At 47.5% G+C, this 115,343-nt stretch carries 99 protein-coding genes, 2 tRNA genes, 2 rRNA genes, 1 pseudogene and 1 riboswitch (2 of these 105 only partly in view); of the genes and pseudogenes, 66 read left to right on the top strand and 38 right to left on the bottom strand.

Annotated elements, in window-relative coordinates; translation table 11 throughout:
* Positions 1-260: the 3' portion of an ABC transporter substrate-binding protein gene (locus ACZ5PW_RS06110; protein ID WP_464558950.1), read on the top strand. Its footprint begins 712 nt before the window's first position; 260 of the gene's 972 nt are visible here — the last part of the coding sequence; its start codon lies off the left edge, out of view; its stop codon occupies positions 258-260.
* A 13-nt stretch (positions 261-273) separates the two neighbouring features.
* Complete coding sequence (locus ACZ5PW_RS06105; RefSeq protein ID WP_464558948.1) at positions 274-2,460, top strand: sensor histidine kinase; 2,187 nt, start codon at positions 274-276, stop codon at positions 2,458-2,460.
* A 61-nt stretch (positions 2,461-2,521) separates the two neighbouring features.
* On the opposite strand, the gene ACZ5PW_RS06100 is transcribed toward ACZ5PW_RS06105, so the two are convergent.
* The 6 genes from ACZ5PW_RS06100 to ACZ5PW_RS06075 form a co-directional block, all read right to left on the bottom strand.
* Positions 2,522-3,643 (bottom strand): HD domain-containing phosphohydrolase, encoded by a 1,122-nt coding sequence (locus ACZ5PW_RS06100; RefSeq protein WP_464558946.1) that lies wholly within the window; start codon positions 3,641-3,643, stop codon positions 2,522-2,524.
* A complete protein-coding gene (locus tag ACZ5PW_RS06095; protein WP_464558944.1) occupies positions 3,633-4,841 on the bottom strand; it encodes an HDOD domain-containing protein in 1,209 nt (402 codons plus the stop codon). The genes ACZ5PW_RS06100 and ACZ5PW_RS06095 overlap by 11 nt, the downstream gene beginning before the upstream one ends.
* Positions 4,842-4,851: 10 nt before the next feature.
* The gene (locus ACZ5PW_RS06090; RefSeq protein WP_464558942.1) at positions 4,852-7,002 is read right to left on the bottom strand and encodes a PAS domain-containing sensor histidine kinase; all 2,151 of its coding nucleotides are present in this window, start codon (positions 7,000-7,002) and stop codon (positions 4,852-4,854) included.
* Between the two features lie 23 nt (positions 7,003-7,025).
* Positions 7,026-7,220: a hypothetical protein gene (locus ACZ5PW_RS06085; RefSeq protein WP_464558940.1), complete on the bottom strand. Its 195-nt coding sequence runs from the start codon at positions 7,218-7,220 to the stop codon at positions 7,026-7,028.
* Between the two features lie 333 nt (positions 7,221-7,553).
* Positions 7,554-8,501 (bottom strand): DUF4198 domain-containing protein, encoded by a 948-nt coding sequence (locus tag ACZ5PW_RS06080; protein WP_464558938.1) that lies wholly within the window; start codon positions 8,499-8,501, stop codon positions 7,554-7,556.
* Between the two features lie 94 nt (positions 8,502-8,595).
* Positions 8,596-11,292 carry a cation-transporting P-type ATPase gene (locus ACZ5PW_RS06075; RefSeq protein WP_464558936.1) on the bottom strand — a complete coding sequence of 899 codons (2,697 nt, stop codon included), beginning with the start codon at positions 11,290-11,292 and terminating at the stop codon, positions 8,596-8,598.
* A 481-nt stretch (positions 11,293-11,773) separates the two neighbouring features.
* Between ACZ5PW_RS06075 and ACZ5PW_RS06070 the strand changes: the two genes are divergently transcribed.
* The 14 genes from ACZ5PW_RS06070 (at position 11,774) to proB (ending at position 24,337) form a co-directional block, all read left to right on the top strand.
* Entirely contained in the window at positions 11,774-12,328 is a 555-nt protein-coding gene (locus ACZ5PW_RS06070) for a helix-turn-helix domain-containing protein (RefSeq protein ID WP_464558934.1), read from the top strand.
* Positions 12,329-12,797: 469 nt separating this feature from the next.
* Positions 12,798-12,968: a transcriptional regulator gene (locus ACZ5PW_RS06065; protein WP_464558932.1), complete on the top strand. Its 171-nt coding sequence runs from the start codon at positions 12,798-12,800 to the stop codon at positions 12,966-12,968.
* 314 nt (positions 12,969-13,282) lie between these two features.
* Positions 13,283-13,386: riboswitch (SAM riboswitch) on the top strand.
* A 255-nt stretch (positions 13,387-13,641) separates the two neighbouring features.
* Positions 13,642-13,914: a hypothetical protein gene (locus tag ACZ5PW_RS06060; RefSeq protein ID WP_464558930.1), complete on the top strand. Its 273-nt coding sequence runs from the start codon at positions 13,642-13,644 to the stop codon at positions 13,912-13,914.
* Between the two features lie 140 nt (positions 13,915-14,054).
* Entirely contained in the window at positions 14,055-14,633 is a 579-nt protein-coding gene (locus tag ACZ5PW_RS06055) for a BAR domain-containing protein (protein ID WP_464558928.1), read from the top strand.
* 14 nt (positions 14,634-14,647) lie between these two features.
* Positions 14,648-15,166 (top strand): nitroreductase family protein, encoded by a 519-nt coding sequence (locus tag ACZ5PW_RS06050; protein ID WP_464558926.1) that lies wholly within the window; start codon positions 14,648-14,650, stop codon positions 15,164-15,166.
* A complete protein-coding gene (locus ACZ5PW_RS06045; RefSeq protein WP_464558924.1) occupies positions 15,166-15,795 on the top strand; it encodes an MBL fold metallo-hydrolase in 630 nt (209 codons plus the stop codon). Before ACZ5PW_RS06050 ends, ACZ5PW_RS06045 begins: the two co-directional genes overlap by 1 nt.
* A gap of 409 nt (positions 15,796-16,204) precedes the next feature.
* Complete coding sequence (locus tag ACZ5PW_RS06040) at positions 16,205-16,810, top strand: flavodoxin family protein (RefSeq protein ID WP_464558922.1); 606 nt, start codon at positions 16,205-16,207, stop codon at positions 16,808-16,810.
* On the top strand, positions 16,800-17,183 hold the full coding sequence (locus ACZ5PW_RS06035; protein ID WP_464558920.1) for a response regulator: 384 nt from the start codon (positions 16,800-16,802) through the stop codon (positions 17,181-17,183). Before ACZ5PW_RS06040 ends, ACZ5PW_RS06035 begins: the two co-directional genes overlap by 11 nt.
* Positions 17,183-17,878 carry a ComF family protein gene (locus ACZ5PW_RS06030; RefSeq protein ID WP_464558918.1) on the top strand — a complete coding sequence of 232 codons (696 nt, stop codon included), beginning with the start codon at positions 17,183-17,185 and terminating at the stop codon, positions 17,876-17,878. The genes ACZ5PW_RS06035 and ACZ5PW_RS06030 overlap by 1 nt, the downstream gene beginning before the upstream one ends.
* A 78-nt stretch (positions 17,879-17,956) precedes the next feature.
* Positions 17,957-21,082: a DUF5714 domain-containing protein gene (locus ACZ5PW_RS06025; protein WP_464558916.1), complete on the top strand. Its 3,126-nt coding sequence runs from the start codon at positions 17,957-17,959 to the stop codon at positions 21,080-21,082.
* Between the two features lie 69 nt (positions 21,083-21,151).
* Positions 21,152-21,463 (top strand): 50S ribosomal protein L21, encoded by a 312-nt coding sequence (gene rplU, locus ACZ5PW_RS06020; protein WP_319780839.1) that lies wholly within the window; start codon positions 21,152-21,154, stop codon positions 21,461-21,463.
* Between the two features lie 33 nt (positions 21,464-21,496).
* Positions 21,497-21,766: a 50S ribosomal protein L27 gene (gene rpmA, locus ACZ5PW_RS06015; RefSeq protein WP_464558914.1), complete on the top strand. Its 270-nt coding sequence runs from the start codon at positions 21,497-21,499 to the stop codon at positions 21,764-21,766.
* A gap of 404 nt (positions 21,767-22,170) precedes the next feature.
* Entirely contained in the window at positions 22,171-23,220 is a 1,050-nt protein-coding gene (gene obgE, locus ACZ5PW_RS06010) for a GTPase ObgE (RefSeq protein ID WP_464558912.1), read from the top strand.
* A complete protein-coding gene (gene proB / locus ACZ5PW_RS06005; RefSeq protein ID WP_464558910.1) occupies positions 23,195-24,337 on the top strand; it encodes a glutamate 5-kinase in 1,143 nt (380 codons plus the stop codon). Before obgE ends, proB begins: the two co-directional genes overlap by 26 nt.
* A gap of 194 nt (positions 24,338-24,531) precedes the next feature.
* On the opposite strand, the gene ACZ5PW_RS06000 is transcribed toward proB, so the two are convergent.
* The gene (locus ACZ5PW_RS06000) at positions 24,532-25,227 is read right to left on the bottom strand and encodes an ion channel (RefSeq protein WP_464558908.1); all 696 of its coding nucleotides are present in this window, start codon (positions 25,225-25,227) and stop codon (positions 24,532-24,534) included.
* 143 nt (positions 25,228-25,370) lie between these two features.
* Here ACZ5PW_RS06000 and ACZ5PW_RS05995 point away from each other — a divergent pair, with 143 nt between their 5' ends.
* Positions 25,371-26,546: an MFS transporter gene (locus tag ACZ5PW_RS05995; protein WP_464558906.1), complete on the top strand. Its 1,176-nt coding sequence runs from the start codon at positions 25,371-25,373 to the stop codon at positions 26,544-26,546.
* A gap of 270 nt (positions 26,547-26,816) precedes the next feature.
* On the opposite strand, the gene ACZ5PW_RS05990 is transcribed toward ACZ5PW_RS05995, so the two are convergent.
* A complete protein-coding gene (locus tag ACZ5PW_RS05990) occupies positions 26,817-27,173 on the bottom strand; it encodes a PilZ domain-containing protein (protein WP_464558904.1) in 357 nt (118 codons plus the stop codon).
* A 127-nt stretch (positions 27,174-27,300) separates the two neighbouring features.
* On the bottom strand, positions 27,301-28,491 hold the full coding sequence (locus tag ACZ5PW_RS05985) for a cation:proton antiporter (protein ID WP_464558902.1): 1,191 nt from the start codon (positions 28,489-28,491) through the stop codon (positions 27,301-27,303).
* A gap of 483 nt (positions 28,492-28,974) precedes the next feature.
* On the opposite strand from ACZ5PW_RS05985, the gene satP reads away from it, so the two are divergent.
* The 6 genes from satP to lpdD all read left to right on the top strand — a co-directional run bounded on the left by satP (position 28,975) and on the right by lpdD (position 35,335).
* Positions 28,975-29,532, top strand: coding sequence for an acetate uptake transporter (satP, locus tag ACZ5PW_RS05980; protein ID WP_464558900.1), 558 nt, complete (start codon positions 28,975-28,977; stop codon positions 29,530-29,532).
* Positions 29,533-29,753: 221 nt separating this feature from the next.
* Positions 29,754-30,632: an acetylglutamate kinase gene (gene argB / locus ACZ5PW_RS05975; RefSeq protein WP_464560373.1), complete on the top strand. Its 879-nt coding sequence runs from the start codon at positions 29,754-29,756 to the stop codon at positions 30,630-30,632.
* A gap of 10 nt (positions 30,633-30,642) precedes the next feature.
* On the top strand, positions 30,643-31,353 hold the full coding sequence (locus tag ACZ5PW_RS05970) for a molybdopterin-guanine dinucleotide biosynthesis protein MobB (protein WP_464558898.1): 711 nt from the start codon (positions 30,643-30,645) through the stop codon (positions 31,351-31,353).
* 143 nt (positions 31,354-31,496) lie between these two features.
* Positions 31,497-32,738, top strand: coding sequence for a molybdopterin molybdotransferase MoeA (locus ACZ5PW_RS05965; protein WP_464558896.1), 1,242 nt, complete (start codon positions 31,497-31,499; stop codon positions 32,736-32,738).
* 160 nt (positions 32,739-32,898) lie between these two features.
* Entirely contained in the window at positions 32,899-34,830 is a 1,932-nt protein-coding gene (locus tag ACZ5PW_RS05960; protein WP_464558894.1) for a molybdopterin biosynthesis protein, read from the top strand.
* 136 nt (positions 34,831-34,966) lie between these two features.
* Positions 34,967-35,335, top strand: a complete 369-nt coding sequence (gene lpdD, locus ACZ5PW_RS05955) for a prenylated flavin chaperone LpdD (RefSeq protein ID WP_464558892.1) — start codon at positions 34,967-34,969, stop codon at positions 35,333-35,335.
* A gap of 202 nt (positions 35,336-35,537) precedes the next feature.
* Here lpdD and glpK read toward each other — a convergent pair whose 3' ends face one another.
* The 3 genes from glpK to ACZ5PW_RS05940 form a co-directional block, all read right to left on the bottom strand.
* Positions 35,538-37,025: a glycerol kinase GlpK gene (gene glpK / locus ACZ5PW_RS05950; protein ID WP_464558890.1), complete on the bottom strand. Its 1,488-nt coding sequence runs from the start codon at positions 37,023-37,025 to the stop codon at positions 35,538-35,540.
* 90 nt (positions 37,026-37,115) lie between these two features.
* Positions 37,116-37,823, bottom strand: coding sequence for an MIP/aquaporin family protein (locus ACZ5PW_RS05945; protein WP_464558888.1), 708 nt, complete (start codon positions 37,821-37,823; stop codon positions 37,116-37,118).
* A 783-nt stretch (positions 37,824-38,606) separates the two neighbouring features.
* Positions 38,607-40,169, bottom strand: coding sequence for a glycerol-3-phosphate dehydrogenase/oxidase (locus ACZ5PW_RS05940; RefSeq protein WP_464558886.1), 1,563 nt, complete (start codon positions 40,167-40,169; stop codon positions 38,607-38,609).
* 593 nt (positions 40,170-40,762) lie between these two features.
* On the opposite strand from ACZ5PW_RS05940, the gene ACZ5PW_RS05935 reads away from it, so the two are divergent.
* A complete protein-coding gene (locus ACZ5PW_RS05935) occupies positions 40,763-41,587 on the top strand; it encodes a DeoR/GlpR family DNA-binding transcription regulator (protein ID WP_464558883.1) in 825 nt (274 codons plus the stop codon).
* Positions 41,588-41,625: 38 nt separating this feature from the next.
* Here ACZ5PW_RS05935 and ACZ5PW_RS05930 read toward each other — a convergent pair whose 3' ends face one another.
* Positions 41,626-42,969 carry a radical SAM/SPASM family putative metalloenzyme maturase gene (locus ACZ5PW_RS05930; RefSeq protein WP_464558881.1) on the bottom strand — a complete coding sequence of 448 codons (1,344 nt, stop codon included), beginning with the start codon at positions 42,967-42,969 and terminating at the stop codon, positions 41,626-41,628.
* A gap of 291 nt (positions 42,970-43,260) precedes the next feature.
* Here ACZ5PW_RS05930 and ACZ5PW_RS05925 point away from each other — a divergent pair, with 291 nt between their 5' ends.
* Positions 43,261-43,560: a TIGR03905 family TSCPD domain-containing protein gene (locus ACZ5PW_RS05925; RefSeq protein WP_464558879.1), complete on the top strand. Its 300-nt coding sequence runs from the start codon at positions 43,261-43,263 to the stop codon at positions 43,558-43,560.
* Between the two features lie 288 nt (positions 43,561-43,848).
* On the opposite strand, the gene ACZ5PW_RS05920 is transcribed toward ACZ5PW_RS05925, so the two are convergent.
* The 3 genes from ACZ5PW_RS05920 to ACZ5PW_RS05910 form a co-directional block, all read right to left on the bottom strand.
* Positions 43,849-44,958 (bottom strand): metal-dependent phosphohydrolase, encoded by a 1,110-nt coding sequence (locus tag ACZ5PW_RS05920; RefSeq protein WP_464558877.1) that lies wholly within the window; start codon positions 44,956-44,958, stop codon positions 43,849-43,851.
* A gap of 230 nt (positions 44,959-45,188) precedes the next feature.
* Complete coding sequence (locus tag ACZ5PW_RS05915; RefSeq protein ID WP_464558875.1) at positions 45,189-45,986, bottom strand: gamma-glutamyl-gamma-aminobutyrate hydrolase family protein; 798 nt, start codon at positions 45,984-45,986, stop codon at positions 45,189-45,191.
* A 14-nt stretch (positions 45,987-46,000) separates the two neighbouring features.
* Positions 46,001-46,960, bottom strand: coding sequence for an amidoligase family protein (locus ACZ5PW_RS05910; protein ID WP_464558873.1), 960 nt, complete (start codon positions 46,958-46,960; stop codon positions 46,001-46,003).
* Between the two features lie 490 nt (positions 46,961-47,450).
* On the opposite strand from ACZ5PW_RS05910, the gene ACZ5PW_RS05905 reads away from it, so the two are divergent.
* Positions 47,451-48,605 (top strand): iron-containing alcohol dehydrogenase, encoded by a 1,155-nt coding sequence (locus tag ACZ5PW_RS05905; protein ID WP_464558871.1) that lies wholly within the window; start codon positions 47,451-47,453, stop codon positions 48,603-48,605.
* 126 nt (positions 48,606-48,731) lie between these two features.
* Here ACZ5PW_RS05905 and ACZ5PW_RS05900 read toward each other — a convergent pair whose 3' ends face one another.
* Positions 48,732-49,511 carry an EF-hand domain-containing protein gene (locus ACZ5PW_RS05900; RefSeq protein ID WP_464558869.1) on the bottom strand — a complete coding sequence of 260 codons (780 nt, stop codon included), beginning with the start codon at positions 49,509-49,511 and terminating at the stop codon, positions 48,732-48,734.
* A 237-nt stretch (positions 49,512-49,748) separates the two neighbouring features.
* On the opposite strand from ACZ5PW_RS05900, the gene ACZ5PW_RS05895 reads away from it, so the two are divergent.
* Complete coding sequence (locus tag ACZ5PW_RS05895) at positions 49,749-50,543, top strand: hypothetical protein (RefSeq protein WP_464558867.1); 795 nt, start codon at positions 49,749-49,751, stop codon at positions 50,541-50,543.
* Between the two features lie 299 nt (positions 50,544-50,842).
* Positions 50,843-53,431, top strand: a complete 2,589-nt coding sequence (locus ACZ5PW_RS05890) for a PEP/pyruvate-binding domain-containing protein (RefSeq protein WP_464558865.1) — start codon at positions 50,843-50,845, stop codon at positions 53,429-53,431.
* Positions 53,432-53,762: 331 nt separating this feature from the next.
* Here ACZ5PW_RS05890 and ACZ5PW_RS05885 read toward each other — a convergent pair whose 3' ends face one another.
* The 5 genes from ACZ5PW_RS05885 to ACZ5PW_RS05865 form a co-directional block, all read right to left on the bottom strand.
* Positions 53,763-54,158: a CBS domain-containing protein gene (locus ACZ5PW_RS05885; RefSeq protein ID WP_464558863.1), complete on the bottom strand. Its 396-nt coding sequence runs from the start codon at positions 54,156-54,158 to the stop codon at positions 53,763-53,765.
* A gap of 12 nt (positions 54,159-54,170) precedes the next feature.
* Positions 54,171-54,518: a P-II family nitrogen regulator gene (locus ACZ5PW_RS05880; protein WP_464558861.1), complete on the bottom strand. Its 348-nt coding sequence runs from the start codon at positions 54,516-54,518 to the stop codon at positions 54,171-54,173.
* A gap of 101 nt (positions 54,519-54,619) precedes the next feature.
* Positions 54,620-55,399, bottom strand: a complete 780-nt coding sequence (locus tag ACZ5PW_RS05875) for a DUF1538 domain-containing protein (protein WP_464558859.1) — start codon at positions 55,397-55,399, stop codon at positions 54,620-54,622.
* 64 nt (positions 55,400-55,463) lie between these two features.
* Positions 55,464-56,228 (bottom strand): DUF1538 family protein, encoded by a 765-nt coding sequence (locus ACZ5PW_RS05870; RefSeq protein WP_464558857.1) that lies wholly within the window; start codon positions 56,226-56,228, stop codon positions 55,464-55,466.
* Between the two features lie 19 nt (positions 56,229-56,247).
* Positions 56,248-56,640: a response regulator gene (locus tag ACZ5PW_RS05865; RefSeq protein WP_464558855.1), complete on the bottom strand. Its 393-nt coding sequence runs from the start codon at positions 56,638-56,640 to the stop codon at positions 56,248-56,250.
* Positions 56,641-57,241: 601 nt separating this feature from the next.
* Between ACZ5PW_RS05865 and ACZ5PW_RS05860 the strand changes: the two genes are divergently transcribed.
* The 10 genes from ACZ5PW_RS05860 (at position 57,242) to ACZ5PW_RS05815 (ending at position 65,713) form a co-directional block, all read left to right on the top strand.
* Entirely contained in the window at positions 57,242-58,933 is a 1,692-nt protein-coding gene (locus tag ACZ5PW_RS05860; protein WP_464558853.1) for a sensor histidine kinase, read from the top strand.
* Positions 58,934-58,950: 17 nt separating this feature from the next.
* On the top strand, positions 58,951-59,382 hold the full coding sequence (locus ACZ5PW_RS05855) for a response regulator (protein WP_464558851.1): 432 nt from the start codon (positions 58,951-58,953) through the stop codon (positions 59,380-59,382).
* A gap of 30 nt (positions 59,383-59,412) precedes the next feature.
* Positions 59,413-59,829: a response regulator gene (locus ACZ5PW_RS05850; protein WP_464558849.1), complete on the top strand. Its 417-nt coding sequence runs from the start codon at positions 59,413-59,415 to the stop codon at positions 59,827-59,829.
* Positions 59,801-60,193: a response regulator gene (locus tag ACZ5PW_RS05845; RefSeq protein ID WP_464558847.1), complete on the top strand. Its 393-nt coding sequence runs from the start codon at positions 59,801-59,803 to the stop codon at positions 60,191-60,193. Before ACZ5PW_RS05850 ends, ACZ5PW_RS05845 begins: the two co-directional genes overlap by 29 nt.
* Before the next feature lie 53 nt (positions 60,194-60,246).
* Complete coding sequence (locus tag ACZ5PW_RS05840) at positions 60,247-61,527, top strand: sulfite exporter TauE/SafE family protein (protein WP_464558845.1); 1,281 nt, start codon at positions 60,247-60,249, stop codon at positions 61,525-61,527.
* Between the two features lies 1 nt (position 61,528).
* Positions 61,529-62,215 (top strand): hypothetical protein, encoded by a 687-nt coding sequence (locus ACZ5PW_RS05835; RefSeq protein WP_464558843.1) that lies wholly within the window; start codon positions 61,529-61,531, stop codon positions 62,213-62,215.
* Positions 62,216-62,335: 120 nt separating this feature from the next.
* Positions 62,336-63,832, top strand: coding sequence for a PAS domain-containing sensor histidine kinase (locus tag ACZ5PW_RS05830; RefSeq protein ID WP_464558841.1), 1,497 nt, complete (start codon positions 62,336-62,338; stop codon positions 63,830-63,832).
* A gap of 15 nt (positions 63,833-63,847) precedes the next feature.
* The gene (locus ACZ5PW_RS05825; RefSeq protein ID WP_464558839.1) at positions 63,848-65,179 is read left to right on the top strand and encodes a sigma-54-dependent transcriptional regulator; all 1,332 of its coding nucleotides are present in this window, start codon (positions 63,848-63,850) and stop codon (positions 65,177-65,179) included.
* Positions 65,180-65,407: 228 nt separating this feature from the next.
* Positions 65,408-65,484, top strand: a tRNA-Pro gene (locus ACZ5PW_RS05820).
* A gap of 153 nt (positions 65,485-65,637) precedes the next feature.
* A tRNA-Thr gene (locus ACZ5PW_RS05815) sits at positions 65,638-65,713 on the top strand.
* A 279-nt stretch (positions 65,714-65,992) separates the two neighbouring features.
* Here ACZ5PW_RS05815 and ACZ5PW_RS05810 read toward each other — a convergent pair.
* Entirely contained in the window at positions 65,993-66,439 is a 447-nt protein-coding gene (locus ACZ5PW_RS05810; protein WP_464558837.1) for a nucleoside deaminase, read from the bottom strand.
* 101 nt (positions 66,440-66,540) lie between these two features.
* On the opposite strand from ACZ5PW_RS05810, the gene ACZ5PW_RS05805 reads away from it, so the two are divergent.
* A complete protein-coding gene (locus ACZ5PW_RS05805) occupies positions 66,541-67,206 on the top strand; it encodes a class I SAM-dependent methyltransferase (RefSeq protein WP_464558835.1) in 666 nt (221 codons plus the stop codon).
* 23 nt (positions 67,207-67,229) lie between these two features.
* Here ACZ5PW_RS05805 and ACZ5PW_RS05800 read toward each other — a convergent pair whose 3' ends face one another.
* Complete coding sequence (locus ACZ5PW_RS05800) at positions 67,230-68,456, bottom strand: MFS transporter (protein WP_464558833.1); 1,227 nt, start codon at positions 68,454-68,456, stop codon at positions 67,230-67,232.
* 91 nt (positions 68,457-68,547) lie between these two features.
* On the opposite strand from ACZ5PW_RS05800, the gene ACZ5PW_RS05795 reads away from it, so the two are divergent.
* Positions 68,548-69,162 carry a LysE family translocator gene (locus tag ACZ5PW_RS05795; protein ID WP_464558831.1) on the top strand — a complete coding sequence of 205 codons (615 nt, stop codon included), beginning with the start codon at positions 68,548-68,550 and terminating at the stop codon, positions 69,160-69,162.
* A gap of 60 nt (positions 69,163-69,222) precedes the next feature.
* On the opposite strand, the gene ACZ5PW_RS05790 is transcribed toward ACZ5PW_RS05795, so the two are convergent.
* Positions 69,223-69,933, bottom strand: a complete 711-nt coding sequence (locus tag ACZ5PW_RS05790) for an aspartate/glutamate racemase family protein (protein ID WP_464558829.1) — start codon at positions 69,931-69,933, stop codon at positions 69,223-69,225.
* Between the two features lie 693 nt (positions 69,934-70,626).
* Between ACZ5PW_RS05790 and hmcA the strand changes: the two genes are divergently transcribed.
* The 19 genes from hmcA (at position 70,627) to ACZ5PW_RS05695 (ending at position 91,173) form a co-directional block, all read left to right on the top strand.
* Positions 70,627-72,264, top strand: a complete 1,638-nt coding sequence (gene hmcA / locus ACZ5PW_RS05785; protein WP_464558827.1) for a sulfate respiration complex hexadecaheme cytochrome HmcA — start codon at positions 70,627-70,629, stop codon at positions 72,262-72,264.
* 29 nt (positions 72,265-72,293) lie between these two features.
* Positions 72,294-73,355 carry a sulfate respiration complex iron-sulfur protein HmcB gene (gene hmcB / locus ACZ5PW_RS05780; RefSeq protein WP_464558825.1) on the top strand — a complete coding sequence of 354 codons (1,062 nt, stop codon included), beginning with the start codon at positions 72,294-72,296 and terminating at the stop codon, positions 73,353-73,355.
* On the top strand, positions 73,356-74,528 hold the full coding sequence (gene hmcC, locus ACZ5PW_RS05775) for a sulfate respiration complex protein HmcC (protein WP_464558823.1): 1,173 nt from the start codon (positions 73,356-73,358) through the stop codon (positions 74,526-74,528). It abuts the gene before it with no gap.
* 22 nt (positions 74,529-74,550) lie between these two features.
* Positions 74,551-74,712: a sulfate respiration complex protein HmcD gene (gene hmcD / locus ACZ5PW_RS05770; protein ID WP_136673849.1), complete on the top strand. Its 162-nt coding sequence runs from the start codon at positions 74,551-74,553 to the stop codon at positions 74,710-74,712.
* A 23-nt stretch (positions 74,713-74,735) separates the two neighbouring features.
* Entirely contained in the window at positions 74,736-75,413 is a 678-nt protein-coding gene (hmcE, locus tag ACZ5PW_RS05765) for a sulfate respiration complex protein HmcE (RefSeq protein WP_464558821.1), read from the top strand.
* Between the two features lie 33 nt (positions 75,414-75,446).
* Complete coding sequence (gene hmcF / locus ACZ5PW_RS05760; protein ID WP_464558819.1) at positions 75,447-76,835, top strand: sulfate respiration complex iron-sulfur protein HmcF; 1,389 nt, start codon at positions 75,447-75,449, stop codon at positions 76,833-76,835.
* 61 nt (positions 76,836-76,896) lie between these two features.
* Positions 76,897-77,790 carry a universal stress protein gene (locus ACZ5PW_RS05755; protein WP_464558817.1) on the top strand — a complete coding sequence of 298 codons (894 nt, stop codon included), beginning with the start codon at positions 76,897-76,899 and terminating at the stop codon, positions 77,788-77,790.
* A gap of 117 nt (positions 77,791-77,907) precedes the next feature.
* The gene (gene divK, locus ACZ5PW_RS05750; RefSeq protein ID WP_464558815.1) at positions 77,908-78,261 is read left to right on the top strand and encodes a DVU0259 family response regulator domain-containing protein; all 354 of its coding nucleotides are present in this window, start codon (positions 77,908-77,910) and stop codon (positions 78,259-78,261) included.
* Between the two features lie 137 nt (positions 78,262-78,398).
* On the top strand, positions 78,399-78,764 hold the full coding sequence (gene divK, locus ACZ5PW_RS05745) for a DVU0259 family response regulator domain-containing protein (protein WP_464558813.1): 366 nt from the start codon (positions 78,399-78,401) through the stop codon (positions 78,762-78,764).
* An 82-nt stretch (positions 78,765-78,846) separates the two neighbouring features.
* Entirely contained in the window at positions 78,847-80,799 is a 1,953-nt protein-coding gene (locus tag ACZ5PW_RS05740; RefSeq protein ID WP_464558811.1) for a response regulator, read from the top strand.
* A gap of 108 nt (positions 80,800-80,907) precedes the next feature.
* Positions 80,908-81,339 (top strand): RrF2 family transcriptional regulator, encoded by a 432-nt coding sequence (locus ACZ5PW_RS05735; RefSeq protein WP_464558809.1) that lies wholly within the window; start codon positions 80,908-80,910, stop codon positions 81,337-81,339.
* A gap of 43 nt (positions 81,340-81,382) precedes the next feature.
* Positions 81,383-83,671: a PAS domain S-box protein gene (locus ACZ5PW_RS05730; protein ID WP_464558807.1), complete on the top strand. Its 2,289-nt coding sequence runs from the start codon at positions 81,383-81,385 to the stop codon at positions 83,669-83,671.
* A gap of 164 nt (positions 83,672-83,835) precedes the next feature.
* The gene (gene pnuC / locus ACZ5PW_RS05725; protein WP_464558805.1) at positions 83,836-84,459 is read left to right on the top strand and encodes a nicotinamide riboside transporter PnuC; all 624 of its coding nucleotides are present in this window, start codon (positions 83,836-83,838) and stop codon (positions 84,457-84,459) included.
* The gene (locus ACZ5PW_RS05720) at positions 84,444-84,977 is read left to right on the top strand and encodes an AAA family ATPase (RefSeq protein WP_464558803.1); all 534 of its coding nucleotides are present in this window, start codon (positions 84,444-84,446) and stop codon (positions 84,975-84,977) included. The genes pnuC and ACZ5PW_RS05720 overlap by 16 nt, the downstream gene beginning before the upstream one ends.
* A gap of 298 nt (positions 84,978-85,275) precedes the next feature.
* Entirely contained in the window at positions 85,276-86,847 is a 1,572-nt protein-coding gene (locus ACZ5PW_RS05715; protein WP_464558801.1) for an ABC transporter substrate-binding protein, read from the top strand.
* A 70-nt stretch (positions 86,848-86,917) separates the two neighbouring features.
* Complete coding sequence (locus ACZ5PW_RS05710; RefSeq protein ID WP_464558799.1) at positions 86,918-87,892, top strand: ABC transporter permease; 975 nt, start codon at positions 86,918-86,920, stop codon at positions 87,890-87,892.
* A gap of 98 nt (positions 87,893-87,990) precedes the next feature.
* Entirely contained in the window at positions 87,991-88,929 is a 939-nt protein-coding gene (locus tag ACZ5PW_RS05705; protein WP_464558797.1) for an ABC transporter permease, read from the top strand.
* The gene (locus tag ACZ5PW_RS05700; protein WP_464558795.1) at positions 88,926-89,888 is read left to right on the top strand and encodes an ABC transporter ATP-binding protein; all 963 of its coding nucleotides are present in this window, start codon (positions 88,926-88,928) and stop codon (positions 89,886-89,888) included. Before ACZ5PW_RS05705 ends, ACZ5PW_RS05700 begins: the two co-directional genes overlap by 4 nt.
* Before the next feature lie 259 nt (positions 89,889-90,147).
* Positions 90,148-91,173 carry an ABC transporter ATP-binding protein gene (locus tag ACZ5PW_RS05695; protein ID WP_464558793.1) on the top strand — a complete coding sequence of 342 codons (1,026 nt, stop codon included), beginning with the start codon at positions 90,148-90,150 and terminating at the stop codon, positions 91,171-91,173.
* Positions 91,174-91,517: 344 nt separating this feature from the next.
* Here ACZ5PW_RS05695 and ACZ5PW_RS05690 read toward each other — a convergent pair whose 3' ends face one another.
* A complete protein-coding gene (locus tag ACZ5PW_RS05690; RefSeq protein ID WP_464558791.1) occupies positions 91,518-92,312 on the bottom strand; it encodes a 4Fe-4S binding protein in 795 nt (264 codons plus the stop codon).
* Between the two features lie 10 nt (positions 92,313-92,322).
* Complete coding sequence (gene fsa / locus ACZ5PW_RS05685; protein WP_464558789.1) at positions 92,323-92,967, bottom strand: fructose-6-phosphate aldolase; 645 nt, start codon at positions 92,965-92,967, stop codon at positions 92,323-92,325.
* A 408-nt stretch (positions 92,968-93,375) separates the two neighbouring features.
* On the opposite strand from fsa, the gene trpB reads away from it, so the two are divergent.
* Positions 93,376-94,587 carry a tryptophan synthase subunit beta gene (gene trpB, locus ACZ5PW_RS05680; RefSeq protein ID WP_464558787.1) on the top strand — a complete coding sequence of 404 codons (1,212 nt, stop codon included), beginning with the start codon at positions 93,376-93,378 and terminating at the stop codon, positions 94,585-94,587.
* A 344-nt stretch (positions 94,588-94,931) separates the two neighbouring features.
* On the opposite strand, the gene ACZ5PW_RS05675 is transcribed toward trpB, so the two are convergent.
* The 3 genes from ACZ5PW_RS05675 to ACZ5PW_RS05665 are packed head-to-tail and all read right to left on the bottom strand — an operon-like array spanning position 94,932 to position 98,396.
* The gene (locus ACZ5PW_RS05675) at positions 94,932-97,268 is read right to left on the bottom strand and encodes a sensor domain-containing diguanylate cyclase (RefSeq protein ID WP_464558785.1); all 2,337 of its coding nucleotides are present in this window, start codon (positions 97,266-97,268) and stop codon (positions 94,932-94,934) included.
* Positions 97,269-97,309: 41 nt separating this feature from the next.
* On the bottom strand, positions 97,310-98,083 hold the full coding sequence (locus tag ACZ5PW_RS05670; RefSeq protein WP_464558783.1) for a class I SAM-dependent methyltransferase: 774 nt from the start codon (positions 98,081-98,083) through the stop codon (positions 97,310-97,312).
* A 55-nt stretch (positions 98,084-98,138) separates the two neighbouring features.
* Complete coding sequence (locus tag ACZ5PW_RS05665) at positions 98,139-98,396, bottom strand: helix-turn-helix domain-containing protein (protein WP_464558781.1); 258 nt, start codon at positions 98,394-98,396, stop codon at positions 98,139-98,141.
* 315 nt (positions 98,397-98,711) lie between these two features.
* Between ACZ5PW_RS05665 and ACZ5PW_RS05660 the strand changes: the two genes are divergently transcribed.
* The 3 genes from ACZ5PW_RS05660 to groL all read left to right on the top strand — a co-directional run bounded on the left by ACZ5PW_RS05660 (position 98,712) and on the right by groL (position 101,572).
* Positions 98,712-99,359 carry a S24 family peptidase gene (locus ACZ5PW_RS05660; RefSeq protein ID WP_464558779.1) on the top strand — a complete coding sequence of 216 codons (648 nt, stop codon included), beginning with the start codon at positions 98,712-98,714 and terminating at the stop codon, positions 99,357-99,359.
* A gap of 191 nt (positions 99,360-99,550) precedes the next feature.
* Positions 99,551-99,838, top strand: coding sequence for a co-chaperone GroES (gene groES, locus ACZ5PW_RS05655; protein ID WP_464558777.1), 288 nt, complete (start codon positions 99,551-99,553; stop codon positions 99,836-99,838).
* A 60-nt stretch (positions 99,839-99,898) separates the two neighbouring features.
* Complete coding sequence (groL, locus tag ACZ5PW_RS05650) at positions 99,899-101,572, top strand: chaperonin GroEL (RefSeq protein ID WP_464558775.1); 1,674 nt, start codon at positions 99,899-99,901, stop codon at positions 101,570-101,572.
* Positions 101,573-101,690: 118 nt separating this feature from the next.
* Here the strand turns inward: groL and ACZ5PW_RS05645 are convergent, their stop codons facing one another.
* The gene (locus tag ACZ5PW_RS05645; RefSeq protein ID WP_464558773.1) at positions 101,691-102,671 is read right to left on the bottom strand and encodes a tetratricopeptide repeat protein; all 981 of its coding nucleotides are present in this window, start codon (positions 102,669-102,671) and stop codon (positions 101,691-101,693) included.
* 387 nt (positions 102,672-103,058) lie between these two features.
* On the opposite strand from ACZ5PW_RS05645, the gene ACZ5PW_RS05640 reads away from it, so the two are divergent.
* From ACZ5PW_RS05640 to ACZ5PW_RS05630, 3 genes are read left to right on the top strand one after another with little or no spacing between them, the layout of a single operon-like run.
* Entirely contained in the window at positions 103,059-104,306 is a 1,248-nt protein-coding gene (locus ACZ5PW_RS05640; RefSeq protein ID WP_464558771.1) for a M48 family metallopeptidase, read from the top strand.
* Complete coding sequence (locus ACZ5PW_RS05635) at positions 104,306-104,962, top strand: L-fuculose-phosphate aldolase (protein ID WP_464558769.1); 657 nt, start codon at positions 104,306-104,308, stop codon at positions 104,960-104,962. The genes ACZ5PW_RS05640 and ACZ5PW_RS05635 overlap by 1 nt, the downstream gene beginning before the upstream one ends.
* Positions 104,963-104,971: 9 nt before the next feature.
* Positions 104,972-105,577, top strand: a complete 606-nt coding sequence (locus ACZ5PW_RS05630) for a MarC family protein (RefSeq protein ID WP_464560371.1) — start codon at positions 104,972-104,974, stop codon at positions 105,575-105,577.
* A 7-nt stretch (positions 105,578-105,584) separates the two neighbouring features.
* On the opposite strand, the gene ACZ5PW_RS05625 is transcribed toward ACZ5PW_RS05630, so the two are convergent.
* From ACZ5PW_RS05625 to ACZ5PW_RS05595, 7 genes and pseudogenes are all read right to left on the bottom strand, one after another.
* A complete protein-coding gene (locus tag ACZ5PW_RS05625) occupies positions 105,585-107,156 on the bottom strand; it encodes a response regulator (protein WP_464558767.1) in 1,572 nt (523 codons plus the stop codon).
* A 302-nt stretch (positions 107,157-107,458) separates the two neighbouring features.
* Complete coding sequence (locus tag ACZ5PW_RS05620; RefSeq protein WP_464558765.1) at positions 107,459-108,007, bottom strand: chemotaxis protein CheW; 549 nt, start codon at positions 108,005-108,007, stop codon at positions 107,459-107,461.
* Positions 108,008-108,096: 89 nt separating this feature from the next.
* Positions 108,097-109,158, bottom strand: a pseudogene (locus ACZ5PW_RS05615) (methyl-accepting chemotaxis protein); the annotation flags it as partial.
* Between the two features lie 1,124 nt (positions 109,159-110,282).
* Positions 110,283-110,624 carry an Hpt domain-containing protein gene (locus tag ACZ5PW_RS05610; RefSeq protein ID WP_464558763.1) on the bottom strand — a complete coding sequence of 114 codons (342 nt, stop codon included), beginning with the start codon at positions 110,622-110,624 and terminating at the stop codon, positions 110,283-110,285.
* Positions 110,625-110,698: 74 nt separating this feature from the next.
* Positions 110,699-112,348 carry a glycosyltransferase family protein gene (locus ACZ5PW_RS05605; protein ID WP_464558761.1) on the bottom strand — a complete coding sequence of 550 codons (1,650 nt, stop codon included), beginning with the start codon at positions 112,346-112,348 and terminating at the stop codon, positions 110,699-110,701.
* A gap of 146 nt (positions 112,349-112,494) precedes the next feature.
* A 5S ribosomal RNA gene (gene rrf / locus ACZ5PW_RS05600) occupies positions 112,495-112,609 on the bottom strand.
* 209 nt (positions 112,610-112,818) lie between these two features.
* A 23S ribosomal RNA gene (locus ACZ5PW_RS05595) occupies positions 112,819-115,343 on the bottom strand; it runs 412 nt beyond the window's last position.

Genomic DNA, 115,343 nt, shown 5'->3' with positions numbered 1-115,343 from the left:
TGGATAGAAAACTTCCCCTGTCCTCTCCCCGCTACAAACAGGTCGAACAAGGGGCTCTAACAGGTTACGGATTCAACGGCTATGAAGTCGGTAAGCAGGCTGCCCGGCTTGCCCACAGAATTTTATCAGGAACTCCGATTTCTGAACTCCCAGTGGAAACTTCAGAGGACTATCTTTTCATTAACCTCAAAACCGCTGCCGCAATCGGCATTAAAATCAATGATGCTGCTCTTCGTCAGGCCCATAACATAGTTCGCTGACGCAGGATGAGCCATGAAACCACTTTATTCCATTTTATTAAGATCTTATATAACAGTAAGTCTTATACCCTTGCTTATACTGGGGGCCTTTCTCTCATTCTGGATTTATGATGAGCAGGTCGCTGCATCAACAATGTATGAGAAGGGCAAGGCCAGTCACGTAGCTTTGCTGGTTAAACAGCAATTTTCCATTCTTGAAGACAAACTCGCGGATCTTAATCATTACAGAGAATTAAGCGAGCTGAATGATAAACAAACAAAGCAGCTTCTCAGAGAATTTATATCCAGAACACCCATGGTCCGATCTTTAATGATTCTTGACCCGACAGGTAAAGCCGAATCCGGTTCTTTCTCTGACAGAATATATACCGACGGCAGCACCAGTGAACATACTACTGCTGTTTTTAAGAAAGTTATTTCATTAAAAATGGTATGCTACGGCCCAACGCACAATGCTCCACTGTCAGGAATTCCCCTTATAACCGTGGGAACCCCTTTATTTGACAGATACACCGGAAAGATAAGTCTGGTAGTTATTGCAGATTTATCATTAAGCGCGATATGGGACCAGGTGACAAAGGACAACGACCCGATAAAAGGACATATTTTATGGACAGATATGGATGGAAGGATTCTAGCCCACCCCAACCCTTCTGCGGTTCTGACTGAAGTCCGTCTTAAAAACTTACAGGACAGACTGCGCAGAGACCTTGATGGAAATCTGGTTATAAGTGCTAATTCGGTATTCAACCTGGGGGGCAGAAGCTACAGGATTATTTCGGAAACAGATGCGTTGACAGCATTGAAACCGGCGATAAGTTCAACAGGTACAGCACTTATGGTCACAATGCTTGCAGCAGCACTTGTCGCTATAGCAACACTGCGAAGCACTAGGAGAATCAGCAAACCGGTAAAAAGTTTGACCGAAAAATCGAGAATAATAAAAGAAAAAGGCTATTTCACAAAAACAACCGTCACCGGATTTAAAGAAATCGAAGAATTATCGTCAGCCTTCAATTCCATGACCTTTAATCTTCAGAGTACGCTGGAAGAACTGCAGGAAAGTGAGGAACGGTTCCGAACTCTTCATAATGCATCTTTCGGTGCGATAGCTATCCATGATCACGGAATGATAGTGGACTGTAATCAGGGGTTGGCTGAAATCTCAGGTTTCGAACTGAAAGAGCTGATAGGATCAGATCTGGCATTACTAATGGATGAAGGTTCCCGCCCTCTGGTCAGGGGCAACTTTTCCGAAATCTTCAATGAACCAGTTGAAGGACATGGGCTCCGGAAAGACGGAACCGTGTACCCGGTCCAGATGCAAGCTAAAAAGATACCTTCCAAGGGTCGCATGATTGAAGTGATTGAGTTCAGAGATATTACCGCCCGGAAACATGCCGAAGAATTCATGATCCAGAATGAAAAGATGATGTCCGTAGGAGGACTGGCTGCGGGGATGGCCCATGAAATCAACAATCCTTTGGCCGCTATCATAGGTAGTGTCCAGAATCTGCAGAACAGGTTGCTGAAAGAGACCACGAGAAACACCGAGACTGCGGGCGAACTGGGAATAGAATTCAGGGATATTTCAAGCTATATCAAAGCCAGAGACTGTGACAAGATCGTCAGTACGATTTATGATTCCAGTAACCGGGCAGCTAAAATAGTTAAAGATATGCTGAGCTTCAGTCGCAAAAATGATCATATTTTTGCAAAAGTTAACCTTGGTGATCTTATGGACAGAACTATCAGTCTGGTAAGCAACGACTATGATCTCAAAAAAAACTACGACTTCAGAAAAATCAGAATTAAGCGCAACTACGATCCTGAAGCATATGATATCCTGTGCTGCCCGAACCAGATTCAACAGGTGTTCTTTAATCTTATTTCAAATTCCGCTCACGCAATGGCAGAAAAAATATATAGCGAGGGCGGCCCCTGTATTACAATTAAAAGATTTGACTCAGAAGGTATGGGCATTATTGAAGTGGAGGACAACGGCCCGGGACTTGATGAAGAGTCCAGAAAAAGGATCTTTGAACCTTTCTTCTCCACTAAACCTCCGGGAGAAGGAACCGGCCTTGGGTTATCCATATCCTATTTCATAATTGTAAAGCAGCACTCCGGGTCTATCGAAGTAAGCTCAACACCGGGAGAATATACCAGATTTACAATCAGACTGCCTATTTCGCATTAGTCAACTCCGTCATTAAGGCTGAAATAATTCATCACAAAATATGTTTAAGCCAAAACAAAAATCACTCAACCGGAACCAGAACTCTTATCGTATCCGGAAGCCTCTTAGCTTTTGAAAAGTTCACTATCCTTATCAGAGCGGTCTCAGTCACTTCGGTTCCCTCCGCCATTATATGCACTTCGTCAGTACTCCAAAGGGCTTCATCGAGTATCATTCCGATCTGCAGCTCCGTAAGGGCAAGTTCCCGGCGGACAAACCCTTCCTCCCCGGCTGTACCTCTCTCAAGGATATCAACCATCTTGGCATCGTAAGTCTCCGCCCTGCTCCTGAGAACATCAATAGCATCCTGCTTTTCCAGACCATTTTGGATGAGTGAGTCATAATCCAGGCAGACTTTGAGAATACGCGACTCTGTAGGCTGGGTAGGATTCCTGGACAGGCTGTCATTCTGATGGAGTATTATATCCGAAACCTTGTCCATGCGCGGAATCTGAGACAGCAGACCGGCTGTAACAGATGGATGCATATCGAAAATCTGCTGCTCCTCTGATGTCAACTCCTCTCCATGGTAGACCTTTTCCAGAACAGTATCGGTCATCGTCACACAGCCGAGCTGGCTCAACATCGCGGCAAGGTCAAGGTGGAGAGTCTGTTTCAAATTCAGATTCTGTCCGATATACCCTGCAAGTCTCTTGACTCTCTCACTGCGCCCGAACGCCTCAGGATTAACCAGCCCCAGTATATCCGTAAGTACTTTGATGCTCCCACGCAAAGTTCCCCGAAGAAGTTCCCGCTCAGCTATGACCAGCGAATACTGTTTCAGGGCCACTTCCAGAGTCTGAATCATGATATCCATCGGAGTAGGTTTGGTCAGAAACCGAAAGACCGAACCTTCATTGACTGCCGAGATAGCCGATGTGACATCTGCATGTCCGGTAAGCATTATCCTTACGGTATCAGGAGAAATCTCCTGAACTTTGGTAAGAAAGGTGATCCCGTCCATATCCGGCATTTTGAGGTCAGACACGACTACAGCATAAGGACCGGAAGTTTTGATCTTTTCCAGACCTTCGACCGGTCCCAGGGCGGTTCCGACTTTATATCGTTTACGAAGAGAGGCTCTGAAGGTATCCAGAATATTCTGTTCATCATCAACAAAAAGGACTCTACGTTTATTCTTCATGCTCACTCCATTTTTCTTTGCAGGCATCTCTCCAGACATCAAGACGATCTTCCAGTCCTATTTCCGATAGATAATCGACATTTATAGTGGAAAACGAATACTCTTTAGAATAGTTCATTATTTCGTGCTGAAGAGTATTCGCCACGTGGCAAACAAGGGAATGGGTCAACCCCTTTCCAGCCTTTTCCGGAGAATGATGCCAGTTCACACCGGTTACAACACTGGAGTTGAATCCCCACAAACCCAGCAGGTATGCTCCCACCTCAGCATGCCCCACCCCAAGCATTTCCAGTTCACACAAGCCGACAGGCCCTCCTTTGCTTCTAACACAACTTAAAACAGGGTCATAGATTTCGTTCATTTTGGTAACAAAGATAAGCTTTCCCACATCATGAAGAATCCCGGAAAGGAAACACTCGTCTATAAAATCTTTGTCTTCACTTTCCATAGCAGCGATTGTCTTGGCGAAATAACCGGTCTGCATCGAATGGTCCCACAACTTGCTTACCGAGTAATCAGTAAAAGCGGCCATATCTATTTTACTCAAAAAAAGTGCACCAAGAACAAGCCCTTTAACGATTTCAGTACCCAAAAGGGCGACAGCACGAGCGGGGGAGGTTACTTTTCCATAGAAACCGAAGAAAGAGGAATTGACGACCTTCAACAATGTGGCAGTAACTCCGACATCCTTTTCAACAAGACTGCCTATCAATTTGATATCCGGCTCCGGAGCCTCAAGCTCCTTTTTCAATTGAATATAGAGGTCTGGCATTACAGGCAGGGAATTTACCCTTGCCACAACAGTCCTCACCTCATCATTAGAGAGGATTTCACTAAGATCCGTCACCCTCTGAATTGTCTTGATAATAACATCCGAACTGCACGGTTTACTCAGAAACTGATGGGCAACCCGGGTAACTTTCTGCAACGCCACAGGGTCGGAATAACCTGAAAGTATAATCCTGATGGCTCCCGGTTCACGTTCGGCCACTTCTGTCAGAAAATCCGCTCCATCCATTCCCGGCATGCGCATATCGGCCACAACAACGTCAAACTTTTTCTTCCCCAGCATCTGCAGGCCCTCAGCACCGCTATTGGCATAGTGACATTTCCACTCCTTGCGCTTGGCATGCATCATGGTCCTGATGCCGTCCAAAATTGCCTGCTCATCATCCACAAATAGAATATTCCGCTTCATATGAACCTCGTTAGTCATCAGCCAGTGGCAGACCTATAATAAAAGTTGTTCCTTTTCTCACTTCTGATTCAATATCAATTCTTCCGCCATGCCTTTCCACGACAATATCATGTACAATTGCCAACCCTTGACCTGTTCCCTTACCCACTTCCTTGGTGGTGAAAAACGGATCAAAAATCTTATCCTGTATCTCCTGCGGAATTCCGGTTCCTGTGTCAGCGATCTTTATGATCATCTCTCCATCACTCGCCAGAGTTGAAATGGTAATAATACCTTTATCCTCTGTACCTTCAACTGACTCCCTGATGGCGTGAGCAGCGTTGACGATAACATTCAGCAGCACCTGATTGATATCCCCGGGGAAACATTGCACAAGTGGTACATCACCAAAATCCTTCACAATCTCGGCAACATACTTCCATTCATTCTTTGAAACAATTATGGTGTTTTCCAATGCCTGATTAATATCCACCATCACCATTTCACCTGTTCCAGGATGCGCAAAATTCTTCATTGCTCTGACAATGGAAGCCACCCGTTCGGTTCCTTCAAGCGCTCTTGAACAAGCCTTTGGAATTTCCTCGACAACAAAATCAAGATCGGCGTCATCCTCAAGTTCTTCAATATTTTCGATCAGATCCTTGTGAAGTCCGGCTGCCCTGCATTTTTCGATAATTTCATTTTCCGCCTCCATAATTTCAAGGATATCAGCCACTGCTTCACGAACGAATCTGATGCTGTCTCCAACATACTGAATCGGTGTATTTATTTCATGGGCTATGCCTGAAGCAAGCTCTCCTACAGACTCAAGCTTCTGTGCTACATTCAGCCTGCGTTCAAGATTCTTCCTCTCGGTAATATTGAGGATAATGACCCCTATATGCTCTTTTCCCTGAACCTCCATGGGAACCAGATAGCGCGCAACAGGAAATGTATTACCTTCAGCATGGCGGGCCACACCTTCTATATACTTTCCTTTACCTATCGACTCCGGACACAGAAGATCCGCCATTGAATCGGAAAACTCCAAAAATAGCTTGGCACATGCCTGATTGGAGACCTGCCATGGAGTCAGCCCGAACATTTCATACACAACGCTGTTAGAACGAACGATTGTGTTATCGACCGGGTTGATTATAAAAAAAGCTGCACTAATTCCTTCAAGAAGAGATGAAATAAGCTTGCCATTCTCACGGGCTTCAATTTCAGCCTCACGTCTCTCCTTGATTTCAATAGAAAGCTGATTAGTTCTCATTTTCAGGTCATTTGTACGTTTTTCAACTTCCTGCTCAAGTTCGTCCCTCATGGCCTGCAGTTTTTTATGGGGAACCAGAAACAACTTCTTTCCAAGCCGTTGCACTACAATCACAACCAGAACCGTTCCCGCAATTAGAGCTGAAACCATTGCAATGATAAGATAGGTCACCCGCTCATTAACCTTTTTCCTGCTGACCGACTGCTGCAGAATAATATCGGAAAACCCTATTTCCGACTCTATGGTCATTGTCGGTTCCGGCACTTCCCCCACTGAAAGGATCTGTCTCCCGTCTGCCCGAAGGACAATGCGGACATCATCTTCCGCCTCAGGGAAATTATCATTCAGATCTATCGGGAAATACGCAGAAAGCACTCCTTTCCGAATCCCCTGATATTCAACAGGAACACTTAGCCGCCAGTAACAGCATGACGGTGCTCCCTCAAATGGTCCCAGAACCTCCACATCCTTATCCACCCGCCCCTGCAGTAGATCATTGAAATCATCCACAGGTCCGGCATCTTCGAAAAACCATTGGGAATAGATGTAGTCACCCTGAAAATCCTGCAATGAGAAAAGAGCTTCGCTTTTTAAGAAGGGAAGAGAATCCATAAGGTTTACGGTGTTCCTCTGCTGTCCCTCAGGGTCCATGACACCAGCAACAATCGCAGGTAATCTGGAATAGTCGTTAAGTATCATCAGCCGATCATCAAGAAAGGAAATTAAATGCTGAGTCCGCCCTTCAAGCTCAGTCTTAACGTGGGATGTCTGCATTCTGTACATTTCACCGCCGATGAAAAATACAATTACAAATACTCCACAAACTACCTGCAGGAAGAAAAAAGCCAATACAGAATAACTGAATACACGTGAGAATGAAGAATCCCGGCTACCTTTTTCACTCATACCAACACCTCTATTCTGCGTATTTAATGAACAAGAAGGATATTGCCCTCGCTGTTATATTTCCCGAACGTGTAACTTTCTTCATCAAGAGTCTCATGCGCATCTGTGTTTTCGGGGGAATAAGGCCTGAAAGGTCTGCAATAGACCTTAACCAGTCCGATAACAGGGTCTTTCAAATTCTGCAGTGCACTGCGTACATTTTCTTGATCACTGCCCATATCTCCTGCTGTAATCCTCCAGTGGCTGATTATCGGCAAGCGCTGCACTGAAGATAGATCATGCATAGCCTTGCAAGTTATTTTTCCCGGCCTGAACAGCAGCGGGGGCGGCTAACAAAAAAAACAGCATCAAAAGAATAACTTTCATCTTCACCAGGACAGCCTCCTGCATCGAACCGGTAAGGATGATTAAGATTAGCACAACAACACTTCAAAGTGTAATTGTTTTTACTCTTTCAAGGGATTGAAAAAATCCCCGAAAAGGTAAGAAACCTTTACGGGGATTTGTCAGGGCATTAACGATTATGCCATCCAAATTATTAAAATATCGAGCTAATGGCTGTCGGCCTTGGGTCTTCGACGCTCATTTGGCAACTCGAAAACAAGGGTAGTTGTTTTCTTTTCAAGTGTGTAATCCCTGCTTTCCTGCTCAGGCGGTATTTTCGTGTAGAAACGAACAAACCAACGCCCGGCCACATCTACAGGCAACTCAATTTTTCCACCGCTTATCTCTCGGCGGGGAATAAACATATCTTCCGGCTGGGTCGAAAACCCATTATATGTCGCATCCCAGTACCCTTTTCCCTTATAGGGTTTTCCGTCGGCATAAACCTGCATAATCAGCGTTTCACCTTTTTTCAAAGTATTCACATCACTGGATGGGACCAACTCCAGAGGCAGTCCTATTTTAGCAGGAAATACTGCTGATGGATTCTCACACACAACATAGGTTTTGGTCCACTGACTGCTGCGCAGACTGTAGTCAATCTTTGAAGCTTTATCGATAACCATGCTCATTGGTTTAATGGAATGCCTCTTACGGTCTTTCTTATCAAACCATGTTGTGAAAAAACCGGGATTTGTGGCGGCGGTAAGTACATATGTTCCAGGAGTATTATATTCGACAAGATAGGAATGAAGGGACTTCTCATCTCGTATGTCAATATTCGTCACCTCTAATTCAGGATTGATTATTTTTATGTACTGCAACTTTTTTCCACGTACTGCATCATCGACCGGAATGTGATGCCCATAACAGAAAAACAAGGGCGATTTTTTACCCTCCACCACTTCGTACCGACCCGCCTGAATATACAGAGAATGAGCAGAAGCGCCCGCTGGAACAATGAATGACAAAAGAATAAACAATGAAAACAGTTTTTTATACATCGAGATGTCTCCTTTTATGAATACAAACCGAACAAAGATATAGAAAACCATTTTCAAATTCAACACAATATTAAACCAATCAGATTGGGAAGTTCCACAAAATAAATCCATCGGGTGCAAACCTTTCTCAGAACTGGACTCGAAAAAAGAAAAAGGCCGACTACGCTAAGTCGGCCTTAATTTAAAGTCACATGGCTTAACACTGCTAAACTTCAGCAGGAGTCCTCTTTTTATCGAACTCCACAATAAAATAGACCAGAAGCCCACATGCAGCGATCTTTACCCAATCGAATAAATCAATCGGAGCACTTGAAAAAAGGCTGTTCATTACCGGGACGTAGGTGAAAAGGGCCTGAAAGATCATCATAGCGCAAAATCCACCGATAACCCAGTTGTTGGTTGTTATGCCCAGTTCAAATGGAGAGCGGCTGAATGATCTTGCGTTGAAGAGGTAAAAACCCTCAACAACTACAAAGACATTCACAGCCATGGTCCGCGCCTTTTCTATACTTGCCCCGTTTAGCAGTTCCCACTTGAAAAGGCCGTAGGCACAAATCAAAAGCATCACACTTACAATTCCCACTCTTCGAAGAATTATCTTATCCAGAATGGGACGGTCAGGATCACGGGGCTGCTGCTCCATTATTCCCGGTTCTTTTGGTTCAAAAGCCAGCATCATGCCCAGAAATGCTGCAGTAGTCATGTTGATCCATAGAATCTGGACGGGTAAAATAGGCAGAGTCGCACCGAAAAGGATAGCTGTCAGAATAACCAGCCCTTCACCGGCATTGGTGGGCAGAGTCCAGGCGATAAATTTAACTAAGTTCGCAAAGACCCCGCGGCCTTCTTCAACCGCAGCTTCGATAGTTGCAAAGTTATCATCGGTGAGAACCATATCCGCAGCTTCCTTGGCAACTTCGGTTCCGGTAATCCCCATTGCGATTCCTATGTCTGCCTGCTTCAGAGCCGGAGCATCGTTAACCCCGTCTCCAGTCATGGCGCAGACATGCCCTCTTTTCTGAAGAGCCATCACAAGACGCAGCTTCTGTTCCGGAGAGACTCGCGCGAAAACGGGAATTCCCGCAACCCTGTCGGTAAGTTCACTGTCACTGATCTCAGCAATTTCCTTTCCGGTCATAACCGGGCAGTCTTCTCCGATTGTGCAGTCACCGCCACGCAGACCCAGCCGGAATCCTATGGCTTCAGCGGTCAAAGCATGGTCTCCGGTAATCATTTTGACTTTGACCCCGGCGTTCTGGCAGGCCGCAATAGCTGCCTTGGCTTCCTCTCTCGGAGGATCAATCATTCCCTGAAGGCCCACAAAAGTCATGCCCAGACAGGCTTCAGCCCGGACCACCCCGCCATCCGGCGGCAACTCTTTCATGGCAAAAGCAAGAACGCGCAATCCCTTGGCCGCCATTTCATGCTGAGCCTTGACGATGGCATCAAGATCCACCTTACCTTTCTCGCCTGAAGCCAGCATTGCATCGGCGCAGCATTCAACTACTTTCTCCACGGCCCCTTTCATATAAGCAACACGGGATTCACCGTGATCGTGGACTGTGGCCATATACTGCCATTCCGATTCAAAGGGCAATTCATCAACCCTATTGAAATCGGCATTTTCCTTTTCCCTGTTCATCCCGAATTTTGCAGCGGATACTATGAGAGCTCCTTCGGTAGGGTCTCCCTCTACAAGACTGCGTCCGTCTTTATTGATTATTTTAGCGTCATTGCAGATCAGTCCGGCACGAAGACACTCTTCAAGTGCTTTATTGGAAGATTTACCCCCTCCTTTTTCAGTTACCTCACCTTCAAAACCGTATCCGCTTCCGGAAACTTCGTATAAAAGATCCCCGCTCATTATCTCCTGTACCGTCATCTGGTTCTCAGTGAGAGTACCGGTTTTATCAGAGCAGATGACTGTGGTTCCGCCCAATGTTTCAACAGCGGGGAGCTTACGAATGATCGCCTTTCTCTCTGCCATACGGGATACCCCGAGAGCCAGAATAATGGTTACCGCTGCAGGAAGTCCCTCGGGAATAGCGCCTACTGCCAAAGCTACAGCTGCCATGAACATCTCATTGGCGGGTTCAGAACGCATAAGTCCGAAAACAAAAGACGCCGCCGCCATCACCAGAATGGCGATAAGAAGCATATGACTGAAGCGGGTGATCTTTTTTGTCAGCGGAGTTTCTAGTTCATCCGCTGAGTCAATAAGCCCTGATATCCGGCCTATCTCAGTCTTATTTCCGGTAGCAACAACTACCCCACGCCCCTGACCGTAACTGACCAGCGTTCCGGCGTATCCCATTGAAGTGCGTTCTGCTAATACTGTGTCTTTTGCCTGTGTCCCAGTGCCTTTTTCAACGGAAAGGGATTCTCCGGTAAGAGTAGACTCGTCTATCCGTAATTCTTTACTTACCAGAATTTTTAAATCTGCCGGGACCTTGTCACCGGATCTTAAAATCACGATATCGCCGGGAACAACTTCTGCCGCCGGAATCCGCACAGCCTCACCGGCTCTTAGCACCGTTGCCTCGGTACTCATGCTTGAAGAAAGTGATTCAAGCGCCTTAACAGCCTTGGACTCCTGTAGATATCCAACCACTGCATTAACAAGGACGACACCGAGAATGACCAGTGAATCAACCCACTCACCTAAATATGCGGTGACAAGGCCCGCAACTATCAAGATGTACACCAGCGGCTGGTGAAACTGCAGAATGAATCTTTCCAGGTCGCTCTTTCCCTTTTTGCCGGAAATTACATTTTCTCCGAAATTCTTCAGCCGTTGACTGGCTTCGAACTCATCCAGCCCTTTTTCCGCATCAACATCCAGAAATGAAGGCACCTCATCTGTTTTCATATGATGCCAATGCTTATCTAGTAATGTTTCCATATCTTCTCCTGATTTATCAGTGTATTAAATCCAAACTAAAAATATGATTCAAATGATAAACTGGAATAATGGGGAGCTGCTGTCAATATTTTTTTCAACATTTCACCTGAATACGATGTTTTGCTAAAAATTGCCGGAACTCATGACAAGCAGTGCTGACCTCGAAGATAGGACTCCTGAACAAAAAATACCCCGGCAGAAAACTGGCGGGGTAAATTTTCAGGCTTAAGCCGAGCAACAATGCCGGGCTTTCCTTTTGCTCTATTTATTCAACTTTAAGTATATCGGTTCTGCTCAGGATAATCGAGCGGCAACAGAATTTATCTGAAATATTTATTCATTGAAAATAAGTTGTCCTCCCATAAGCGATACAAAAAGGGCTTATTTGAAAACTGAACTTGACCGACCTTAATCTACAATTTAACATCCATATGTACAAGATATTGCACCACGAACAACATATTGTCAAGAAGAGCGTTATATGAATCAAATAGGTAGTGCTATTGCACATAATTTAAAAAGTATAAGAGAAGGGCGTAAGCTCAGCCTCGATCAACTCTCCAATCTGACCGGAGTAAGCAAAAGCATGCTCCGCCAGATCGAGAATGGTAAATCCAGCCCGACCATTGCCACCATTTGGAAAATAGCCAACGGACTTCGTGTTTCTTTCACTGCTCTGCTACGCAAACCAGATGTTGAAGTTGAAGTGAAATCTTTCACTGCAGAAAAACCGCTGGAAGAAAAAGACGGACACTACCGCCTTTACCCTCTTATCCCCTTCGATCCCGAAAGGGCTTTTGAAACATATTATGTTGAAATTGACCCGGAAACCATCTTTCATGGTGAACCGCATGAAGGAAACGTCCATGAATATATCTTCGTAAAAAGCGGAAGAATTCAGATGACCATCGAAGAAAAAGAACTGACTATTGAAGAAGATCAATTCCTTCAATTTCAGGCGAACTGCCCGCATGAATATAAAAACATCGGCCAAGACACCGCGAAGATAATCATGCAGATAAGTTATGGGGCATAATCTTTATCCTGCAAGCTCCTTATTCAATCTGAATTTATCCTTGGCTGAATGATGGCCAACATTTATCCCAGACAGCAGCTATATAAACTCTACCTTCCAAGCCAAATGTGATTTTTAATAATCACCCTCCGTAAAGCTATAAGCGCCGATGAGAGCATCAGCTTTTTGAGGCAAGAAGCTGGTACTCACTTATCTCAATTTCTATTCGCCCCGGAGTTTTCCCTGCACCAGGCTTTCGCAACTTTTCAAATATCTTGGAATGTTTACCTTGTCATCAGACTCAAAGTTGTCGACATTGCCTCCAGACAAGGACCAGAAATTCAAAGCGAGAACCCTGACATAATCCTTGCACCGCCCACCATTGAAACTTAATTCTATTTGAATTGACCTTTTTATTAAATTCAACTTGACCTGAAGCACAAAAATTAATAGTAATAGTTACCAACAAGATTAACAGAAGGAGATAAATATGCAGGACAAAGTACTTCAGGCTATGAAAGAAGCAGGCAAACCGGTTCGCCCCGGTGATGTGGCTAAGGCAATCAACGAAGAATCCAAAGAGGTCTCAAAAGCTATCAAGAAGCTGAGAGAAGAGGGAAAGGTTCACAGCCCTAAACGCTGCTATTACGAGCCCTGCTAATATCTGACTGACAGGTTTTCAGTCTTGAAGACTGGAAATATGGTGAGGGAATTGAACTATTTTCCCTCGCCATATTATTGTAGACACTGAATTAAAGACCACAGCTTAAACAGATAAATTAAGACTCTGTTTCCTCGGGGATCAAGCGGGCGGACAGTTCCCCCCGTATGGCTATATCAATAGAAAGCCTGATTTTTGATATCCAAATCTTTTTCTAACATTACACGAAAAAGATGTTGACGGGCAGGACCGCCGTGAATATTGTGGTTTTACGTTCTTTGAATCAAAAAAGACAACAGTTCCATACAGAACTGAACTCATGAAGAGGATGCGAGGGAAATGGCCCGAAGACCATCCGGCAACCTGCCTGAACAAAAGCAAGGTGCCAATGCCTGCCCTGTTACAGGGTCCATGAGAGGGTTTTAGATATATTTCTAAAAAGGCATTTCCAAAAGGAGATGCCTTTTTTGTGTTTATGGGGTTTCCGCTCATGCAGGAACTCTGGTGGGATGATTTATGGATACTTGCGATCCCACCTTAAAAACAGATGCAGCTAAAATGCCCGGACAAGGAAAATTTTGCTTAGCACTAAAAATGCGAGGCAGAATTATCAGGCGCCAACTGCTTCAGGGCATTCTTTAAGGAAGCAGGACGCAAAAACGGAGAAAAACCAATGACAGACATCGTAAAAAAAGCTTCAGGCAATTACCACTCCGGTACAATCTGTTTCTTCTGTAAAGACAGCGCGGATGAACAGTTTCCAGCTGACTATTCCGACCCGCTGACTCTGCTTGGGGATATCAGCGAACTGAGGCTTGGAGAATTCCAGAAAAACGAACTTCGCAAAATACTTTCCAAAGAAATTGCTGAAGACGGTCCGGAACAGGTCTGGAAAAACCGTACCTACCGTAAGAACATAATACTCTCTTTCGGCAAGCTGGTTTAAACTCTTTCCACCGACCAACCTCTCAATACCAAAGCCCTTCCCCTTCGACCGGGAAGGGCTTTCTTTATTTTGCTGCTTCTCTTGCAATTAACCACGTCTGCGCTTAAAAACAGGACAACTATAATATCCGGGAGATAACCATGACTATCAGGTTCACTTTTTTCTTTACCGCACTGCTGCTTCTGGCGACAACGTCCGCTTTCGCAGGAGAAAAGATTTTCACTGTCATCAACCACACAGACGGAATTATCAGAGTCTGGGGCAAATCAAACGACTATAAATTCGGGCGCATCAAACCCAGAACCATAGCCGAATGCACCTGCAACGCCCTTTACAACAAGGACTGCTTTGATAAGAAAGGCGACAGAGCTAAAATCAAACTGGCCCTTGAGGATTCAAACGGAATCGACCTCTGGTCCGGAGACACCTGCACCAAACTGTACATCGAACCCGGCACTTTCATTGATGTGACAATGGACACAGACGGGCGGCACATAAAATGCGCTATCATTGACAACTATGAAGTGCGTGAACCTCTTCCGTCATTTGAAGAAGCAGATATGAACAAGGATGGCAGAATTGACGAAGAAGAAGCTGAGAAAATGAAGCTTCGTATCAAATTCGAGGACTTTGACAACGACCTGAACAAGGAACTCAACCCTCAAGAATTCGACCGAGCCATCGACAAAATCAACATCTTCCGAGGTGTTCCATTCTAAACGGAGAAAACAACATGAGAGAGAACAATCCCGTTTTAAATGCTCTTTTTGAAAGACGCTCAATCAGAAAATACACAGAACAGCCTGTATCCCGTGAAGACCTGACAATCATACTTGAGGCAGGGAGATGGGCTCCCAGCGGTCTTAACAACCAGCCCTGGAAATTTCTGGTCATCAAAGACGAAGACCAACGCACAGAGGCTCTTGCAGAACTGACCAAGTACGGCCATGTCGTAAGGGCAGCCAAAGTGCTGATCTGTCTTTTTCTGGATAAAGACAAAATGTACAACGAGATGAAAGACCATCAGGCAGTAGGCGGCTGCATCCAGAATATGATGCTCGCAGCCCACTCGCTGGGACTTGGAACTGTCTGGCTCGGCGAAATCATAAATCAGCAAGATCAGGTTCTGGAAGCACTGAACATAGACAAAAATAAATATGAACTTCAGGCAGTAATCGCCTTGGGTCACCCGGACCAGAAAGGCAGTTCAAGCCGGAAGGAACTTTCAGAACTGATGTTGGAGGAATATTAATGAGTGAAATAAAAGTATACCCCTTAGGTCCGCTGCAGACCAACTGTTATGTGGTTGTAAATGAAGGCAAAGCACTGGTGATTGATCCTGGAGGAGAGCCGGACGGACCTGTTTCCTACCTCAAAAGCAACGGTGTCGAGCTGGACCGCATTCTTAACACCCACCTGCATTTCGACCATATCTACGGCAACCGCCAACTGGCGGACCTCAGCGGTAAAAAGATTTATGCGTCCGATGATGATCTGGTTCTTATGGACATAGAGGTAGGCCGTGGCGGCATCATGGGATTCCCCACAGTGGACCCTTTCGAAACCGAAAATATGCCTGTAGGTGACACCGAGCTTATCGGTCTAGAATGCAAAGTTCTTTCCACTCCGGGACATACTCCCGGCAGCCTGAGTTTCTATTTTCCCCAGCTCAAGGCGGCGTTTGTCGGAGACGTACTCTTCCGCCGCTCCATCGGCAGAACCGATTTCCCGTACGGAAATACCGACCAGCTTCTCAGCTCAGTCCGGGAGCAACTTTTTACCCTGCCCGCAGAAACTGTTATATACTCCGGACATGGTCCCGAGACGACTGTCGGAGATGAAGTTAATCACAATCCTTTCTTCAGTGGATTGCAGATTTAGACCATCATAAAACAGTACTCTTTTCCCCCCGCTGTTTTTTACAGCGGGGGATTTTTGGTTTATCCTAAGCTAACACACAGTTCACCGAAATATGGTGATTAGGTCCGATTCACTCTAAACACGCCGGATATCGGCCTGTGAACCTTTAAACTTGAGGGGTCAACAATGTCAGGAAAAAAGATTGTAGATGTCCGCAACAAGTGCTGAGGAGTAGGACTGGAGGTAGGTTGGTACCTCCGTTTTGCCAAGACAGACGAAATAACTGCTCTTGTGGACACGGGAACAGTTGCCCAGTTGTATCATCAACTGGAAATTCTGCCTGAATGGAATCTGCTTACCCATGAAGAAGAAGGGCACATCCGGGCGGTTTTCACCAGAATAACCCCACGTAAAAATCAGGAATAACGATTTGAGCCAACTACCGGTTATTTTTAAATGCAGCCATCACCGTAATGGCAACAGCGATCATGCCGCGGACCTTTTTCTGGAAGGCATCCGCAGGGAAGGCGGTGATGCGGAAATTGTCCTGATGGGGGAGATGGACTTCACCCCCTGTTCCGGCTGCCTGAAATGCCGCACCAGCGAGAACCACCTCTGCATATTTGCGGAAAAAGACAACGCACAGGATTTATTTGAAAAAATCCTGAATGCACCCTTCACTTTTTTTGCCTCCCCAATTTATTTTTACCACCTCCCTTCACGTCTGAAAACATTCATTGATCGAGGACAGTGGGGATTTGAAGCCATGCAGAATTCCTCTTCTGTTGTATCCTCCCTGCCTGAACGCCCTGCCTACACATGCCTGATGGCCGGAAGGCCAAAAGGGGAAAAACTGTTTGAAGGATCCCTTCTGACTCTCAAGTTCTTCCTGCTTTTTTTCAAAGTGAAACTGCAACCCGCCCTAACTTTCAAAGGAATAGACCTGCCCGGAGATCTTCGAAACGATGCGGACAAATGCAGCGAAATAATTGAAGCCGGAAAACAGGCATGGAAGAAAAACAGAGATGACAAGTAAAATATCCGATATGAAAATACTTGTGGTCGAGGACTCCAAGCCAGTCAGGCTGGTTTTGAAGACTTATATAAACCAGATAGGCATAGAACCGGATTTTGCGGAAACCGGGAGTGAAGCACACCAGAAGCTTATTTCTGAAAATTACGATCTGATATTTATGGACATAAATCTTCCGGGCATGAACGGAATCGAAATAATGAAAAAAATGCGCGGGGAAGGTATGAAAACTCCATCTTTTGCCATGACCGCGGATGACAGCGCAACTCTACTTTCCAACTGCCTTGAAGCAGGATTCAACTCTTTTCTGCTGAAACCTCTCCGTAAAGATGAACTTCTGAATATCATCAACAAAAGACATAAGACTCTGAACTGATGATCAAATCAATTCTGTCCCATTTTTCTCCCGGACAAGTTCGGGAAAGAGTGACAGGTCTTTTCAGGGAAAAGCGTTGTCCTCTGTGCAGATCTGTCCACAAGGAAACATCTTTTCTGTGCCCATCATGTTCTTCCGGCATTGAACGGTCCCCCCGCGACAGACAATTTGAAAAACACTATGGCATGTTTCACTTCAGCAATATATATTGCTACGCTTCCTACTCAGGAACAATGCGCGAAATGATAACCGCATGGAAATTCAACAGCCGATTGGAGTTCAGTTCCGTCTTCGGCTGCATGATGAAAGAACTTGGAACCAAGATACCGGAAGAGCCTTTACCGGAACTGATTATCCCGGTCCCGCTTCACCGTTCACGGCTTCTCAAACGGGGATTTAATCAGAGCCTTGTTCTGGCGGAAAGCCTTTCAGACTCAACCGGAATTCCTGTCGGTCTAAGTGCACTTAAGAGAGTCCGTAAAACCATTGCGCAAAGTACTCTTTCCGGCAGTGAAAGACGTGAAAACCTTCTAAAGGCCTTCACTGCGGACAATGAAGTTGTTTCAGGTAAAAGGATACTGCTTGTTGATGATGTTTTCACAACAGGATCAACAGCGGACGAATGCGCCCGTACTCTGCTTGACTCCGGTGCCGCAGAGGTAGAAGTTATGGTTTTGGCTTTAGCACTGTTTTAAAATCCAAAGTATGCTGCATGCCTGACTGTCTGCGCCATATAATGCGTAGTAAAATGATATATCCAAGGAGCCTTTAAATTGTCTTTCAATATATCTGAGTGGACCCGTCTCACCCATAATGATTTACCCGTTTACCTGAGAGCCGAATCTCCGGACTGGTTCGTTCCCAATACCGCAGGAGATACAGCGCTGCAGAGGATTACAACCAATCCAGATACCGCCCCGTGCCTTGAAGACAGGCGTTTCCTGATGCGCTTGCCTGATGCGTCAAAGGCGGATTATCCGGGAAGATCCGAACTTCTGAAGACAGACAGACTCCATGAAATGTGGTTTCACCTGACAGACAATTGCAATATGGCCTGTAGACACTGCCTGTTCGCCTCATCCCCCCATGAAAAACGGGAATTATCAACAGAGCGGGTCCTGAAGCTGACCGGAGAAGCTAACGCGCTTGGCTGCAGAATGTTCGCCCTTACAGGGGGAGAGCCTCTGGTGCACAAAGGAGCGCATGAAATAATCAGCAGCATGTTGGGTATAAAGGACTGCCATGTTGCCATCCTTACAAACGGCCTGAATGTTGAAGATTTTTTCACTGACAAGAGCTACGACTTCAACCGTTTACACCTCCAGATAAGTGTGGACGGTATCGGCAAAACACATGACAAGATCAGGGGCAGAGGAATGTTTTCCGCCCTTGAGAATTCCATGGAATGGCTCTCCCACAATAAAATTCCCTTCACAATCTCCATGTGCGTAACCAAATCCAATGTAAAGGAGATGAAGGACGTTGTAGAATTTGCGGCCCGTTCAGGAGCTTCCAATATCCATTTTATGTGGTATTTCATTCGCGGGCGTGGAGAATCCAAACAGTTTGCCAAGATCAGCACTATCTATAAACACCTGCTGGAGGCGAAAGAAGCCGGAGAGCGCACAGGTGTGACTATCGATAATATTGAGGCGGTCAAGAACATGATTTTCGCCCCCTGCGGTACTATCCATGACGGCTCCACCGCCGGATGGGAAGCCCTTGCAGTCGGCCCGGACAACTGTGTTTACCCTTCGGCCGCGACTGTCGGAATTGAAAAACTCGCCACTCCCCTTTCCGAATCCCTTGAAAAAACATGGAAAGAAAGCGACGTGCTAAATGAAATCCGTTCCGTGAGCTGCAAAAACCTTAAATCCCCTTTCAGGTTTTTCCACGGCGGCGGAGACACAGACCACAGTTACATGCACAGCGGAACCTTCTGCGGTGATGACCCTTACAGCGAAATCTACGAAAAACTGGCTCTTGAACTGATCACTGGAAAAGCGGCCCAATCCCGCAGGCAGGAATCATCAGGCCTGCTGCTGAAAATGGGAGACAAGCTGGACAGGTGCTCAGGCCACGGTCCCGTAGCAATGACCCATACAAACTGCCTGCTTGCTGTTGCGGGCAAAGACAGTCTGTCAGTGGTCAAAGACTTTTACACCGAGGCAGCAGACAACGCCAAGGAAGATATCCTCAACCCGGCCTGCTACGATCCCGAACTCATGGACCATATCCCAGAAAAGCACCGTTTCCGGGGCTACGGATGCGGGTCACCGGTTATGGACGCTGATATCCAGCCCGGGGAGCATGTGGTTGACCTTGGAAGCGGACGGGGAATCGAGTGCTTCATCGCTTCCAGACTTTGCGGGAGGGCAGGACAGGTAACCGGAATAGACATGCTTGATCCCATGCTCCAGTATGCCCGGGAGGGCCAGACTGCCGTTGCCGAGAATCTGGGATATGACAACATGGATTTCCGGAAAGGGTACCTTGAAAAGCTGCCCCTTGAAGACAATACAGCCGATCTCCTGCTCTCAAACTGCGTGCTCAACCTCTCTGCGGACAAGCGCAAGACTTTCAGTGAAATGTTCAGGATTCTAAAGCCCGGCGGCAGACTGACCATTTCTGATGTTGTCTGCGAAACAGAACCGGGCCCGGCAATACGCAATGACGACACCCTGCACGGTGAGTGCATAGCCGGAGCCCAGACCCAGAAAAACCTGATTGGACTTCTTGAAGAGTCAGGGTTCGGGTCGCTAACAATCATCAAGCGCTTCCCATATCGTACTGTGGGAGGCCATCAATTTTACTCGCTCACATTTGCGGCCTACAAGCCAGCAAAGAATGAAACAGTCAAAACCGTTTTCAGGGGACCGCTTGAAACCGCCCTGACTTCCAGCGGTGAAATACTGATTCCCGGTTCAGTAAAAAATCTTTCCAGACATGAAGCGGAACTGCTCGGCGAGCAGGTATTCATCATAAATGAAGAAGGAGCAGTGGATAATATTTTTATCGGCTCATCCTGCTGCTGTCCCACTCCAGACTCTTTTGACAAACCCGAAGACCATGCCCTGCAGCAAATAATTCCCCCACTACAGGATATAACAACCCAGAATGCTGCGGAACTATCAGGGCTAAAAAACAGCACGGGGTGCATGGTTTGCGGTGCACAGCTTGAATATATGACCGAATACCGGGATATGAAATGTGTATTCTGCGGTCAGGAACAGCAGGCAAATGCCCATTGCACCACGGGTCACTTTGTCTGCGATTCATGCCATAGTGAAGACGGAATGGAGATACTCCCTCATCTGCTTACAAGCAGCACTGAAGCAGATATGATCGACCTCCTGAAGAAGGTCCGCAACCATCCGGCCATTCCCATGCATGGTCCTGAACACCACGCCATGGTCCCCGGTATTATAGCGACAGCCTACCGCAACAGCGGCGGTGATATTGATAACAAGGTAATTGAAACAGCAATCTCCCGGGGAGCAAAAGTTGCTGGGGGATTCTGCGGTTTCATGGGTGTCTGCGGTGCTGCCATCGGGGTAGGCGCTGCAATGAGTGCCATCCTTGAAGCGACCCCTCTAACTGCTGAGAAAAGATCAATAGCGCAAAAAGGAACTCTCACCGCATTGAAGTTAATTGCTGATATTGAAGCCGCTCGCTGCTGCCAGCGGGATTCATGGCTTGCCCTGAAAGCCGCTGCACAGGTTTCGAAAGAAGTGCTGGGCTTGCGTCTAAAGGCGGATGCGCATATACTGTGTGACCAGATGAAAACAAATAAGGAATGCATGGGCAGAAACTGTCCTGTCATTCGAAATAATAAAGGGAATGAGTCTCCTGTCATCCAGTTGCTGGGTCCTGCTGTAGATTCTGCAAAAAAAGTGTAAAACCTACTTGACTTTTCCACCCGGATACGAATATCTTCCCTTTCTCTTACGTGACGGAGGTAAGTAAAAATGTATGCAATAATTGAGACTGGCGGCAAGCAGTTCCGCGTTGAAGAAGGTCTGGAACTCAATGTCCAGAAGATGGACGCTGAAGCAGGCACAAAAGTCGATCTGGATAAAATTCTTCTTATCGGTCAGGGCGAAGACGTTAAAATCGGTGCTCCTTATGTAGAAGGCGCTAAGGTTTCCTGCAGTGTTGTTGAACACGGTCGTGACAAAAAGATCGTGGTTTTCAAGAAAAGACGCAGGAAGGACTCTCAGACCAAACAGGGTCATCGTCAGGACTACACAAGAATCAAAGTTGAAGCTATCCAGGCTTAAGCTTGACGACAGAACCTACTAAGGAGACTAATCATGGCTCATAAGAAAGCGGGCGGTAGCTCGAAAAACGGTCGCGACAGTAATGCCCAACGACGTGGTGTGAAGCGTTTCGGCGGTCAGGAAGTTCTCGCTGGCAACATTCTCGTTCGCCAGGTTGGAACCAAAATTCACGCCGGTAAAAACGTAGGCACCGGAAAAGACTGGACTCTGTTTGCTCTTGTTGACGGTGTTGTGAAGTACGAAAAGTACATTCGCAAAAACCGTGTTAAAACCAGAGTACACATCGTTCCTGCAGAAGCCTAAAATTTAGGCGAAAGCTTTTCTTCAGGCAGGGGTCGCATTAACTTATGCGTCCCCTGCCTTTTCGTGTATGGGCTTTTTTTAATTTTTCCAAGCTCAGGCGTTATTGACGTGTGAGCTCTCTGCTTATATTTTCAGGCAGATTTCCAAGGGAGATGATTCCTATCCTCCCTGCTCTTTTACTGAACATAATCAGCAAAAGCCAACTTGGGACCCAAAGACCCTTTATTCCCTGAACAGGAAGCACTGCTTCAAATTTGGAGAATATGGATAGCATAATAAATGCTCCTTTGATCCCGCTGAAAGCGCCCTCGGAAACCTTACCTCCGTCAAACAAGAAGCTCAGCTTCTAGTCCTGCGGATGTTGAGCACAGCGATGCCGCCGGAGGCATACTGAGGTATTACTTATGAAATTTATTGATGAAGCAACAATTACAGTCCGCTCCGGCAAGGGTGGCAACGGCTGTGTGGCCTTCCGACGTGAACGTTTTCTGCCCAAGGGCGGTCCCAGCGGCGGAGATGGCGGTAAAGGTGGCGACCTTGTTTTCAGAGCCAGTCCCAAACTGCTTACCCTTTACGACTTCCGCCTGAAAAGGGTTTACGATGCAAAGAACGGTGAACCCGGACAGGGCCGCGACAAGTACGGGAAAGGCGCTGACGACATGATCGTTGATCTGCCCATGGGGACCCTTGTATATGAAGTTGACCCAGAAGACGGCAGTGAAAAACTCATTGCCGACCTTACCGAAGAAGGCCGTGAAATAGTCATATGCAAAGGCGGTGACGGCGGACGTGGAAATATCCACTTTAAATCCTCCACCAACCAGACTCCGCGCCAGTCCGAAGAAGGATTTCCCGGCGAGGAGAAAAGAATCCGCCTGCAGCTCAAGATCATTGCTGATGTAGGTTTGCTAGGTCTGCCGAACGCCGGTAAATCAACTTTTATTTCCAAGGTTTCGGCAGCGAAACCTAAAATTGCCGCCTACCCTTTCACCACTCTTGTTCCCAATCTGGGCGTGGTTGAAAACGATTTCGGCAACAAGATGGTTATCGCCGACATTCCCGGACTCATTGAAGGCGCAAGTGAAGGACAGGGACTGGGACACCGCTTTCTTAAGCATGTGGAACGTACCAGATTCCTGGTTCACATACTCAGTGCCGAAGATCTGAGCCTGGAAGACCCCTTTGAAGGTTTCAACATGCTTGACGATGAGCTGCGCCTGTTTGATGAAGAACTTGCAATTAAAAAACAGCTCCGGGTAATCAACAAAATCGACCTGCTTTCCGAAGAAGACCTTGCAGAACTGAAAGCAAAGGCTGAGGAAGCGGATCAGAAAGTTTATTTCATGTCTGCCCTCCACGATGACGGAGTGAAGGCCCTCCTCAAAGATATGTGGGACAGATTCAACGCTATGAATCAAGAGGAAGCAGATGAGCAGGACCAGCAACAGGACTGAGACGCTTAAAAACGCTAAACGAATTGTAGTAAAAATTGGCAGCGCGGTACTGACCACTTCCGAGGGAATCAACCTCGGTTTGATCTGCCGCCTTGCCGATCAGCTTGCCACGCTGCATGAGCGAGGAGTGGATATCGTGCTGGTTTCTTCCGGTGCGGTGGCTGCCGGGCGCAACTCCATCCCGGAAGGAGCCAAACTAGATGACCTGCCTGCACGTCAGGCGGCTTCCGCAATCGGTCAGTCCAGACTGATGCATGAGTACGATGAAACCTTCCGCCGCTTCGGGCTGGTTACTTCTCAGGTGCTGCTCACCCGTGACGATCTCAAGCACCGTTCCCGCTTCCTCAATGCCCGAAACACCCTTTCCAGGCTTCTGGAGTGGCGGGTAATTCCCATCATAAACGAGAATGACACAGTTGCCGTTCAGGAGCTGGAGTTCGGAGATAACGACACCCTCGCGAGCCTTATTTTAAACGTGGTGGAAGCTGATCTTTTCATCAACCTCACTTCCGCTGACGGGGTATACGATAAAAATCCGGATAAAAATCCGGATGCCAGACCGCTTACCTGCATTGAGAATGTCCATGATCTGGACCTCGACGCCATGTGCGACGGGAAAACAGCTGTCGGCTCCGGCGGCATGTTTTCAAAAATGCGTGCGGCCAACAGAGCGGCGCAGCTCGGTGTTCCAACACTGATACTCGCCGGCAAGGACCGCATGATAATAGAACGCGTCTTCAATGGCGAAGAGTGCGGGACATGGATCGTACCTGATGATAAATCTGTTTCCCGCCGCAAATACTGGCTGGCTTACCACTGTGATCCCGCCGGAGATCTCATAGTTGATGAAGGAGCGGAAAAAGCACTTCTTTCAGGCGGTAAAAGCCTGCTGCCCGCGGGAGTCATTGATGTGGACGGCAGATTCAGAGCCGGAGAACTTGTACGGGTGGTCAATAAATCAGGTAAGTCCCTTGCTGTGGGATTATCATGTTACAGTTCCGGCGACATGATCAAAATCATGGGCAGACAATCTTCCGAGATTGATTCAATTTTAGGAAAATGCTCCTATCCTGAAGCAATTCACCGGGACAACCTGCTGCTTGATGCTGCTTTGTAAGATTTCAGAAGCTTAAACCCTTTTGAAAAAGGGGGAATAATATCAAAGCTTTTTCATCCAGCCACGCTCTCAGTCTGATAGAAATGTATATTTAAGACAAAGGACAAGCCGTTAAGGTTTGTCCTTTGTCTGTTTTTATTATGATCTGGCTTTACTAAAAAGATTGTAAACGACCCTTTCCTACTGATCTGCAGCTAGCGATTTTCCTGCACATCATTAGTTCCATTGCGCTGAGATAAAAACATACCAATGGTTCCCGCAATAAAAACTGCAAGATACATCTGCCCGAACAACCCCTGCAGAACAGCAAGCGAACGGGCCATGAACGAAACAGGGAGAACATCCCCGTATCCGACAGTCAGCATTGTGACATAGCTGAAATACGCAAGAGTCCCGCGGATGGCAAAAATGCCCATATCGGTTTCAAGTCCGGAAAATGATCCCTGTCTGTAAATCTCACACAGTGAATACGCATCAGCCCATGCAAGACCGGCCAGCATGTAGATGCATATTGCCCCGGAAATGAGATCGCGGGTGACCCTGCTCTGCCGGGACATGAACTGTTGAATCCCCCAGATAGCTATGCATATCATGGACATATCCGCCGCTTCACTTATTCCCAGCCAGAAAAGTGACTTTATTCTGAAAAAAAGAATTGACCCCGTTAATGAAACCGCGAACAGGGCAAAATATGCATAAAGCTTTCCACGGCTGCCGGAGACTGCCGCAACAGCAGAAAGCAGCACAAGATAAGTGTAGAAATATAATATCCGCTGCAAAAAAAGAGAATCCCCGGCTATGGGGCTGATAAAAATCTGCAACACTAGAAAAGCCAGCAGTACAGTAAATTTAGAAGGACTGTATTTGAATACCCGGTATAATCTGAACATGGACTAATAAGTACCCCACAGTTGACCGTAATTCCATAGATTTATGATCTTCCAGCATATTTTCAATTTTCTTACGGTTGCTAAGCGGTTCAATTGAGAGTAGCTTTCGGAATTCAAAATATCCCGAAAAGGACCTTTCGCTGATGCAAGCACTATATAAAGACAGGAATTTACAGATAGTTTTCGCTGTCACCTTGATGGCTGTTCTGGGAGTTTCAAGCATCATTCCGGCCCTGCCGCTTATGATTGAAACTTTTGGTATCTCCCCTTCAAGCGTGGGACTGATTTTCACCGTATTCACTTTGCCGGGAATCTTTTTTGCCCCGCTTGCCGGAATTTTCGCGGACCGACTCGGTCGTAAAAAAATCCTGATTCCGGCTCTACTACTTTTCGGCCTTGCCGGCCCGGCATGTTTTTTCATCACTGATTTTAATACCTTGTTACTGCTGCGCTTTATTCAGGGAATCGGTGCCGCAGCAATAGGAGTCATCAACCTTACCATTATCGGTGACCTTTTTACTGGAAACGAACGGATAAAAGCCATGGGGCTGAATGCTGGGGTTCTCAGTATCGGAACAGCCCTTTTTCCGGCTATTGGCGGTCTGTTGGCCCAAATCAGCTGGCATACCCCTTTTCTACTCTCGCTGACTTCCCTGCCGCTGGCCTGGATTGTTGCATTCAGACTGGAAAACCCGGAACCATCCTCAGATGGTGAATTCAGAAAATATCTGACTGCGGCTCTGGAAGGAATGAAAAACAGAGAAGTGCTCAGCCTGTTCGCCCTTTCACTTCTCACTTTCATTATCCTGTACGGCCCCATAGTAACTTACCTGCCCATACTTTTGAACTCGCGCTTTGAAGCTTCTCCCTTGTTAATCGGAACGGTTATTTCAAGTGCTTCTTTCATTACTGCTATTGCCGCGTCACAGATGGGCAGGCTGGCTGCTTTCATTTCACAGCCCAGTCTGATTTCCATTGCAGCTATTGCCTACGCAATCTCAATGATAATGCTCCCCGGCTCAGATACCGCCGTCTGGTGCATCATCCCGGTCTGTATATTCGGGCTGGGACAGGGGTTGAACCTTCCTAATTCAATGTCCATGCTGACATCCATCGCACCTATGGAACAAAGGGCTGTCTTCATGTCAGTAAACGGTATGCTTCTAAGGGTGGGGCAGACAATTGCCCCGATAATGATGGGACTGATTTATTCTGGAATGGGACTTAACGCGGTCTTTTACGCTGGAGCAGTTGTAGCTGCGTCAATGTTCGCAATATCTGTTCTTTATCTGAGAGGATTCAAAACTGAAGCCGAATAACAAATTGCGCTATTTATAGAATCATTGACCGAAATTTAATTTGCGGTATTTGTTTTTCTTTCCGTCAGGCAAAATAAACTTGAACCAATAAAATAAAGATCTGTAAGAAAATGAAAGTAGGCTTAAAAGAATTTATGGAGCACACATTCAACCCGCTCCATATATACTGCAGGATGATAGATTGCGGTCTTTCACCACTTCGGGCACGAAAAATCGCAAGGGCCTATGAATTATGCTTTTTCAAACCCGCAGCCCTTTTCATCCCCGCTCTCAGGCATCAAAAGCAGGCGAAGTAAGCTCGTCATCAATGGAATCGGCATCAGGGGCGTTAAACTGAATCAACCTTCTCAGATGGGTGAAACTCATCTCATCCATTGAGGTGAAATCAACAGCCAGCCCCCCCTTGTCAGCTCGGACAACCTTGGCGTTAACCATAATCACAGCTTCCTCGGAAAGAGTAATTGACACTTCACACTCATCCCCCACTTGAAAGCCCTCAACCGGATCGCAAAGCAGACCTTTCAAACTGAGGTTATGGCTCTCCGCCACTGAAGCAGTATCCCCTTTGTGCAACATTACTGTAAAACCAGCCTGAACTCGGGTTCTGCGTCTTTTATTCTGGTCCATCAACAAGCTCCATAAAATCATTTGAAAATAAGAACAAAATCTCCAATTCCCTATTAATCAAAATTTTACCTTCGTTCAACACAATTGGACAAGATAAAAATAGCCTTATTTCATGCTGCACATCCGCTTAATCATCTCCGACACTGTTTTCCCTGTAATAATTCTTCATTCTTTGAACCGAAAAACTTGTGCAGACCGGTCCTAGAACTTCAAAAAAAACCGTAGTAACAGCAATCACAGAAACAATCGGTTCGAACTGCTCAAACCGGTGGGCGGCAGTCAAAGCCATACCGAGAGCCACCCCTGCCTGAGGCATCAAGGCCATTCCCATCCAGAAACCGAACCGATACGATCGGCCTCCGGCACGGGCTCCGGCAACCGCTCCCGCAACTCTGCTTATCATCCTGAGCAGAACGTAAAGAACAACCCAAAGTAAGTTATCTGAAATATGCTCGATCCTGACACTCACTCCGGCAAAAATGAAGAAAAGAACTATTACCGGCCATTCAACTCCTTCAATCGCATAGAACGGGCGCTCATGATGTCGTGCAAGATTAGCCACCACCGCTCCCATGACCATGGAAGAAAGCAGATATGACCCGTCAAGCCAGATTGCAATTCCACTGCAGATAAAAACCATACCAAGCGCTTCAGCAAGGCTGGGTTCTCCGGGCTGAATACGTCCGGTGAAAAAACTCATGGGAATCCCCACAAGAACACCTACGGCAACCGAAATTAAAACTTCAAATCCCCCGGTCATCAAACCTTCGTGCAATCCGGTTCCATTAACAAACAGCTGGGAAACAGCGAAAATGATACTGAAAAACATCACGCCCCAGGCATCGTCAATAGCTGTTATCTGCAGGAGAATTTTTGAGAAATCATTCTTGCCACCGGAATCGCGGACGACTTCGAAGGTTGAAGCGGGATCGGTTGCAGGAGCAATTCCGGCATACACTGCAGCCAAAGGAAGTGCCATTCCCGCCACCCACAAGCCCATTCCCATTAGAACTGCAGTAAACAATACAACTGAAAGGGAGATGGCAAAAACAGCCTTTCCAAACTTACGCAAATCGGACATTTTCAGGGAATTGCCTAACAGGAAGCCTATAACCGCCAGCGCAATATCCGAAACAATGGGCATCCAATTACTGATTGACCCAGGAAGAACGTCAATTCCCGCAGGCCCAACAACAAGCCCGAAAAGAATAAGTACTGAAACCCTGGGAACAGGAGTACGGCGTCCTACAAAATCAGCTGCAACTCCAAGCAGAAACATAATGCCGAGACTTATCAGAGCAGTTGCAGATACACTCAAAATATTTCGCTCCGGAATTTATATTTTAATATCAAGAAGTCACTTTAACTACCCAATAACATTAAACAGCCTCGCCCCGAAACTGTTGCCTCTCCAAAAATCCTATATCAAGTCTACACAAAATACATTTTAATAAAAGATCAGCTGTGCTACTAAATACTCAGTGATCTGAATTTATGTAGAAATTTATGTCGTCATTTCAACAAGTCTGGCGCAAACTGAATATCTGATCAGCAAAACCTTCTGAACAGGCATTCATTATGCGCAGAGACATACACAGAGAAATGTTGATTAAAGCAATATTTAACTTGCTTTTCTCACAAACTAGATATAGTTGAATGAGCAATCACTACCTCGCAATCAAAACACGCATTTCCACTATACATGCACCCAACCACCCTTCCCCTGCCTGCCCCACACAGGCAGGGGACCCCTTTGGGAAAGCGTGTTTTTTGATAAATTCCACCTCAAGGAGATAAACCAATGGAAACCAAACTCGCCAATCCTGCCCCTTTAGGACTGATGGGCTTCGGGATGACCACCATCCTGCTCAACATCCATAACGCAGGCTTCTTCCCAATCAGCGCAATGATTCTCGCCATGGGCATCTTTTACGGCGGCATAGCCCAGGTAATCGCCGGAATCATGGAGTTTAAAAAAGGCAACACTTTCGGCACCACCGCCTTCACCTCTTACGGACTTTTCTGGCTCACTCTCGTGGCCCTGATCATCATGCCCAAACTCGGCTGGACCGAAGCCACACCGCACGCTTTTATGGGCTGGTATCTCGTAATGTGGGGCCTGTTCACCCTTTTCATGTTTGTAGGAACACTAAGGGGTAACAAAGTGCTTCAGTTTATCTTCGCCTCACTGACCCTGCTCTTCTTTCTGCTTGCTGTACGCGACTTCACCGGCAGCAAATTCATCGGAACCGTAGCAGGATTTGAAGGCATTATCTGTGGAGCTTCCGCATTCTATCTCGCAATGGCCGAAGTTATTAACGAACAGTTCGGCCGCACCGTACTGCCTATCGGAGATTAAAAGACTCGAGCTTTTCCATTCCTCTATAAAGCTTGACCATATCCTCATGAAGTAAAAGGCCGTGATCCCGCCAGGGTTCACGGCCTTTTCTCGTGATGTGGTTTTAAATCCAATAAAAGCGGGGTTTCCCTCCAGCCTGTTTTAACTTATGGTGCTTGGTGCTAACAAAAGCAGGTTGAATTAAAGTCCAACAACTTCTCAGGAGAACAGATAAAATGGATATGGAAAGAGATTTCACTAAGGCCAAACTTCTCATTGAATCACTCCCCTATATCAAAGAATTTTACGGAGAAACAATAGTCATCAAATACGGCGGCAACGCCATGATAGATGAATCATTGAAGCGAGCCTTTGCTTTAAACATAATTCTTCTGAAATATATCGGCATCAACCCTGTTGTTGTTCATGGGGGCGGACCACAGATTCAGAAAATGCTCAGCGCACTGAATATCGACAGCCAGTTCAAGAGTGGATACCGGGTCACGGACGCAGCTACCATGGATGTTGTGGAAATGGTTCTGGTCGGGCAGGTAAACAAACAGATCGTCAACCTGATCAACCTGAACGGAGGAAGAGCGGTAGGGCTTTCCGGCAAAGACGGCATGCTGATCAAGGCCGAGCAGAAGGAGCTTGTGGTCGAATCCGAAGCCAAGGCTCCCGAGATAATCGACCTTGGAAAAGTAGGTGAAGTGACCGAGGTCAACACAACCCTGATTCAATCACTGCAGGCTGAAGGTTTCATTCCGGTAATCGCTCCGGTGGGTGTAGATGAAGAAGGATCAACCTACAACATCAATGCGGACTCCGTGGCCGGTGCTGTTGCATCCGCAATGAACGCCAAACGTCTGCACCTTCTCACTGATGTTCAGGGACTCCTCGACGCGGACAAAAATCTCATTTCATCCATGACCTGTCGTGAAGCTGCCGAAGCCATAGACTCCGGAATCGCCACCGGAGGAATGATACCTAAACTTACCTGCTGCCTCGAAGCTGTTCATGACGGTGTTGAAAAAGCACACATTATTGATGGGCGTGTAGAAAACTGTGTGCTTCTGGAACTCTTTACCAAAAGCGGAATCGGAACTGAAATTGTAGCCTAGGGATACGACAATGAAAGCTATTGCGATTGTGGGAAAAAAGAAAACGGGAAAAACAACCATGGGCCTCGCTCTGGTCGAGGCTCTCAACAGACGGGGTCTGAAAGTCGGTGTTGTCAAACACTCTCACCACGGCTTTGACGGAGCGGAAGGTTCTGACACTGAAGCATATAAAAAAACAGCCTCTTCAGTAGCCGCATATTCTCCCTCCCAGTCCTTTGTTTCCTGGAATGAAGAACGTACAGTACAGGATCTGGTCCCGCTCATGGATGTGGATGTCATCGTTATGGAAGGCGGCAATAAAGTAGGGTGGCTTCCAAGGGTTATCATGGTCCGTGAAGACAATGACGACAAGGAGTTCTATCCGGAGCTTGCCCTTAAACATATTCCTGCCTGTACCCGTGATAATCCCCCTGCCGATGAAGAAGTTGAAGCACTCGCTGATTTGGTCATGGACAAGGGATTCATACTGCCGGGACTTAACTGCGGCGAATGCGGGCGTGACTACTGTATGGAATTCGTTGCCGACATTCTTGCGGGAAAGGCACGGGTTTCAGGCTGCAAAGCCAAAGCCGGAAGCATGAGCATTACCTGCAACGGCAGCGAACTGGGATTCAACCCTTTTGTCTCGGACATACTTTCTGCGGGGATAACAGCCATGCTCAAGCAACTTAAAGGATATGTCCCCGGAGATATTGAAATAAAAATCAAAAATGGCAGTTAGCAACCTGAACCCATTTTTTGATTACCGGATTTGCACCTCAGTTAGACTAAAGGCAAAATCTCATATAAATTTGTGCATAGCTTTGTAAATAACTGCTCAAATTATGGTTTCCTTATAATTCATGACTTGCGAGAGTTAGATAGATGAATCACGAGTTTTTCAAAATTATCAGCCGATCCGAGTTTCAGGATCTGCTGAAAACATTCCCTTCAACCGGAACTGAAACCGTTCCCATTGCCGAGGCTTTCGGCCTTGTGCTTGGTGAAAATATTGTTTCACCGGAAGACCTGCCCCCCGCCCAGCGCTCCTGCATGGACGGATATGCGGTAAATGCCCGAGATGCCTTCGGAGCAAGCGAGTCCAACCCCGCATACCTTGAATGCCGGGCTGAATTGAAGGTGGATGAGAATCCTGATTTCTTTCTCAATTCCGGGGAATGCGCGGCCATTCCCACTGGCGGAACACTGCCTGACGGCGCTGATGCAGTGGTCATGGTTGAACACACGCATGAACTTGGGGCGGGAACAATTGAAATACGCAAATCCTCTGCTCCCGGTGACCATACCATGCTCAAGGGGGAAGACGCTGCCAAAGGCGAGACTGTATTCAATGCCGGACATAAAGTCCGCTTCCAGGATATAGGACTGCTTGCAGCCCTCGGAATCAGTAACGTCCAGGTGCACAGCAGACCCAGAATCGGAATAATATCCACCGGGGATGAACTGGTAGAAATAGATGCCCCGCAGAGAGTAGGGACCATCCGTGATGTGAACTCCCACACCCTGCGCTGTCTGGTGGATCAGGGCGGAGCGAAAGCTGTGAATTACGGCATAGTTCGCGATGATCTGGGCAAACTTCAATCCACACTTGCAAAAGCCATTGAAGAAAATGACCTCGTACTTCTATCCGGTGGCAGCTCGGTAGGCATGAGAGATCTGACCGTACAGGCCATTGAAGCCATGCCGGATTCGAAAATACTGGCCCACGGTGTTGCCATTAGTCCGGGCAAACCAACCATTCTCGGAAGGGCCGGGAATAAACCGGTACTCGGCCTTCCCGGGCAGGTAACCTCGGTACAGGTGGTAATGCTCTCGCTGGTGATTCCTTTCATCCGTCATATAATGGGACAGTCGGATGCTTTTTCAACTTCTGACCGCCCATCAATTCAAGCTGAACTGGAAAAGAATACAGTTTCAAAACCCGGGCGTGAAGATTACGTACGCATGAAACTGACTCCGCGTGAAGGGAACATCCCTCTCGCCTCTCCGGTTTACGGAAAATCGGGCCTGCTCAGGACCATGATACAGGCAGACGGGCTGATGGTTATTCCTGCGGACACGGAAGGTTTTTATGCCGGAGATAAAGTGTCTGTCTGGATTATATAAGAATGCCGTTAGCTATCGAACATGTTACCAATAATTTCCAAACCTTGATTACTGTCTCCCTTGGCAAGGCCCAGGCAATAACGAACGCAAAGCGCATCAAATAAAGCTTCCCCCTAACAATCACTACATTGGCCGGGGATGACAAGATGAGGATTCAAAAATGAGCGACCGCAATATCTACCTGAAGACAGTGCCCGTACCTGAAGCGGTGGAAACCGCCATTAAAGCTCTTGACCGTGAAGCATTGATCAAGATCGAGACTGTCCCCGTTCACGAGGCTCTCAACAGGGTAACAGCCAAAGCGATAACCGCGCGCTGCTCATCCCCGACATACCACTCCGCAGCAATGGATGGATTTGCGGTGAAAAGCGAAAGCACATTTGCTGCACGGGAAGGTCAACCCGTAACTCTCGACAAAGACAGCCAGTGCATTGCGGTCAATACAGGAAATCCTCTGCCAGAAGGAATGGACGCGGTCATAATGATTGAAAATGTCGTAGACAGCGGAGGTTCAATCAGCATCGAGTCTCCGGCATTCCCCTGGCAGCATGTACGCCGCATAGGTGAAGATATTGTAGCAACAGAAATGCTCTTACCCCGCAATCACACGATATCCCCATTTGATATAGGTGCCCTTCTTTCTGCGGGTATATATGAGATTCAGGTTTATGAAAAAATACGCATGACCTTCATCCCTACCGGAGACGAGGTTCTGCCCTTTCTGGACCGTCCGACGCCAAAACCCGGTGAAGTCATTGAATCCAACTCTCAAGTTTTCAAGGGTCTGGCAGCAGGACTTGATATTGAATTCACCGCCCTGCCTCCGGTTCAGGACCGGGAAGACCGACTCAAAAAGGCAGTTAAAAAAGCTCTTGGCGATTCGCATATAGTGGTTGTCGGAGCAGGGTCATCAGCGGGAAGCAAGGATTTTACCCGCAAAATTTTTCAGGATCTGGGAGAAGTACTGGTCCACGGAATTGCTGTCATGCCCGGCAAACCCACAGTTCTGGGTACAGCTCAGGGCAGGCTTCTGGTCGGTGCACCGGGATATCCGGTCAGTTCCGTTGTCTGCTTTGAAGATATACTGACCCCAGTAATTTCATGGCTTTCTGGTAGATACGAACCTGAACGCCACAAGGTTGATGTCAAACTGGCAAGACGCACACCCTCCAAACCCGGGCAGGAAGAAATCGTCCGTCTGGCGGTCGGCAAGGTCGGGAAAGATTATATCGGGGTTCCGCTAGCCAGAGGAGCCGGCATGATCACAACCCTGACTAAAGCCCAGGGATTCACACGGGTTCCTGCAGTGAGTGAAGGGGTTGAGATGGGTGACTCAGTGCAGGTTGAACTTTTCTCCACCCGCTCTGCTCTTAATAAAGTCCTCATGCATGTTGGAAGCCATGACAACACCCTGGACATGCTCGGGGATATGCTCATGGGTGCTCAGACACCGTTGCGCCTTGTTTCCACCCATGCTGGATCAATGGGCGGACTGACTGCATTGAAAAATGGCATGGCACTGTTCGCAGGGGCTCATCTTTTCGACCCGGAATCCGGTGACTTCAATTTTCCGTTTCTCAATAAATATCTCCCGGGACTTGAAGTGACTGTTTTCAATCTGGCCATACGCCATCAGGGTTTTATTGTTCCCAAGAGAAATCCTAAAAATATCAGCGGCATTGAATCCCTTTCAGGCGGGAATATAAATTTCATCAACCGCCAGAGAGGCGCGGGAACCAGAATCCTCTTTGACCACCACATGAAGAAGGCTGGATTGAAGCCTGATGATATTGCCGGATACGACCGGGAAGAATTCACTCACATGACTGTTGCTGCAAACGTTCTTACCGGGGCGGCGGACTGCGGGCTGGGTATTTACGCAGCTGCCAGAGCACTTGATCTGGACTTTGTTCCTCTGGCCCTTGAACGGTACGATCTCATAATTCCCAATGAATATCTGGACGATGTAAGGGTCAGAACCCTTATCAATCTCATTCGTTCCGAGCAGGTCAAGGAAGAAATCAGTAATCTGGGTGGGTATGACACCCCTCTAACCGGACAGGAGATGAAACCGGGTACAGGGCTTGGCTAACGCTGAACAAGATCAGCGAACATGATTCGATATAGCTATGATAGTTTTTTGCCCCTTTCGTAATCAATTCGGATGGGGCAATTACTTGTACGCAGCCTAAGCAAATTTCAATATCTTATATCTCAACGGAACTATCATGATCAGCCTTATTAAAAAGACTCCCCGTTTTACTCTGGAGATGAAGGTAATTCATATGGGCAAGGACCTGTGTGTTGCCTTAAGCGGTGGAGACGCCCCTCATATCGGTGCAGTGGCACTTGCCATTCCCTACCCCCGGTTAAGTGACAATAATAAGATTGATGCCTCAGTATCCCTTTTGAACGTTACCGGACATAAAGAAGATGAACTGGCCCGCAGAATAGCATATAAGCTATCCTGCGCATGCTCCTGCACGGTCTCAGTCTCTTGTGGTATCCACTTAAAGGAAGCAAGCAAACGGGAAATTTCAGCAGTCCTTGAGGCTTCGGAAGAACTGATTGAGGAAGCTTTCATAAAATTAAGATAGGTTTACCTGCTCTGCCTCATTTACCGCAATACAAATCCATTTGCCCCTGTCAGCCAAAACATCCCAGACAAGTCTGCCAATTGCTCCCATTCTTGAATCAGCGATCTCACTTCATTTTTCTCTTAATGGCAAAGCAAAAAGGACGCCGCAAGCGACGTCCTTTTCGTATACAGTGAGATGCAGCTGGGCTGCGTATGTTGTCTTATTTGAAAGCCATGGTAGCTTCGACAGCTTTCTGCCAGCCTTCGTAAAGCTTATCAGCTTCAGCAGTTTCCATTTTAGGATCGAACTCACGGTCAATGCCGAAGTTCTTTTTGATGTCGTTCTTGTCTGCCCAGAAACCGACAGCCAGGCCTGCAAGGTATGCAGCACCCAGAGCAGTGGTTTCAATACACAAAGGACGTTCAACGGGTACACCGAGAAGGTTGGACTGAATCTGGAGCATCAGGTCGTTGGCAACTGCGCCGCCGTCTACGCGGAGTCTTGCCAGCTCGATGCCGGAGTCAGCTTCCATAGCGGAGAGAACGTCTTTGGTCTGGTAGCAGAGAGACTCGAGGGTAGCACGAACAAAATGTTCTTTGGTGGTACCGCGGGTCAGACCGAATACAGCGCCGCGGACTTCGGAATTCCAGTAAGGAGCGCCGAGACCAACGAAAGCGGGAACCATGTAAACGCCTTCAGCACCCTGAACGCGGGTTGCGTAAAGTTCGGAGTCTTTCGCGTCGCGGAACATTCTCATACCGTCACGCAGCCACTGGATTGCGGAACCGGCAACAAAGATGGAACCTTCGAGAGCGTATTCAACTTTACCGTCAACACCCCATGCAATGGTGGTCAGCAGGCCGTTCTTGGAGGGTACTGCTTTTTCACCGGTGTTCATGAGCATGAAGCAACCGGTTCCGTAAGTGTTCTTGGCCATACCTTCTTCAAAGCAAGCCTGACCGAACAGAGCTGCCTGCTGGTCACCGGCCATACCGGAGATGGGGATTTCCATACCCTGGAACTTGTCTTTGTGAGTGTTGCCGTAAACTTCGGAAGAAGGTTTGACTTCGGGCAGCATGGAAGCGGGAACATTGAGAGCTTCGAGAATTTCTTCGTCCCACTTAAGTTCGTGAATGTTGTACATGAGAGTACGGGAAGCGTTGGTGTAGTCAGTTACGTGAACTGCGCCGCCGGTGAGCTTCCAGACCAGCCATGTGTCAATAGTACCGAAAAGAAGATCGCCGTTTTCTGCTTTCTCGCGAGCGCCTTCAACGTTATCGAGAATCCATTTTACCTTGGTACCGGAGAAGTATGCATCGATAAGCAGACCGGTCTTTTCACGGACAACAGGATCAAGCCCCTTTTCTTTAAGCTCGTTGCAGATGTCCATGGTCTGGCGGGACTGCCATACGATTGCGTTATAAACAGGCTTACCGGTGTTCTTGTCCCAAACAACAGTGGTTTCACGCTGGTTGGTGATACCGATTGCAGCCAGTTCTTCACCGGCAACATCAGCGAGAGCTTCAGCAACTACGGACTGGACAGAAGACCAGATTTCCATTGCATCGTGCTCGACCCAACCCGGATTGGGAAAGATCTGGGTGAATTCTTTCTGGGTTACTTTTACAATCTGGCCAGCTTTATCAAAAATAATGGCGCGAGAGCTGGTGGTACCCTGGTCGATAGAAAGAACGTATTTCTTTTCCATTTTAAAATTCCCCTATTCTTTGTAAAGAGGGCAAAGAACAACTTCACCCTCCATGTTGCTAGGTATTAATCTTATTAAACCCGACTTCAATTAGCCTACGAGAGCCTTGTACACCAACGCTCCTGCAACACCACCGCAAAGGGGAGCTACAACAGGAATCCAGGCGTATCCCCAGTCACTGCCACCTTTGCCGGGAATGGGCAGAAGAGCATGAGCGATACGGGGACCGAGGTCACGAGCAGGGTTGATGGCGTATCCGGTGGGACCACCGAGGGAGAGACCGATGGATACGATGAAGAAACCTACAACAAGGGGGTTAAGACCCTGGGTGAATTCGTTGGCACCGATACCGAGAATGATGAACACCAGGAAAAAAGTACCGATAAATTCGCAGAGAAAGTTTTCTGCTGTGCAGGGAATAGCAGGACCGGTAGAGAAAACAGCCAGTTTGAGGCCGGCATCTTCAGTCGGGCCCCAATGGCATTTGTAGGTGAAGTAGCAGAGTACTGCACCAAGGAAACCGCCGAGCATCTGACCGGCAAGGTAAATGGGAACCTGTGCCCAGGGGAAATATCCACCGGCAGCAAGACCAACGGTAACAGCGGGGTTAATGTGCGCACCGGAGTATTTACCGGCAACATAAATTGCAAATGCAACTGCAAACCCCCAACCCATGGTGATTACAATCCAACCACCGTTCTGACCTTTGGATTTTTCAAGAAGTACGTTGGCAACCACGCCACACCCGAAAAGGGTAAGAATCAAAGTACCAATCACTTCGCCTAAAAAAGGACTCATAATCAATCACTCCCACATCGCTTAAAGCAGTTAATGACAAATCCGTTTCTTTTCGGAAACGAATACCACCTCGCGCCGGGGTAGGGCCCAACGCTTTTCCATTTCCTCTGCTCTGACACTATTTTGTAAAAAACAAAAAATCAAGCCCATAATGTTCGAAATTGAAAATATTTTTTGAGAATCATGTTTCGCTTTAGTAAAAAAATACTGATTTTAAACAGTTGCAGACATGAACGTATGCATTTTTTTTTAAAGAGACAATAAAATGCACGTAAGTGGCTGCCATCAATCTATTACGACACAAAGCCATGTGTTACGAGAACTTGAAGATTACCCTACTCTTTGCGTGTAGATTAAGCAGCAAAAACGTCACACTGTTTCACAATCGAAAAAGTATTATTCTGCAACACAGCAACCGAACAGCGTATCAATTATACTTTGTGGTTAATTACTGAAGATTTGGCAAGCAAAAAAAGAAAAGCCGCCGGCCCAGGTAACCGACGGCAAAGGGAAGGGGTTGACGGGAGAGGGAAGCCCCCGTCGCTCTTTGGAGAATACGGAACACCACAAGGGTGTAAATTTATATGAACTCTGACCTTACGCGGCGCCATCAGGAGCGTGCTGCTGTCCGAACTGGAGCAGGCAACATTCTTTGCTCACTCGTGGCAAAAGGGAGTAGGCCCTTTTGCCACAAGCGGCTGAGGAGACAGACGCGGTCCCGACAAAGACTCAAAGGTGAAGTGCAGACACCCGGCAGACTTTGCGGAAACGGTCAGAGTATTACTAATCTACTATATAATTCTTAGCCAGAGCAGCGAATTCTTCAGTCTGCTGCTTGATCCACTCATCATCCTTACCAAGTTCCTTAGCCATGATTTCGGCACATTTAGGTGCAACTTCAGCAGCAGCCTTGGCGTTGAGAATCAGAGCTCTGGTTCTGCGGGAGAGCGCATCTGAGACAGTGTGAGCCCATTCATGACGAACAGCCCAGACAACTTCCAGCCAGGAATAAGGGAGATTATCATGCATCCTTGCATCAAGCTCAGGCAGTTCTTCAGCGAGAGCCATAATCTCGGAAGCCTCGCTACCGTAGACATGCATGTGGTCGTTGTGATCGAAATCAGTAGTATAACCGTGTAACTTGACGTTTTTGGTCGGAGAAGGACGGAAAGGAAGTCCCCCCATTTCGATTGCATTATCAATGCAGTCCTCAGCCATATGCCTGTAGGTAGTCCATTTACCACCGGCAATGGTCAGCAGCTTGTTCGGGGAAACTGTCAGGTAATGATCCCTTGAGAGTGCAGAGGTAGACTCGGCATCACCAGCAGCAATCAAGGGACGGATACCGGTAAACACACTTAAGACATCAGCACGGGTAGGAGCCTTGGCAAGATACCTTGCAGAATGCTCCACGAGAAAATCTATTTCCTCTTCAAGAGGTCTGGGTTCCATGCATACGGAATCCAGAGCAGTATCAGTTGTACCGACAACAACCTTGCCGTGCCAGGGCACGAAGAAAATAACACGGCCATCATCAGTTTTGGGAATCATGATTCCGGTCTCACCACCGAGAAATTCGCGGTCGATTACAATATGGATACCCTGACTTGGAGCAATGAGGTTTTTGTGGGCGGGGTTGTCCATGTTCATTACATCATCAGTGAAAATTCCGGTAGCATTGATTACAGCCTTACCTTTGATTTCGTAAGACTTGCCGGTCAGTTTATCTTCCGCTTTCACGCCGCAAACGTAACCGGTGGAGCTTTTCACCAGCTCGGTAACGCGGGCGTAGTTCAAGGGAGAACCACCCATGTCAGCCATGGTGCGGGCAAGGGTCAGAGCCAGACGGGCATCGTCAAACTGACCGTCATGATAGGTAACGCCACCTTTGAGTTTTTTACCGAGAACTCCGGGCACCTCTTTGATAACGGAACCTTTGGAATAAATCTGAGAAGGACCGAAGCTGTATTTTCTGGCCAGCATGTCATAACACTTGAGCCCGATTCCGTAGTAAGGGAGACCCCACCATTTATAGTCAGGTACGATGAATTTCTGGTTGTAGCACATGTGAGGAGCATTCTGCTTAAGAATACCGCGCTCATGCAAAGCTTCCATTACAAGGGAAATGTTACCCTGAGCAAGGTATCTTACTCCGCCGTGAACCATTTTGGTACTGCGGCTGGAAGTGGCTTCTGCAAAGTCTCCCTGCTCCAGAAGAAGAACGGAGTAACCACGGGCGGCTGCATCAAGTCCGGCACCAAGCCCAGTTGCTCCCCCACCTATAATAATGAAATCCCAGACTTTTGAACTGTCTTCCACCTGCTGGATAAAATCGGAACGTTTCATAACAACAACCACCCTCTCTCCGGCCGGTTACGCCGGACAAAATATTTAATAAAACGGAAGCCGAACCACTTTTAAACTGCAATCCCACACAGTTAAGGCCTCCACCCCAATAACTTTGTTCAAGCAAAACACTTGATACATCCTCTTCATGTTTCGCTTTTGATCAAAATGTGACATACTGAAAACAAAATGACAAGAAAATATTTTCGAAATTGAATATTTTTTTTTAAAGCAAACAAAAACGAACCTTTATGCGTATCAAAATAATCCACCGAAACAACACTTATAATTTTGTTCAATAATTGAAACACGTTATGAATTATAACATAAAAACAGTAGTCCGGCATAGACAAAATCATCATAAAACAGGTACTGCCGATATGCTTTGAAAGATTGCAGTTTGCATCTGAACCTGTGACTTTGCCTTGCTAGTCGCGCTATCAACTGTTAGATAATTAAATATTAGACGGGTATTTTTTTCACTTTACCTGCCAAAATGAAACATTTGGTCGATGTGAAAACATAATTTAGACAGCAAAGCTCGTTTCAACTTAATGGGCTTGTTCATATTAGAAAGGAAGGAGACGGTCATTTTGACTGAACAGACTAGACCCAGAAAACAAAAGGGGCAGAAATTCAATCTCGACTCACTGTCCAAGAGGCAGCGGGAAATATTCGATATCGTCAGTGACAGAGGCTTCGCCCCTATCGAGACTCTGGCCCAGCACTTTGAAGTCACCCCCCAGACCATAAGACGCGACATCAACAAGCTCTGCAATTACAAGCTTCTGCAAAGATTCCATGGTGGAGCTGGACGGGCCTCCAGCGTTGAGAACGTAGACTACAGCGCAAGACGGAACATTCTGCATCAGGAAAAAAGGCTGATCGCAGAAATGGTGGCCAAGCTCATCCCGGACCGAGCTTCAATGTTCATCAACCTGGGCACAACAACCGAAGAGGTAGCCAAAGCTCTCTCCGGCCATAAGGCACTGCGGGTTATCACCAACAACCTGAACGTTGCACTGACCATGAGTGAAAACGAATGTGAAGTTATCGTTGCAGGCGGCATGGTGCGCCAGCGGGACAAGGGAATTACAGGAGAAGCTACCGTTGAATTCATCAGGCAGTTCAAGGTGGACTACGGGATTATCGGCGTTTCCGGGATTGATGAAGACGGAACCCTTCTTGACTATGATTATCACGAAGTAAGGGTAGCCCGCGAAATCATAAACAACGCCCGCAATATCTTTCTGGTCACCGACCACACCAAGTTCAACCGCAACGCGATGGTCCGTATAGCCGATCTCTCCGAGATTGACGCAATATTCACAGACCGCAAACCTCCACAGGTATTCCAGGACCTGATGAAATCAAAAGAGGTTGAACTGTACGTCACAGAAACAGGTAATAGAGAATAAATTAAAAGGGTTGGCTTAAGCCAACCCTTTTTTGTATATCAGATAAGACACTTCAGACCGCCCATGGCCCAAGGACAGTGACCGCAAGGGACAGTTCCACCAAAGCAATCGAACTCAAAATCATAGGCCCTGCCGATTATGTCATCACACGGGACCATCGGGCAGCTTGAGCAGTAGGGATATTCATACTTCAGAACCTCACTTCGAAAACCGGAATACTCTTTAGATCTCCATATTTCCAATATCTCTGTATCCTTGAGGCTACCCATGATCTTCGGCTTGATAACTTTTTCACTGCCGTCCATATAACAGGTGTAGCCATGCCAGAGAAACTGGCAGGGACTGACATCGCCTTGCGAAGTAACAAAACACACATCATCTTCCATAAATGAACAGCGCAGTTCATTTTGCGCGTTCAGCGGGGGAAGTTGCAGATCAAGGCCGTGCTTTTCAGCAAGATGTCGGGCTTTTGCATAAATCTCCCGTACACGTAAGCTCCACTCTTCATCTTGTTTCTTATCCCATTCAAAAAGGCTGGAAAGATTAAGCCATACGTTTTCGGCTCTTGCCTCCTCGCGCATACTCCTGCCAAGCTCCAGAAATTCATTCACCGGACCTTCTTTCTTAATCCGCCAGAGCACTTTAAAATAATCGTGAATATCAAGCCCCTGCTGCTGAGCTATCTGCTTCCACTTATTGAAAATATCTGTTGCAGCCGTGGTGTTGGGATTAAACAGGCTCTGTTCCTGCATCGCCGGATCATATGCGAAAACATGAGAGCACACCATAAAGTCCACTCCCTGTTTAATGGACCATTCAACTATTTCGGGAAGCTGCTCATAAGTATCTTTCATGAGCACAAACTCCACGCCCAGCCGGATATTACGCCCGGCTTCATCCGCTGCTTCGCGCAGCAGGGCAAGACTTCGTTCCAGCCTTTCCACACTTGCCTGACCGTGCAATTCACAACCCACATTGTTTTTGGATTCCAGTGAATCAACCGAGACACAAAAAGTATCCACCCCGGACAGCACAAGCTTGCTGGCCAGTCTCCCCGTTAAAAGCAGCCCATTGGTCTGAAAACCGATGGAGCCATCTTTGGGCATCCGCTCCCTTGCAAATGAAGCCATTTCCGCAAGACGAGGATGCAGCAAAGGTTCACCGATACCATTAAGAACCAAAAACATGCATTTTTCAAGAGCCGGTCCCAGTTTCCTGAAAGTTTCAAGTTCCAAATCCTCCTCTTCAATATGGCTGCCCGGCGCATATTTTACACACATAGAACAATTCATGTTGCAGCGTGTTGTAACTTCGACCTGTAACCTACTTGGAAAAAGTCCCCCGGCCAGACTCTTTACCGATAAATCTACAGTATCCGTCACTTGGAACCCCTTTTGTCCGAACTTTAAATTGCTCATACAACAACCCATGAGTATTGATATTTATTATTTGAGTATTCAATGATGTTCATAACAGTTCAGGCATTTAAACAGAATTTTGCTTATTTGCCAATTGGCAAAATTTATAATTTCAAGCCTTATACCGCACTGCCTCCCCTTGACCTGCAACTTGATTTCATGATCAAAAAGTAGAACTGTTTCATTTTCAATCACTATGCCCGCAAGCTTTCAAGACGGGTATGATATAAATCAAAAAAGTAAAGGATAATTAAAATGGAGAACCTGAACCTTCAGCCTATGGCTCCCCTGGACGGCGTGGACTTTCCAGCCGACTCTGAAGTTTTCATCCCCAAAGGGGTCTGTGCAAAAATGATCCGCTTTGCCATCGAAGACGGAAGACTGACTTTCGTAAACTTCACCGGGGGATGTGACGGAAACCTTAAAGCGATCTCCGCACTGGTTAAGGGCATGGAACTGGGAGAAATAATTGAAAAACTGAGCGGTATTACCTGCGGCAAAAAGCCCACTTCCTGTGCTGATCAACTCTGCAATGCTCTACGCGAGCATCTATAAAGTAACAATCCGAAAATATTTTAAAAGCCGCTTAATCCTGAATGGATGAAGCGGCTTTTAAATATTCTAAGTAACCAAAAAGATTTATGAACAATTCTTCTTAAATATTATAAGTGAAAGTTTACCCCTGAGGCATTCATAAACAATGCAGAAAGCTGGGTATGCCCGGAAGTATGAATTTCAAGACCTTCAATCTTCCTGTCTACCGGCATATGCCTGCGGTGTGCTATGCTTCAACTCGCAGAATAGATTTCCCATAAGCATGACTGCCAGTCGCAAAGTCCTCGGTTATACAGGCTTAACTATAGAATGAACTTCCTTGCGCAGTGCTTCCTTACCATTTTTCTGCAGCTGATGATAAAGGGTCATGATGGTAGCCTGACTGAAAACCACGTTTCTCAAAGCGTGAAATTTTGCAGTACCAAGCTCATTCCGGCTTAATCCGTAATCTTCCATCGCAATTTCCTCCATTGCAGGAATCAGCCACTTGGCAGCGGGAACCGTAAGAACCCAGTCATGATCTCCAAGATGGGTTACAAAAGCTTCCATACTGCGCTGCAACGGAAGGGTTTCACCATCTTCGGCCAGCAGTCCGCTTTTAACAGGATCAACACCGGCGATCACAGCTGCGGCTTTCAACCAGCGCACAGGAGAAGCTTCGTCTTTGCTGAATCCGGGATGATTATGTGCACATGCCTGAGCAACACAAACTTCGGGCGGAAGTCCCCGTACGATACTTTCCGCTACTCCGAGGACATGATGTTCACCAGTTCCGGCCAGCTTCTGTTCAGTCCTGCTTGCTCCGTTTTTCTCCCACTGAAAAACCCACGGTTTGTGCAGGTCATGCAGAATCTGAGCGGCAATTACGACATCACGATCAAGATTGAACCCATAGATATCGTTATAGTTGTTGTATAAAGCAAGAGACATTTTGACGTTAAGAGCGGTATGAGTAGCCAGTCCTCCGGGGTAGCTGTGATGGCTTGAGTACCCGCTGCCCGGAGCAGAATAAAAAGGCTGGTTTGCCTTGGACGCTGAACCGTTTTCCGGGAGAAACTCCTCAGAAGAGCCATTCTCCAGCCACCCGTTTTTATCCAGCTCACGATATACTTCTTTCATCCTCCCTTTAACCGCATTAAGCAGTTTAGGAGAAGGATTCTGGATTATTTCAACCACCCCTTTACGAATCCCGGGATTAACAATGCTTCCCGCCTGAGTCTGAATATATTTCCAGGACTGCATCACAGCACCTGATTTTTCAGACATCCGGCCCGGAGTAAGAGCCAGACATTCATCAACTGTGAACCGTGTGTAAGAAGATGCAGCAGCTGGTAAGGCAGAAGAAGCCACTGCGGCCCCGGTCATAATTCCCAATTTAATAAAATCACGTCTTTCCACGACAAAGCTCCTTGTAATAATTCTGATTTACACCCCCGTCACTCCTGACCAGATAGATATGAACAATATTATTTTCATATTTATGGCAGAACCATTGCCTTTGGGTGACATAAGGACGATGAGGCTTTGTCAGCTACAGTCTAGAGCTGTCATGAGCGGGAAAGACAGCAGAATAGAATACAAAGTTAATGGACTTTTCCATCCAAAAATCAAACATAAGTGAAAAGCATTCACACCTTAGCGGAAGCGTTAACAAGAGCCGTGAAAATCCTGCGTTGCGATCTGTACTGCACAAGAAATTCCGGATGCCACTGAACCCCAAGCAGGAAACGATTACTACGGCCTTCCACCGCCTGAATTATCCCTGCGTCACATTCAGCCACAACTTCCAGGTCCTGCCCCACTTCATTGATTGACTGATGATGGAGAGCATTTACATAGGGAGAAGTTCTGCTGAGCACTTCAGCAAGCATGCTGTCTTTTTTGATAGATATTTTTTTATGCGGAAGTACAGTGCGGGGATTACTAACATCTTCATAGACATCCGCGATCTCCTGATGGAGAGATCCGCCTTTCACAACGTTGATGAGCTGCATTCCCCTGCAAATTCCAAGCATAGGAATGTCATTCTCAAAAGCTCTGCGAATCAGTGTTACCTCCAGGGCATCACGTTTACGGGATTCACCGGGCGCATGTTTCAACCCAAGAATCCTGCGCAGGCCGAAAGCCAGCACAGCAACGGCGCTCAAAAGAATTTTGCGAGGAATATCCCGGATCCTGAAGTCAGCAGAACCGGACTTATCAAATATTTCTTTGAGCTTCTCCTCGCCGTAAAGGGCGGGGTCTATATCTGCCCCGCCACCGATAATCAGCCCGTCAAACTTTCTTTGTGCATGATAATTTTCCGGAGTTATGCGGTCGGGAACCCCTCCGGCAAGCCTTATATTCAACCAGAAAAAAATCCATGCGGCCATCCCCCCTCTGGCAGGGGTGGAAACACCTATCCTTGGTGGGCTCTGCTCTGGCATATCAACTCCTTTTACTACAGCAACTTACCCGGAATAATCCTTTTTGAAGCTTTATCGAGATATTCACTACACTTCTTCTTAAGTTTTTCAGGGTCTCCAGCAAGTTCTTCTACCTTTATCCATCTGTTCCATTCCAGAGCCATGGACCATTCATCCTCATCTATACGGCAATCAGGCAATCTGTAATGAAAAGCAGGTCTGGGCTTTATCAGTTCCGGCTCCTTTACTCTGCTCAAGGTAAAATCCTTATCAATGTGAGCAAGCAGACAAGTCAGGTCCAGAGGTCTGTTGCGGGTTGGATTATCTTCAAGGTAGTCAGCCATGAATTCTTCCATAGAAGGTTCGTAATCATTCTCGAAGATTTTAAGAACATACTTCTCGGGAAAATCATTTATGAAAGGAAAAATCCTTCTGGTCAGATCTACATCTATCTCTTCTTTAAGCCAGTCGAGCAGGACCAGAAAAGATCTCAGATAACTCAGGATGGTCTCAACCTTCAGGTCCGGACACTCTGGATTAAACTGCATACCGAAACCATACAGAAACGAAGCGCGTGTTCCTTTGGCATGAGTCTCTCGCAGAGCTTTCTCTATTTTTACGAGCTCTTCTATCCTATTCATTGGAACAGGTGGAGTGACAAGCTCAAAGGGAACAGCAAATTTAGCCAGATCATACAGGGTATTATCGACTGTTTCCACTTCATTCTGCTCAAGCTTGAACCCCATATCCTCCAGGAATTTTTTGTATTTCCTGTCCTTGAGCTGAATTGAATCAACTTCCAGACCGAAGTCACCGAAAGAAGTTTCAACCACCTTGTAGCTGAAAGGGGACTCCTTAAGCAGATCCCCTCCATAACTGTCGGAAACAATATTTCCTAAATTTTCGAGATCGACTCCAGAGAACTCCAGTTCAAAGCCTACTCTGCGCCACTCGCCTGACTCGGTTTTAGTACGCGGGGGAATTTTCCAATCCATTTTTTCTCCAAACTATATATAATTGAACAAAGAGCACCATCTTGCCGGAATTGAACAGCATTCATGAATATGCTCCGGGACAATAGATCATAATGGCTATGATTTAATCAAAGAATGTCATATTCCATCATTGATGACATCCTAAAAATAAACTGTAATCATAATACCATGTATGGCAATTAAAATCCGGCAAGTGAAGCAGAAAAAAAGAAAAGGAAGGGAGATAAGCATAGGCTATCACCCGATTACAATCAGAATCCCCAAGCCGACGACAGCCATGAAAGCTGCAATATTACGAACCAGCATCATACTCTCCTGTTTTACATGAATTATACCTGAAAACCGTGCAAACGACTGGAATCCATAAAAGATGGAGTGCGCATTTATATTTCCACAGTGTCACAATACAGTTAATTTCTACACAGATTATGAAAAAACATGCCTATTCTGGGGGATTGCCGCTTTTACACTCCAATGATATTATAATTCCATGCAATTTCAATTTTCCACTGCCCATAATATCGTTTTCGGAACAGGAACATCCAAAACAATTCCGGACCACGCACTCAGGTTCGGGAAAAAAGCCTGTCTGGTCACCGGACGAAGCCCCGAGAGATTCAAATGGTTGATTGACGAAATCTACCGCAACGGAGAATCTCCTCTGCTGATCAGTGTCAGTGGAGAACCTGACACCGATTTCATAACCTCATGTGCGGCACAGGCCCGACTGGCAGGTTGCGACATGGTCATCGCCATAGGTGGAGGAAGCGTGCTGGATGCCGGGAAAGCCCTTGCCGCCCTGCTGACAAACCGCAGACACGTGCTTGACTATCTGGAAGTTGTCGGAAACGGAATACCTCTTGACCATAAGCCCGCACCTTGCATTGCAGTCCCCACAACTTCCGGGACAGGTTCGGAAGTAACCGCCAACGCAGTTCTGCTCAGTTCTGAGCATAAAGTGAAAGTCAGTATGCGATCCAGTGACATGATACCGGACCTGGCTGTTATCGATCCTGAACTTACGGTATCAATGCCGCCCAGCATCACCGCTGCTACTGGTCTAGATGCTCTGACTCAGCTTATGGAGGCATTCGTTTCAAGATTCGCCACTCCCATGACCAGCCCCTTATGTAAGGAAGGGATGGCGCATGCAGCCAGAGCCCTCAGAACGGCCTTCATAAATGGAAAAGATATTGAAGCCCGGAGCAGTATGTCTCTGGCCAGTCTACTATCCGGTATTGCTCTTGCGAATGCAAAGTTGGGAGCTGTCCACGGATTCGCTGCCCCCCTCGGCGGACGCTTTAAAGCACCGCACGGAACAGTATGTGCCGCCCTTCTGCCGCAGGTTATGAAAGCCAATATACGCGCCTTAACTGAAAGAGAGCCGGAAAACCCTGCTCTTAAAGCTTATAGCCAGGTCGCGGGTATTCTTACCGGAAGAAAATCCGCCTCTCTTGACGATGGAATAGAATGGGTCAGGGAGCTCTGTGCTGATCTTGAAATACCTGGACTGGCAGCATTGGGGGTGACCGAAACGGATTTCAATGAAATTGCAGCCAAGGCAGCCCGGGCCAGCAGTATGAAAGGCAACCCTGTTGTTCTGACTGAAAAAGAACTTCTGAAAATTCTACGCAAAGCCATGTAAAGCAAAGGCTTACCCTGTTGAAGGATAAGCCTTTTTCACTTCCATGTTCACGACAGATTTCCTTTGCTGAAAATTCATGTCCCTTTACTGTGAATCCATTCACAGAAGCAATAACCGCTTCTTCGTCTAGGCCGTGGCCCCGAGAGAGGTCCCGCTGTACATCTCACCTGTCTGGTTCTGGTAGGCCTTCAAGGCCATGCGCTGGAGCATGGACTGCCCCTCTTCCTGAGCGTTTCCAGAATTATCCTGCCCAACCATATCGGCAAGCGAGGCATCACCCATTGCAAAGGCTCTTTGTAATTCATCAGCAGTCACTACACCATCCTTGTTATAATCGTACTCGTCGTATTCTTCTTCAGAGCCCTCGCTGGAACTACCGGATGAGCTTGAAAAGCCTGAAGAAGCCGCAACATTACCCATTCCTTCGGGCAGGGGCATACTGCTCATCCCTTCTGCCAGTTCCTCACCGGAAATGCTTCCATCGCTGTCAGTATCCAAAGCGCTGAAAAGCTCATCACCAAGACCGGATTCTTCCTTGCTGATCCGGCTGTCGCCATCTGAATCCAATTCACTCATGAGAGAGTCAAGCAGGTTCTGCTGGCTGCCCCCCATAGCCATGGACATCCGGCCCATTGCAGCCATCTGCTGCTGTCGCTTTTCCAGATCAGCGACCATTTCCTCCTGAGACAGATTTCCGTCTCCATCTGAATCTATTTCGTCGAAAATATCTCCGAGGAACTCGGCCTCATCAATATTCAGCTGACCATCACCGTCACTGTCTTTGTTGCTGATTACCGAGCTGACAAAATCATCTGAAGACTCAAAATCTTCAGGCCTCTTGATTCCATTCTGGTTTGCAGGGAACAGACTTCCTGCAACGGAAGATCCCAAGGCTGAAATACTCACAATCTACCTCCATATATGGTTTTGTCGGGAAAAGGAAAAAACTTCCACATTTCCCGTCCGGTGTAGACTGAAGCAATTACAAGACCTGATTTTATTGAGAAATATTAATATAATATTAATTTTTAAATGTAATGATGAAAATAATATTCAACCTTGAAAGACACTTTAAATTGACAAAAAAGGCTCTATCATGCTTACTATAGATCAGGATTATATTTTTAAATGCCGGAGGAGAACATGAGGAGAAGCCATTTTTTCTACGCAACTATAATTATGACCCTTTTTGCAGTCTTTCTTTTTCAGGGAAAAGCTTCAGCCTATGAGAAATATGACTTCTGGATTCAGACTCCGAACGGCTGGACCCATAACACGCAAGGACTCTCAAACGACCTGAAAAAGCAGGTCATCTCGCCGGACCGCAACGCATTTGTCGAAGTATATGCAGCAGAAGGAGCCAACCCCGGTCTGCAGGCGATAGCTGACGGTATGGAGAGAGGAATATTAAACCGGGGCGGTGTATATTTTCAGAACCGAATTTCAAGCCGCAACGTAATGGTTGACGGGCATCCGGCAATATTCAGAGAGTACAACTCCAACTATAATGGGAATCCTCTGCATGCCTATGCTATTTACTCCTATGCTAACAGAGGTGCTGTTGTGGCAATCGGGGTGTTCGCTGAACAGTTTGCACAACAATATCAAACCCTTGTTTATCAAAGTGTCACCAGCCTGCGCTTCTCTCCTCCGCCGACTTCCGGCAATGACCCTTACAGCTCGAATACTGATCCATGCAGTATGATAATCGGAAAATGGAAATGGTTCACAGGTTCTGTTGCTGAATTTTATCCAAATGGAAGAATGCCCGGGAATGGTAACAGTTGGAGATGCGCAGATCCCCATAGCCGCACTTTCATCATAACCTGGAGCAACGGAAAATGGGTTGACACTCTTAAAATGTCTCCGGACGGTAGCCGCCTGGAAGGTAAAAACCAGATCGGCAACAGAGTATGGGGAAACCGTCTGAATCATTAATAACTGCATCAACATTGATTTTGACCGTCCAACCGCCGCGTTTCTGCGGTGGATTACCATATAAGGGCCGCGATATCTCTGATATGGCGGCCTCATTAATTAGGATTTCAACAAACAGACAGGAAAATTCAATCCCCAAATACATTATGTCAGCGACCAGCGTTCCCTTGAAAACGATCCGACATCCCGGTTTTTATTGCGGGATCAGTCAATTGCAGGGTATGCTTATTATGCACAATTACAATCTCCGCACTGTGTTGCGACCATGACTATACCCGAAAAAGTAAGGATTAATGAGAATGAGTTTGTTCAGTTGGCTTCCGTTCGTGAAAAAGAAAAAAAAAACTATGGACCCGGAACAGGCCCGGCAATTGTTAACTGACCGTTATAACCATTTCCGCCTGCTCATACAGGCCAACACCAGTACGCATGAATATATTGCGGAACTTGAAGAATCACTTCGTGGCTTCAGACCCTACGGGATGCATTATGTCCGGGCACTGTGTACTCGTATATCCGTATCCACCTACCAGATGATCAAGCACCTGAATGAGCTTAACCCCGGAGGATACAGCAGGCTTTTTGACGCATACAACGAAATTCAGGAACGCATTTCCAAAGAGATTGAACCCGTTCACTATTCGGGAGAAGGAGAACTAGTCCTGCCGCTTAATCAGATTGGAAGGGATCAGGCAGACTTATGCGGCCCCAAAATGGCAATGCTGGGAGAAGCCGGACACAACCTAGGTTTAAAAATTCCGTCTGGCTTTGTGGTTTCCACGGCGTCTTTTTATAAATTTATGGCAGTCAACGGGATGCAGGAGGAAATAGACCGAAGGATTCAGGCCTCTGATTTCCAGAACAGGGATGAGGTGTTCCAGGTCTCATCCTCTATAATGAGCCTGATAATGGCAACAGAATTACCTGAAGATGTATCCGATGCTATCTACACCGCCTATGACAGTCTTTGCGCCGAACTCGGTGAGAATGTAAATCTTGCAGTCCGCTCCAGTGCTCTTGGTGAAGACCGGCAGGGAGCTGCTTTCGCGGGACAGTACAGGTCAATTTTAAACGTGGACCGCGAATCAATTCTCGAAGCGGTCAAAGAAGTCATAGCATCAAAATATTCATTGCAGGCAATGGCTTACCGTAACAACCGTGGATTAAGAGATGAAGATGTAGCCATGAGTGTCGGCTGCATTGAAATGGTCGAGCCGCTCGCATCGGGGGTGGCCTATTCCCGAAATCCTGTTAATATCCGCGATGGCAATATCACTCTTTATTCAGTGTGGGGACTGCCCAAGGCTGTCGTAGACGGATCCACTGAGACTGATGAATTTGTTGTCAGCCCGGCTCCTGCATCTAAAGTTATCGAAAGAAGGATCGCAGATAAAAAAGAGAAATTCATATGTGATGCGGGGGAAGGAGTCTGCCGGACAGTGGAAGTTGATGATTTACGCAAGTCCCCTTCCCTGAATGACAAACAGGCAATTGAAGTTGCACAGATAGCTTCCCGCATTGAAGAGCACTTCGGTCCGCCGCAGGACATTGAATGGGCAATAACTGAGAACGGTGAATTTTACCTGCTGCAATGTCGCCCTCTCATGCTGATTGAGGACGGGAAAGACCATTCGGCAGACAATTCCAGCCTACCTGCGCCTCTGCTGTCAGGAGGGCGGACAGCCAGTCCCGGAGTCGGCATTGGCCCTGCCTACCCGATCAGGAAAAGTGCCGATAAGCTGGCTTTCCCTGATGGTGGAGTCATGATACTGAAACAGGCCCTGCCCAGCCGGGCGGCACTGCTTGACCGCTGCAGCGCGGTAATTACAGAACAGGGAGGCATGGCCGGTCATCTTGCCAATGTAGCCCGGGAATTCGGGGTTCCGGCTCTTTTCGGAGTCAGAGATGCCTTGCAAAAACTGGAGGAAGGACAGATTCTGACAGTTGATGCCGATGGTCATGCAGTTTACGCAGGACCGGTGGAAGAGCTGCTTACAGAAAAACCACGCAAACGGCTTATGAAGGGAAGCCCTGTTCAGGCAGCACTGCGCAAGGCGGCAAGAAATATTGTACGCCTGAACCTGACTGACCCTGACTCACCGGATTTCCGCCCCTCCAGATGCAAAACCATTCACGATATAATGCGCTTCTGTCATGAGATGGCGGTACGCGAAATGTTCGGTTTCGGGGCAAGCGATGAACATATCATGGCTGCCTCAAAACAACTTATCTGTAATGTTCCCAAACAATTCTGGATTCTGGATCTCGGAAACGGAGTAAGCGAAGACGGGGACATCAACCCCAGGTGTGTCTTCATGGAACATGTACGTTCAATACCCATGCGCGCGCTTTGGGCCGGAATGCAGGCCATACCGTGGGACGGTCCGCCTGCTATCCACGGCAAAGGATTGATGGCGGTAATGTTCGAGGCCACAATGAACCCCAACCTTAACGTTGCGGCCAAATCCAGTTACACCCAGAAGAATTACTTCATGATTTCGGAAAACTACTGTTGCCTGCAATCACGTTTCGGTTTTCACTTCTGTTCAGTGGAATCTCTTGTAGGTGAGCGAACTTCGGAAAACTATGCCAGCTTCCAGTTCAAAGGTGGAGCCGCTAATCCTGAACGAAGAATCCTGCGGGCACGTTTCATCGGCAGCATACTTGAAGAAATGGACTTCCGGGTGCGTATACGGGAAGATAACCTCACGGCCCGGCTGGAAGGATTCAACCGGGAAGAGATGGAATTCCATCTCAAGATTCTCGGTTATCTGATAACCCACACCCGACAGTTGGACATGATTATGACCAGCCCTTCGAGTGTCGAAAAATACAGACAGAAATTTCTGAATGATTTTAAAATGTTTGAACACAGGGATATTACCTGAAAAATGAAACGGCGGATGGGGTAATCCGCCGTTTCGGGGTCCGACTTGCACTTGCTGGTGTGGTCAACAGTCGGGTTGTGTATGTCGATCCGGATCAAGTCCGTAAAAAATTCTGCAAACTACAACTGATCCTTGGGCGGGGGTATTTCCTTACCGCATTTTGCGCATTTTATTTTTTTCAGCTTATCTTCATATTTTACAATATTTACTTTTCCGCAATCCGGGCACTTGCGCTTTCGATTGAATGCAGATTTCAAAGCTGAATAAATTCCCCACATAATTTCCTTCCTGAATAAAATATTATAGAGATCCCGGACTACAGCTTAACAGCCTAAAGCAGGTCATTATCAAGGATGAGAGACTGAAGAGTTACCATCCCCACGATCTGGCCCATGTCTTCCACCGGAGCCCTCTGTATATCGATACGATGCAGCAGACGAATCGCGTACCTGATATCCATCCGGGAGGGAACGGTTATCACGGGCTTGGTCATTATCTCATATATGTAAACATTTTCTGCCTCTCGTCCAGGAACAAGGATCTCGCGCACAAGGTCGCTGACCGAGACTATCCCCCAGGCGTCATCCTCACTTCTCTTGCTGACCAGAAGCTCGGAAACTTTCATGGAACGCATTATTTCAGCGGCCTCCTTGGCCGTGGTCATACCGTCAACGGTCTGAACATCGCTGCTCATCACATCCTGAACTCTTACAACAACTGAACCCATATCTGTCTCCCTTTAAAAGTAGCTCTTGCGCACTTTCTCTTTGAAAGCTTCAATCTGGCTTTCCATGCCGAGCACATTCTCCACCGGAAGCACAAAAGCAATACCCGTTCCCGGCTTATGAAACTCCCCGGCGGTCTTTATTGCATCCATTACCGGTTTGACCAGATGCTCCTCCAACAAAAAAAGAACTATATCAGTCTGGTCTTCAAGTGTAAGCCCGAAAAAAGTCTTAGCCTCACGCATTCCGGTTCCTCTTGCGGGGATAATTGTCGCGCCGGTGGCGCCCACCGCCTTGGCCGCATCTACAATTGCATCGGTTTTATCAGGTTTGACCGGTGCAAGAATAATCTTGAACTTCATTTCTTCCTCCCTGATTTTACAGGTCTGGCTAGTTTCGTATCGTCTTTACGAAAACAGTGGTACCTATCAATCAAAATTTTAAAAAGGCCCCTTCCAGCAGTTTACGAACCCGGTTTCCGCTTACGGGAAGCAAGAAAATGCGTAAACTGGGCATAAGCCATAACCGTAATAATAGGAAACAGACTCGCAAAAGCAATGAGACCGAATCCGTCAAGGGCAGGATTACGTCCCGGGACGGCTTCCGAAAGCCCCAGTCCGAGAGCGGCCACAAGGGGCACGGTCACAGTTGAAGTCGTAACTCCTCCGGAATCATAAGCCAGAGGTATTATCTTCTTTGGTGCCATGAAAGTCTGAATTATCACTATAATATATCCGACCATAATATATATGTACAGAGGAGTACCGGTTACAATACGGAAAGCTCCCAGTGAAATACCTATAGCCACCCCAACCGCAACAGTAATGCGAAGTCCCCACTGGCTTATCACCCCACCGGAAACCTCCTTGGCTTTGATTGCCACGGCTAGCAGTGAGGGTTCGGCAATTGTGGTTGAAAAACCGATCATGGCAGCGAAAAGATAAACCCAGCCGTAAGAAGTCCAGTCACTGAGGGCGGCGACCCCGCCTTCGCCCGCCAGAAGCGAAGGCGCGGAGAGTTGGGTCGCCATGATCCTGCCTACTGGAAACAGCGCTTTTTCCAGGCCGATCAGAAACATCGCCAGTCCCAGCACAACATATACACCTCCCACAATCAGACTGCGCAGATTGGGGATGGACTGCCGCAACACAAATAGCTGAAAGCACGTGATAAGAATCAATATAGGAAGGATATCCCTTATCGTAGCAAGTAATACCTGTCCGAATTCAATCAGGAATGTCATTACCGCGCTTTCCTCTCTTTAAAATTTTGTCAGGCCGCGGGGGGCATCTCCCGCAGCCTGAATATTAGAAAACGATCAACCCGTACCCCATAACAAAGATCATAGGTAGGAGGGAGGCAAAGGCGATCAGTCCGAAACCGTCCAGAAGCGGACTGCGCCCTTTGATGATAGAAGCCAGACCCACTCCCAAGGCCGCTACAAGAGGAACGGTGACGGTGGAGGTGGTAACACCACCGGCATCGTAGGCAATTCCTACAATTTCCTTGGGAGCAACCAGGGTCATCAGCATGACAACCACATAGCCCCCTATGATCAGATAATGTACGGGCCAACCGCGCAGTATCCTAAGAACTCCAATTAGAATGGCCACTCCCACTGAAAAAGCCACAGACATCCGCAGCCCCAGAGCATAACTGTTCAAGGCATCCTCCCCCGGGGGGATCAGATTGCCCCGGGCTGCAATATCGGCAGCCTCCGCCGAAACGGCGATCAACGCGGGTTCCGCAACCGTGGTCGAAAAACCGAGTAGAAAAGCAAAACTCAACAGCCAGAACAGACTACCCTTTCTCGCCAGAGCACGGGCCATTTCCTCTCCTATCGGGAAAAGACCCATTTCAAGCCCCTGAATAAAAAGCATCAAACCGAGAACAACAAGAAGGCCGCCGAAAGCCACCTCACCGATGTTCGGCAGAGGCTGCCTGAGAACAACAATCTGAAAGAAAGCAATCACCAGAATAATAGGCAGAAGATCCTTGAAAGAACTCCATAGTTTTTTCAACACTGCCAAGGTTATTCTGCGCGCAGAAAATGCCGGTTTACTGTTGCTCATAATATCTCTGGGAGTCCCTTTAAACCGCTTTATCAGTTAATATTCCGTTATGTTGGGCCGCATCCACAATTCTGTTCATAAGAATTTCAGTATTCGCGGGCTTAAGCATGAAATCAAAGGCCCCCTCGTTCATGGCAGCAAGAGCACTGCCCATATCGGCATTCCCCGTCAGCAGAATAACTTCAATCTCAGGATGACGAGCCTTGATCATTTTAAGGACATCTAAGCCATTCATTCCCGGCATCTTCATATCAAGAACAACTACCTGATATGCCTCGTTGTCGAGCCTGCCCAGAGCCTCTTCACCACATTGAGCTGTGGTAATCTCCACAGATCTCCTTGATAATCTTTTAGCCAAAACCGAGGAGAATACCTCCTCGTCGTCAACTAGAAGCACTCGAATGTTTTTCATGGCTCCCTCCATAACTGCACGTAATCTTACAATGAACATGCCAACCTTGAAAAAGAGTTCTAAAAGCCTACCGCCACTAAAACCGTCCTCAACACTCAAAAGACTGTAATAAATGAACAATATTCTCGAAAAGAACAATCTTCACAATCAAACATACCAGACTTATAACAAAAAAAATACCACTGCCTCTTAAAACAAATCAATTGTCTGCATTCTCGAATCAACTAAACCGGGTACTTTTACCCCGCCAAACACAAGCCAGTGCCTGTTGAATTGTGAAAACTGTAACAGAGACGGGCAATGGACCCCGAAACACGGATTTGGTTCATTTTGTACCAGTGGCACAATAAGAACCGTTTCCTCAAAGTATCTCCCTCAATCATGCACTTGCCATGACGAACCTTCCTCCTTGCTACATTATATATACACCCTAGAGATCTAAGACAACAAAGTATTTTATTACAGTACGTTAAATAGACAAAACCATAGACCGGACAAAGCTTCCCGGTTGTGATTTATGGCACAGTGATTGCTCAAGGGGTATTGGAGACAATCGTAATAACCAGTCGAAAACTCGAGCCAGAAGGCAGTGAGAAAAGATATGCAGACTGAAAAGAAAACATCCTACGACAGACTCTCACGCAAGATTGCGTTGATCGTCATCACGGTATCCAGTGCCCCACTGATTCTTGTGGGTGGGCTGATTTTCGATCAGTTCAGATCGATATACCGCGCAAAGGTATATGCCCACCTTGCCGAAGTCGTGGATAAGCACAAGGACAACGTAAACAACTTCCTGCACGAAAAGCAGGCCGAAATACAGTTCCTGACCCGTGCGTTCACATACGACCAGCTCAGTGAACCCCGTTTTCTTGAAGAAACACTCAAGTCAATGCAGCAGCAGTACGGACGTATCTTCGTGGATCTTGGAATAATAGATAAAAACGGCAGACAGGTTGCCTACGCGGGACCTTTCAACCTGCTCGGGGCAGATTACTCTGATGCCGACTGGTATCTGACCAGCCGAAACAAAGTTTCCGGAATAAGTGATGTATTCATGGGGCTCCGGCAGTCTCCGCATTTCATCATAGCCATTAACAGCAGTGACGGAGAGCGTGAATGGACGCTTCGCGCTACCATCGACTTTCTGGCTTTTACCCATCTGGTGGAGAACATACGCATTGGAGAAACCGGATATGCCTACATTCTGAATACAAAGGGAACCTTCCAGACCAGACCGCCGGCCAACCGGGACAGCAACCTCGTGCTGACTCCATATAAGACCATATCAAGCCCCAACCTCAATGAGAGCGTTACTATTCAGCTTTCAAGAGGAAGCGACAAAGAGAAATACATAACCGTAACCTCTCTGCTCAAAGACGGCGACTGGAAACTGGTCTACCAGCAAAACGTGAACGATGCCTTCTCGGCCATGATTCGTAGTGAGTTCTTCACCCTTGTAATATTTATGACCGGAGGTCTCAGCATCATCGTAATGGCCGTATATCTTTCAAGAAAACTAATAAATAGATTTAGAGCCATTGATGAAGAAAGTGAGATGATGAACCGCCAGATGGTTGAAACCGGCAAACTGGCTTCAATTGGTGAACTGGCCGCAGGAATTGCCCACGAGATCAATAACCCGGTGGCGATCATGATCGAGGAAGCAGGCTGGGTCAGCGACCTGCTCGAAGATGAAGGTCGTAATATGTCCTGCTACCCGGAAATTTCCCGGGCACTTGAACAGGTACGGACGCAGGGGGGGCGGTGCAAGGATATCACTCACAAGCTGCTGAGCTTCGCCCGCCAGACCGACTCCAGAATCGCCGAAGTCTCTATTCCGGCACTGATCGAGGAAGTTGTAGAAATATCAATGCAGCAGGCACGCTACGCCAGAGTCGAACTTTCACTTGATCTGGACCGCAACATGCCGCTGGTAAAAGCTTCGGTTTCGGAACTCCAACAGGTCTTTCTGAATCTGGTTAACAACGCAATTCAGGCGATGGAAAGCTCTGGCGGAAAGCTCATGATCAACTGTTACGCTCAGGATGACATGGCTCATATCTCGATTGCAGACACGGGGCCCGGAATACCAGAGGCCTATCTCAGCAGGATTTTCGACCCCTTCTTTACCACCAAACCGGTCGGCAAAGGTAGCGGTCTGGGCTTGTCCATCTGTTACGGACTGGTTCACCAGATGGGCGGGGACATAGAGGTTGAAAGTGGAGTGGGCCTTGGAGCCCGGTTCAATATCAGACTGCCCCTGCCCGAAACCGGCAGCGGTCAGGACTAAACCTAGGAGGATTAACCATGATTGATGCAACCATTCTATTCGTAGACGATGAACAGGCTTTCGTTGAAGCAATGTCTAAAAGACTGGAACGCAGAAACATGACTGTCCACAAGGCTTTTGACGGAGATACCGCTTTGCGCCTGCTGGGCGAAAATCCGGCAATCGAAGTAGTAATTCTTGATGTTAAAATGCCACTGAAAAACGGGTTGGTAGTGCTGCGCGAGATCAAGAGAGATTATCCCAAAGTTGAAGTAATCATGCTCACAGGGCACGCCACTGTGGAATCTGCAATTGAAGGCATGCAGAACGGGGCTTTCGACTACCTGATGAAACCCTGCTCCATTGATGACCTCATCGAAAAAATCAGTGCTGCTGTAAAACTCTTTCATGAGCATGAAGAGGAAGAGGTCAAGGCCAGGATAGACGATATAACTCATCGCATTGCTTAATTCCGGCAATGCAGGCCCGGCGGGTGTAAGATGATAAACGGCAAAAAACAAATAAGACTGCTCATTGTGGACGATGAAGTCGGCTTTGCGGAAATACTGCGCAAACGCATGGGCAGGCGGGGCATTCTCGTAGAGACCGCCTATCGCGGTGAAGATGCGGTAAGAATGCTCCGCGAAAAAGAATTTGACGCAGCCGTTCTAGATCTGAAGCTCGAAGGCATGGATGGGATAGAAATTTTGAAAATTTTCAGGCTGCTAGACCCGGAACTGCCTGTTCTGATGCTCACCGGGCACGGCTGCGAGAAGGCAGCAGCGGAAAGCATCAGACTGGGAGTGGCGGAGTATCTGTCCAAGCCGGTGGATTTCGACCTGCTGCTTGAAAAGGTCAGGCAGGTATGCGCCCGGAAGGAGGTTCCCGATGAAAGGGATAAAGATTCTTCTGGTTGATGATGAAATGGATTTCTCCCGTGTTCTTGCCCGCAGGCTCGACAAACGGGGGATGAGTGTCAGCACGGCTTCGTGCGCGAGTGAAGCCATGGAGACACTCAGGCTTGATGAGATGGATGTTGTTCTGCTGGATGTCAAAATGCCCGGCAGGGACGGAGTCCGGCTCCTCGGAGAAATAAAAAGGCTGTATCCGCAGATTGCGGTCCTGATGCTCACAGCCCACATAAATCCGGATCTGGTAATTTCATGCCTCTCAATGGGAGCGGCAGGTTACCTGACAAAACCGGCAGATGTGGACGAGTTGACGGAAAAGATAGCGGATGCGGCAGCAAGCAGGAAGACAGACCCGGACGGCAAAAAGTGAACTACCGGACGGGGCGAAGGCACAACAACCAAATTTAATATGTGAGGACAACCATGGGTTTTTTCAATCAATGGGGTAAATTTATGATGGCCGGGGCCGGATACATGGCCCGCTGGGAAATAGACAATGCCAAGACGATCATGGGCAGCAGAAAGCTGCGCATGCTTCTTGGGCTGATGCTCATTCCCGTTATTCTGGGCGGTATTGCTTTCGCCGATGACCTTGCACCTGTTCTCCCAGAACTGCTCGGCGGCAAGAAATCATACAGCCCCGCTTTTTACAGCTTCGGAATCTTTCTGGTTTCCATCGCCATCGGCATGGGGGCCGGACTGATAACAGGCTGTATCGGAGCGGGCGGAGGGTTCATTATCGCTCCCGCTCTGATGAGTGCAGGAATCAAAGGAATTCTTGCGGTAGGAACAGACCTGTTTCACATTTTCGCCAAGGCGATCATGGGAAGTGTCATTCACCGCAAGATGGGTAACGTATCGGTTCCGCTGGCAGTGGTATTCCTCATAGGAGCCATTGTGGGCGCTACTGCAGGTGGTGTAATCAACCGCGTGCTTTACGAAATCAATCCAGTCCTTTCGGATGCTTTTATTACCACCGTGTACTCACTTATGCTCGGTTTTCTCGGCTCTTACGCCATGTATGATTACCTGAAAGCACGCAAGTCCGGCTTCAGCGGCGATGCACACGGCGGCGGGGAAGGCGCGGACCTCGGGTCTATATGCAAGTCCCTGCAATCCATAAACTTCCCGCCTATGGTGAAGTTTGACCAGGACCTCACTCCCGGCGGACGTCAGATCTCATGGATATTCCTGGTCCTTTCCGGTGCTCTTGTCGGTCTGGCTGCAGGTATCATGGGTGTGGGCGGCGGTTTTCTGACCTTCCCCATCTTTGTATACGTACTTGGTGTATCGTCCATGACCACTGTAGGTACTGACATATTCCAGATCGTTTTTACCGCGGGATTTGCTTCCATCAGCCAGTATGCCATTTACGGCTTTATCTTCTACACTCTGGCCATGGGCATGCTGCTCGGTTCACTTCTGGGAATCCAGATCGGCGCACTTGTTACCAAGGTCGTTCCCGGGGTAACCATCCGCGGCTTCTACGCCATGGCAGTTCTGGCAGGTTTCGTTAACCGTATATTTGCACTGCCCGGAAAACTCGGAGAAATGGGATATATCCCCATTTCAACGGCAACGGGAGATATATTGAACACCATAGGAATCTGGGCCTTCTTTGTGGTTATCGGCGGATTCTCGGTATGGGTAATCGGGACATTCCTCAAAAATATCAAGAATCTCAAGGTAGAAGGAGCACACTAAAATGATCGTCAACAAAAAAGAATTCACCGGTGGTCTGACCCTGCTCGCCCTATTCTTCGCGGTGCTGGTCGTAATGTTCCAGCCTATCTTTGACGGCAAGAATGCCATGGCCTACCTCGATGCGATGTACAACTCCATCTCCAAGGGTTCGGTAAACTATATTGAACCACTGCGGGAAGAAGTCAAAGGAATCAGCAACAAAGATGTAACCCTTAACCTGAAATTCAGCACAAAGGTTCAGGCCGAACAGTCCGAAAAGCTGTTCCAGCAGGCGGGCGTAAAAACAAGCCTTAACGGCAGCAATCTTGAAGTCAGCGGACCTATTGCCTCCATGCTGAACACCAGTCTGGAAGACGCGGAACTTATGTACCATAACAGAGCCGAAGAGATTCAGTCCAAATATGGAATTGAAGCCCGCAGAACCACATTCAACTGGTGGACCAGTCTCGGCCTTATGGAAAAATCCCTGAACTCTCAGGAAGAATTCAAGATCGCCAAGGTAACATCAACCGTTTTGAAAAAAGCCGTAGAGACAGCTTACAATTACTACGAAATTGAGCCGCTCAACATTATGGACGAGCTCTGGTTGGTCATCTTCTCACTTGTCTTCTACGTGGTATACACATTGTGGTACGGATTCGCCATCCTCTTTGTTTTCGAAGGATGGGGACTGAATATCGGTCATTAAGAACCGAAACGTACCTCCCTTAGAACGGCGGACGATCCGGTTCCCTCCAGTACCGGATCGTCCGTACACTCTTTACTACCATCTATATTCGCCTTATTATTTAAGAATGAGGACGGAAATATGAATCTTCAGGAATATTACGATACTATAATGCAACTCAGCCACGGGATAGTGGTTACCCTTGATCTGGACGGCGGAATTATTCACGGTAATTCCCGGCTGGAATCACTGACCGGATATTCCATGAAGGAACTGGCCGGGAAGGACTGGTTTGACACTTTCATAGCTGAAGACCAGCGTGATTCCGCCAGAAAAGAGATTCTGGATAAGGCCGGAGAACGAAGCGTTTCCCGGATTTCAGGCAATATACGCTCTCGGGATGGAGGAAAAGTCTATATCGACTGGAACCTCAAAGCACTTAGCGATTCTGACGGAAGTATAATCAGTATTCTCTGTGTAGGGCAGGACGTAACCGCCCACATGCTCAGACAAAAAGGACTGCTTCAGGAAAGATTCAACCTGATTGAACGCAACAAAGAACTGAACTGCTTGTTCGAAATCAGTAAACTCGGCGGCGATTCCAGCCTGAGCCTGAAGGAGACACTCGATAAAATAGTTAAACTACTTCCCTCAGGATTTCAGAATCCGGAAATAACCCACGTACGACTCAGAGTGGGGAGCCTGAGCTTTGAAACAGAGAATTTCACCAAAACAGAGAATATTCTTGTGGAACCCGTAGAATCGGGCAGTGATATTCGCGGTTCCATCACGGTGGCAGTAGAAAATAATGGGAAAAAAGGCAGCGGTGAGTCGACTTTCATTGATGACGAAAAGGACCTGCTGACAACTACAGCCCAGCAGATATCCATAATTATCGCGAAAAAAGAAATCAGAACAGCCAAACAGGAACTTGAGCAACAGTTGCGACAGGCAGACAGACTCGCCAAAATAGGTCAGTTTTCCGCTGGAGTAGCCCATGAAATCAACGAACCTCTGGCCAATATACTGGGTTATGCACAGCTCGCCCAGCAGACACCAGATCTGCCGGAACAGGTTCGCTCGGACCTTGAGAGCATTGTTGACTCTTCACTGCATGCGCGTGAGATAATAAAAAAAATAATGTTTTTCAGCCGACAGCTTCCGCCGCAGTTCATTCCCACAAATCTGAATGAAACAATAAGCGAAGCTCTGCGCATAACTGAAACAGCTGCCAAGCGCAGCAACATCAAGATCACCTGTGATTTTGATGAAAACCTCCCGGTGGTTTCTGCTGACCCGCAGCATATCAAGCAGGTTATCGTCAACCTTGCGGCTAATGCCATTCAGGCCATGGGCGAAGGTGGAGAGCTGAGCATAAAGACCCTCAATAACGAAAATGATGCATACATTGTGGTTAAAGACAACGGCCCCGGAATCCCTGAAGATGAACTGAAACAAATTTTCAATCCTTTTTTCACCACCAAGGACGTGGACAAAGGTACCGGGCTTGGCCTGTCGGTTGTCCTTGGAATAGTTAAAGCTCACAAAGGTTTTATACAGGTTCATAGTGAACCGGGTCAGGGGACCTGCTTTGAAGTGGCTTTCCCCTGCCAGCAGAAAAACCTGCCAACTGAATAATCTCACGGACGGAAAATGCGCGGTAAAATAAAGATTCTCGCAGTAGATGACAGCAAAAGCACTCTTGAAGTGCTTAAAAGAAATCTTGAAAGCAACGGATACGATGTACTTACCAGTCTGCGTGTTGAAGAGGCCCTGCCCCTGCTTGATGAGTTTGACTTTGATATAGTCATTACAGATTTCCGAATGCCTCAGGCCACCGGACTGGACCTCATCAGACACGTGCGTGAAAACCATCGCGACGTAGAAATAATGATGATCACCGGCTATCCCTCAATATCCGGAGCTGTTGAGGCAATCAAGGACGGGGCAGGTGAATACCTGCCCAAACCTTTCACCACGGAAGAGCTGCTTACCGCTATGGACCGCATTGTGGAAAGGGTAAACCGCAGGCGGGCAGTAAACACGGTTGATAATCCGGACAGGACATACGGTATCGCAGGAAAATCTCCGGGTATGCAGTTGGTTTTCCGGCGCATAGGCAAGGCGGCATCCACGAATGCCAACGTTCTCATTTCCGGAGACTCCGGGACAGGAAAAGAACTGGTAGCAAGGGCTGTTCATTACCACAGTGATCGCAGGGCGGCTCCTTTTGTTCCTGTGAACTGTGCCGCCATTCCAGATTCGCTGGTTGAAAGTGAGCTTTTCGGCCACGTCAAGGGAGCATTCACCGGAGCCAAGGAAGGCCGGGCCGGTTTTTTCGAAATTGCCAACGGAGGTACAGTCTTCTTAGATGAGATAGGCGATGCCAGCCCCAGCATGCAGGCCAAACTCTTGCGAGTGCTGCAATCCAAGGAATTCTGCAAGGTCGGGTCAAGTGTGGTACACACGGTTGATACCAGAATCCTTGCCGCAACTCACAAAAACCTGAAGAAACTGGTTGAGGACGGCTCTTTTCGCGAGGATTTATTCTACCGGTTGAATGTGGTCGACATTCCGGTCCCATCCCTTGCCGAGCGTGGGGATGATATTCTGATTCTGGTCAGCAACTTTCTGGTTAAATTTTCCAAGGCAATGCAGCGTCCAACCCCCGGCATGACAGACGAGGCTCTGCAGGCCCTGCGCAATTACGCATGGCCCGGAAATGTCCGGGAACTGGAAAATCTCATTCAGCGGCTGGTGGTAATAGTCGACCATGATCCGATTCAAGTGAATGATCTTCCACCCAGCATGCGCTTCAGCCTGCCGGTGGACAGCCGTGTAGACCGCTCTCTGGCAGATGTGGAACGGGAACATATCCGCAATGTTCTGACTATGACCAATAACAATAAAACCCGGGCAGCAGAAATTCTTGGCATAAACCGTAAGACCCTGCGTGAGAAACTGAAAAGGATGGAGATTCAATAAACCTGCCGGAACAATTTTATGAATTGAAAATAAACTGGGATAGGAGAACAGAAACATACTCCAAGTCTGCCTTTCCAGATGCTGCAGGCTGTCTTCCAAGGTCGATTTAATCCTCAGGAACTGGTCATCAAACCCTTAATTTTACATAAAATTGAACTTTTTTCAGTTTTTCTTAAAATAACTGTTGACTTGATCGTCACATTTCCATAGAACTCCTCCTCGTGACGTCGGGATGTAGCGCAGCCTGGGAGCGCACTTGAATGGGGTTCAAGGGGTCGGAGGTTCAAATCCTCTCATCCCGACCACGTCAAAAAGAATACCCCGCGGGTCGTAAGAAAATTACGGCCCGCTTCTTTTGACCACACAGTCACCCAAGGCTTTCGACGAAGCTCCTGCATCAGCAGTTGAGCGTGTCTTAAAAGACATTACCGCTAAAGAAGGCCACTATATAACCGGATGCTTCCGTGGCTCAGTCGGTAGAGCGCGTCCTTGGTAAGGACGAGGTCAGCAGTTCAATCCTGCTCGGAAGCTCCAGCGAAATCATGCCCTTACAGATTTTTTCTGTAAGGGCTTTTTTACGTTCAATAAAATAAATTGCCCCGGAACTGACAGAAAAGCTCTTCTGGAACGACCAGAACATCACCAGCCGCCTGAATCAGGAACAGATTGATTTCTTCGATGATTTTGACAAAAAAAGAGCAAAAAAATGTCAATCAAAGAATTCAAAGAAGGTGACATGAACTAATTAAGACTTCATTTTAGTTTTTTAAAAAAAGTCCCCTTCAACTAATGACCGAGGACCTTTTACAAGTTTTAATCTTCTCCAATATCCTCAGCCCATAATTCTGGCTTCTCATCCTGCAACCTCTCCATCAGCGAAATGCATTCAGAATGGTCAAGAATATCAACCTGCACGCCTTTTGATCTCAGAAATTCCTCGTTACCGCCAAAGGTTCTGTTCTCCCCTATTACCACACGCGGCACTCCGAACTGCACGATTGTTCCTGAACACATCATGCATGGAGACAGAGTCGTGTACAGAACCGTATCCTTATAGGACTTCTGGCGCCCGGCATTGCGCAGGCAGTCCATTTCTCCATGAGCTATGGGATCACCTTTCTGCACCCTTTGGTTATGTCCACGCCCGATGATTTCACTATCCCGGACCAGAACCGCCCCGATAGGCAGACCTCCCTCATCATAACTCTTTTTGGCAAGTTTATAAGCCTCGTCCATGAACTCACTGTCTTTCTCAACCATATTAATCTCCTATATATTTTTGCAGTATGGTGTTTTTTGATAAAATCTGCCAGAAAAAGAGATCAGCTCAGCAAATTGCTTCACCCTCAAGGAGTTAATCATTGCCAAAAGAAAGTGCATTTCTGAAAGAACGCTATGCCACCTACTATGACCGCTACCAGCGCTTTCAAGCTGTGGCAGATCTTATTCACGGGTTGAATCTGGGAACTGGGCTCCGAATTCTGGATGTTGGGAGCTTTGATGAAGAATTCTCCCGCTTTCTGCCCAAACACAAAATCCGCCCTTGGGATGAAAAGATTCTGTCAACAGAACCGCCCCTGCCGTTTCGAAACGGCTTTTTTGATATTGTAACAGCCCTGGATGTCTTGGAGCATGTGCCCCCGGAAGAAAGGACTTACTTTATAGGAGAGTTGGCACGAGTGACACGCACAGCACTGATCCTGTCTTTTCCGGTCAAAGAGGCAGAAGAGACTGAACAGTTTGTCCTCAACATGACCGGAAACATGTGGCTGGAGGAACATCGCGAACACGGACTGCCCGCCCCTAGGGCCATAGAAGAAATACTCATCTCGCTCGAAATGAGCTTTGAACGGTACCCCAACGCCTGTCTGCCATCATGGATGGCCATGCAACTGTCCATGCACAGACTGCGTGAGGACCTGAAAGACAAGGTCAGTGACTATTTCAACCGTAATTTTTTCAAAGTGGAAAACAGAGAACCAGCATACAGGGCAATATATGTATGTAAACCCAACGCCCGCACCTAACCCCGTTATGGATTATCAGTTCCTTATTTTCTGCTGATCAGCATAAATATCACGGCAGCCCCAGCTGTCACGGCTGATGCCGAACTCAGGAATCCATCGTATCCGGCTAGATCGACGATTATCCCCCCCACCAGAGGACCCAGAAATGATCCGAGATGAACTGTAAACATCATCATATTTACATTGAAACCGCGGAAGCGCGGTTCACTGACTGTAAACATCAAAGAATTGAGGGCTGGAGCGCTTAACCCCATTCCTGTCCCGAATACAACAGCAATGGGAAGTATCATCTGGCCGCTATCAAGCCCTCTAAGCAGGAGAAACCCGCCCGCTGTTATCATGAAGGCTGTAAAGATAAGCTTGCGCTTTGAAATGCGGTCAAAAACGATTCCGCCGAAAAGACGTATGGCAATCATTACTCCCATCTGAACGGTAAAAAAGTATCCTGCCTTTTCTATCCCCCGGGAATAAGCAAAATCCTGAAAAAGAAAGAACAGTCCGGTGAAAATCATGAAATAAATGCCATTGGCAGCCAGCACAGCAATAATTTTCAACCGCGCAAGGTTCGCATAGGACTCACGGGTTGTAATCAGCCCCGTCCCGCTTTTTTTCTTCGTATCAGCCGTCACTGTGCGCTTTCTCAAAAAAAGAGTCAGAAAAAACGCAAGAGGAATAAGGGCCGCTGTTCCTGCGTAGATCCATGTCACCTCTGGCACATATGGACTGAGTCTCTCTGAAATATCAGGAAGCAGTGAATAAGGCAGCAACAGAGCAGTCGAGTAGAGGCTGAACGCCGAACCCGAATTTTCAGGGCTGATCATTGAAACGAGCAACGCCACACAGGGCGCAAGTGTCAGAAACATTCCCACGCCCTGCCCGATCCTAAGCAGTGATAAAGCCAGAAAACCATCCAGAAACAGATATCCGCATCCTCCCGCAATAACCAAGAGCATTCCGGAAAACATAAACCTGTAAGCATTTGCCACTGTAATCCGGCTGCTGACCGTGGCGTACATGAACATTCCGGCCAGCGAATACGCACTTATTATAAATCCTGATAAACTATTCGAATACCCAAGCTCCTGCAGGTAAACATGAAGGCTGTAATAAACCGAAATATTGCAGACACCCAGAAAGACAATACTGCAAAGGACAATAAACTCTAAAACAGGCAAGCCCTGTGATTTTATGGTCATAGTGAATTTGATTAGAAGTTCAGGTAATATGGTTCTGATAATCGGCTTATGCATTTGAGCCAATCAATATTTTGCTGGACCCGGAAAAATCCCGGATGTAGAAACAATAATTCAAGGAAGCTAAAATCAATCATGGACTAGAATAATGACCATCACATCAACTATTACTCTGATTTTTACAGTTCTTATTTTTTCTTCTGTCCCCGGCCCCGGAGTCATGTCTATCATGGCACAGTCTGTTTCACGCGGCTTCAAGGCTTCATGCCTCTGGTGTGTAGGGCTAGTTCTGGGTGACCTTATCTACCTTCTGCTGGCCATTTTCGGAATGGGCTTCGTTGCCCAGAAGATGGGGACCGGATTCATGGTTCTAAAATGGGTAGGCGCTGCCTACCTGATTTACCTTGGAATTAAATGCTGGATGGCCCCGCCACCGGCAACGGAAAATACAGAACTGCCAAGCGAAAAGGGTATTCTTAAAACCTTCTTTGCCGGAATGTGCCTTTCTCTGGGAAACCCTAAGCTGATTGCATTTTACTGTGGTTTTCTTCCCGGATTCATGGATCTGCAGGCCTTGAATGCAACAGACGTAATCATAGTAGTCTGTTCGGTGATTCCAACGGTGCTTACGGTTCTGCTGGGCTACGCGTGGATCGGCAACAAAGGGCGTAAAGCTATTCGCAACCCGAGAATTTGGAGAATTGCCAACCGTGGAGCCGGATCTGTGCTTATTGGGTCAGGCGTGGCGGTTGTAGCTGAATAAAAAATAGACTATACTCTAAAATCTAAAGGGGAGTCACTATGGCTCCCTTTTTTATCAATATTACTTAATATTGCCCTGTTTAATCATGAATTCCAAAGCCAATTCCACATGCGCGTCAACCGTATCGATAAGCGGGACTTCCACATCTCCGTCACGGACAAGCAGCCCAATTTCTGTACAGCCCAGAACAACTGCTTCAGCACCCTGCCCAACCAGCTTATCGATAAGCTCAATATAACCGGCTCTGGTCTGCTCTAAAATTTTACCACAGCAAAGCTCGTCGAAAATTGTGCGGTGTACAAAAGCCCTTCCCTCATTTTCAGGCACAAACACATCTAGACCATGCTTTTCTTTAAGTGGACCAGACAGGAAATCCTGCTCCATGGTAAAAGCCGTTCCCAACAGCCCGAGTTTAGAAGCACCTGCTTTTTCGGCCCCGCCAGCAATTGCGTCCGCCATATGAAGCAGTGGAATATTGATAGCGTCCTGCACCTCCGGAGCAACCTTATGCATAGTATTTGTAGCAATAACAAGAGCATCGGCTCCACCGCTCTCGACACTTCTGGCTGCGCTTATCAAATCGGCAGTAATTGAAGTCCAATCATTCTTATTCATGTTGTCAGCAAAAGGGGCAAAATCCACGCTGTGCATAATCACAGGGCAGGAATGAAGACCACCCAGCCATTTGCGAATTCCTTCGTTCAGCTTTCTGTAATAAACAGCGGTCGATTCCCAGCTCATCCCTCCAAGCATTCCCAATTTTATCATCATTACTCTCCATTAAGGTTTAATATGATTGTGTACCAATAAAGTCATGTCCCTCCGGTGAAATCAATGATCCGCTCATAGCAATTATCACAAAAATCTGTACTGATGAACACGCAAACCAATTATATATTTACAGTACAGATTTTATACTTTTCCAATATACATAATTCAATAAAACGCACCCAATTCGGACTCCGTTTTTGAAGAAGTCTGAATTCACAATCATCTTCGAAATCTAGCTGAAAAATCAGACCAGAAAAGAATGATTTTTAACAAACCTGAAAACTGAGAATAAATAGATCTGATCAAAAGCTATATCTGGATATTTAGCTCATTATTTCAGTAAAGTATAAGGAATAAAAATTCAGCTGCATGTTGCTTAAAATTCATACAAAAAAGCTCTGAAAAGCCAGTGATTATCAAAGCTCACTTTTTACCAAACACCCCTTGACGTAACCTTGATTAATAACATACCTATCGAGCAGGTATAAAAACCCATCCAGTGAGGAGGTATTAATACCCCCTCGCTAAATGGGGAATGAGGCGCGTCGGATCGGTGTGCCCCGTTTTTCTATTTGGCGCGATTTTCCATGGAGGATTAAGTCGCGGAGATTAACAGGGATGACACTGAACGGGGCAACAAAGGTCCTAAGCATAAGGCTTAGAGTCCAATTGCATTGAGAGGGGATCGATATCATGGCAAACGGAAAGAAACTATTGCGATTGTCCGGTATCCTGATTGTCCTGGCAGGGGTGCTCGGCTTCCACATGGAAGCTCTGAGCATGGTCGGAACCCCCCAGGAAAACGGCAACAAGCGTCCGGATCTGATTATGATCGACACTATTGCCGCGCAGGAAAAACTGGAACTGCCTGCTGTTGTGTTTCTCCACGATACACACACCAAGGCGATGGCTGAGCAGGGCAAAGACTGTACTGCCTGCCACCAGAAAAACGAAGGTGCCATCTCCTACAAGTTCGACAGACTTGAAGACGGCACTCCCGAAGAGCTGAAACAAATTTACCACAACGGTTGTATCAGTTGCCACGCCGCTGACGCAAAGGCCGGTAAAAAGACCGGGCCCCAGGTCGGTGAATGTCGCAGCTGTCACGTTGCTGACCCCGAACTTACCGCAGACAGAGCTCCCGCAGGTATGGAAAACATTCTCCATTACCGCCATTGGGATTCAAAGCTCATTGCGAAAGATGAAGGTCAGGACACAAACTGTGGAAGCTGCCACCACGTATACAACAAGCTCGACAAAAAGCTTGTGTACGCTAAAGGCAAGGAAGAAAACTGCGTCGTCTGTCATACTGACAAGCCTGAAGGCGATGTTAAACTGAAGACTTCCGAAGCATTCCACGGCCAGTGTGTTTCCTGTCACCTTGAGATGAAAGCCGCCAAGGCGGACAAGACCGGTCCTGTCGACTGTGCCGGTTGTCACGGCCAGAACCAGGCCGCAGATCTCAAGGAAGACAACGCTGCTGTTCTGAAAAAGCTGGGTGGAACCCTGCCCCGCCTGCCCAGAAACCAGCCAGACGCTGTTCTGCTTACCGCTCCCGTTCAGGAAAATGTTGCAGTTAAAGCCACTATGGCTTCAGTAGCTTTCAACCACAAGGCCCACGAAAACTACACTGACTCCTGCAGCTCCTGCCACCACGAAACCATGAACAAATCATGCTCCTCTTGTCACACCGTTCGTGGTTCCAAGGAAGGCGGTTTCGTTACTCTCGACAAAGCTATGCACAAGGCTGACAGCACCAGATCCTGTGTGGGTTGTCACGCCGTGAAGCAGAAAGACCCCAAATGTGCAGGCTGTCACGAACTCATGCCCAAGAATGTAATCCAGTCCGAAGAGACATGCGCTGCATGTCACAACGGTCCCGTTTCCACTTCCAGCGAACCCGTCACCATGGATGCCTCCGCCAAGGCAGACATTGCGTCCAAGCTGATCCTGGAACGTCCGACCTCACCGGTACTGATTGCGGAAAAGGACATTCCCGAGATCGTGACCATCAACGTCCTCGAAAATGAATATAAGGCCAGCAAACTGCCCCACCGCAAGATCATTATGAGCTTGGTTGAAGGCATGAAAGATGACCAGATGGCCAACACCTTCCACAGCACACCTCTTACTGTGTGCGGAAGCTGCCACCACAACAGCCCCGCAAGCGCGACTCCTCCGAGCTGTGCTAGCTGCCACGGTGGTAAAGTTCAGGATGGACGTCCGGCCCTCAAGGCTGCTTACCACGTTCAGTGCATGACCTGTCATGACGCCATGAACATTAAAAAGCCTGCTTCAACTGACTGCACCGCATGTCACGCGAAGAAATAGTAACGGATAGCCTGAAGGAGAACAGATAAATGTTACGCAGAACATTCCTCGGAATGCTGGGCGCAACCTGCGTGGGAGCAGCACTCCCCGCAGGTGCCGAGGCCGCAGGCAAGGAGTTCAAGGGGTATCCCGGTAGTAAGGGTGTACTCTTTGACGCTACCCGCTGCATCGGCTGCCGCAAATGTGAAGCGGCATGTAATGAGGTCAACAAACTGCCCGAGCCCGAGAAGAAATTCGACGACCTTTCCGTGCTGGACGAAAAACGCAGAACCGATGCCAAAACCTATACTGTGGTCAACAAGTACAACGGACCCAAGAACCCAGTGTTCCGCAAGTCCCAGTGCAACCACTGTCTTGAACCGGCCTGTGCGTCCGCATGCTTTGTAAAAGCATTCAAGAAACTGCCCAACGGCGCAGTTGTTTATGATGAGTCGGTTTGTGTCGGCTGTCGCTACTGCATGGTAGCCTGCCCCTTCGAAATTCCGACTTATGAATATGACGAACCCCTTACCCCCCGGGTTATGAAGTGTACCATGTGTGCTCCCCGCCTGGCCGAAGGCAAACTGCCCGGCTGCGTTGAGGACTGCCCCAAGGAAGCACTCGTTTTCGGCGAAAGGGATGAACTGATCAAGATAGCTCGCGAGCGCATCCGCCGTAACCCGGACCGTTACGTTGACCACCTCTACGGTGAGCACGAAATGGGCGGAACAAGCTGGATGTACCTCTCCGGTGTGCCTTTCAACGAGATCGGCATGCGCGAGGATCTCGGAACCAAGTCCGCTCCTGAACTCACAGCCGGGGCACTCGCTGCAGTTCCCATGGTTGCAGGACTCTGGCCCGTACTTCTCGGCGGCATCTACGCTGTAAGCAAACGCAACAGCAAGGTTGCCGATGAAGAGCGCAAGGAAGCTGTTAATAACGCACTCGCTAGAGCGAGCGCAGAGGCTGAAAAGACTCTCGCCGATGCACTTGACAAGGCAGAAGTTGCCAACAAGCGCAAAATCGAGGTTGAAGTCAAGAAAGCCGTAGAAGAAGCCCTTAAGCCCAAAGAGGAAGAAGAGGGTGAAAACAGCGAGAAGGAGGAATCATAAATGTCCACTCCCGCGAACAACGGCCCTAAATCGGCCTTTAATACCTTCAATCTGGTAGCAGGTGCTATCATCCTCGTGGGCCTGGTCATCACTGTGATCAGATTCACTAAGGGTATCGGCTCCGTTACCAACCTTGATGATAACAACCCCTGGGGCATCTGGATCGGTTTCGACCTGCTCTGCGGTGTTGCTCTCGCTGCCGGTGGTTACACCACTTCCGCAGCATGTTATATCTTCGGGCTCAAGCGTTTTCATTCCGCTGTACGCCCGGCAATCCTGACCGCGTTCCTCGGATACGCGCTTGTTGTCTTCGCACTGGGCTACGACCTCGGTCGCCCCTGGCGTCTGCCTTTTCCGATCTTCGTATCACAGGGAACAACCTCCCTGCTGTTCGAAGTTGGTCTGTGCGTTATGCTCTACCTGACTGTTCTGTTTATTGAATTCACTCCCGCCATGTTCGAATGGCTGGGCTGGAAAAAGATCAGAAGTGTAGTTGTTAAACTGACTCTGGTTCTGACTATTTTCGGCGTAGTGCTTTCTACCCTGCACCAGTCTTCCCTCGGAGCGCTTTACACCATCGCGCCCTCGAAACTGCATCCGCTATGGTACTCACCGTACATGCCGCTTTACTTCTTTGTTTCAAGTATCGCAGCCGGTATGTCCATGGTTATCTTCGAAGGCACCATGTCCCACAAGAAACTGCACCGCATGATGGATGAGGAATATCTCAAGCACCATGACGGAGTTGTGCTGGGATTCGGTAAAGCAGCTTCACTGGTTCTTTTCGGATACTTCTTCATCAAGACCATGGGAGTAGCGTACGACAACAACTGGCACTACCTGGCCTCAGGTTACGGCCTGCTGTTCCTGACCGAGATGCTCGGCTTCGTAGCACTGCCCTGTTTCCTCTATGCTGTAGGTGTCCGTGACAAAAACCTTGGCCTGATCAAAAAAGCATCCATCATAACCGTGCTTGGTATCGTTTTTAACAGGTTCAACGTTTCCATGATCGCGTACAACTATCACCTGCCTTCTTCTGAAAGGTACTTCCCCAGCATGATGGAAATCGGAATCTCCGTGTTCATCGTAACCCTCGGTGTAGTGATTTTCCGTTTCATCACCACCAGGATGCCCATCTTCCACGAGCATCCCGAATACAAAGGCGACCACTAGGCCGTCTTAAGGAGACAGAAAAATGGAAGCACATAACCTTCAGGAATACTACACATTCACCAAAGGTATCATGTACCTTCTGATGGGTGGAGCACTGGTCGGCGTCACTCTGTTCTGGCAGTTCCTCATGGGTGGAAAGGCCTACCGTGACGAAAACAAAAAGAACTACGGCGACCACCACTAAGCCGAACTTGAGGAGAAACTATAATGTATGAACTTCTGACAGGGCCTTTGCTTTGGCTGGTTTTCGCAATCAGCTTCGGCGGCCTGCTGGTTCGCATCGTGCTCTACTTCAAGGGCCTCAGCCAGCAGCTCGACCGCGTGGCATACAAGCCCCATCTGGCCTATGGACTTAAAGGTGCGTTCAATTCAATAATTAGCTGGCTCAACCCCGTGGGTGCACGCGGGTGGAGAAAGAAACCCGGCTTTACTTTTATATTCTTTGCATTCCACATCGGACTGCTTTTAACCCCCATTTTCCTTGCAGCTCACAATATCATGCTGCAGAAAAACCTGGGATTCAGTCTGCCTCAGCTGCCTGCGTTCTTAGCTGATCTGCTGTCTTGGACCGTGATTGTGGCCTGTGTTGCCATCATCCTTCGCCGCATCGCGCTCCCTGAGGTTAGAATCCTGACCACAGCATACGACTACCTGATCCTGCTGATCACTGTAGCTCCCTTCATCACCGGGCTCATCGCTCGTTATCAGATGGGTGACTACCAGTTCTGGCTGCTGGCCCACATCATTACCGGCGAAATCTGGTTGCTGTGCCTGCCTTTCACCAAACTCAGTCACTGCGTGCTCTTCTTCTGTTCCCGCGCTCAGCTCGGAATGGACTACGGCATCAAGCGTGGTGGCATGAAAGGCTCCACCTTCTCCTGGTAACAGGAATAAAGACAGCAAAATAGGAGAAGCAAAATGCCTCAAGGTAAGCTTTGTAACAGACAGCCGATCAAAACCGATGAGCAGCTCAAACTGACTCTCTCGGACAAGAGCGGCAAGCAATATTACGCTGAAATGGAAGAGCTGGACGTAGATACCAATCTGCTCTGGTCAACCATCCAGAAGACCATGAAGTCCAGGATTAAGACCTGGCTGGAAATCTGTGCTCACTGCGGTCTCTGTGCCGACAGCTGCTTCCTTTATCAAGTAAACGACTGCGTACCTGAACAGGTACCCTCATATAAAATCCAGTCCACTCTCGGCCATATCGTCAAGAAAAAAGGACAGGTGGATAACGAGTTCATGCGCCACTGCATGAAGGTAGCCTGGTCCCAGTGCACCTGCTGCAACCGCTGCGGCATGTACTGCCCTCACGGCATCGACATGGGTGTTATGTTCTCCTACCTGCGCGGCCTTCTCTACTCTCAGGGCTTTGTTCCCTGGGAACTGAAAATCGGCTCCGGTATGCACCGCGTATACCGTGCACAGATGGACGTTACCACCGAGGACTGGGTCGAAACCTGCGAATGGATGGCCGAAGAGACCGAGGAAGAATGGCCCGGCCTGACCATCCCCGTAGACAAGCAAGATGCAGATATCATGTACACCTGTAACGCCCGTGAGCCCAAACACTACCCGGAAGACCTCGCAGAAGCTGCTGTACTCTTCCATGTAGCAGGAGAGAACTGGACCGTGCCTTCCGAAGGTTGGGAACAGACCTCCCTCTCCATGTTTGCCGGAGACTGGGAATGTTGCAAAGACAATGTCAAACACGTTTACGATGCCATCGAGCGACTCAACCCCGCTCGTGTAACCGGCACCGAATGCGGTCACGCGCACCGTGCAACCGTTATCGAAGGCCCCTACTGGGCCGGTCGTGAAGACGGTCTGCCGCCCAAGCCCTACATTCACTATGTTGAATGGCTGGCCGAGGCATTGCGTGAAGGCAAGCTCAAAATTGATCCCGCCAAGCGCATCAAAGAGCCTGTCACTCTTCAGGATTCCTGCAACTACGTACGTAACCAGGGCCTCAAGGACGTTACCCGCGAAATTATCAGCTACATTGTTGAGCCCGGATACTTCGTGGAAATGGCACCCAACAAAGAGCACAACTACTGCTGTGGCGGCGGTGGCGGATTCAACGGAATCGGCATGTACCGCGAACAGCGTAACGTTGCCCTGCGCAAGAAAATGGATCAGATCCTCGACACCGGCTGTAAGCTGGTAATCGCCCCCTGCCATAACTGCTGGGATGCGATCCGTGACCTTGAGGAAGAATATGAGATCGGCATCCGCTGGTCCTTCCTTAAACCTCTGATCATCGGTATGCTTGACGTTCCTGAAGGCATGCGTGTCGAATGGTAGTAGCATCGGCCCTAAGGGGCCGATGATTATCTGATATTGTCCGCAACGAATGAGGTGTCACATGTTTAAGAAAATCCTTTTGGCGACTACCGGCTCTCCGGCGAGTTTCGGAGCCGCCCGAGTAGCCTTCGACATGGCGAAACGCTACGGTTCTGAAGTAACGATCTTCCATGTTGTGGGTGTGCCCACCAAGGCTTTCTCCCATGTTGTAAACGACGTTCGCACCGGTGAAGAAGTTGAGATCGATGAAGATTATCTCTCCTGGGTCGAAGAAGAGCTCAAGACCACCTTTGCCAAGCAGTTTGAAGGTGCTGACAACGCCAAGATCGTTCTCACTACCGGCGTGCCCGCCCGTGAAGTACTGCGCGAAGCCCGTAAGGAAGATTCCGATCTGATCGTCATGGCTGCAAGCTCCGGCGAAAACGCATCCTTCCACAAGGGCTACCCCGGAAGCACCCTGCAGAAGGTGGCAAAAGCCGCCCGCTGCCCGGTTCTTTCCGTACACCGTGAATCTGCCTCCTACTGGGGCGGGTTCTCCAACATCCTTTTTGGTACCGACTTCTCCAAACAGGCTGAGAGCGCATTCAGATTCGCTCTGTCCACAGCCCGTGAACTCGACTGCGACCTGACTATCTTCCATGCCCTGGATATCAGCGGCAAGGTTCTGGACCAGAATGAAATCGAGGAAAACCTCATTGCTGCCCGCAAACGGATCAGGGATACCTACGTTCCGCTTATGGGTGATTTCAAGAATTACGATATCGAAGTGTGGGAAGGAACTCCCTATGTCGAGATCGTCAAGCTCGCGCGTGAAAAGAGTGTGGACCTTGTCTGCCTTGCTCACCACACCAACGAACTTGATCCGGAAAGAGCTCGTATCGGCTCCACTGTTGAACAGGTCATCCTCAGGGCCAACTGTCCTGTGGTAAGCGTCAGCAAGCCAGATAAAGTCTAGTTCCAGAGATAGAGTTCAATAACTGAATCAATGCAATCCGAACAGAACCGGCTGCCGGGCGCTATAACCGGCTGCCGGACAAATTAAACAGGGTAGAGATTCACAGGAGGAGTTATTATGTCCAAGAAGATTTTAATCGTTGACGATGATCAGGATATCCGTTCCTACCTCAGCGAACTTTTCGCAGACAACGGTTATGAAACCGTAATGGCTGAAGACGGCTCCGTAGCTGTCGAAGTAGCTGAAAAGGAAAGACCGGATCTCATCACTCTTGATCTGGAAATGCCCGGAGAGTGGGGTCCCCGCTTTTACCGCAAGCTAAGCCAGAATGATGAGCTGAAGAGAACCCCGGTTATCGTTATCAGCGGTCTCAACGCAAACAAATACGCAATTCCAAAGGCTGTAGCCACATTGACCAAGCCCTTCGATGCAGAAGAGCTCCTCAAGATAGTCAAAGACACTATCGGCTAAACGGAATCCATATCGGGGCCGGTCAGCGGGACATCGCTGGCCGGCCGTTTTTTTAACTTGAATAAACATTGAAGTAAGGTGTAGGCTTCTCTCCACAGGGAAACATAAACCCCTAAAATCATTAACAGGTGACATTAATGCCCAAGAAAATAATGGTTGTGGATGACGATCCGTACATCGTGGATTACCTCGTAAGTGTGTTCGAGGACCACGGTTACCTTACCTGCCGCGCATCGGATGGTGTCTCTGCCTACGATGTAGCCATGGCTGAAAAGCCGGACCTGATTACACTTGATTTGGAAATGCCCCACGAATGGGGCCCGCGGTTTTACCGCAGACTTACTCTTGAAGAAGAATTTTCCGCTATCCCGGTAATCGTCATCAGCGGTCTGCCGGGCATACACATGGCGATCAAAAGGGCTGTGGCGACAATAAAAAAACCTTTTGATCCCACTGAAGTTATCGAAATAGTAAGAAAGGCTCTGGGCGAGACCGACGACTAAAGGCAAACAGTCGCGGTGGGGCCTTTCTTTCTTATATCCGGCAATGCTGCCGGATATATTGTCATGTTCCCGGGGGTGCAGGATGAATGACAGAAAGTTGCTGTTGGTTGATGATGAAGAGGGATTAAGAAGATTTCTAGGGCTTACCTTGGTTGATTTTGGCTATGATGTTAAAACGGCTGAAAACGGAGAAGAAGCTCTCAAAATTTTGACCGATTTCCATCCGGATGTAATTGTTACTGATATAAAAATGCCTAGAATGGATGGTATCGACCTGCTAAAAGCGGTCAAGGCTGACTACCCGCACATTGAAGTTATAATGCTCACCGGTCACGGTGACATGGATCTGGCTATAGAATCCCTCAAATTTGAAGCTGCTGATTTCATTACCAAACCGGTCAATGACGAAGTTCTTGAAATATCCCTCGACCGGGTCATGGAAAAAATAAATCTCAAGCGTCAGGTCCGTGAATATACAGAAAATCTGGAACTGTTGGTTGAAGAAAAGACTCAACGCATCGTAGAACTTGAACGGCAGAATGCAGCCTGTCAGGTTGTGGAAGGCCTCAGTGAAGCCCTTTCCAATGCAGCAGATGAGGTTGAAACCGGAAGCGGTCTTTTCAACGAACTGCCATGCCTCGTCTCAATCCACAACCGCTACCTCGAAATTGTCGCCGCCAACAAACTGCTAAAAGAACGCCTTGGCGATGTGGTCGGCAAAAACAGCTTTGATATATACTCCGACAGAAACTCAGCCGGAAATGCATGTCCTGTACAGCTTACTTTTCAGACCGGAAAGGGACAGCGCAGCAAGGAAACATTCATAAGCCATGACGGTGAAGAAATTCCTGTCACGGTTTACACCGCTCCTATTCCCGATAAGACAGGGGAAATCGAACTGGTCCTCGATATTTCGGTGGATATGACCGAACTGCAGCGACTGCGCGACGAACTTCTTGAAACTCAATACAAATTTCAGCGTCTTTTCGATGAAGCTCCGTGTTATATATCTGTTCAGAATCCCGACTATACAATTGCGGAAGTAAACCGCCGTTTCAAAGAAGACTTTGATGAACCAGTAGGACTGTCTTGTTATTCAACATACAAACACAGGGAAGAACCGTGTGAAGAGTGCCCGGTTCAGCGCACTTTCAGAGACGGACAGACCCACCAGATGGAAACAGTGGTTACAACCCGTGAAGGGGAGCAGAAAAATATGCTCGTATGGTCCGCCCCCCTGAGGAACGCCTACGGTGAAATCAGACAGGTCATGGAAATGTCCACGGACATAACCGAAATCCGCAGACTTCAGGACCATCTCACATCACTTGGTTTTATGCTAGGGTCCATGTCGCATGGAGTAAAAGGAATGCTAACCGCTCTGGATGGCGGTATTTACCGCCTCGAGTCAGGGTTGCGCAAGAACGATCCCGAAAGGGTAAACGCGGCGGCGGCAACCTTGAAAGATGTTGTAGGCAGAGTAAAAAAGATGGTTCTGGACATTCTCTACTATGCCAAGTCACGGGAGATTGAAGTTGAAGACATCAGCGCTTCACGGTTTCTCCGCGATACGGCGGCATTAATTGTACCCAAAGCCGCCGCTGCAAATGTTGAATATCAGATGAATATTCCTGAGAATCTGGGTACAATCCAGATTGACTCAAGTTCCATGTCCGCTGCTCTGGTCAACTTTCTCGAGAATGCAGTTGATGCCTGTGATCCCTCAATTCCTGGTAAAACATATACCATAGAAGTTACAGCAGAAGATCTCGGCTCCGATATAGAACTGAAAATCAGTGACAACGGAGCGGGCATGGATCAGGAGACTCGTGAAAAAATATTTACTCTCTTTTTCTCATCCAAGGGTAAAAAAGGGACCGGAATCGGATTGTTCATCTCCAATCAGACCATAGAGCAACATGGCGGTAAAATTAACGTAGATTCAGAAGTTGGAAAGGGAACAACCTTCACGATTAATATTCCCCGGGTAGTTGAATCGGTAAGTCAGCCTGATGCTCCCTGCAAATGTCATTAACCGACCTTTTCAGTGGAAAATTTTGCGCCTTTCAAAATATCGCATATACTGCTACAAAAAAGCATTAAGACTTATTAACCTGATAATTCAACACCCTGAGACATCTTCATGAAACTGACTACCCGCTCCAGATATGGAACAAGACTGCTGCTGGATATTGCCCTTCATTCCACGCACGGCCCTGTGCCGAGCAAAGATTCGGCCCGCAGAGAGGATATCTCTTTAAAGTATCTGGAAAAAATATTAAAAATCCTTAAAGAAGCCGGTTACATCAAGGGGAAACGCGGCCCTAACGGTGGTAATGTTCTGACCATGGAACCCGAAGATATTTCACTTGGAAAACTGACCCGGATACTCGAAGGTGATGATTCGGTACTGGATTGCGAGGGAGATGTCACCACATGCCCGCGTGCCGCTGTATGCCTTCGCCGCTCAATCTGGGAAGATGCCAATCAGGCCATGTACAAAATGCTCGATTCCTACACTCTCGCCGACTTAGTTAAAGACGCACGACTCTGCCCCATGGACCGGCCATTTTAAAATAATTCCCCGGCTTGCGGGCCGATAATATGGAGGCAGTGCTTTGTTCAAAAAAATCAGACACAGCCTGATCATGAAGATGATACTCACCGGCGGTATAACACTGCTGCTGAGTGTTTTTCTCTGGACCAGTTTCAACATTCTTTTTTTCAAAAAAAACGTCACCGATAATGTCATCTCGGATATCGGCTTGCTCTCCGACACAGTTCTTCTGGGCCTTCATCATGCCATGATGCTTGACGCCAAGGAATTCATCCAGAACGATGTAAACAACATCAGCCGTCAGGGTGAAATTAAATCCATCCGCGTAATCAACAAACGAGGCGAAATAGTATACTCCAACGAGCCGGATGAAATTAGTAAAATTATAGATATTAAAAGCCCCTCCTGCAGGAAATGCCACCAGCACGATCCCCCGCCGTTTAAAATGAGTCTTAAAGAAAGAACCAGGGTAAAAACGGTCAACGGCAAAAAATTCATGGGGATCATGACTCCGATTCCCAATTCGGAAGGATGCGCCCCCGGCCCCTGCCATGTTCACTCCAAAGATGAAAAAATTCTGGGACTTCTCGATCTGGAGATTTCAACTGAGCACAAAAGCGCCATGCTCGGGACTTTCGAACGGGCAAACTTCGGGATCGCCCTTATTGTTTTTCTCGCTACTTTCGCTGCCCTTTTCGCCTATTCATATAAATTTATTTTCAAACCGATACATGCACTTATTAAGGCAACACGTGATATAGGATCGGCTCGTGATTTTGTTGAAGTTCAACTGGAGCAGACTGACGAGATAGGAACCCTTGCCGATGCGTTCAACAGGATGGGTAGGCAGATACAGGAAAAACACAAGGCCCTGCTTGAACAGAAGGAGGAATACCGTGACCTTTTCGACAATGTTCCCTGCCTTGTAAGTGTTGTGGACCTCAACTTCAGGGTTATCAGACACAACAAAGCCTATGAAGAACACTTCGGCAAACCAAGGGGCAGGCAGTGTTATCAGATAAACAAGAATCAGGACCGCAAGTGCGCTGAATGCCCGGTTGAACGGACCTTTTTCGATCTGAGATCGCATATGAGTGAAGAGTCGGGGCTGTCCAAGGATGGTAAACCTATCCACTGGATAGTATTTACCTCTCCGATCAAGGACCGCAACGGAAACATAATCGCAGCCATGGAAATGATGCTCGACATTACCAAACGAAAGGAACTTGAAGAGAGGCTAGCCCACTCCGAGCAACGCTACCATGCCATTTTTGATTCCATTCCCGGGGCTGTTTTCGTGCTGGACGCTAAAACACTGACCATTGTGAACTGCAATGATCCCGTAGAAGGTATTTACGGTTACTGCATAGAAGAACTGCAGGGCACATCAATCCTGCGACTCTTCAGGGAAGAAGAGAAGGCCGACTATGAACATCTGCTCAAAGTAAAGAAAGAAATCGGTCCCTGCTCCCAGATAACCAAAAGCAACACGCCTATTTATGCAGTCATGAGAATTTCTCCTGCAGAATTCGACGGCAACAAGACCCTTATCGTAACCTGCAGTGATGTCACCAAAAAACTGGAAGCAGAGCAGCAGCTTATTCAGGCCAGTAAGATGACGACTCTTGGCGAAATGGCCTCCGGGGTAGCACACGAACTGAACCAGCCGCTGGCGATTCTCAAGACCATAAGCAATCTTATGCTGAGAAAAGTATCCCGCGGACAGCCCATTGAGCAGGACATACTCAAGGAGATGGCCGAAGGGGTGGATTCGCATGTAAACCGAGCCAGCAAAATAATTGAGCACATGCGAGAATTCGGCAGAAAAGCGGATTTGAAAACCATGCCTGTTCAGATGAATGATGTCCTCAGGAGGGGATTTGAATTTTTCAGCCGGCAACTGAACCTGCGAAATATTAGCGTCGAATGGGACCTGAACAGTCACTTGCCGATAATCATGGCTGACGCAAACAGGCTTGAACAGGTGGTTATCAACCTGCTCATAAATGCAAGGGATGCCATTGAGGAACATTGGACTGGTAAGGTTCCACTGGCAGACGACAAAAAAATATACATCTCCACAACATTTACCGAAGAACATGTGGTGATTGAAGTATGTGATACGGGCCCGGGAATTCCGGAAACGATTCAGGGCAGACTCTTTGAGCCTTTTTTTACCACTAAGGATGTCGGTAAAGGAACCGGGCTAGGATTATCCATCTCCTACGGAATAATCAAAGATTACAGCGGAACAATAAAGGCTGTATCTAAAGAGGGCATGGGTGCCTGTTTTGTAATTACTTTTCCCCGCGGAGACAAAGCGGAAGCAATTCAAAGCATGGACAGGTAAATACGGGCCGTCCGAATTCTTTTTCCCTGTAAACATCTGATTTATGATTTTTACATTCAATCAGTGCTATTGTCTGCTGGAGCAGCAATACAGAATACACTCGTTCTGCAGCAGAAATTATATTTAAATCCCGGATCTTAACAGCTTCAACAATCAGGATAAAAATGGAAGTCATCAATTTTATAACCAGCTTTATCAGCTCCATGGGACTGGGAGAGCAGATATCCATCGCCACCGGCTTGATCTATATTTTCCTGAGTGTGCGGCAGAATCCAGCCTGCTGGCCTTTCGGAATCGTAAGCGTGAGCATCTGGATGATTGTAGTATTTCAGGGCAGACTTTATTCTGATGCTTTCCTGCAGTTTGTATACGTCATTCTGGGATTCTACGGCTGGTATCAATGGCTATGCGGCGGCAAGGACAACACCCCTCTCAAAGTCAGAAAACTCGATAAAAAAATCGGTTTAAAACTCTTTTTGATAGGTTTGCTGGCTTTTATTCCAATCGGTTACGTAATGAAATATTACCTCACGGCATCCTTCCCGTGGTGGGACGCCCTGACCACCGTACTCTCACTCATTGCCCAATACCTGCTGGCCCGCAAGTTCCTTGAAAACTGGATTCTATGGATTGTGGCGGATACGATGTACATTGGCATTTATTACGCCAAAGGCTGGACAGGATACAGCGGGCTTATGGTCATATATACTGCAATGGCTGTTATCGGCTTTGTGCAGTGGATGAAGTCATATCAGGCCGACAGGATGCAGGAATGCCGTCCCGAATAGTTCTCACAGGTTCGGAATGCACAGGCAAGACGACCCTTGCCGCAAAACTTGCCGCCCACTACGGAGTGCAGTTTGTACCGGAGTTTTTACGTGATTACTTTGAAATGAAAAAAGGAATTCTCGGCACTGAGGATGTAATTCCAATTGCCCGGGGACAACTTGAATCAGAGCAGAAGGCCCTAAGAAGCCGAAACATACCGCTAATCTGCGATACGGATATTATCTCCTCCATTGTTTATGCCAAACACTACTTCGGAGTATGCCCCCAATGGCTTGAGAAAAAATACCAAACTCTTCCCACATCCCTTTACCTTCTCTGTGATATAGACATCGAATGGAAAGCAGACGGGCAACGGGATATGGAGCATGGCCGCCTATATATGCAAAGTCTTTTCGCAGACGAATTGAAAAGCAGGCAGGTCCTGTTTTACGCCATTTCCGGAAGTATGAATCAACGTTTCGAAGTATCACTCGCACTTATTGATGATTATACGAGTGGCAAAACAAAAAAGAAATGATGCACTTCTATCCAATTGAATATCTGTTTCATGTAATTTAATTTATCTGCAATTTATCTTTTAATTGGAACACAACTCGGCCACACTCCTCCTCAAATCACACCTTAAGTATTATGACTAAGCAAATCTGTTTTTTGATTGAATGATCAATTATCACACGATTTCGATAACCAAAGACAAAAAACACGACTTTCCTATTGCGCATTCCACATTCACAGCAGTCAGTATTTCTTGATTTCAGAGTCTAATTGTGTAAGGTAGATTCGAATTTATCAGTAAGTGAAACAAGGAGAAAAGAATGCGCCAAAAACTGATGCTTGTTCTTGCACTCGTGGTCTGCTTTGCCTTCGGCCCGGCCATGGCTCATGCAGAGACTCTGACCCTCGGCCTGAAAGGTGAGCCCACCTCTCTTGATCCGCATTTCCACAACGTATCAGCCAACAACATGCAGTCACTGTATGTGTTCGACAAACTGATCCGTCAGGACAACAGACAGAAACTCGAGCCCGGTCTCGCGGTTTCCTGGAAACCGGTTTCCGACACCGAGTGGGAATTCAAGCTCCGTGAGGGAGTTAAATTTCATGACGGTTCCCCTTTTACCGCTGAAGATGTAAAATTCACCATCGAACGCATCCCCAACGTGCCCAACAGCCCTTCCTCCTTCACCGGGTTTGTATCCGCCATCAAGGAAGTGAAAATTGTTGATCCGTTGACTGTTCGCTTCGTAACAGAAGCACCGTCCCCTCTTCTTCCCAGACAGTTGGCAGCTTTTCCCATCGTGTCCAAGAAGAATGCCGAAGGCGCATCCACTGAAGATTTCAACTCCGGCAAAGCCTGTATCGGAACCGGTCCCTACGAATTGGTAAAATGGGACCGCGGAGACAGGATCACCTACAAGCGTAACGACAACTACTGGGGTGAAAAAATGCCCTGGGAAGAAATCATCGTGCGCCCTATCACCAATGACGGAACCCGTGTTGCTTCCCTCAAATCCGGTGATGTGGACCTGATCAACTTCGTTCCCCCGGCAGATGTGGACCACCTTGGGGAAAATAAAAAGCTCACCCTTTCCCAGTCTCCGTCTACTCGCCTGATCTACCTCCATCTGGACACAGACCGTGATGATTCACCAACCGTTTCCGGTAATAATGGAGAGAAAATCAAGAACCCGCTCAAGGATTTCCGTGTACGCAAGGCCATATCCAAGGCTATCAACCGCCGCGCTATAGCTGCCCGCATCATGGACGGGCTCGCAGTTCCCGCAAGCCAGATGGTTCCCGATGGATACGAAGGAACCAGCAAAAGGCTGAAGCCGGAAGACTACGATCCCAAAGGAGCAAAAGCACTGCTCAAGCAGGCCGGATACCCCGATGGTTTCAAACTGGTTATCCACGGCCCCAATGACCGCTACGTGAACGATGCAGATATCGCACAGGCCATTGCTCAGATGCTGACCAAAGTCGGCATTAAAACCGAAGTAAACACCATGCCCAAGAGCGTGTACTTCGGCCGCGCATCCAACCTTGAATTCAGCTTCATGCTGGTAGGCTGGGCCACTGACACCGGTGAACAGTCAAACTGTATCGGTGCACTGCTGCACACTTACGACAAGGACAAAGGATTCGGCTCATCCAACCGTGGCCGCTACTCCAACCCCGATCTTGACGCCACGCTTGAAGAAGCACTGGTAACAGTTGACCCTGAAAAGCATAACGAACTCATCATCAAAGCCACTGAAATGGGTATCGGTGATCTGGGTATCATTCCTATCCACTATCAGGTTAATGTATGGGGTTCCAAAAAGGGTATTGAATACAACGGTCGCACCGATGGCTACACACTGCCCCGCGACATCAAAGTTGTTAAATAACAAGCCGACATAACAGATTAATTTAAAGGGGCGTACTGAGTGCGCCCCTTTTTCAACTGGAGCAAAATTCATGCTCGCATTTTTGATTAGAAGAATTTCTCAAAGCATCGTCGTGCTGCTGGTCATGTCCGTACTGGTGTTCAGCGGAGTATACTGTATCGGCAACCCGATCGATATCCTGATAGCCCCTGACGCAACCCCGGCTGAAAGAGACCGCGCCATTCAGGAACTCGGTCTGGATAAGCCACTGCCCGAACAGTACATGCGTTTCCTCACTGATGCTGTTCAGGGAGACCTTGGCAACTCCTTTGTTTACAATGAACCGGCCCTGAAACTGATTATGCAGCGAATGCCCGCAACGATGGAGCTTGCAGTCACCGCCATGCTGATGGCCGTGGTGTTCGGTATTCCTCTAGGCATGATAGCCGGGATTAAATCGGAAACCATGCTGGGCCGAAGTATAATGCGCTTTTCAATACTGGGCTTCAGTCTTCCTACATTCTGGGTCGGGTTGATGTTCATAATTGTTTTCTCGGTTTATCTGGGCTGGCTCCCTTCGGGAGGGAGTGGTGAAACCGTGGAACTTTTCGGGGTTCCGGTAAGCTTTCTCACCTGGGACGGCATCAGACACCTTATTCTTCCGGCAATGAACCTGGCCCTTTTCAAAACTTCGCTGGCCATCAGACTCAGCCGGGCGGGAGTTCAGGAAAACCTGCAGATGGACTACGTCAAATTCGCACGGGCGAAGGGACTTACCAATACACGGATCATCGGGCTGCATGTCATGAAAAACATCATGATTCCTGTTGTTACCGTTCTGGGAATGGAATTCGGTGGATTGATCGCTTTCGCGGTTGTTACCGAGACCATTTTCTCATGGCCCGGTATGGGTAAGCTCGTCATCGATTCCATCGGTGTTCTCGACCGACCGGTTATTGTGGCCTATCTGCTAATTACCGTAACCATGTTCATCATCATCAACCTCATAGTTGATATCATATACTCCATTCTGGATCCCCGAGTCAGATTGGGCGACCAGAACTAGGAATTTGATGCGCTCCGCGCTTTAGGTGATCCAATTTCACCACCGGCGGCCGAGGGAACTGAATCCTTTGGAACCCCTAATAGTTTCAGGAATAAATTATGGCAGAAACAAAAAATATGCAGCAGCAGGCAATGTCCGCAACCGACAACCAACCGGTAAAAGACGAATCCCTGCTCATGCAATCACTCAAGGAATACTTCGAAAGCAAAACCGCCACGATCGGGCTCATCATTCTGAGCATAATTATCGTGGTTGCACTGCTGGCTCCATATATCTCACCACAGAATCCATATGACCTCATGTCCATCGACATTATGGATTCAAAACTCGAGCCGGGTGAAAAGTCCATGGACGAATCCATTACCTACTATCTGGGAACGGACAGTCAGGGCCGCGACATGCTCAGCTCCATTCTTTACGGACTGCGTATCAGTCTCGGTGTAGGGGTTCTCAGTACCATAATCGCACTGATAATCGGCTCCATTATCGGGCTGTGGGCATCTTTTATCGGCGGTCGTACGGACGCCTTCATCATGCGAGTGGTCGATCTGCAGCTCAGCTTCCCGGCCATCCTTGTTGCACTCATCCTACTGGCAATTCTCGGTAAGGGAGTCGACAAGATCATTTTGTCGCTGGTTATTGTGCAATGGGCGTATTACGCGCGAGCCATTCGAAGTAATGTTCTGGTTGAACGGCGAAAGGAATATGTTGAAGCAGCCAAGTGTCTTGCCCTGCCACAGCGCAGGATTATGTTTGGACATGTGCTTCCCAACTGCACACCTGAACTGATCGTCATCTCCACTGTAAAAGTGGCCGGGGCCATCGCCCTTGAGGCAACCCTGTCCTTTCTCGGACTGGGTATGCCCATAACTCAGCCCTCTCTGGGCCTGCTCATCTCTAACGGTTTCAAGTTCCTCCAAAGCGGATATTACTGGATCAGTTTCTATCCCGGTGTGGCCCTGCTCATTCTGATTGTATCCATCAACCTTGTCGGTGACCGGTTGCGTGATGTTTTAAACCCGAGGTTGAAAAAATGAGTGAAAAACTTCTCGATATCAAAGATCTCAAAACCTACTTCTATACCCGGGCCGGAGTTGCCAAAGCCGTTGACAGTATTTCACTGGACATTGAAAAAGGGGAAATTGTCGGTATTGTGGGTGAGTCCGGCTCAGGTAAGTCCGTAACCGGATTTTCCGTGATGGGTCTTGTTGACCCTCCTGGAAAGGTTGCCGGAGGATCTATCAAATTCAAAGGCCGGGAGATTCTGGGACAGTCAGAAGAAGAATGGCGTAGGTTCAGGGGGGCGAAAGTATCAATGATCTTTCAGGATCCCATGATGACTCTTAACCCGGTCCTGCGCATTGACACCCAAATGATAGAAGCGATTACCGCCCACGAAAAAGTATCCAAAGAAGAAGCCAGACGTCGTTCAATTGAAGCTCTTGCCATGGTCGGAATTCCTTCACCGGAAGAACGCATCAAAGCTTACCCGCATCAGTTTTCCGGCGGTATGCGCCAGAGAGTGGCAATCGCCATCGGGCTTCTGAATAAGCCGGACCTGATTATAGCGGACGAACCCACTACCGCGCTGGATGTTACCATTCAGAGCCAGATTCTGTCAGAAATGCAGACTCTATGTCGCAAGACCGGAATGGCACTGATATGGATTACCCATGACCTTACGGTTGTGGCCGGGCTGGCCCACAAGGTGGCGGTTATGTATGCCGGGCGTATTATTGAACAGGGCAATGTCGAGAATATCCTTGATCATCCCATGCATCCGTATACCCACGGGCTGATCGGTTCCGTACCCAGCCGCAACAGGCGCGGGGAGCCGTTATTCCAGATTCCGGGGATGACACCTTCGCTGGTCAACATCCCCGAAGGCTGTTCATTCAGGATGCGCTGCCCCTACGCTGACGAGAAATGCATGCAGGAACCGGAACGCACCTTCATGGAAGGGAACCGCATAGTCCGCTGCCATCACCCGCTTTAGGAATGCCCGGGACTTTGTTGAATTAGAATGAATTCTACTCCGGCGGGAGAAGAGCCTAAATTCACGGCACTTCAAGTCAGGACTTTGCCGCTGGAGCCGGAAGATTGGAATAGATAAAATAACGTTTTCCCACGTTGGGGTGTGCTTCATCGCACGCAGGTTTTAACTTACAACGCGGCGAGGCCCCGATAAAAGTTTTTGAAGAGTCCAGAGAGACAATCATAAAATGTTTCTTTGGCCCCCGGAGGGAATCAGATATATGAGTAAAGATACGCCTTTTTTAAGCTGCAAAGACCTGAGCCGTGTTTTCGTTAAGAAGCTCGACTTCGCAGGTAAAATCGCCCGGAAGCTGGGGTCCAAAATTCGTGAAGAACGAGTTCAGGCCGTAGATAAAGTCAACATTGAGATAATGCCCGGCGAAGTTCTGGGGCTGGTTGGTGAATCCGGTTGCGGAAAATCCACTCTGGGTCGCATGCTCTGTGAAATCCTCAATCCATCAGGTGGGGATATTTTCTACAAAGGGCAGAACGTCAAAGATATGAATTCCAAAGAACACATGGATTATGCCCGTAACGTACAGATGATTTTTCAGGACCCTTTCGCGTCCCTTAACCCCAGAAAAAGAGTTAAACAGATCATCGGCGAAGCCCCGCTCTACCACGGACTGACCAACAGATCCGGATTTGACGAATACCTCGCTGATGTCATGCTGCGCTGCGGTCTGGACCCCAGTTACAAGAACCGCTATCCACACCAGTTTTCAGGCGGTCAACGCCAGAGAATCGGAATTGCACGGGCTATGGCCATGCAGCCGGAATGTCTGGTCTGCGATGAATCCGTGGCCGCTCTCGATGTCTCCATTCAGGCCCAGATATTGAACCTGTTCATGGATCTGCGCAGGGAACTGAACCTGACCTGCCTCTTTATCAGTCACGACCTCGGAGTAGTAGAACACATATCAGACAGGATTGCGGTCATGTACCTCGGCCGAGTTGTAGAGGTGGGAACAGTGGAGAAACTGTTCAGCGATCCTTTTCATCCCTATACACAGGCCCTGCTGAACGAAGTTCCCAGGCTGGACAAAAGGGATGTGGATTTTGCTCCACTTAAGGGAGAAATTCCATCACCGCTGGATCCACCAAAAGGCTGTCACTTCCATCCCAGATGTGCACATGCCATGGACATCTGCAGACAGGAAGCTCCCACTGATAGAGAGATCTCTCCGGGACACCGGGCCCGCTGTCATTTATCAGAAATACAGAAAGACAACTGGATACAAATGTAGCTCAAACCCGTTAACAACAAAATCCTATTCAGCGAAATGTTGAAGACAGATTGTATGCCTGAACAAAAACACTGGAGCTCTGAGTATAATGACATACTTGAGTTCCAGTGTTTTTTCTAGTCCCGGACTATACGTGGAAGTCTGAAAAAAAGAAGACAAGATGATTTCAGGCGTATATGTAAAGCATGCCTTATTCCGGCTTCGTGCACCAGTGTCGCGGCAGGCTATCGATATCATCAATGGGCACTGAAGATGTTAGCATCTCTAAAAACATTGTTCTTAATTCACAGTTCTGGCGACTATTGCTGACTGAATATCAGTTCCGAATTAGCTTCGCCAACTGGTCAGATAAAAAGCTCCGGCTCTCTGCGCTCGCTGAAATTTTCCGCCAGCCACATGGATATCTCCAGAATTCTAGGAACCTCCATTTTACGGGCATCAAAAGCGCACACCTTCACACAGGCACAGCATAAAATACATCTTGCAGGGTCGGTTTCAACCATAGCACCGACTTTAATTGCATCAGTTGGGCAGACCCTCTCACAAGAACCACACAGTTCACAATTCTCATTGGTGGTCGGAGATACCGGACTTGGCTCCTTCAACTCCTTATAAGGGCGGTTACCGGGGAGTTCAATTAAGTCAGAACCCCTCAACTCGCCTGCCGTTAGCTTTCCGGTCAAAACCTTTCCGAACTCCCGCGCTTTTTCCAGATCCCCGTGATCAGGACGATTGACTGCAATCGGAGTTTCCGAGTTTGAAAAGGAATGCTCGCCAATAAAAGCGGCCCCGGCAACCGGCTTCAAACCCGAATCCACCGCCAGATCGAAAAGTTCTATGAGTGCGTCTTCGAAAGCCCTGTTTCCGTAGGTAACAACCAATGCGGCCGGGACTGCTGAGGCTTTTATACGGGCAAATCGATCCACCGCAACAGCCGGAAGCCTTCCGGCATAGACAGGAGCACCGATTATTACCAGATCATCATCACCACAATTATGACACTCCGGCACTTCTTCAACACGGGTGACATCAACAATCTGAACTTCCTGAGCACCAACTCCCTCAGCGACAGCTTCAAGGATCTTGCGGGTTGTGCGTGTGGGGGAAAAACAGATAATTTTAAGTTTGGAACAGGACAATTGATTCTCCCTATTTAGTCAATTTTTCCCAATCAGCATTAAACTGCGCCAGCCCTTTGTCGGTCAGGGGATGCTTGACCAACTCAGTGAGCACCTTGAAAGGAACTGTCACCGTATCAGCACCGATCAGCGCAGACTCAAGAACGTGCATGGGATTACGGATGGAAGCGACCAGAACCCTGGTGGGGAAATCATAGTTATCAAAAATGGTACGTATCTGACGGATCAGCTCCATGCCGTCCTGAGCAAGACCGTCAAGACGTCCGACAAAGGGACTTACGTAAGTGGCACCGGCCTTGGCTGCCATAAGGGCCTGCAGCGGAGAAAAAACCAGAGTAACATTTGTTTTTACGCCTTTCCGGTAAAGAGCCCTTGTAGCGACTAGACCTTCGGAAGTCATGGGAATTTTAATAACGACATTGTCTCCGAATTTTGCGAGATCCTCGGCTTCCTGAATCATCGTATCTGCATTTTCACCTACAACTTCAAGGCTCACCGGACCGTCCACCTCTTTGCATATGGCTTCCATCTGCGAACGCCAATCACCTCCCTCGCGGGACAGAAGAGTGGGGTTGGTTGTGACTCCGTCCATCAGTCCCTGAGCATTAGCGCGTCTTATCTCCTCAAGGTTGGCAGTATCAAGAAAAAATTCCATACACTTTCTCCTTTTAAATTCGTACTTTGCCATTTTCATATAACAATTTGCTACTGAGCAAAAGAACTATGTTCGATTATGGTGGAAGTTAACCTGTTTGCAATTGGAAACACACAACTCTCAATATTGAACGAAATAGAAGCAATGTGTAAAGCAAACGCCTTTATACAAAAGAGACTGTTGACAACTTCATAAGTGAGGAGTAAACACTTCCCATTATGAACGTTTCTTTTACCAACTTTACCCTTTATTTCTGGTGGTGGCGCAGCTGATGCGTCGCGGTTGGGTACGTTCAAAAAACGTGTAAGAAAGAAGCAAGAATTTTATAAAACCGCGACAGTGAAAACTGATCGCGGTTTTTTATTATCTGCGTGCACTGTCGTAAAAAAAGATATTCAGGAGTAGAAAATGACTGACAACGGAACTGTCGATGCGAAAGGTTTTTTCGGTGAATACGGTGGACAGTACGTCCCCGACCAGCTTCTCCCCATCCTGAACGAGCTGGCGGACACCTATAAAAGATACAAAGATGACCCTGAATTCATAAGAGAATTCAAATACTATCTCGCCAAATATTCAGGACGTCCCACTCCGCTCTATCTCTGCTCCAATCTCACCGAAGAACTCGGCGGCGCAAAAATCTATCTTAAACGTGAAGATCTCAACCACCTTGGAGCGCACAAAGTTAACAATACCATCGGCCAGATACTGCTTGCCAAACGCATGGGCAAAAAGAAAATCATAGCTGAAACCGGAGCCGGGCAGCATGGTGTCGCAACCGCTGCAACAGCAGCTCTAATGGGCATGAAATGTACCATCGTAATGGGTGAAGTTGACGTTGAAAGGCAGAAATTAAACGTATTCCGTATGCGCATGATGGGTGCGGAGGTTGTTGCTGCCAAATCCGGACAGCGCACTCTTAAAGAGGCTGTGGACGAAGCGCTCGCCGCATGGATTGAGGACGCGGAAAACACTTTTTACCTGCTTGGATCAGCCGTCGGACCGCACCCCTATCCGGAAATGGTTCGCGACTTTCAGTCCGTTATCGGGAAGGAAGCAAAGCAGCAGTGCATCGAGGATGAAGGACGCCTTCCCGATTACTGCATTGCCTGTGTCGGCGGTGGTTCCAACGCCATCGGGCTTTTTTCAGATTTCGTGAAAGAAGAATCAGTAAAACTCGTCGGAGTTGAACCTTCCGGGCGCAGCCTTGAGCCGGGTGAACACGCTGCGACACTCTGTCTCGGAGAGCCCGGAATCATGCACGGTTTTAACTCCTACATGCTTAAAGACGCAGAGGGAGAACCGGCCCCTGTTTATTCCATTTCCGCCGGACTGGACTACCCCAGTGTAGGTCCTGAGCACTCTTACCTCAAAGATCTGGGCCGTGCAGAATACGTGCACGCCTCCGACAAGGAAGCAACGGACGCTTTTTTCAAACTTTCACAGACCGAAGGAATAATCCCCGCCCTTGAATCCTCGCACGCCCTTGCCTACGCCATGAAACTTGCCCCCGAACTCGGGAAAGACAAGATAATTGTTGTCAACCTTTCGGGCCGTGGTGACAAGGACGTCGCTCAGATTGAAGAAATGATAGCCAGGGGCGAACTCGAACTGCCCTAAAAAGATCGACTGATCAGCATCTGTAAATTCAGCAAGTAGCCTTTTAGGTCTAGAGAATGAAAAACTCCCCTCTTTCAGATGAAGGAGGGGAGTTCGCAATTCAGATTGGTACGACATGAATTGCGATAAAATTTTTCATAAGTATCACAACATGATAACTTGCAGCAGCTTACACAGTTTTTAATCTGCCAGACTACATTAAACCGAATATGCGAGAATAAACTTCACTCAAATATTTTGCCTGCGTCTGCAATCTGACACTCTCTTAAAAGAGCAGCTATGGTCTTGCCGAAAGCATAAAATCAATATCATCCAGACAGGGCTTAATATTCAATCATTCCGTTTTATTTGACAGATCCTTTGGGTGAGAGTTGGACCTCAACACGATTGCGTCCGGCATGTTTGGCAGAGTAAAGACCTATGTCAGATGCTTTCAGCAAATGCTCCAGTGTGTTGATTTCTTCATTCAGACTGGCAACTCCAATGCTGACTGTAATATTCAATTCTCCGGCACGGGTCTTCATTCTGGTCTGTTCAATTTCACGCCGGAGCCTTTCAGCCACCATCTCCGCACCTTCTAGTCCGGTATCTGGAAGTAATACTGAAAATTCCTCTCCACCAATCCTCCCGAAAACATCTATTTTGCGCAATATTTTTAGACCTGCTGCCGCCAGCCCCTGCAGGACATCATCCCCGGCATCATGACCGTACATGTCATTGACATTCTTGAAAAAATCTATATCCAGCATCAACAGCGAGAGGTCCCGCTCATAACGCAACGACCTCTCAAGAGCCTCATCAGCGCTTTCCATGAAAAAACGCCTGTTTGCAAGCCCGGTCAAAGGATCGGTGGTTGCAAGACGCCGCAACTTATCTTCGGCTTCCTTGCGTTCAGTCACATCCCGCACTGTACCAACAACCCACCATTTATCATCCTTGCGCAACGGAGACAAAAGAACTTCAGCCGGAAACACAGTCCCGCCTTTACGGCGGACATTCACAGTAAAGGAACCATAACCGTCAAAAAGTTCCCCGATATTTGAAACATCCTCTCCATCAACGGAGATATCTTCATTGTCCTCGGCAAAAATACAGCAATCAAGACTTTCCCCAAGCATTTCAGCCGCACTGTAGCCGAAAATCTTCTCCGCAGCCGGATTCCAGAAATGGATCAAACCGTTTTCGTCCATCAGGACCAGAGCATCCTGAACGGAGTCACTGATGCTCTGGAGCATGTCTTCACGGTCCTGAAGGTCCTGAAGAGCTCTCTGCTGTGCAGTGATATCAGATGTCGCCCCCCTGAACCCGGTAACACTGCCCTGTTCATCAAAAACCGGTACTCCATTGAATTCAAGCCAAAGCTTGCGCCCTTCCCTGTTCACAAACCTGAAAACAAGGCCCGTGAAACTTCTTCCGTTCTGGGCGGCGTCCAAAAACTCCTTGCGGACTTCCCACGAGGATTCTTCATCAACAAAATCAAAAGGAGATCTGCCGATCAACTCTTCTGAACTGTACCCAAGAATATCCCGGGCTCTTCCGGTCACAAAAATGAAGGCTCCGTCAGGACCTGTTTCCCAGATGAATTCCCCCGCGGCATCTGCCACGTCCATGAACCTTTTTTCACTGCTAGAAAGTGCTGCCTCCATTTTGTCACTATGGACGGCAGCCATGACTTTTCGCCAGAAGAAAAAGGCACTTAAAAGGAAAAGAAAAAACATCAAAGCTACGGTAACCCCGCTCCAGGGGACCATCATTCTGCTTCCGTCCACCCTGGTGATAATTTTCCAGCCTTCCTTAAAAAGGACATGAAATCTGAAAAAGGCTGGAAAATTAGTCTCATCAAGGGTGGTATATGTAAAAACTCCGCCGTCCAAAGAAAACTGACCTGACGCGCTTTCTTTCAATTCAGTCCAGCTATCCGGAAAAAGATCGCTTAAATAGCCATTTTTTTGCCCGTACAGAAAATTCCATTCCAGCTTTTCTTCCGGACAGATAATCAGCCCGCCATTACTGTTGACAAGATAATAGTCACCAAAAGACTCGTTTGACCTGTTCTTTAAATTCTTGAGCAAGGAACCGGCAGAAAAGTTGAGAATGACTGAGCCCAGATATCCCCCAGCTTCACCGTGCACATTCTTGATGAACCTGACCACCGGCAAATAAGGTTCTTCTATTTTACCGAACTCCCTGTTCAGATTTAAGGCCGAAACATAAACTCCGTCATCTATCGCGAGAGAATCCTTGAAGTAGGTGCGGGTACTTTTGTCCTGCAGTAAATTCTCAGGTGTCCGGATAGGCTGGCCGTTATCAACATTGATTCGAACCAGCTCTTTTCCAAGAGGTGAAAGGAACCTGACCTGAACACAGCTTTTCGTTTCCCGTCCGAAAACAAAAAAAACATCAGCAAGGTCATTATACTTTTCCAGGAGTGTTCCAGGTTCTCTCAAACGTTTTTCTACAAGGCCGGAGAGAAGGCTCACCGCTTCCACCCCGGATTCAAGCCAGTCACTCAGTACTGTATAGTCACTTTGCAGGAGGTGTTTTTCATGACTCATAACCATATCGCCAAACTGTCTGCTTTGACTGTAGAGCACACCAAAAGCAACCAGTCCGATTACAACTGAAACCGGTATAAATTTCCTGACAAAAGACTTGAAAACAGATTTGGAGTCTTTACTCATAATTAATTATTTCTCCAGCGCCCTGTTCATTTCAAGGGGCATCAGGATACACATTTTACCGCTTCCATAAATACTGAGTCTGGTTTTCTGACCTTACCGTCTTCATCCGTGTCCAGAAAGTATGTATTAAAATCCGTAATCCGGGATTCGTCAGCCCGAACTGTTTTAATCTCAGTGAACCCGGCCTGCTCAAGAAGCCTTCCCAGCGAAAAACTGTCATACATCCATTGATGAACTTCGCCGGAAAGTCTGAAATTTCCGATTTCTTCAGCTGTTAAACCGTTCTCATCAGGAAAAACAAGCCGTGAAACCTTATCTGCATTTGCCGGATTCTTAAGAAAGGAAATCACATCTGCCGCCTCTCTGCCTGCCCTGGATACAATAAAGGATTCAGCCTTAAGGGGCTGTGAGGCCAGATGTTTCACAAATCCTCCTCCCGGAGTATTCCTGACCATCTGGTCCAGCAGTTCTATCATAATCCAGTCATAAGCACCCTGAGCTTCCTCATCTCCCTGCCGCGCCCGTTCAAGAAGCATCAGATACAAACGCGCGATGGTTTCAAGATCAGGGACAGCAACTCTTATGATACCGCCATCCTTGAGGACCCTGAAACACTCCCTGACAAAATCAAGAGCCCGGCTGTGCCTGAAATGCTCCAACAGGTGAGAAGAATAAACAACATCTGCAGTTGCGTCACCTTCAGGTATGCCTGAATTTAGATCATGTTCAATCACTTCGGGAATTGAGGACTTGAAATCGTAATTAACCCAGTCCGAATGCCATGTCTGACCGCATCCAAGATTCAAAAGGCGCATCTGCCGACTATCTCCATTTATTCGATGTTCATAAATTTCTACACTGTTTAAAACACTATATCATTTCGGATTTACGTTCAATGCAATTGGCCCCCCTCCGCATCCTCTGCGCGGTTCGCACTGAGATACCGAATCTCTCGCTTACCTGTGCAGGAGTTGCTCCGTTCCTGAACGCCTCACTCACACGCTCCCGAAGTCTGATCCTGTTAAGATCCTCAAGGTCTGGAACAGATACTCTTGTCCCTCCCCAATAAAACATTACCTGCTCTGCAGCCTCACGGCCGAGAACTTTTATGAGACTCTCTGCCGACATCCCCCTCCGATCTTCGATCTCGGGAAAGCCCCTCCCCTTAACAAAACTACCTGTCATCATCCTATATTCCTTAACTTTATGCATTCTATACATTCATTTTTAACAAACTTGCAAACTACGGAACAATTGCGCTGGAGCGCTATAACATAGGAACCACTATTTATTTACTTATTACACACAATGCAAGCCATTTTATAAATATTATTTACCAATTGGTAAAACACGCTAACTAAAACTACAAATTAGAATACATATACAATAAAATAAGGACATAATATTAAAAAAAGTATACACAGGCATACCCAAGGAGGAGATATGACTTTCTACACGGACATGGTTGAGGGACTGAAAAAAATGATCGGGCCGGGTAAGAAATATGCCAACCCCACTCAAATGGCGAAAGCCTGCGGCGTAGCTCCAAACCAGATTATCAGGTACATAAGGCAGGAGCGCGGAAAACATATTCAGGTTATTGCGAAAGTACTTGACGAAGTGGGAGCCAGAATTATCTTTCCAGACACGCAGGACAGCAACCTTGATGATTGCTACTGTCGGCTCCCTGAACTGCTGGCACGGCCGGATGTGGACGGAGAGAGGCTTGTTTCGGGTAGTGAAACATCGGATTTTTCTTCATTCTCTAGAAAATGGCTTCAGCGTAAAGGCTCGCTGGAATACATGGGTGTTCTTACTGTCACTGGTAACTCCATGGGTCCCCGGCTTGAGGAGGGGGACAGGGTCATAGTCGACCAATCCCAGCGGGAACTTTTTGAGGGCCGGATTTATGCCATGAGAATTGACCGTGACATAATTATCCGCCGTATTGCCAAGGAACCGGGTAGAATACTTCTGGTTTCCGACAATCCTGAAGCGGAACCTCGGAAGATAGGCCTTGAAATAGGTGAGGAGTCTAAAGGATGGGCAACAATGGGAAGAGTGATCTACGTGGCCAAGGACCTTCCCTGACAATTTAAAACACAAGATTTTCAAAAAAAAAATCCAGGCACGGTTGACAGTTTTTCATAATGTCTTACTTTCATTCAATCCGTTTGCCCGGATTCTTTATTTAAAAGTCCTGATTGAAAGGCACTTACGGACCCAAGGCCTACAGCCTTACAAAAAACAAGTTATTGAAATATGTTATTGGAGGACAACACATGAAACTTAAGCCGCTTAATGACCGTGTTCTGGTCAAACGCCTTGAAGTGGAAGAAAAAACTGTTGGCGGAATCATCATCCCCGACTCTGCCAAAGAAAAACCCCTCAAAGGTGAAGTCATTGCAGCCGGTCCCGGCAAACTTGATGACAACGGTTCCAGAATCGCCATGGGAATTAAAGAAGGCGATGCAGTTCTTTTCGCAAAATACGCAGGTACCGAAATCAACATCGATGGCGTTGACCATCTGATCATGCGTGAAGACGACATACTCGCTGTTGTCGAATAACAGGGCCTTTTCCCGCCTGTACTGATATTTACAGACCAAATTTTAAGGAGATAACATCAAATGGCTAAACAGATTCTTTTCGACGCCAAGGCTCGTGAAAAACTGAAAATCGGCGTGGACAAGCTCGCTGATGCAGTAAAGGTTACCCTCGGCCCCAAAGGCCGCAACGTAGTAATGGACAAATCCTTCGGCTCTCCGGTTATCACTAAAGACGGTGTGTCCGTGGCCAAGGAAATCGAACTTAAGGACAAGTTCGAAAACATGGGTGCACAGATGGTCAAGGAAGTTGCTTCCAAAACCTCTGACATCGCAGGTGACGGTACTACCACCGCAACCATTCTCGCACAGGCTGTTTTCACTGAAGGTGTAAAACTCGTTGCTGCAGGCCGTAACCCCATGGCTATCAAACGCGGTATCGACAAAGCCGTTGAAGCTATCATCGACCACCTCGAAACCCTTGCCAAACCTACCCGCGACCAGAAAGAAATCGCACAGGTCGGAACAATCTCCGCAAACAACGATATCACCATCGGTAACATCATCGCCGAAGCAATGAACAAGGTCGGTAAAGAAGGTGTCATCACCGTAGAAGAAGCCAAAGGCCTCGATACTACCCTTGATGTTGTTGAAGGTATGCAGTTCGACCGTGGTTACCTTTCCCCCTACTTCGTTACCAACGCAGAAAAAATGATCTGCGAAATGGACGAGCCCCTGATCCTCATCAGCGAAAAGAAAGTAAGCAACATGAAAGAGCTCCTGCCCGTACTTGAGCAGGTAGCCAAAATGAACAAGCCTCTGGTCATCATTGCTGAAGACATTGAAGGTGAAGCTCTTGCAACTCTCGTTGTCAACAAGCTCCGCGGAACCCTCAACGTTGTTGCTGTTAAGGCTCCCGGTTTCGGCGACCGCCGCAAAGCAATGCTCGCAGACCTCGCAGCCCTCACCGGCGGCTCCGTTGTTTCCGATGACATCGGCCTTCAGCTTGAAGGTGTAACCCTTGAAGACCTCGGTTCCGCCAAGCGCGTTGTTATCGACAAGGAAAACACCACCATCGTTGACGGTGCAGGCGAAGCAGAGACAATCAAAGCTCGCGTGGGCCAGATCCGTAACGAAATCGAACTTTCCACTTCTGACTACGACCGTGAAAAGCTTCAGGAGCGTCTTGCCAAAATCGTTGGCGGTGTTGCCGTTATCAACGTAGGTGCTGCGACTGAAACAGAAATGAAAGAAAAGAAAGCACGCGTTGAAGATGCTCTTAACGCTACCCGCGCTGCTGTTGAAGAAGGCATCGTTCCCGGTGGCGGAACCGCGCTCATCCGCTGCATCGCTGCTCTGGAAAATGTCACTGCTTCCGATGATGACGAAACCGCAGGTATCGACATTATCCGCCGCGCCATTGAAGAGCCTCTTCGCCAGATCGCAGGTAACGCAGGACTTGAAGGTTCCATCGTTGTAGAAAAAGTAAAAGAAGCCAAAGACGGCAACGGATTCAACGCTGCAATCGGCGAATACGAAGACCTCATCAAGGCCGGTGTAATCGACCCCAAAAAGGTTACCCGTATTGCCATTCAGAACGCTGCTTCTGTAGCAGGTCTCCTGCTCACCACCGAATGCGCCATCGCTGAAAAGCCTGAAAAGGCTGCTGATATGGGCGGAATGCCCGGCGGAATGCCCGGCGGCATGGGCGGAATGGGTGGCATGGGCGGAATGGGCGGCATGGGCGGAATGTACTAGACACTCCCCCGTGAAGCTCATCGGCTCTCAAACCGATATAATAATCCCCGGCATCCTTAAAGAATGCCGGGGATTTTAATTTTCACATTTCTTCTTTCGAAAAAAGATCAACTAAAAATTAGAAATCAAGCTTTATAGCCTTGGACTGATCATTTTTCTCCGGTGCTTTCTTTTTAGGGGCCTTTGTAGCGGTAGCGGCATCACTATTGTCGAGGTTGAAGGATGACTGACTTTTCCCTGATTTTGCCGCGGCTTTCGCCTGGGCAGCTTCCTTGGTTGTCTGTCCTGGTTTATAACCGCGCCCGAAGACCTTAGGGCCGAGTTTGTCGGATATTTTCTTCGCCTCACGGTTCAGCGGGTTGATCTTAAGCACGGCCGCGGCAGCATCATAAGCTTCCGTAAACATGCGCTTTGCAAGAAAGATTTTGGACTGGCGCACATAAACGCTTTCATTGGCCCCAAAACGTCTCGAAATTTCCTTGATCACATCAAGGGCTTTATCATGCTCCGAAAGCATTTCCCAAGCCATCAGCAGGGAGATATAAGGCCTGCTGTCTCCGGGAGTCTGGGTTATAGCCCTTTCCAGATATTCAACTCCCTCAGAAGGAAATCCGGCTTTTACAAGCCTGGCTCCTATATCCTGCAGGAGGCCTCTTTCCTCAGGAAAGGCCTCGGAAATTTTTCTGAAATACTTTTTGGCCTCTTTCACATTCTTATCATCAAGATGCTTCTGCCCGGTCAATACAAACTTATCTATCTGATTTTTCTGCTTGCGGACCTTCTCCACTGCAGCCTTCTCCATGGCATTCTTGATCGTGTCATGAATCTTCAACAGCATGGCTGCGAGCTTTTTCTCCTGTCCCTTTGTATACTTTAAAGACCTGGGTAAAACTCTTTTCAACTCTTCCATGGCCAGCAACTGCCTGATGACTTCGTCAACGAGAATTCCTATTTCAAATTTCTCACGCCCGAAAACCTTGCTCTGAGATAAATCATCAAGGGACAAGCTGAGGGCATGCAGACAACGCAGATAGTCCTTCCGCTGCCCGTAAGCCTTGGCTCGAGCAATATTTTCCTTGATGCTCTTGGGTGAACTCATACCAGAAAGACTCCCCGGTCATTACTCTCGATTAATTTCAATTAAAACTAACTGTTAATGAAAAACATACAGTTTCTTAAAGGCAAACCATCCAACGGTATCCGATTATAGCAGACAGGCCATTTAAAGCAAATCATCAAGTCACTCAATACGCTCCCGGCTTTCAGTCTCTACATTTCTGAATATAATTACACTATTGGTAATGATTCTTTACCCTATGACGATGCTTGTCAAGAATCACGAGTATCACCCCCGTCACGGCACACCAATAATTCCTTTATTTACCCCCGCCCGCATTGACGCCAATGTTTCCAGACGGTACTTTTGCGCCTGAACATTTTTACATCTGCCATGCAGACAACAATAAAATCCAGATGAGCATAACTGATGAACATATATCTATTTATAATCATTTTTTCTCTTGTCGGAGCATTTCTGCTCGGATTCATAGCCAGACACCTAAACCGCAAAGCTCTTTCACCCAGCCTGCCCGGTGAATTTTCAGAAATTTTCGATTCCGAGGAATACAGCAGAGCTCAGGAATACTCCAGAGCCGGTATGGGCTTTGACAATATTTCAGGGGCATTCAGCACTCTTGCGACTATCATTTTTATACTCTGTGGCGGATTCAACTACCTTGATATCTGGGCCAGAGGATTCGGATTTGGAAACATAGGAACGGGCCTGCTTTTCTTTGCCGGACTTGCCATCCTGAGTGATATAATATCTTTACCCTTTTCTCTCTACCATACCTTTGTAATCGAAGAAAGATTCGGCTTTAACAAAACGAACCTCAAGACATTCATCATTGACAAGCTTAAAGGATATCTCCTTGGTGGAGTAATTGGCGGGATTCTTTTGAGCGGAGTTCTTCTGTTTTTCAATGCATCAGGCAGTCTGGCCTGGCTGTGGTGCTGGATTTTTACCATTGCGATTACCCTAGCCATACAATATATCGCTCCGGCCTGGATTCTGCCGCTGTTTAACAAGTTCACTCCCCTGGAAGATGGAGAGCTCAAAAATAAGATTGAAAAATTCGCAGCTGAAAACGGTTTTGAACTGAGCGGAATATTTATGATTGACGGTTCCAAACGCTCAACAAAAGCCAATGCGTACTTCACCGGATTCGGCAAGAAGAAACGTATTGCCCTTTTTGACACCCTTATAGATTCTTTGACCACCGATGAACTGGTTGCTGTTCTGGCCCATGAGATCGGTCACAGCAAACTCGGCCATATACGCAAAAGAATGATCACAAGCATCATCAGCACTGGAATTATTTTTCTTCTTATGTCCTTTTTCCTTGGCAACAAAGAACTCTTTGCCGCCTTCAGCATGGACCACATGTCCATACATGCCGGACTGATCTTTTTTGCGCTTCTTTACACCCCCGTTTCTATTGTTCTTTCCATTTTCAGTAACATCCGTTCCCGCAAACATGAATTCGAGGCGGACAATTTCGCGGCCCGAACAACTAAAGATCCGCAGTCCCTTATCAGCGGGCTGAAGAAACTGTCCGTCAGCAACCTCTCCAATCTTACACCGCACCCCTTTTACGTTTGGCTCGAATACAGCCATCCCCCGGTTCTTAAAAGAATCGAAAAACTCAGAGAATATGAAGGTGGATTAAAGTAATGCGCATGCAGTCAGAAAGAGAACTGGTGGTGGAGTACGGGAAAAAACTGCTCTCGGCGGGACTGACCACCGGAACAGGCGGTAATCTCAGTGTTTTCAACCGGGAAACCGGGCTGATGGCGATAAGCGCCAGTGGCCTCAATTATCTTGATGCCACTCCTGAAGATGTGGTCCTCATGGATCTTGAGGGGAATACAGTAGACTCAGTACGCAAGCCCTCCAGCGAGCATGGCTTCCACTCCATTCTTTATAAAACCCGCCGGGACGTTAACGCTGTGGTACACACCCATTCAGTCTATGCAACGACAGTCGCCTGTATGAACATGGAGTTGCCTGCGGTGCACTACCTTGTCGGCTTTGCTGGCAGGAAAGTGCCTCTGGCACCATACGCCACCTTCGGAAGCCCGGAACTGGCCACAAATGTTGCTGAAACAATTGAGAACTACAACGCTGTCCTGCTCGCCAACCACGGGCTCATTACAGTCGGCAAAGGCATTGGCAACGCCTTTGACGCGGCGGAAGAACTTGAGCTGGTAGCCAGAATCTATATTCAGGCCCTTTCGGCAGGGAAACCTGTAATTGTTCCAGACAATGAAATGGAAAAGGTTATCGATAAATTCTCTACCTACGGCCAGGCCGGCGGCAAGCAGGAGTAGAAAATGGGAATGGAAATGTCTGCAGGAATCTTTGAAATTGCGTTCCCCCTTTTTTTGATCATGGACCCTCTGGGAAACCTTCCGGTGTGTCTCTCCATGCTCAAGGATTTTTCCCCGCAGCGTCAACGCCGCATTCTGCTGCGAGAACTGCTCTTTGCCCTTGGAGTAATAATACTGTTCATGTATCTCGGGGCCGGGCTCATGAAAATTCTTAATATCCACCAATCCACACTGCGCATTGCCGGTGGGATTATCCTGTTCATCATATCCATGAAAATGATATTTCCCAAACAGGAATCCAATGGCACGGAAGCGGAAAAAGATCCTTTCATTGTTCCAATTGCTGTTCCTTTGTTTGCCGGGCCTTCACTACTGGCCGCCGTAATGGTCTACGGTTCAAGGGATAATGCGGATCTTACCGTTCTTACAGGGGTAATGTCAGCCTGGGCGGCAACTTTCATAATAATGATGGCAGGCCCCACGCTGGCCAGACTTCTAGGAAAAAGAGGACTGAGAGCCTGTGAAAGACTCATGGGATTGATTCTTATTCTGGTGTCAGTTCAGATGCTCGAAGACGGAATAGCATTTTACATTAATAACGTTCTCGGAAAATAGCATATCCTTAATCAAAAATTCGATCCATGGCGGCTTTCAAAACATGAGACCTGACCGGCTTGGCAATGAATTCTGAAACTCCGAGTTCCCGCATCTTTTTATAATCACTGTCAGCGCCATAGGCACTCATGACGATTATAGGCATGGCTTTGCCCGCAGGCTCCGTCTCTCTGATGCGGGCAATTGCCTCATAGCCGCTCATCTCGGGCATATGAATATCCATCAGCACCAGATCACAGCTTTGCTCTTCCAGAAACCTCAGTACTTCAGTTCCATTAGCTGCTGTCCTGACATTGCACCCCCATTGCTCTAGAATACGGCGCATAAAAACCTGACTGCTTATATCATCTTCTGCTAAAAGGACATTCAGCCCCACCTCTGTATCCACAATGCTGTCATCTTCATCAGAACTGTCAGTAGTCTTTTCCAAAGGCTTCTCAGCGCCATCCTGTCCTGTAACATCATAAATGAAATTGTTTACCGCTTTTTTAAGACGCTGAGCTGAAAGAACACATTTAGCAACATATTCACGGGCCGAAGAGGACATTTCCTCGCCTTCAAGAACCTTAAGACTGCCAAGCATTCCCGCCACAGGTGTTCTCAACTCATGTGAAAGTGAATCCTGAAATTCACGCCCTAGTGGTAGCTGAACATTTTTTCCGACATCATCTTCATTTAATTCCCGCGCGAAGCCTACTATGGCCGAGGGTCTACCGTTGCCGTCAACATGCAGGCAATGCCGAACATCAAACCTTATCTTGTTTCCCTGACTGTCATTGGCAGGAAGAGTAAGCCTTGTTTCAGTTCTTTGCTCCACAACCGTCCTGATATCCTTAAGAACAGTCTCAGCAACCTGAGGAGAAAGAAAATTATAGACGCTCAATCCCACACACGCAGATGGATTAGAGACCCCTGCATAGCCTGCGAACACATTATTTACTTTCAGAAAACACCCATTAAAATCCTGAATAAAAATTGAATCCGTAGAATTATTCATAACGGAATCCAAGTAACGACGCTCTTTATCCAGTTCTGACTCTAAAAATTCCACCTTACTGACATTTTGAACAATACCTATGCAGCCGGAAGGACGCCCCTTTCTGTCCCGGGCTAGGACCACAGTATGAACCAGTTTCCCCTTTCCAAACTGTTTAGAATCGTATTGCACCTCAAAGCTGGATGAAATATTCCCTGCCCGCAGAGATTTATAAACTGCGCCATTGACTTCAAAGCCATCAGTAGAAGGAAGAATTAGATTCCTGACATCCTCATTCGCACTGTCCATACATTCAGGGAGTACACTTTCAGCACCGCTGAAAGCAACAATCCTGCCCTCAAGATCAATACGGTAGCAGGCTATTCCGGCGGCATTCAGAGCATCGAAAAACAACTCTTCATGAAGCGCGGCTTCATCGTCTGCTTTCTTGCTGTGCAGCAAATTAATCAGAGAATAGGCCATTCCCACGCATAAGACTCCCACGGCCAGAGCATAAGGAAAAGCTGTATTCACAAATGTTCCGGCAGCAAATGCACCGATTGTACAACAGCCGATTATCAGGGAAAGATATATTCTATTCATAGTCCGCCGAACATGCCGTTTCAATTATCCATCTTCAAATAATTCCTAAAAGACACAATTCACTGATGACACTATTTCACCCCGGCAATCTTTTCAAGTATTTATAACTTTTTTTAGACTAACTCAAAGATATGGGCGTCATTCAAAGCCCATCCAAATAACTTAAAAAACATAAATTAATGATATATTTGATTTTATACAGGGAAACAAGAATAGAAAATCTTATGTATCAAAAAAACAACCCACCGACATTAAGTCAGTGGGCTGATGATCACATATTGATTGAAGCAGCAGTAAATTCCCTACAGGCTTAAGGTCATCCCCTGCTTCAACCCGGAATCCGGAACCGCTTCTGCGCCCGGAGAATCCTGCTGAACGCTTCTGAGCATTGCAAGTTCTTCAACAGAAAGGATTTTGTTAATATCCAGGATAATTACAAAATCATCATCCTGCTTACCCATCCCCCGTATAAACTCAGTCTTTATTGTAGTGCCCATCCTTGGAGGCTCTTCAATCATATTCTCCGTAAGCTCAATAACTTCACGGACTGAGTCAGCCAAAGCGCCCATGACAGTGCTCTCGCCATCAAATACAACCTCTACTATAATGATACAGGTATTGATCGTATCTTCAGTTCTGCTCATGCCGAATTTCAAACGCATATCAACAACAGGAACTGCATGCCCTCTGAGATTTATAACTCCACGCATAAATTTAGGAGTTCTGGGGATACGCGTAATCGGAGTCAACTCAAGGACTTCCCTCACACTCGAGATATCAAGGGCATAGATATCCTTATTCAAGGTAAAAGTCAGATACTGATTCGTTGTACTGTTGATCTCAACACTCATGATTACCACCTGCTTGTTAAAAACTTTTGAAAGCCCTCATAAGCCTGACGTTTACAATAATACAAAACAGACTTCAGGACCAGAGTTTATCAGAATTTTTCAAAATCTCCATCAGAGAAATCACTTCCCATATCAAGAGAGACACCTTTTACAGAATCACCTTCAGGTGCGGATGAATACTCAGGTTGCCTGCGCACAGGACTCTCCTTTGCCACAGAAGGACGTGATCGAGGTAAAGATCTGACTCTCGCGGGAGCATTGTTCGCGACTCTGAAAAAGCTCATCACCTGCTGAAGCTGTTCCGCCTGGCTGGAAAGTTCTTCAGAAGTGGAAGCCATCTCCTCAGAAGCTGATGCATTCTGTTGTGTAACCTGATCAAGCTGTTGAACGGCCTTGTTGATCTGTTCCGCTCCAGATAACTGCTCACCGCTTCCTGCTGCAATCTCCTGGACGAGTTCGGCAGTTCTTTTGATATCAGGAACCAGCTGCTTCAGCATTTGTCCCGCTTTTTCAGCAACATCAACAGTGCTTGAAGAAAGTTCCCCTATTTCACCGGCAGCGGCCCCGCTTCTTTCAGCCAGCTTTCTGACTTCTGCGGCTACAACGGCAAAACCCTTACCATGCTCACCGGCACGGGCAGCTTCGATAGCCGCATTTAATGCCAACAAATTGGTCTGACGGGCGATCTCCTCAATGATTGATATCTTCTCAGCAATATTTTTCATGGCATCTACAGCCTTGACCACTGCTCTTCCACCCTCTTCAGCCTGCTGTGATGACTGCAGGGCAATCTGCTCCGTCTGCTGAGCGTTCTCCGTATTCTGACGGATATTGGCGGTCATTTCTTCAATTGAAGCTGAAACTTCCTCAACATTGGCAGCCTGTTCAGTAGAGGCCTGAGACAGGCTTTCCGATGTCGCCGCGAGCTCTTCACTGCCTGAAGCAACATTTTCTGTTGAGCTGCCCACCTCGGAAACCACAGAAGACAGCCTGTGCACCATTTCGTTAAGCGCGGCTGCAAGCGTCCCGATTTCATCACGCTGATCAATATCGAGCGTTCTTGTAAAATCCCCTCTGGACATGTTTTCAGCAAATGCGACACCCTTCCTTACAGGACCGGTAATTGCCCGTGTTACTGCTACGGAAATCAAAGCACCACAAATCAAGGCAAGAGCAAGTCCTCCCAGAATCAGGGCAAAAGAATATTCCATTACTTCTTTAGCAGCTTCATTCTGCCCGGCCTTGAGCATCTCACTTTGATCCAGTGCGTCTTCACCGATAGCGGCCATCCTGCCGAGTTCTGCTGCCTGAACATCCATCCTTTCAGCAATCTGATTAAATCCATCAAGATAAGCTCGGGTGGCATCCTCAAGCTCTGAAACATTCCACCCAGAAACTCCGGTAACCCACTTATTTCTCTCTAGATTACTGCAGCTCTTGAGAATAGAGGAAAGCTCGCTACGGACATTTTTAAGATATTCAGCACTACCGGTCTTTAGGTAGTAAAGCCCCTGAGTGCGCGTATTTCTGAAATTTCTGTCAATATCAACAAGTGCCGTATAAGCATCAAAAGCAGAATTAATATCAGCTGTAGCGGTGGTTAACATGAAATTTTTCTGGAGATATCCTTTGGCCTGTTCCTCCATCCTGCGGACAGAATCGTCCAAGCTTCCGGCAGCAGAAAGGCAGATCTCTATAGCTTTGTTCTTCTCTTTTTCATACTTAACGTACGCTGCGAAGCTGTTCTTGTAATCCGAAGCCTTTTGCTGGAAAATTGATATCCTTTCCAATCCCTTACCGGAGAAGTCATCCTTATGCTCGGATATCCCTGCCCCAAGAGCATCTATCGAGTCATGAAATTTTGTTTCCGCATCTGAAGATCCATCAAGAGTATAATACAAAACCATCAAACGTGATTTGTACATGTCAGTTACAGCTTTGCTGACAACGTCAGTTCTGGCGCCCTCCTCATCTACGTGGGAAAGTCCGTACCACCCCACACCGCCCACTATGGCGGCAAGAAAGAGAACAATAAAGAACCCACCGCCTATCTTCCACCCAAGTTTAAGATTCTTAAACATCCTTATCTCCAGTTTTATGAATAGAAACTTCCCGGCCACAGCCCAAAAAAAACAACGACATCACAAATCCTTCAATTGCATATATATAGATTGAGAACTGATATCAACTACTTCCTGCTATCTATACGACTTATCTTAGGTAAATGAAATGGAGAAATAAGAATGCACAAAAAAAGAACACACCCCGAACAAAACTATTCCAGACTGTTACCAACTGCTTTCAACACCATTTCAAGCTCGTCTTTTATATCCGGGACAGCAGCCTCAACTGATGCTAGATCACCGCTTCGAGCAGCTCGCTCCGCTCCTTCGGCAAGCAAAGAGATTCTTTCCGCTCTGATGGTCGCGGAAATCCCTTTGAGCGCATGAGCATATTTGATTGTCCCACCCTGATCTCCATCACCAAGTGCTGCAATCAAGGACTGAACTCGCTTCGGAGCATCCTCAAGATATACAGCCAGTATTTCGGCTCCCAGTTCTATATCACCACCAAGATGCGCATAAAATGCTTCTTTATTAAAAACTACTCCAGACATAACTGCACATGCCTCCTAAAATTACTGCCAGCTTGATAAAGTTCAAATGTGGAGCATAGAATCTAACATACTCTTTACCCATATACCATATTGAAAAACTGGGGTACTTCAGTTTGAATTTTCCTCCTGAAAAACCTTTCAGCCCCTTGTTGGGCAGCAAGTGAACGGGCATGCTCAAGCTCAGTTATTCCTTCAGATAATCTAAAAACTTTCAAATTTGTTACTCCTACATCCAAACTGACACGCCAATCCTGAGGATAATGCAGTGATAAATGGGAAAGAAATCCCAGCCTGCTAGACTCAGCTCCTTTCACATCAGTGAACACAGAATTCAATTTTTTAAAAATTAATAAATTGCCGGGAGAATGATATAATGCAGCGAAATAACAGTCTGCTGCACAGGAAGGAATTCCTGATTTCTCATCGAAGGGAACACCGGGTCTTACCCATAACCCACTCTTAAAAAGTTCATCCCCCCAAGCCAGAAGCAGCTGGGGGATTTCCTCAGGAAATTTAACAGGTCTGCGTTTGGATGAGGAAAAAAAAGCATAAAAAAAATGTTTGGCAACATCCCCTAGCCCCAGTCTGGCAGCACTTAACGAGGCAGACATATAAAAATAACAATCTGTGATATTAAAATGCTCTTTTAAATATGGCCGTACCATTTCAAGATAAGCTTCAGTTGCACCATTCATTGCAAATATACGCATCAAGGCTGCGTCACCCATCATATTCGGGGAGGATTTTAGCAGCCCCCCTATTGTGTTATTCCAATCTACAGCGTTATCTCCGGACTCAGCGAGAGCTGCATCGGCAAGACTTTTATATAAATCACTTGAAGCAGCAGTCGCAGCCCTGGGGTGAAGTTCTTGTGCAAAGTCGACTATCAAAGCTGCTCGATTCTCTGGCAGGTGATCCCGCATAACTCTTTCGTATCCGGAAAGGGCTAACGATGCAGCTTCCTTAGGATTACTTATCAGATAGTTTAATATTTTTTTAAGCTCAAGTACGTCACTATAGACTTGAATTTCACGACCTATATCAAACAGATCACCAATCCCTTCAACATAAGGGGTAACAACTGCGCAGCCACAAGAACATGCTTCAAACAATCTGAAATTCACTTCTCCGAATATGGCCTCATTCGGTACAATTCGAGTCTGCCTGTATATTCCCATCATCTGAGAGTAATTTACTCCCTCAGCCATATTCAAATTGTAATTGGAAGCAAGAAACTCAACAAACCACTGTCTAGCCTTACGTTCTTTAGAAACCCTGCCGACAAATGTTAAATTATGTTCTCTGGCATTATATGGAACAATACCTGACTCTGTTCCAATTTCCGGCCCCGGTCGCGCACCCATCCATGGAACCCAGCAGACCCTGGCATCACAGACCTTATCAAGAGCCGACAGCAATTTTTTTTGCGTGGTCAGAACTCCATCAAACAAAGAACCGTAGTACCCGTGCCAGTGCATGTTGAGGTGGGTATCAACTGACCAGAATATCTTTAAACAATCGATTTCATGCAGGCCTTTCAAAAAGACTCTACATCCCAGATTTTCCTGCTGCAGGATAAGGTCTGGCTTGAAACCGATTTCATGAAGCTTATTCCTGACGTCAAATTCCCTTAGATTTGTATAAATATATTCAACTTCAAAACTTAAGGAAGAGAAAGCATCCACCATAGGTTTACGGCAATTAACGAGGAATAATTTTTTCATGAGTTTTTTTATACGTTAAGGCTCTTTAACTTTGAAGAGTTAATTTTATAATCCACTATATAGTCACACGACCTTCCCCCCTCCCCCAAACTTCCTGCATTAAACGCAAGAAAGCCCCCTTGTTTACAAGGGGGCTTTGAAATAAAAGCTTGCGACGACCTACTTTCCCACTGGCTACCCAGCAGTATCATCGGCGATGGAGAGCTTAACTTCCGAGTTCGGAATGGGGTCGGGTGTGGCCTCTCCTCAGTGGTCGCAAGCAAATTTGCCTGCTACGACGAGCAAAATATATTGTTAAAATAGAGAAGATTTTTTCTACAACTCAATTTTGTGTAGTGTGCGTCAGATGTGAATTTTATCAATCTGAAGCCAGATGCGAAGTGTATTCTCAATACATGAGCAGTTGGCTCAGATTTAAAAATTCGCAGATGGCGTGCAATACGCAAAATTAAAGTTATAGGGAAGAGAAGAAAGATAAGTCGCACGATTTATTAGTACCGGTCAGCTGAGTGTGTCGCCACACTTACACCTCCGGCCTATCAACCAGGTGGTCTACCTGGAATCTTCAGATGCGTTAAGCATAGGGAGAACTAATCTCAAGGCAGGCTTCCCGCTTAGATGCTTTCAGCGGTTATCCCTTCCGAACATAGCTACCCTGCAGTGCCGCTGGCGCGACAACAGGAACACCAGAGGTTCGTCCACCCCGGTCCTCTCGTACTAGGGGCAGACCCTTTTCAATTCTCCTACGCCCACGGTAGATAGGGACCAAACTGTCTCACGACGTTTTAAACCCAGCTCGCGTACCACTTTAATCGGCGAACAGCCGAACCCTTGGGACCTGCTTCAGCCCCAGGATGTGATGAGCCGACATCGAGGTGCCAAACCGCGCCGTCGATGTGAACTCTTGGGCGCGATCAGCCTGTTATCCCCGGCGTACCTTTTATCCTATGAGCGATGGCCCTTCCATGCGGGACCACCGGATCACTAAGACCAACTTTCGTTCCTGCTCGACATGTCTGTCTTACAGTCAAGCTCCCTTATGCCTTTGCACTCAACGGCTGGTTTCCAATCAGCCTGAGGGAACCTTTGCAAGCCTCCGTTACTCTTTGGGAGGCGACCGCCCCAGTCAAACTACCCACCAGACACTGTCTCCAAGCCGGATAACGGCGTTGGATTAGAATTCAAGACTATCAAGGGTGGTATTTCAAGGTTGGCTCCACCGACACTGGCGTGCCGACTTCAAAGCCTCCCACCTATCCTACACATGATAGCCCTAAACCCAATGTCAAGCTATAGTAAAGGTGCACAGGGTCTTTCCGTCTTACCGCGGGTAACCGGCATTTTCACCGGTAATTCAATTTCACTGAGTCTCTGGTTGAGACAGTGGGGAGATCGTTACGCCATTCGTGCAGGTCGGAACTTACCCGACAAGGAATTTCGCTACCTTAGGACCGTTATAGTTACGGCCGCCGTTTACTGGGGCTTCAATTCGGAGCTTCGACTTAAAGTCTAACACCTCCTTTTAACCTTCCAGCACCGGGCAGGCGTCAGTCCATATACATCGTCTTACGACTTAGCATAGACCTATGTTTTTAGTAAACAGTCGCCCCCCCCGATTCTCTGCGGCTCCTGACAGCTCGGATAGTAAATAACTTCACCGTCGGGAGCATCCCTTATCGCTAACTTACGGGATCATTTTGCCGAGTTCCTTAACCAGAGTTCTCTCAAGCGCCTTGGTCTACTCGACCCGACTACCTGTGTTGGTTTGCGGTACGGTCAACAAGTGCTAAACTTAGAAGCTTTTCTAGGCAGTCTGGAATCACTCACTTCAAACGTAAAGTTACGGCATCGCATCTCGGCCTTAAGGGAAACGGATTTGCCTATTTCCCAAGCCTACGTGCTTACACCGGCATATCCAACAGCCGGCTGAGCTATCCTACTGCGTCCCTCCATCGCACACACTTGCTGGTACGGGAATATTAACCCGTTTTCCATCGACTACGCCTTTCGGCCTCGCCTTAGGGACCGACTAACCCTGGGAAGATTAGCTTTACCCAGGAAACCTTAGTCTTACGGCGAACGAGTTTCTCACTCGTTTTATCGTTACTCATGCCAGCATAATCACTTCTCATTAGTCCAGCGAACCTTCCGATTCACCTTCATCCCATCTGAGAACGCTCTCCTACCGATGCGTCAAAGACGCATCCCGTAGCTTCGGTACCATACTTAGCCCCGTTACATTTTCGGCGCAGAATCGTTAGACCAGTGAGCTATTACGCTTTCTTTAAAGGATGGCTGCTTCTAAGCCAACCTCCTGGCTGTCTATACAACTCCACCACCTTTTCCACTGAGTATGGATTTGGGGACCTTAGCTGACGGTCTGGGCTGTTTCCCTTTCGACTACGGACCTTCGCACCCGCAGTCTGACTCCCAGGATATATCTTACGGCATTCGGAGTTTGATAAGGTTTGGTAATCTGGTGGGACCCCTAGCCTTGTCAGTGCTCTACCTCCGCAAGAAAACTCCTGAGGCTATACCTCAATATATTTCGGAGAGAACCAGCTATCACCAAGTTTGATTGGCCTTTCACCCCTATCCACAGGTCATCCGAGTAATTTTCAACTTACAACGGTTCGGCCCTCCACTTGATTTTACTCAAGCTTCAGCCTGCCCATGGATAGATCACCTGGTTTCGGGTCTAATCCGCAATACTTGTCGCCCTGTTCAGACTCGCTTTCGCTACGGCTACACATCGCTGCTTAACCTTGCATTACAGATTAACTCACTGGCCCATTATGCAAAAGGCAAGTGGTCACGGAACAAGTCCGCTCCCACAGCTTGTAGGCAACTGGTTTCAGGTTCTATTTCACTCCCCTAACAGGGGTTCTTTTCACCTTTCCCTCACGGTACTGGTTCGCTATCGGTCTCTAAGTAGTATTTAGCCTTGGAAGATGGTCCTCCCAGATTCCCACGAGGTTTCACGTGTCTCGTGGTA

The sequence above is a fragment of the Maridesulfovibrio salinus genome, assembly GCF_055394525.1.
This window is presented reverse-complemented; position numbering and strand designations above follow the sequence as displayed.

Bases quoted from the DNA above. Each gene is read 5' to 3' on its own strand.
- ACZ5PW_RS05715 (WP_464558801.1), top strand. From the start codon at position 85,276: ATGCGCCAAAAACTGATGCTTGTTCTTGCACTCGTGGTCTGCTTTGCC.
- ACZ5PW_RS05700 (WP_464558795.1), top strand. From the start codon at position 88,926: ATGAGTGAAAAACTTCTCGATATCAAAGATCTCAAAACCTACTTCTAT.
- ACZ5PW_RS05605 (WP_464558761.1), bottom strand. From the start codon at position 112,348: ATGAAAAAATTATTCCTCGTTAATTGCCGTAAACCTATGGTGGATGCT.
- ACZ5PW_RS05960 (WP_464558894.1), top strand. From the start codon at position 32,899: ATGAGCGACCGCAATATCTACCTGAAGACAGTGCCCGTACCTGAAGCG.
- ACZ5PW_RS05835 (WP_464558843.1), top strand. From the start codon at position 61,529: ATGATCGTCAACAAAAAAGAATTCACCGGTGGTCTGACCCTGCTCGCC.
- ACZ5PW_RS06090 (WP_464558942.1), bottom strand. From the start codon at position 7,002: ATGAGTGAAAAAGGTAGCCGGGATTCTTCATTCTCACGTGTATTCAGT.
- ACZ5PW_RS05635 (WP_464558769.1), top strand. From the start codon at position 104,306: ATGCGCATGCAGTCAGAAAGAGAACTGGTGGTGGAGTACGGGAAAAAA.
- ACZ5PW_RS06050 (WP_464558926.1), top strand. From the start codon at position 14,648: ATGAGAGAGAACAATCCCGTTTTAAATGCTCTTTTTGAAAGACGCTCA.
- ACZ5PW_RS05755 (WP_464558817.1), top strand. From the start codon at position 76,897: ATGTTTAAGAAAATCCTTTTGGCGACTACCGGCTCTCCGGCGAGTTTC.
- ACZ5PW_RS05790 (WP_464558829.1), bottom strand. From the start codon at position 69,933: ATGATGATAAAATTGGGAATGCTTGGAGGGATGAGCTGGGAATCGACC.
- ACZ5PW_RS06075 (WP_464558936.1), bottom strand. From the start codon at position 11,292: ATGGAAACATTACTAGATAAGCATTGGCATCATATGAAAACAGATGAG.
- ACZ5PW_RS06035 (WP_464558920.1), top strand. From the start codon at position 16,800: ATGACAAGTAAAATATCCGATATGAAAATACTTGTGGTCGAGGACTCC.
- hmcD (WP_136673849.1), top strand. From the start codon at position 74,551: ATGGAAGCACATAACCTTCAGGAATACTACACATTCACCAAAGGTATC.
- pnuC (WP_464558805.1), top strand. From the start codon at position 83,836: ATGGAAGTCATCAATTTTATAACCAGCTTTATCAGCTCCATGGGACTG.
- ACZ5PW_RS05865 (WP_464558855.1), bottom strand. From the start codon at position 56,640: ATGAAAAACATTCGAGTGCTTCTAGTTGACGACGAGGAGGTATTCTCC.
- ACZ5PW_RS05880 (WP_464558861.1), bottom strand. From the start codon at position 54,518: ATGAAGTTCAAGATTATTCTTGCACCGGTCAAACCTGATAAAACCGAT.
- ACZ5PW_RS05860 (WP_464558853.1), top strand. From the start codon at position 57,242: ATGCAGACTGAAAAGAAAACATCCTACGACAGACTCTCACGCAAGATT.
- ACZ5PW_RS05890 (WP_464558865.1), top strand. From the start codon at position 50,843: ATGAGTTTGTTCAGTTGGCTTCCGTTCGTGAAAAAGAAAAAAAAAACT.
- ACZ5PW_RS05945 (WP_464558888.1), bottom strand. From the start codon at position 37,823: ATGAGTCCTTTTTTAGGCGAAGTGATTGGTACTTTGATTCTTACCCTT.
- ACZ5PW_RS05970 (WP_464558898.1), top strand. From the start codon at position 30,643: ATGAAAGCTATTGCGATTGTGGGAAAAAAGAAAACGGGAAAAACAACC.
- ACZ5PW_RS05630 (WP_464560371.1), top strand. From the start codon at position 104,972: ATGGAAATGTCTGCAGGAATCTTTGAAATTGCGTTCCCCCTTTTTTTG.
- argB (WP_464560373.1), top strand. From the start codon at position 29,754: ATGGAAAGAGATTTCACTAAGGCCAAACTTCTCATTGAATCACTCCCC.
- ACZ5PW_RS05695 (WP_464558793.1), top strand. From the start codon at position 90,148: ATGAGTAAAGATACGCCTTTTTTAAGCTGCAAAGACCTGAGCCGTGTT.
- rpmA (WP_464558914.1), top strand. From the start codon at position 21,497: ATGGCTCATAAGAAAGCGGGCGGTAGCTCGAAAAACGGTCGCGACAGT.
- ACZ5PW_RS05720 (WP_464558803.1), top strand. From the start codon at position 84,444: ATGCCGTCCCGAATAGTTCTCACAGGTTCGGAATGCACAGGCAAGACG.
- satP (WP_464558900.1), top strand. From the start codon at position 28,975: ATGGAAACCAAACTCGCCAATCCTGCCCCTTTAGGACTGATGGGCTTC.
- hmcE (WP_464558821.1), top strand. From the start codon at position 74,736: ATGTATGAACTTCTGACAGGGCCTTTGCTTTGGCTGGTTTTCGCAATC.
- ACZ5PW_RS06045 (WP_464558924.1), top strand. From the start codon at position 15,166: ATGAGTGAAATAAAAGTATACCCCTTAGGTCCGCTGCAGACCAACTGT.
- ACZ5PW_RS05810 (WP_464558837.1), bottom strand. From the start codon at position 66,439: ATGGTTGAGAAAGACAGTGAGTTCATGGACGAGGCTTATAAACTTGCC.
- ACZ5PW_RS05645 (WP_464558773.1), bottom strand. From the start codon at position 102,671: ATGAGTTCACCCAAGAGCATCAAGGAAAATATTGCTCGAGCCAAGGCT.
- ACZ5PW_RS05940 (WP_464558886.1), bottom strand. From the start codon at position 40,169: ATGAAACGTTCCGATTTTATCCAGCAGGTGGAAGACAGTTCAAAAGTC.
- ACZ5PW_RS05855 (WP_464558851.1), top strand. From the start codon at position 58,951: ATGATTGATGCAACCATTCTATTCGTAGACGATGAACAGGCTTTCGTT.
- ACZ5PW_RS05850 (WP_464558849.1), top strand. From the start codon at position 59,413: ATGATAAACGGCAAAAAACAAATAAGACTGCTCATTGTGGACGATGAA.
- ACZ5PW_RS05885 (WP_464558863.1), bottom strand. From the start codon at position 54,158: ATGGGTTCAGTTGTTGTAAGAGTTCAGGATGTGATGAGCAGCGATGTT.
- ACZ5PW_RS05965 (WP_464558896.1), top strand. From the start codon at position 31,497: ATGAATCACGAGTTTTTCAAAATTATCAGCCGATCCGAGTTTCAGGAT.
- ACZ5PW_RS06065 (WP_464558932.1), top strand. From the start codon at position 12,798: ATGCAGGACAAAGTACTTCAGGCTATGAAAGAAGCAGGCAAACCGGTT.
- ACZ5PW_RS06070 (WP_464558934.1), top strand. From the start codon at position 11,774: ATGAATCAAATAGGTAGTGCTATTGCACATAATTTAAAAAGTATAAGA.
- ACZ5PW_RS06100 (WP_464558946.1), bottom strand. From the start codon at position 3,643: ATGAAGAATAAACGTAGAGTCCTTTTTGTTGATGATGAACAGAATATT.
- ACZ5PW_RS06085 (WP_464558940.1), bottom strand. From the start codon at position 7,220: ATGGGCAGTGATCAAGAAAATGTACGCAGTGCACTGCAGAATTTGAAA.
- ACZ5PW_RS05795 (WP_464558831.1), top strand. From the start codon at position 68,548: ATGACCATCACATCAACTATTACTCTGATTTTTACAGTTCTTATTTTT.
- ACZ5PW_RS05905 (WP_464558871.1), top strand. From the start codon at position 47,451: ATGCAATTTCAATTTTCCACTGCCCATAATATCGTTTTCGGAACAGGA.
- ACZ5PW_RS05670 (WP_464558783.1), bottom strand. From the start codon at position 98,083: ATGCGCCTTTTGAATCTTGGATGCGGTCAGACATGGCATTCGGACTGG.
- ACZ5PW_RS05610 (WP_464558763.1), bottom strand. From the start codon at position 110,624: ATGTCTGGAGTAGTTTTTAATAAAGAAGCATTTTATGCGCATCTTGGT.
- hmcC (WP_464558823.1), top strand. From the start codon at position 73,356: ATGTCCACTCCCGCGAACAACGGCCCTAAATCGGCCTTTAATACCTTC.
- ACZ5PW_RS05840 (WP_464558845.1), top strand. From the start codon at position 60,247: ATGGGTTTTTTCAATCAATGGGGTAAATTTATGATGGCCGGGGCCGGA.
- ACZ5PW_RS05925 (WP_464558879.1), top strand. From the start codon at position 43,261: ATGGAGAACCTGAACCTTCAGCCTATGGCTCCCCTGGACGGCGTGGAC.
- hmcF (WP_464558819.1), top strand. From the start codon at position 75,447: ATGCCTCAAGGTAAGCTTTGTAACAGACAGCCGATCAAAACCGATGAG.
- ACZ5PW_RS05825 (WP_464558839.1), top strand. From the start codon at position 63,848: ATGCGCGGTAAAATAAAGATTCTCGCAGTAGATGACAGCAAAAGCACT.
- proB (WP_464558910.1), top strand. From the start codon at position 23,195: ATGAGCAGGACCAGCAACAGGACTGAGACGCTTAAAAACGCTAAACGA.
- ACZ5PW_RS05800 (WP_464558833.1), bottom strand. From the start codon at position 68,456: ATGCATAAGCCGATTATCAGAACCATATTACCTGAACTTCTAATCAAA.
- divK (WP_464558813.1), top strand. From the start codon at position 78,399: ATGCCCAAGAAAATAATGGTTGTGGATGACGATCCGTACATCGTGGAT.
- ACZ5PW_RS05870 (WP_464558857.1), bottom strand. From the start codon at position 56,228: ATGAGCAACAGTAAACCGGCATTTTCTGCGCGCAGAATAACCTTGGCA.
- trpB (WP_464558787.1), top strand. From the start codon at position 93,376: ATGACTGACAACGGAACTGTCGATGCGAAAGGTTTTTTCGGTGAATAC.
- fsa (WP_464558789.1), bottom strand. From the start codon at position 92,967: ATGGAATTTTTTCTTGATACTGCCAACCTTGAGGAGATAAGACGCGCT.
- ACZ5PW_RS05875 (WP_464558859.1), bottom strand. From the start codon at position 55,399: ATGACATTCCTGATTGAATTCGGACAGGTATTACTTGCTACGATAAGG.
- ACZ5PW_RS06060 (WP_464558930.1), top strand. From the start codon at position 13,642: ATGACAGACATCGTAAAAAAAGCTTCAGGCAATTACCACTCCGGTACA.
- rplU (WP_319780839.1), top strand. From the start codon at position 21,152: ATGTATGCAATAATTGAGACTGGCGGCAAGCAGTTCCGCGTTGAAGAA.
- hmcA (WP_464558827.1), top strand. From the start codon at position 70,627: ATGGCAAACGGAAAGAAACTATTGCGATTGTCCGGTATCCTGATTGTC.
- ACZ5PW_RS05895 (WP_464558867.1), top strand. From the start codon at position 49,749: ATGAGGAGAAGCCATTTTTTCTACGCAACTATAATTATGACCCTTTTT.
- ACZ5PW_RS06105 (WP_464558948.1), top strand. From the start codon at position 274: ATGAAACCACTTTATTCCATTTTATTAAGATCTTATATAACAGTAAGT.
- divK (WP_464558815.1), top strand. From the start codon at position 77,908: ATGTCCAAGAAGATTTTAATCGTTGACGATGATCAGGATATCCGTTCC.
- glpK (WP_464558890.1), bottom strand. From the start codon at position 37,025: ATGGAAAAGAAATACGTTCTTTCTATCGACCAGGGTACCACCAGCTCT.
- lpdD (WP_464558892.1), top strand. From the start codon at position 34,967: ATGATCAGCCTTATTAAAAAGACTCCCCGTTTTACTCTGGAGATGAAG.
- ACZ5PW_RS06095 (WP_464558944.1), bottom strand. From the start codon at position 4,841: ATGAAGCGGAATATTCTATTTGTGGATGATGAGCAGGCAATTTTGGAC.
- ACZ5PW_RS05995 (WP_464558906.1), top strand. From the start codon at position 25,371: ATGCAAGCACTATATAAAGACAGGAATTTACAGATAGTTTTCGCTGTC.
- ACZ5PW_RS05665 (WP_464558781.1), bottom strand. From the start codon at position 98,396: ATGTCGGCAGAGAGTCTCATAAAAGTTCTCGGCCGTGAGGCTGCAGAG.
- ACZ5PW_RS05910 (WP_464558873.1), bottom strand. From the start codon at position 46,960: ATGGATTGGAAAATTCCCCCGCGTACTAAAACCGAGTCAGGCGAGTGG.
- ACZ5PW_RS05710 (WP_464558799.1), top strand. From the start codon at position 86,918: ATGCTCGCATTTTTGATTAGAAGAATTTCTCAAAGCATCGTCGTGCTG.
- ACZ5PW_RS05705 (WP_464558797.1), top strand. From the start codon at position 87,991: ATGGCAGAAACAAAAAATATGCAGCAGCAGGCAATGTCCGCAACCGAC.
- ACZ5PW_RS05990 (WP_464558904.1), bottom strand. From the start codon at position 27,173: ATGGACCAGAATAAAAGACGCAGAACCCGAGTTCAGGCTGGTTTTACA.
- ACZ5PW_RS05830 (WP_464558841.1), top strand. From the start codon at position 62,336: ATGAATCTTCAGGAATATTACGATACTATAATGCAACTCAGCCACGGG.
- ACZ5PW_RS05625 (WP_464558767.1), bottom strand. From the start codon at position 107,156: ATGAATAGAATATATCTTTCCCTGATAATCGGCTGTTGTACAATCGGT.
- ACZ5PW_RS05740 (WP_464558811.1), top strand. From the start codon at position 78,847: ATGAATGACAGAAAGTTGCTGTTGGTTGATGATGAAGAGGGATTAAGA.
- obgE (WP_464558912.1), top strand. From the start codon at position 22,171: ATGAAATTTATTGATGAAGCAACAATTACAGTCCGCTCCGGCAAGGGT.
- ACZ5PW_RS06055 (WP_464558928.1), top strand. From the start codon at position 14,055: ATGACTATCAGGTTCACTTTTTTCTTTACCGCACTGCTGCTTCTGGCG.
- ACZ5PW_RS05915 (WP_464558875.1), bottom strand. From the start codon at position 45,986: ATGCCAGAGCAGAGCCCACCAAGGATAGGTGTTTCCACCCCTGCCAGA.
- ACZ5PW_RS05675 (WP_464558785.1), bottom strand. From the start codon at position 97,268: ATGAGTAAAGACTCCAAATCTGTTTTCAAGTCTTTTGTCAGGAAATTT.
- groES (WP_464558777.1), top strand. From the start codon at position 99,551: ATGAAACTTAAGCCGCTTAATGACCGTGTTCTGGTCAAACGCCTTGAA.
- ACZ5PW_RS05845 (WP_464558847.1), top strand. From the start codon at position 59,801: ATGAAAGGGATAAAGATTCTTCTGGTTGATGATGAAATGGATTTCTCC.
- groL (WP_464558775.1), top strand. From the start codon at position 99,899: ATGGCTAAACAGATTCTTTTCGACGCCAAGGCTCGTGAAAAACTGAAA.
- ACZ5PW_RS06080 (WP_464558938.1), bottom strand. From the start codon at position 8,501: ATGGATTTATTTTGTGGAACTTCCCAATCTGATTGGTTTAATATTGTG.
- ACZ5PW_RS05620 (WP_464558765.1), bottom strand. From the start codon at position 108,007: ATGAGTGTTGAGATCAACAGTACAACGAATCAGTATCTGACTTTTACC.
- ACZ5PW_RS05640 (WP_464558771.1), top strand. From the start codon at position 103,059: ATGAACATATATCTATTTATAATCATTTTTTCTCTTGTCGGAGCATTT.
- ACZ5PW_RS05735 (WP_464558809.1), top strand. From the start codon at position 80,908: ATGAAACTGACTACCCGCTCCAGATATGGAACAAGACTGCTGCTGGAT.
- ACZ5PW_RS06030 (WP_464558918.1), top strand. From the start codon at position 17,183: ATGATCAAATCAATTCTGTCCCATTTTTCTCCCGGACAAGTTCGGGAA.
- ACZ5PW_RS06000 (WP_464558908.1), bottom strand. From the start codon at position 25,227: ATGTTCAGATTATACCGGGTATTCAAATACAGTCCTTCTAAATTTACT.
- hmcB (WP_464558825.1), top strand. From the start codon at position 72,294: ATGTTACGCAGAACATTCCTCGGAATGCTGGGCGCAACCTGCGTGGGA.
- ACZ5PW_RS05660 (WP_464558779.1), top strand. From the start codon at position 98,712: ATGACTTTCTACACGGACATGGTTGAGGGACTGAAAAAAATGATCGGG.